Raw genomic sequence first — 112,790 nt, forward strand, 5'->3', positions numbered from 1 at the left:
TGAGGCCAGCCTACCCCCACAAGATCTCCGGTCAGGCCATCTCCGCCGTGGTTTCGAAGTCGAACACCAGTTCGCCATCGCGGATGTCGACGTGGACCACACCGCCATGCTCGGCCAGCTCGCCAAACAGGATCTCCTCGGCCAGCGGCCGCTTGATCTTGTCCTGGATAAGCCGGGCCATCGGCCGTGCACCCATCAACACATCGTAACCACCGGTCGCCAGCCAGCCACGCGCCGCATCCGAGACCTCGAGCAGGACGCGCTTGTCTTCCAGTTGCGCCTGCAGCTCGGTGAGGAACTTGTCCACCACGCTCTTGATGGTTTCGTGACTGAGACGGCCGAACTGGATGATGGTGTCCAGACGGTTGCGGAACTCCGGCGTGAAGCTCTTCTTGATCACTTCCATGGAGTCGGAAGAGTGATCCTGATGCGTGAAGCCGATCGAGGCACGCGCCGCAGTTTCCGCGCCGGCGTTGGTGGTCATGATCAGGATCACGTTGCGGAAGTCCGCCTTGCGCCCGTTGTTGTCGGTCAGGGTACCGTGGTCCATCACCTGCAGTAGCAGGTTGAAGACTTCCGGGTGGGCCTTCTCGATTTCATCGAGCAGCAACACGCAATGCGGCTGCTTGGTGATCGCCTCGGTCAGCAGACCGCCCTGGTCGAAACCGACATAGCCCGGAGGCGCGCCGATCAGACGGGAAACGGTATGCCGCTCCATGTACTCGGACATGTCGAAGCGCACCAGCTCCACACCCAGGGCCTTGGCCAACTGCCGCGCCACTTCGGTCTTGCCCACCCCGGTCGGGCCGGAGAACAGGAAGGAACCGATCGGCTTGTCCGGCGCCTTGAGCCCCGCACGGGACAGCTTGATGGCGGTGGACAGGGAATCAATGGCGGCATCCTGACCGAAAACGGTCAGCTTCAGGTCGCGCTCCAGGTTACGCAGCAGCTCTTTATCGGAACTGGTGACGTGTTTTGGCGGAATGCGCGCGATCTTGGCAACGATGTCCTCGACCTGCGGCACTTCGATGCGCTTGACCCGCGCTTCGACCGGCTGCAGGCGCTGGTAGGCGCCGGCTTCGTCGATCACGTCGATGGCCTTGTCCGGCATGTGCCGGTCATTGATATAGCGTGCGGCCAGTTCAGCAGCGGCGCGCAGGGCTTCATCGCTGTATTCGATGCTGTGGTGCGACTCGAAGCGACCTTTCAGACCGCGCAGGATACCCACGGTGTCTTCCACCGACGGCTCGCTGACGTCGACCTTCTGGAAGCGTCGGGCCAGGGCCCGATCCTTCTCGAAGATGCCGCGGAATTCCTGGAAGGTGGTCGAACCGATGCAACGGATATCACCCGAGGACAGCAGCGGCTTGAGCAGGTTGGACGCATCCATCACCCCGCCCGATGCCGCGCCGGCACCGATGATGGTGTGGATTTCGTCGATGAACAGGATCGCCTGCGGGCGTTTGCGCAACTCGCCCAGCAGCGCCTTGAAGCGCTTCTCGAAGTCACCGCGGTACTTGGTGCCCGCGAGCAGGGCACCGAGATCCAGGGAGTAGACCACGCTGTGGAACAGCAGGTCCGGCACCTGGCCGTCGACGATGCGCTTGGCCAGGCCTTCGGCGATGGCAGTCTTGCCGACACCGGCCTCACCGACCAGCAGCGGGTTGTTCTTGCGCCGACGGGCGAGAATCTGCGCCACGCGCTCGACTTCGACCTCACGCCCCACCAGCGGATCGATCCGCCCCTGGCGCGCCAGTTCGTTGAGGTTGCTGGCATAGGCGTCCAGCGGATTGCTCGACGACGAGGTTTCACCACCCTCCTCGTCCTGCATCTCCTGCTCGCCTTCCTGGTGTTCGCCGTGGCCGGGAACCTTGGAAATACCGTGGGCGATGTAGTTGACCACATCGATGCGAGCCACGCTTTGCTGCTTGAGCAGGAACACCGCCTGGCTTTCCTGCTCGCTGAAAATGGCGACCAGTACGTTGGCGCCGGTCACTTCACGCTTGCCGGAGCTCTGGACATGGAAAACGGCACGCTGCAGCACCCGCTGGAAGCCCAGGGTCGGCTGGGTTTCGCGGTCCTCGTCGTGAACGGGGATCAGTGGCGTGGTGGAGTCGATGAACTCCTGCAGATCGTGTTTGAGCTTGTCGAGATTCGCCCCGCACGCCCGCAGAACGGTGGCGGCAGCCTCGTTGTCCAGCAATGCCAGCAGAAGGTGCTCGACGGTCATGAACTCATGACGCTTCGAGCGCGCCTCCTTGAAGGCCAGATTGAGGGTGACTTCGAGCTCGCGGTTTAACATAGCTTCACCTCATACCCAAGTGGTCGGCGATTAACCGTCCTTCTCGATTTCACAGAGTAGCGGATGCTGGCTTTCCCTGGCGTATTGGTTGACCTGCATGGCCTTGGTTTCGGCGATGTCGCGGGTAAACAATCCGCAGACTGCCCGTCCCTCGGTATGGACGGCCAGCATGACCTTGGTCGCCAGCTCGCGGTTCAGGTTAAAGAACACTTCGAGCACTTCGACGACGAAATCCATCGGCGTGTAGTCATCGTTGAACAAAACCACCTTGTACATCGGTGGCGCCTGCAGCGCCGGCTTGGCTTCCTGTACCGCCAATCCGGAGCCATCGTCCTCATGCGATTGCGGGCGATCCTGATTGAATGTTAGTCGAATCTGGCTATGTGCATGCATGGAAAGAATTTCATCATTTCGACAGGTTAAGGTTGTGGGTTGGCCGCTGGAACGGCGCGGATTACGGCCCGTCGCCTGACCTTGACTATCGGTAAAACGGTGTTACAACCAATAAGAACCCACCGTGGTCAATTAGATCCGCGCAGTCAACCAGGAATTTCGCAGGTTCGTATGCGGATGGAGTGGATGATACTCCAGTGATGGAGTCCTTTGCAGAGGGATATGAGGATGGCAAGCGGTAAAGTCAAGTGGTTCAACAATGCGAAGGGTTACGGCTTCATCAATGAAGACGGAAAGACCGACGACCTGTTCGCACACTATTCGGCGATCCAGATGGACGGCTATAAAACGCTGAAAGCGGGTCAGCCGGTTCTTTTCGAAATCATTCAAGGCCCGAAGGGATTACACGCCACAGAGATCCGCTCGGCGCCTGCCACCGTGGAGGCCAAGGCTGCCGCAGCCATCACAGCAGACGCTTGAGTCTCAACAGGCTTTACGAATGAAGGCCCGCCTCATTTAACTGACGCGGGCCTTTAATCGTTACATGTGCTTGATCAGCGCTTCGCCGAAGCCGGAAGACGAGACCAGCGTCGCCCCATCCATCAGGCGTTCGAAGTCGTAGGTCACGGTCTTCGCGCGGATGGCACCGTTGGTGCCCTTGATGATCAGGTCCGCCGCCTCGGTCCAGCCCAGGTGGCGCAACATCATTTCGGCGGAGAGAATCACCGAGCCCGGGTTGACCTGGTCCTTGCCAGCGTATTTCGGCGCGGTACCGTGGGTCGCCTCGAACATGGCCACGGTGTCGGACAGGTTGGCGCCCGGCGCGATACCGATACCGCCCACCTCTGCCGCCAGGGCGTCGGACAGGTAGTCACCGTTGAGATTGAGGGTGGCGATCACGTCGTATTCGGCCGGGCGCAGGAGGATCTGCTGGAGCATGGCGTCGGCAATGGCGTCCTTGACGATGACTTCGCGGCCGGTCTTCGGGTTCTTGAACTTCATCCACGGGCCGCCGTCGAGCAGCTCGGCGCCGAATTCGTCCCGGGCGATCTCGTAGCCCCAGTCCTTGAATGCGCCTTCGGTGAACTTCATGATGTTGCCTTTATGCACGATGGTCAGCGACTTGCGGTCGTTGTCCACGACATATTGCAGGGCCTTGCGCACCAGGCGCTGGGTGCCTTCCTTCGACACCGGCTTGACGCCGATACCGCAATCCTGGTCGAAGCGGATCTTGGTGACGCCCATTTCCTCCTTGAGGAACTTGATGACCTTGTTGGCCTCGGGCGAACCGGCCTTCCACTCGATACCGGCGTAGATGTCCTCGGAGTTCTCGCGGAAGATCACCATGTCGACATCGCCTGGCTTCTTCACCGGGCTCGGCACGCCGTCGAACCACACCACCGGGCGCAGGCAGACGTAGAGATCGAGCTGCTGACGCAGGGCCACGTTCAGGGAACGGATACCGCCACCGACCGGGGTGGTCAGCGGGCCTTTGATGGAAACCACGTAATCCTTCACTGCATCGAGGGTTTCCTGGGGCAGCCAGGTGTCCTGGTCGTAGACCTGGGTGGCCTTCTCACCGGCATAGACCTCCATCCAGGAGATCTTGCGCTTGCCGCCGTAGGCCTTCTCGACCGCAGCGTCGACCACCTTGATCATCACCGGGGTGACATCGACGCCGATGCCGTCGCCCTCGATGAACGGGATGATCGGATTGTCTGGAACATTGAGAGAATGGTCTGCGTTGACGGTGATTTTGTCGCCGACTGCCGGAACCTCGATTTTCTGGTATCCCATGCTGCACTCCGCTTTTTCTTGGTTTGAAGTCATGCAATCCACTGAGCCTAACCCACTTGGCGGAGAACGGAAACCTCACGGGGAAAACCGTCACGAAGCTGAAAAAAGCTCTACATCTTTGGTCTATAAATGGCCATCCGACATGTTCGTCTTGCTGATTAGGACCAAGGAATTGGTATACTGCGCCGGTGACCCAAGGGTCACTCGGGGGCGAGACGACCGCCACAGGCCCCACGGCCCCGACAAGACTGAACTGTTACAGCAGTGCAGCCGTTTGACACTCGACTGATGCAACCCACCATCACAGCCTGGAATCCTCGACTTTCCGCTTATGGATGTGTCTGAGCGAAGCGCTTACCCTGCGCGCCCTACCGAGATTCCGAGCACGCTCAGCAAAACAGAGAGTTAACCCGAATATGTCCACCCGTTCGAAGATCATCTACACCTTCACCGACGAAGCGCCCGCCCTCGCCACCTTCTCCCTGCTGCCTATCGTCGAAGCCTTCACCGCTACCGCCGAGATCTCGGTAGAAACCCGGGACATCTCTCTCGCCGGCCGCATCCTCTCCGCCTTCCCAGAACAGCTCGGCGCCGACAAGCAAGTGGCCGATCACCTGGCGGAACTGGGCCAACTGGCGACCACGCCCGAAGCCAACATCATCAAGCTGCCGAACATCAGCGCCTCGGTTCCACAACTGAAGGCCGCGATCAAGGAGCTGCAAGGCAAGGGCTTCAACGTGCCGGACTACCCGGACACCGCGAGCAACGATGCCGAGAAGGAAGCCAAGGCGCGTTACGACCGCATCAAGGGCAGCGCCGTGAACCCGGTCCTGCGCGAAGGCAACTCCGACCGCCGCGCCCCGCTGTCGGTCAAGAACTACGCGCGCAAGCACCCGCACAAGATGGGCGCCTGGGCCGCCGACTCGAAGTCCCACGTTGCCCACATGAGCAGCGGTGACTTCTACGGCAGCGAAAAAGCAGCCCTCATCGAAGCCGATGACAGCCTGCGCATCGAACTGCTGGGCAAGGACGGCGCCACTACCGTCCTGAAAGAGAAAACTTCGGTAAAAGCCGGCGAAATCATCGATTGCGCGGTCATGAGCACCAAGGCCCTGCGCGCCTTCGTCGCCACCGAGATCGAAGATGCCAAGGCCCAGGGCGTGCTGCTGTCGGCGCACCTGAAAGCCACCATGATGAAAGTCTCCGACCCGATCATGTTCGGCCAGATCGTTGCCGAGTACTACGCTGACGCGCTGAACAAGCATGCTGCCGTACTGGAGCAGATCGGTTTCAACCTGAACAACGGTATCGGCGACCTGTACGCCCGCATCAAGACCCTGCCAGCCGACCAGCAGGCGCAGATCGAAGCCGACATCAAGGCGGTCTACGCCGTTCGTCCGGCCCTGGCCATGGTCAACTCCGACAAGGGCATCACCAACCTGCACGTACCGAGCGACGTGATCGTCGACGCCTCGATGCCGGCGATGATCCGTGACTCGGGCAAGATGTGGAACACCGAAGGCCAGCTGCAGGATACCAAGGCGCTGATCCCGGACCGTTGCTACGCCACCATCTACCAGGCCGTCATCGAAGACTGCAAGAAAAACGGTGCCTTCGATCCGACCACCATGGGCAGCGTGCCGAACGTTGGCCTGATGGCACAGAAAGCCGAAGAGTACGGCTCCCACGACAAGACCTTCCAGGCCAAGGCCGACGGCACCATCCGCGTCCTCGACAGCAAGGGCAACCTGCTGCTGCAACAGGAAGTGGAAGCGGGCGACATCTTCCGCATGTGCCAGACCAAGGACGCGCCGATCCAGGATTGGGTCAAGCTCGCGGTCAACCGCGCTCGTGCCAGCGCCACCCCGGCGATCTTCTGGCTCGACCCGCAACGCGCCCATGACGGCGTGCTGATCGAGAAGGTCCAGACCTACCTGAAGGACCACGACACCACTGGCCTGGACATCCGCGTCCTGGCACCGGTCGAGGCGATGAAGGTTTCCCTGGAGCGCATCCGCGCCGGCCAGGACACCATCTCGGTCACCGGCAACGTGCTGCGCGACTACCTGACCGACCTGTTCCCGATCATGGAACTGGGCACCAGCGCCAAGATGCTGTCGATCGTCCCGCTGATGAACAACGGCGGCCTGTTCGAAACCGGCGCCGGCGGTTCGGCGCCGAAGCACGTGCAGCAACTGGTCGAAGAAAACTTCCTGCGCTGGGACTCCCTGGGTGAGTTCCTCGCCCTGGCCGCTTCCCTGGAGCACCTGGGCAACGCCTACGCCAACCCGAAAGCCAAGGTACTGGCTGCCACCCTGGACCAGGCCACCGGCCAGTTCCTGGACAGCAACAAGTCCCCTGCGCGCAAGGTCGGCGGCATCGACAACCGCGGCAGCCACTTCTACCTGACCCTGTACTGGGCCCAGGCACTGGCTGCACAAACCGAAGACGCTGCCCTGCAGGCACGCTTCGCCCCGCTGGCCAAGGCACTGGCCGAGAACGAAGCGACCATCGTCGCCGAGCTCAACGCCGTGCAGGGCAAACCAGCTGAAATCGGTGGTTACTACTTCACCGACGTCGAGCTGACCAGCAAGGTGATGCGCCCAAGCCAGACCTTCAACAGCGCGATCGCCGCACTGTAAGAGCGTCAGCTTGAAGCAATAAAGGAAAACCCCGGCCACGCACCGGGGTTTTTTATATCAGCTGCACGCTGAACCCTGTGGGAGCTGGCTTGCCAGCGATTTGGCCGGCATTGACCAAGAGGCTGTCAGGTCCGGCCTCATCGCTGGCAAGCCAGCTCCCACAGGGTTCTTTGCAAGCCACACCTCCCTCTCAAGGAATACAAAATGACCTGGCAACCCCACATCACCGTCGCCACCGTCGTCGAAGACCAGGGCCGTTTCCTCTTCGTCGAAGAGTTCAAGGCCGGCAAGCACGTCTTCAACCAGCCCGCCGGGCACCTCGAAGCCAACGAGACCCTGCTCGAAGCCGCCCTGCGGGAAACCCTGGAAGAGACCGCCTGGGACGTCGAGCTGACCGGCGTGGTCGGCATCTACCTCTACACCGCCCCCAGCAACGGCGTGACCTACCAGCGCATCTGTTTTGCCGCCAAACCCGTCAAGCACCACACCGAGCGCGCCCTGGACAGCGATATCGTCCGCGCCGTCTGGCTGACCCGCGAAGAACTGCTCGCCGACCCGCAACGCTGGCGCAGCGAACTGGTGCCACAATGCCTCGACGATTACCTGGCCGGCCCGCTGCACAGCCTGGATCTGATCCGCAACTGAGCGCGCCTTTCGCCTTGCAGGACGCAGCCTGATAGAATCGTCGTCTTTTTCCAGATACGCATCCCATACCTATGTCCGAAACAGCTCTTCCCGCTCCCGAAAAGACGCGCGTCATCGTCGGCATGTCCGGCGGCGTGGACTCTTCCGTTTCCGCCGTCCTGCTCATGGAGCAGGGCTACCAGGTGGAAGGCCTGTTCATGAAGAACTGGGAAGAGGACGACGGCACCGAATACTGCACCGCCCGCGAAGACCTGGCCGACGCCCAGGCCGTGTGCGACCGCATCGGCATCAAGCTGCACACCGCCAACTTCGCCGCCGAGTACTGGGATAACGTCTTCGAACATTTCCTCGAGGAATACAAGGCCGGCCGCACCCCGAATCCGGACATCCTCTGCAACCGGGAAATCAAGTTCAAGGCGTTCCTCGACTACGCCCTGTCCCTCGGCGCCGACCTGATCGCCACCGGCCACTACGTGCGTCGCCGCGATATCGACGGCCGCACCGAACTGCTCAAGGGCCTGGACCCGAACAAGGACCAGAGCTACTTCCTCCATGCCGTCGGCGGCGAGCAGATCGCCCGTACCCTGTTCCCGGTGGGCGAGCTGGAGAAGCCGGAAGTCCGCGCCATCGCCGAGAAACACGGCCTGGCGACGGCGAAGAAGAAGGATTCCACCGGCATCTGCTTTATCGGCCAGCGCCGCTTCAGCGACTTCCTCAAGCAATACCTGCCGGCCCAGCCGGGCGAGATCCAGACCACCGAAGGCGAAGTCATCGGTCGCCACCATGGCCTGATGTACCACACCATCGGCCAGCGCCAGGGCCTCGGCATCGGGGGTCTCAAGGACGCCGGCGACGAGCCGTGGTACGTGCTGGAAAAGGACCTCGCGCGCAATGTGCTGGTGGTCGGCCAGGGCAATGAACACCCATGGCTGTTCTCCCGCGCCCTGCTCGCCTCGGACATCTTCTGGGTCAACCCGGTCGACCTGTCCGCGCCGCGCCGCCTGACCGCCAAGGTGCGCTACCGCCAGAGCGACCAGGATTGCACCCTGGAGCGCACCGAAACCGGCTACCGCGCGATCTTCGACGAGCCGCAGCGTGCGGTCACCCCCGGCCAGTCCGTGGTGTTCTACGACGGTGAGGTCTGCCTCGGCGGCGGCGTGATCGAGATCGCCGAGCCGTGGAGCCCGCGCGGATGAACCAGACCCAGGAGCAATTGATTGCCCTCGGCGGCGTGTTCCAGGCCGCCGTGCTGGTGGACCGCATCGCCCGCACCGGCTCGGTCAGCGAGGCCGACGTCGGCTGCATGCTCGGCAGCCTGCTGGTCCGCGACCCCAAGGACACCCTGGAAGTCTTCGGCGGCGACGACCTCAACCTGCGCGACGGCTACCGCGCCCTGGCCAGCGCCCTGGAGCGCGACCCCGGCAGCCTGCAGCGCGAGCCGCTGCGCTACGCCCTGTCGATGCTCGGCCTGGAGCGCCAGTTGGCCAAGCGTGGCGACATGCTGGAAACCATCGGCAACCGCCTGCCGCAGATCCAGTCCCAGGCCGACCATTTCGGCCTGGTTCACGAAAACGTCATCGCGTCGAGCGGGGCGCTGTACCAGGATACGTTGAGCACCCTGCGCCAGCGCATCCAGGTCCACGGCGACATGCGCCACCTGCAGCAGACCAACAACGCTTCGAAGATCCGCGCCCTGCTCCTGGCCGGGATCCGTGCCGCGCGCCTCTGGCGCCAGCTCGGCGGGCACCGCTGGCAGCTGGTGTTCAGCCGCCGCAAGCTGTTGCGCGAGCTCTATCCAATGCTTCGCGGCTGACAAATACCTTTTGTCAGCCACCCGACCCGGGCGCATTTTTCATGTATGATATGCGCCCTCTTAAAAGCCTGACTGTCCGAGAACACCCCATGCAGCTCTCCTCGCTCACTGCGGTTTCCCCTGTAGACGGCCGCTACGCCGGCAAAACCCAGGCCTTGCGCCCCATTTTCAGCGAATACGGCCTGATCCGTTTCCGCGCCCTGGTCGAAGTCCGCTGGCTGCAGCGCCTGGCTTCCCACCCGCAGATCGCCGAAGTCCCGGCCTTCTCCGCCGAAGCCAATGCCCTGCTGGACGGTCTGGCCAATGAGTTCGCCCTCGAGCACGCCGAGCGCGTCAAAGAGATCGAGCGCACCACCAACCACGACGTCAAGGCCATCGAGTACCTGCTCAAGGAGCAGGCCGCGAAGCTGCCGGAACTGGCCAAGGTCAGCGAATTCATCCACTTCGCCTGCACCAGCGAGGACATCAACAACCTGTCCCACGCCCTGATGCTGCGCGAAGGCCGCGACACCGTGCTGCTGCCGCTGATGCGCCAGATCGCCCAGTCGATCCGCGAGCTGGCCCACCGCTTCGCCGAAGTGCCGATGCTGTCGCGCACCCACGGCCAGCCGGCTTCGCCGACCACCCTGGGCAAGGAACTGGCCAACGTCGTGTACCGCCTGGAGCGCCAGATCGCCCAGGTTGCCGCCGTGCCACTGCTGGGCAAGATCAACGGCGCCGTGGGCAACTACAACGCCCACCTGTCGGCCTACCCGCAGATCGACTGGGAAGCCAACGCCCGCGCCTTCATCGAAGACGAACTGGGCCTGGTGTTCAACCCGTACACCACGCAGATCGAGCCGCACGACTACATCGCCGAGCTGTTCGACGCCATCGCCCGCTTCAACACCATCCTCATCGACTTCGACCGTGACGTCTGGGGCTACATCTCGCTGGGCTACTTCAAGCAGAAGACCGTTGCCGGCGAAATCGGCTCCTCGACCATGCCGCACAAGGTCAACCCGATCGACTTCGAGAACTCCGAAGGCAACCTGGGCATCGCCAACGCGCTGTTCCAGCACCTGGCCAGCAAACTGCCGGTTTCGCGCTGGCAGCGCGACCTGACCGACTCCACCGTGCTGCGCAACCTCGGTGTCGGCTTCGCCCACAGCGTGATCGCCTACGAAGCCAGCCTGAAAGGCATCGGCAAGCTGGAAATCAACACCGCGCGCATCGCCGACGACCTGGACGCCTGCTGGGAAGTCCTGGCCGAGCCGATCCAGACCGTCATGCGCCGCTACAACATCGAAAACCCCTACGAGAAGCTCAAGGAGCTGACTCGTGGCAAGGGCATCAGCCCGGAAGCACTGCAGACTTTCATCGAAGGCCTGGACATGCCTGCCGACGCTCGTGAAGAGCTGAAGAAGCTGACCCCTGCCAACTACATCGGCAACGCTGCAGAGCAAGCCAAGCGCGTCTGATCCGCGACCCGCGTTTTAACGCCCGGCCGAGCCGGGCGTTTTTATTCCTGAAAGAAAATTGTCTTTTTTCAATAGGTTAATCATGAATCCTGATATCCCACTGCAACTTCTCGGCGGTTTGACTGCGCGCCAGTTCATGCGCGACTACTGGCAGAAAAAACCGTTGCTGGTCCGTCAGGCCTTTACCGATTTCGAAAGCCCTATCGATGCCGACGAACTGGCCGGCCTCGCCCTGGAAGAAGAAGTCGAGTCGCGCCTGGTCCTGGAACACGGTGAAACCCCGTGGGAACTGCGCCGCGGCCCGTTCACCGAAGAAACCTTCGGCAGCCTGCCGGAGCGTGACTGGACCCTGCTGGTGCAATCGGTCGACCAGTTCGTTCCGGAAGTCGGCGAACTGCTGGAGCACTTCCGCTTCCTGCCGAGCTGGCGCATCGACGACGTGATGATCAGCTTCGCCACCCCGGGCGGCAGCGTTGGTCCGCACTTCGACAACTACGACGTGTTCCTGCTCCAGGGCCAGGGCAAGCGCAACTGGAAAGTCGGACAGATGTGCAACAGCGACAGCCCGCTGCTGGAGCACCCTGACCTGCGCATCCTCGCCGACTTCGAGCAGAGCGACGAGTGGACCCTGGAACCGGGCGACATGCTCTACCTGCCGCCGCGCCTGGCCCACTACGGCGTCGCCGAAGACAACTGCCTGACCTACTCGGTCGGCTTCCGCGCCCCGAGCGCCGCCGAAGTGCTGACCCACTTCACCGACTTCCTCGGCCAGTTCCTTACCGACGAAGAGCGCTACAGCGACGCCGATGCCCAGCCGGTCAGCGACGATCCGCACCAGATCCAGCACGATGCCCTCGGCCGCCTGAAAAGCCTGCTCAACGAGCACATGGGCGACGAGCGCCTGCTGCTGACCTGGTTCGGCCAGTTCATGACCGAGCCGCGCTACCCGGAACTGGTCAGCGGCGAAGAGCTGAGCGAAGCAGACCTGATCGACAGCCTGGAGCAAGGCGCGATAATCATTCGCAACCCGAGCGCGCGCCTGGCCTGGTCGGAAGTGGACGACAACCTGCTGCTGTTCGCCAGCGGCCAGAGCCGTCTGCTGCCGGGCAACCTGCGCGAGCTGCTGAAACTGATCTGCTCTGCCGATGCGCTGCACGCCGAGAACCTTGGCGACTGGCTCGGCGATGAAAACGGCCTGGAACTGGTGTGCCAGTTGATCCAGCAAGGAAGCCTGGGGTTCGCCAATGAATAAGATCAAGGTCCGTCTGGCCGACTGGCACAAGGACAATGCGGATATCCGCCGCATTCGCGAGGCGGTGTTCATCGCCGAGCAGAACGTGCCGCCGGAGCTGGAATGGGACTCGGACGACAACGAAGCCATCCATTTCCTGGCCATGGAAGACGACTACGCCATCGGCACCGCCCGCCTGCTGCTGGACGGACAGATCGGCCGGGTTTCCGTGCTCAAGGACTGGCGCGGCCTGAAAGTCGGCGATGCGCTGATGCAGGCGGCGATCATCGAAGCGCAGAACCGCGACCTGAGCCAGCAGATGCTGACGGCGCAGGTGCATGCCACGGCGTTCTATGAGCGTTTGGGGTTCCGGGTGGTCAGTGAGGAGTTCCTGGAAGCAGGCATTCCTCATGTAGACATGGTGCGCGACTCGAAACCGCTATAACAGGCAACACAAACCCCGTGTAGGAGCGTGGCTTGCCCGCGAAGGACCGCGCAGCGGTCCCAAAATGGTGTGGTCAGTGATATTTTGGGACCGCTAGCGCGGTCCTTCGCGGGCAAGCCACGCTCCTACAGCGCCAGCGTCACCACAATCACTGGAAACTTTGCCATCATGTCCACTCCACCCGCGGAGATCATGGACATGCCGCTACGCCCCCTACTCGCTTCCCTGCTTCTGGCCTTCAGCCTCAATGCTGTCGCCGCCACCGAAGTCCTGCCCCTGAACCACCGCACCAGCGCGGAAATCCTGCCGACGGCCCAGGCCTTCATCGGCCGCGACGGCACCGTCAGCGCCTTCGAGAACAAGCTTATCGTCAAGGCCGAACCCGGCAAGATCGACGAACTTCGCACCCTTCTTCGTGACCTGGACACCGCCCCGAAACGCCTGCTGATCAGCGTCGACAACGACGACAGCAACTACCAGGACAACCACGGCAACGGCCGGGTCATCCGCTACGGCACCGCCAACCGCGAAGGCGGCCTGCAACAGATCCAGGCCAGCGAAGGCACCCCGGCGCTGATCCAGATCGGCCAGAGCGTGCCCCTCACCAGCACCCAGACCGACCCCTACGGCCGCCTGCAGAGCCAGACCGAATACCGCAACGTCACCCAGGGCTTCTACGTCACCGCCAGCGTCTCGGGTGAAACCGTTCACCTGGCCATCAGCACCAACAATGACCGGATGAGCCAGGAACGTCCCGATGTAGTGAAAGTACAAAGTACCGACACGAAGGTCACCGGCAAGCTCGGCGAGTGGATCACCCTGGCCGGATTCAATCAGCAGAGCCAGGCCGACCGCTCTGCCTCGGCCATCACCTACTCCACCCAGCGCGGTGAAAACATGACTTTACGGGTAAAAGTCGACGCTTTGGACTGAACCCACGGAAATCAAGGCCTCGACCAACGGCCTTGAAACTGACTGAGGAGTCGTATTAGACCAAAGATGTAGTGAAGTGAAAAAAGCACTACAAAACATTTGACGACCTCAAATCGCAGAGGCATGATGGCCCCGCTCCCGCTAATCAGGGGCCCTGGCAAGGGCCTTCGGGTCGCGCTTCGAACTACCCCCGAGGCCGATTCGTGTCTGTACAGCCCACAAGGCGCGTTGGACGTGATCACGACTGGAACGAGGTTGTCCCGAGGGACGGAAGCGCATCAAACGGTACACGGCACACCCTGATCGAAGCAGCACGGCAACCACGAGCCAACCTGCCCGACGGACGCCCGCACCTGCTCACTTCCCCCTCCGAGCCCACATCGTTCACCGTCGCGATTTCGCCCGACTAGACTGTTTCATCGCCAGCGCGTCCCTGAGCCGCGAGCATTCGGTGCTGCCCCTGTACGACACAGCGCAGCCGACAGAGCGAACTCTTTTCACCAAGACCTATGCGACGAGGTTTATTTCCATGGCACTGACACGCGAACAGCAAATTGCAGCCCTCGAAAAAGACTGGGCCGAGAACCCGCGCTGGAAAGGCGTGACCCGTACCTACACCGCTGCCGATGTCGTCCGTCTGCGTGGTTCGATCCAGCCAGAGCACACCCTGGCTCGCCTGGGTGCGGAAAAACTGTGGAACCTGGTGACCAAGGGCGCACACCCGTCCTTCCGCCCTGAGAAAGATTTCGTCAACTGCATGGGCGCCCTGACCGGCGGCCAGGCTGTACAACAGGTCAAGGCCGGCATCCAGGCCATCTACCTGTCCGGCTGGCAAGTGGCTGCCGACAACAACTCGGCAGAATCCATGTACCCCGACCAGTCGCTGTACCCGGTGGATTCGGTTCCAACCGTGGTCAAGCGCATCAACAACTCGTTCCGTCGCGCCGACCAGATCCAGTGGAAAGCCGGCAAGAACCCGGGCGACGAAGGCTACGTCGACTACTTCGCGCCAATCGTGGCTGACGCCGAGGCCGGTTTCGGCGGCGTGCTGAACGCCTACGAGCTGATGAAGAACATGATCGAAGCAGGCGCCGCCGGCGTTCACTTCGAAGACCAGCTGGCTTCGGTGAAGAAGTGCGGTCACATGGGCGGCAAGGTACTGGTTCCGACCCAGGAAGCCGTGCAGAAGCTGACCGCTGCCCGTCTGGCAGCCGACGTTGCCGGCGTACCGACCATCATCCTGGCCCGTACCGACGCCAACGCCGCTGACCTGCTGACCAGCGACTGCGACCCGTACGACCAGCCGTTCGTAGTGGGCGACCGTACTCCGGAAGGCTTCTACAAAGTCCGCGCCGGCCTGGACCAGGCGATTGCCCGCGGCCTGGCCTACGCGCCATACGCCGACCTGATCTGGTGCGAAACCGCCAAGCCGGACCTGGACGAAGCCCGTCGCTTCGCCGAAGCGATCAAGAAGGAATACCCGGACCAGATCCTGTCCTACAACTGCTCGCCTTCCTTCAACTGGAAGAAGAACCTGGACGACGCGACCATCGCCAAGTTCCAGCGCGAACTGTCGGCCATGGGCTACAAGCACCAGTTCATCACCCTGGCCGGCATCCACAACATGTGGCATGGCATGTTCAACCTGGCGCACGACTACGCCCGCAACGACATGACCGCCTACGTCAAGCTGCAGGAGCAGGAATTCGCTGACGCTTCGAAGGGCTACACCTTCGTGGCCCACCAGCAGGAAGTCGGCACCGGCTACTTCGACGACATGACCACCGTGATCCAGGGTGGCAAATCTTCGGTTACCGCCCTCACCGGCTCCACCGAAGAAGAGCAGTTCCACTGATCTGACCGATCGGTGACTTTCGGGTGACACCTGCGGCCCGGAACCTGTGATGGGGTTCCGGGCCGCAGCTTTTCCATCCTTGGCTATGCTTGCTCGCACAGCAACGGACAAGGATCGGCCATGCCCCGCTCCGCGACACTCTGCGCCCTCGCCCTGATCGGCGGCGCCTTCTATCTATATGCAACCGGCAGCGGCCAGCCGTGGCTCGCCTTCGCAGCCAAGCCCGTTCCGGTATTAATGCTGATGATCTGGCTTGCCGGCGCTCCCGCGGGCACCTACCGTCGCTGGATCCTGATCGGCCTCGGCTTCTCGATACTCGGTGACCTGGCCCTGGCCTGGCCCGCCGACCTGTTCATCATCGGCCTGGCCGCCTTCTTCTGCGCCCACCTGGCCTACCTGCGCGCCTACCTCGATGAAACCCGCACATTCGCTCCAGGCGCCCTGCTGGTCGCAGCCGCCTGCGGCGTCGGATTGTTCACCCTGCTGGCCTGGCACGGCCTGGGCGACCTGCTGATCCCGGTGGCGGCCTACGCCCTGGTCATCAGCGCCATGCTCTGGCGCGCCCTGGCCTGCGCCGGCCTCGCCGCCCTGGGCGCCGCCAGCTTCGTGCTCTCGGACAGCCTGATCGGCATCGACCGCTTCGTCAGCCCGTTCGCCGCCGCGCCTTACCTGATCATCCTGTTCTACTGGCTGGGCCAGTGGGCCATCGCCGGATCAGCGCAGCGGCAACGATCTGCCCAACCCTTGATCCAGGCCGCAACGCCCGCGAACAAAAGCGTCTAGAACGCAGGTTGCAAATAACTTGCAGGAAGAAAAGCGATGAACTTCTTAGTTGACTCGAACAGTAGGAATAACAAGCGACCGCCAAATGATATCAATTATCATTTCGAAACTTGCAATTCTTTACAGCCTGCAAGAAACATAATTAACGAAACCGCGTCGAATCCCCGAAATACAAGGGCTACAGGCACTTACGAGCGATTTTTGTTCTTAATCCTACGAATAAATTTGCCTCGGGAATTTTACTTACACCCGCTTTACCCATAAAATCAGCGCGATAGATCCCGCTGCGACATATCGTCACTGCTCTACACTCTTTTTACGCTCAGAGACCACGTGCTCTGTTAAGGATTTCCAGCATGCCCGATTCGACCGGACTGATCGCCCACAACTGGGGTTTCGCCATTTTCCTGTTGGGTGTCGTCGGCCTCTGCGCCTTCATGCTCGGCCTGTCCAGCCTGCTCGGTAGCAAGGCCTGGGGCCGTAGCAAGAACGAACCGTTCGAATCCGGCATGCTGCCTACCGGCGGCGCCCGCCTGCGCCTGTCGGCCAAATTCTATCTGGTCGCGATGCTGTTCGTGATCTTCGATATCGAAGCCCTCTTTCTCTTTGCATGGTCTGTGTCCGTCCGCGAAAGCGGCTGGACCGGATTCGTCGAAGCTCTCGTTTTCATAGCAATTCTGTTGGCAGGTCTTGTCTACCTTTGGCGGGTCGGGGCGCTCGATTGGGCTCCCGTGGGTCGTCGCAAGCGGCAAGCGAAGCTGAAACAATGAGGCTTTGGCAATGCAATACAATCTCACCAGAATCGATCCGGATGCGCCCAACGAGCAGTATCCAATCGGAGACCGGGAAACCGTCTCCGATTCACTGCTAGAGGACCAGGTCCACAAGAACATCTTCATGGGCAAGCTCGAAGATGTGCTCAGTGGCGCGGTCAACTGGGGTCGCAAGAACTCCCTGTGGCCATACAACTTCGGCCTGTCCTGCTGCTACGTGGAGATGACCACGGCGTTCACCGCGCCGCACGACATCGCCCGTTTCGGCGCCGAAGTGATCCGGGCATCTCCGCGTCAGGCCGACTTCATGGTCGTCGCCGGCACCTGCTTCATCAAGATGGCGCCGATCATCCAGCGCCTGTACGAGCAGATGCTGGAACCGAAGTGGGTCATTTCCATGGGTTCGTGCGCCAACTCCGGCGGCATGTACGACATCTACTCGGTTGTCCAGGGGGTCGACAAGTTCCTCCCCGTGGATGTCTACGTACCTGGCTGCCCGCCTCGCCCTGAAGCATTCCTGCAAGGCCTGATGCTTCTGCAGGAGTCGATTGGCCAGGAGCGACGCCCTCTTTCCTGGGTGGTTGGCGATCAAGGCGTGTACCGCGCCGAGATGCCGGCCCAGAAAGATCTGCGTCGTGAACAGCGCATGCAGGTGACCAACCTGCGCAGCCCCGACGAAGTCTGATCCAGCGACCTGCCGCCCGTTCCCCGGAACCGGCGGCCTGGCTTCATTCTCTACGTTGACCGAAAGCGACCGAGACCATGACAGCGGACACCGCTATTTATATTCCGCCTTACAAGGCTGACGACCAGGATGTGGTCGTCGAACTGCACAACCGTTTTGGCGCAGAGGCGTTCAGCGCCCAGGACACCCGTACCGGCATGCCGGTGCTGTGGGTTGGCCGCGCCCGCCTGATCGAGATCCTCACCTTCCTGCGCAACGTCGCCAAGCCGTACAGCATGCTGTACGACCTGCACGGCGTCGACGAGCGCCTGCGCACCCAGCGCCGCGGCCTGCCGGGTGCCGACTTCACCGTGTTCTACCACCTGCTCTCGGTGGAACGTAACAGCGACGTGATGATCAAGGTCTCGCTGAGCGAAACCGACCTGAGCGTGCCGACCGTCACCGGTATCTGGCCGAACGCCAACTGGTACGAGCGCGAAGTCTGGGACATGTTCGGCATCGACTTCCCGGGCCACCCGCACCTGACCCGGATCATGATGCCGCCGACCTGGGAAGGTCACCCGCTGCGCAAGGACTTCCCGGCCCGTGCCACCGAGTTCGACCCATTCACCCTGAACCTGGCCAAGCAGCAGCTGGAAGAAGAAGCCGCGCGCTTCAATCCGGAAGCCTGGGGCATGAAGCGCCAGGGCGCGAACGAGGACTACATGTTCCTCAACCTCGGCCCTAACCACCCGTCCGCCCACGGTGCCTTCCGTATCGTCCTGCAGCTGGACGGCGAAGAGATCGTCGACTGCGTCCCGGACATCGGCTACCACCACCGTGGCGCCGAGAAAATGGCCGAGCGCCAGTCCTGGCACAGCTTCATCCCGTACACCGACCGTATCGACTACCTCGGCGGCGTGATGAACAACCTGCCGTACGTACTGGCAGTCGAGAAGCTGGCCGGGATCAAGGTGCCGCAGAAGGTCGACACCATCCGCGTGATGCTCGCCGAATTCTTCCGCATCACCAGCCACCTGCTGTTCCTGGGTACCTATATCCAGGACGTCGGCGCCATGACCCCGGTGTTCTTCACCTTCACCGACCGCCAGCGCGCCTACACCGTGATCGAGGCCATCACCGGCTTCCGCCTGCACCCGGCCTGGTACCGCATCGGTGGCGTCGCCCACGACCTGCCGCGCGGCTGGGACAAGCTGGTCAAGGACTTCGTCGAATGGCTGCCCAAGCGCCTTGACGAGTACACCAAGGCGGCCCTGCAGAACAGCATCCTCAAGGGCCGCACCATCGGCGTTGCCCAGTACAACACCAAGGAAGCCCTGGCCTGGGGCGTCACCGGTGCCGGTCTGCGTTCCACCGGCCTCGATTTCGACCTGCGCAAGGCGCGTCCTTACTCCGGCTACGAGAACTTCGAGTTCGAAGTACCGCTGGCCCACAACGGCGATGCCTACGATCGCTGCATGGTCCGTGTCGAGGAGATGCGCCAGAGTATCCGCATCATCGACCAGTGCCTGCGCAACATGCCGGAAGGCCCGTACAAGGCGGATCACCCGCTGACCACGCCGCCGCCGAAAGAGCGCACCCTGCAGCACATCGAAACCCTGATCACCCACTTCCTGCAGGTTTCGTGGGGCCCGGTCATGCCGGCCAACGAATCCTTCCAGATGATCGAGGCGACCAAGGGCATCAACAGTTACTACCTGACGAGCGACGGCGGCACCATGAGCTACCGCACCCGGATTCGCACGCCGAGCTACCCGCACCTGCAGCAGATCCCTTCGGTGATCAAGGGCAGCATGGTCGCGGACCTCATCGCGTACCTGGGCAGTATCGACTTCGTTATGGCTGACGTGGACCGCTAAGCATGAACAGCACGCTTATCCAAACCGACCGTTTCGCCCTGAGCGAAACCGAGCGCTCGGCCATCGAGCACGAGATGCATCACTACGAGGACCCGCGCGCGGCGTCCATCGAAGCCCTGAAGATCGTCCAGAAACAGCGCGGCTGGGTGCCGGACGGCGCCATCCACGCCATCGGCGAGATCCTCGGCATTCCGGCCAGCGACGTCGAAGGCGTGGCCACCTTCTATAGCCAGATCTTCCGCCAGCCGGTTGGCCGCCACATCATCCGCGTGTGCGACAGCATGGTCTGCTACATCGGCGGCCACGAGTCCGTGGTCGGCCAGATCCAGAGCGAGCTGGGCATCGGCCTCGGCCAGACCACCGCGGACGGGCGCTTCACCCTGCTGCCGGTGTGCTGCCTGGGCAACTGCGACAAGGCCCCGGCCCTGATGATCGACGACGACACCTTCGGTGACGTGCAGCCGGCCGGTGTTGCCAAATTGCTGGAGGGTTACGTATGACCATCACTTCCTTCGGCCCGGCCAACCGCATCGCGCGCAGCGCCGAGACCCACCCGCTGACCTGGCGCCTGCGTGACGACGGCGAGCCGGTATGGCTCGACGAGTACCAGGCCAAGAACGGCTACGCCGCCGCGCGTACCGCCCTGGCCCAGCTGTCCCAGGACGAGATCGTCCAGACCGTCAAGGACTCCGGCCTCAAGGGCCGTGGCGGCGCAGGCTTCCCCACCGGCGTGAAGTGGGGCCTGATGCCGAAAGACGAATCCATGAACATCCGCTACCTGCTGTGCAACGCGGACGAAATGGAGCCGAACACCTGGAAGGACCGCATGCTGATGGAGCAACAGCCCCATCTGCTGGTCGAGGGCATGCTGATCAGCGCCCGCGCCCTCAAGGCCTACCGTGGCTACATCTTCCTGCGCGGCGAGTACACCACCGCCGCCCGCAACCTGAACCGCGCCATCGATGAAGCCAAGGCCGCCGGCCTGCTGGGCAAGAACATCCTCGGCAGCGGCTTCGATTTCGAGCTGTTCGTGCACACCGGTGCCGGCCGCTACATCTGCGGTGAAGAAACCGCGCTGATCAACTCGCTGGAAGGCCGCCGCGCCAACCCGCGCTCCAAGCCGCCCTTCCCTGCCGCCGTCGGCGTCTGGGGCAAGCCGACCTGCGTGAACAACGTCGAGACCCTGTGCAACGTCCCGGCGATCGTCGCCAACGGCGTCGACTGGTACAAGTCGCTGGCCCGTGAAGGCAGCGAAGACCACGGCACCAAGCTGATGGGCTTCTCCGGCAAGGTGAAGAACCCGGGCCTGTGGGAACTGCCGTTCGGCGTCACCGCCCGCGAGCTGTTCGAAGACTACGCCGGCGGCATGCGCGACGGCTTCAAGCTCAAGTGCTGGCAGCCAGGCGGCGCCGGTACCGGCTTCCTGCTCCCCGAGCACCTGGACGCACAAATGTACGCCGGCGGCATCGCCAAGGTGGGCACCCGGATGGGTACCGGCCTGGCCATGGCGGTGGACGACAGCATCAGCATGGTCTCGCTGCTGCGCAACATGGAAGAGTTCTTCGCCCGCGAATCCTGCGGCTGGTGCACCCCGTGCCGCGACGGCCTGCCATGGAGCGTGAAGATGCTGCGCGCCCTGGAAAAAGGCCAGGGCAAGCGCGAGGACATCGACACCCTGCTGCAGCTGGTCAACTTCCTCGGCCCTGGCCGTACCTTCTGTGCTCACGCACCAGGTGCCGTCGAGCCGCTGGGCAGTGCCATCAAATACTTCCGCTCCGAGTTCGAGGCCGGTGTCGCCGCCAATCCTGGTGGTGAAACCCTGCGCCCGAACCTGGCGCAGCCGATTGTGGTCGGCGCATAAGAAGATGAAAAAGCGGGTGGTCCGTGCCGCCCGCCAGCCACGCAGGCTCGCCCGAATGATTCGCGCGAGCCGCGGGCACACCGATTTCCATTAGCCACACCCGCTCACGCGGGCCAACGAAGAACTTTGAACCATGGCCACTATCCACGTAGACGGCAAAGCGCTCGAAGTCAACGGTGCAGACAACCTGTTACAGGCCTGTCTGTCGCTCGGCCTCGACATCCCTTATTTCTGCTGGCACCCGGCGCTCGGTAGCGTCGGCGCCTGCCGGCAGTGTGCGGTCAAGCAGTACACCGACGAGAACGACACCCGTGGTCGCATCGTCATGTCCTGCATGACCCCTGCCTCCGACGGCACCTGGATTTCCATCGAGGACGAAGAGTCCAAGGCGTTCCGCGCCAGCGTCGTCGAATGGCTGATGACCAACCACCCGCACGACTGCCCGGTCTGCGAGGAAGGCGGTCACTGCCACCTGCAAGACATGACGGTAATGACCGGCCACAACGAGCGCCGCTACCGTTTCACCAAGCGTACCCACCAGAACCAGGAGCTCGGCCCGTTCATCGCCCACGAGATGAACCGCTGCATCGCCTGCTATCGCTGCGTGCGTTACTACAAGGACTACGCCGGCGGTACCGACCTGGGCGTCTACGGTGCCCACGACAACGTCTATTTCGGCCGCGTCGAGGACGGTGCCCTGGAGAGCGAATTCTCCGGCAACCTGACCGAGGTCTGCCCGACCGGTGTGTTCACCGACAAGACCCACTCCGAACGCTACAACCGTAAATGGGACATGCAGTTCGCCCCGAGCATCTGCCATGGCTGCTCCAGCGGTTGCAACATCAGCCCGGGCGAGCGCTACGGTGAACTGCGTCGCATCGAGAACCGCTTCAACGGCTCGGTGAACCAGTACTTCCTGTGCGACCGTGGCCGTTTCGGCTATGGCTACGTCAACCGCGCCGACCGCCCACGCCAGCCGCTGCTGGCCGACGGCTCCAAGCTCAGCCTGGACGCCGCCCTGGACAAGGCCGCCGACCTGCTGCGCGGCCGTAACATCGTCGGTATCGGTTCGCCCCGCGCCAGCCTGGAAAGCAACTACGGCCTGCGCGAGCTGGTCGGTGCCGAGCACTTCTACTCCGGTATGGAAGCGGCCGAGCTGGAGCGCGTGCGCCTGGTCCTGCAGGTGCTGAACGACAGCCCGCTGCCGGTGCCGACCCTGCGCGACATCGAAGACCACGACGCCGTGTTCGTCCTCGGTGAAGACCTGACCCAGACCGCTGCCCGCGTCGCCCTGGCCGTGCGCCAGGCCACCAAGGGCAAGGCCGAGGCCATGGCCGAAGCGATGAAGGTCCAGCCGTGGCTCGACGCCGCGGTGAAGAACATCGGCCAGCACGCCCTGTACCCGCTGTTCATCGCCAGCCTGGCCGAGACCAAGCTGGATGACGTCGCCGAAGAGTGCGTACACGCAGCGCCAGACGACCTGGCCCGCATCGGTTTCGCCGTGGCCCACGCCATCGACCCGAGCGCCCCTGCCGTCGAAGGCCTGGACAGCGAAGCTGCCGAGCTGGCCAAGCGCATCGCCGATGCCCTGATCGCCGCCAAGCGTCCGCTGATCGTGTCCGGTGGCTCCCTCGGCTCCAAAGCCCTGATCGAAGCGGCTGCCAACATCGCCAAGGCCCTGAAGCTGCGCGAGAAAGCCGGCTCACTCAGCCTGGTGGTCCCGGAAGCCAACAGCATCGGCATGGCCATGTTCGGTGGTGATTCCGTCGACGCCGCCCTGGACGCAGTGATCTGCGGCAAGGCCGACGCCATCGTCGTCCTGGAAAACGACCTGTACAGCCGCGTACCGGCTGCCAAGGTCGATGCCGCCTTCGCCGCCGCCAAGGTGATCATCGTTGCCGATCACTCGAAGACCGCGACCACCGACCGCGCCCACCTGGTCCTGCCGGCGGCTTCCTTCGCCGAAGGCGACGGCACCCTGGTCAGCCAGGAAGGCCGTGCCCAGCGCTTCTTCCAGGTGTTCGATCCGACCTACCTGGACAGCAGCATCCTGGTTCACGAAGGCTGGCGCTGGCTGCACGCCCTGCGTGCGACCCTGCTGAACAAGCCGGTGGACTGGACCCAACTGGACCACGTCACCAGCGCCTGCGCCACCGTTGCCCCGCAACTGGCCGGCATCGTCGATGCCGCACCGTCCGCCGCGTTCCGCATCAAGGGCATGAAACTCGCCCGTGAGCCACTGCGCTACTCCGGTCGTACTGCCATGCGCGCCAATATCAGCGTGCACGAGCCGCGTACCCCGCAGGACCAGGACACCGCGTTCGCCTTCTCCATGGAAGGTTACTCGGGCTCCGCCGAACCGCGCTCGCAAGTGCCGTTCGCCTGGTCGCCGGGCTGGAACTCGCCGCAAGCCTGGAACAAGTTCCAGGACGAGGTCGGTGGTCACCTGCGTGCAGGCGACCCGGGCACCCGCCTGATCGAGTCCCAAGGCGATCGCCTGAACTGGTTCGCCAGCGTCCCGGCGGCCTTCGCCCCGGCCCGTGGCACCTGGCAGGCCGTGCCGTTCTACCACCTGTTCGGCAGCGAGGAAAACTCCTCCCGCGCCGCCCCGGTGCAAGAGCGCATCCCGCAGCCTTACGTCGCGCTGGCCAAGTCGGAAGCCGACCGCCTGGGCGTCAACGAAGGCGCCCTGCTCAGCCTGAACGTTGCCGGCCAGACCCTGCGCCTGCCGCTGCGTATCAATGAAGAACTGGGCGCTGGCCTGGTTGCCCTGCCGAAAGGCCTGGCCGGTATTCCGCCCGCCATCTTCGGTGCATCCGTCGAAGGCCTGCAGGAGGCAGCACAATGACCTGGTTCACCCCCGAAGTGATCGATGTGATCATCGCCGTCGTCAAGGCCGTTGTGGTCCTGCTGGCGGTGGTGGTCTGCGGCGCGCTGCTCAGCTTCGTCGAGCGGCGCCTGCTGGGCTGGTGGCAGGACCGCTATGGTCCGAACCGCGTCGGCCCGTTCGGCATGTTCCAGATCGCTGCCGACATGCTGAAGATGTTCTTCAAGGAAGACTGGAACCCGCCCTTCGTCGACCGGATGATCTTCACCCTGGCACCCGTGGTGGCGATGAGCGCCCTGCTGATCGCCTTCGTGGTCATCCCGATCACCCCGACCTGGGGTGTCGCGGACCTGAACATCGGCCTGCTGTTCTTCTTCGCCATGGCCGGTCTGTCGGTCTACGCCGTGCTCTTCGCCGGCTGGTCGTCGAACAACAAGTACGCCCTGCTCGGCAGCCTGCGGGCCTCGGCCCAGACCGTGTCCTATGAAGTGTTCATGGGCCTGGCGCTGATGGGCGTGGTGGTCCAGGTCGGCTCGTTCAACATGCGCGACATCGTCGAGTACCAGGCGCAGAACCTGTGGTTCATCATTCCGCAGTTCTTCGGCTTCTGTACCTTCTTCATCGCTGGCGTGGCCGTGACTCACCGTCACCCCTTCGACCAGCCGGAAGCGGAACAGGAACTGGCCGACGGCTACCACATCGAGTATGCCGGCATGAAATGGGGCATGTTCTTCGTCGGCGAGTACATCGGCATCATCCTGGTGTCGGCGCTGCTGGTAACCCTGTTCTTCGGTGGCTGGCACGGTCCGTTCGATCTGCTGCCGCAGGTTCCGTTCCTGTGGTTCGCCCTGAAAACCGGTTTCTTCATCATGCTGTTCATCCTGCTGCGCGCCTCGATCCCGCGCCCGCGCTATGACCAGGTGATGGACTTCAGCTGGAAGTTCTGCCTGCCGCTGACCCTGATCAATTTGCTGGTGACCGCTGCGATCGTGTTGCTCAACACGCCAGCTGTTGCGGCCCAGTGAGGATTTGACCCATGTTCAAATATATTGGCGACATCGTTAAGGGCACCGGCACCCAGCTGCGCAGCCTGGTGATGGTGTTCTCCCACGGGTTCCGCAAGCGCGACACCCTGCAATACCCGGAAGAGCCGGTCTACCTGCCGCCACGCTACCGTGGCCGCATCGTCCTGACCCGCGACCCCGATGGCGAAGAGCGCTGCGTAGCGTGCAACCTGTGCGCCGTGGCCTGCCCGGTGGGTTGCATCTCGCTGCAGAAAGCCGAGACGGATGACGGACGCTGGTATCCGGAGTTCTTCCGTATCAACTTCTCGCGCTGCATTTTCTGCGGCCTCTGCGAGGAAGCCTGCCCGACCACCGCGATCCAGCTCACCCCGGATTTCGAAATGGCCGAGTTCAAACGTCAGGACCTGGTGTACGAGAAAGAAGATCTGCTGATCTCCGGCCCCGGCAAGAATCCCGACTACAACTTCTACCGTGTTGCAGGTATGGCCGTTGCCGGCAAGCCGAAAGGCGCCGCGCAGAACGAAGCCGAGCCGATCAACGTGAAGAGCTTGCTCCCTTAAGGAAGAAAGATGGAATTCGCTTTCTATTTCGCATCCGGTGTCGCCGTGGTGTCCACCCTGCGGGTGATCACCAACACCAACCCGGTGCATGCCCTGCTCTACCTGATCATTTCCCTGATCTCCGTGGCGATGACCTTCTTCGCCCTCGGTGCGCCGTTCGCCGGCGCCCTGGAAGTGATCGCCTACGCCGGTGCCATCATGGTGCTGTTCGTCTTCGTGGTGATGATGCTCAACCTGGGGCCGGCCTCGGTCGCCCAGGAGCGCGGCTGGCTGACCCCGGGCATCTGGCTCGGCCCGGTCGTGCTGGCCGGCCTGCTGCTGGCCGAACTGCTCTACGTGCTGTTCAGCACCGAGAGCGGCGGCGCCATCGGTCATACCACGGTCGACGCCAAGGCGGTCGGCATCAGCCTGTTTGGTCCTTACCTGCTGGTAGTGGAACTGGCCTCCATGCTGCTGCTCGCCGCAGCGGTCACGGCCTTCCACCTCGGCCGCAACGAGGCGAAGGAGTAATCACATGTCTGCTATCCCTCTCGAACATGGCCTCGCGGTCGCCGGCCTGCTGTTCAGCCTCGGTCTGGTCGGCCTGATGGTCCGCCGCAACATTCTCTTCGTGCTCATGAGTCTGGAAATCATGATGAACGCCTCGGCACTGGCGTTCATCGTCGCGGGCGCCCGCTGGGGCCAGCCGGATGGACAGGTGATGTTCATCCTGGTGATCAGCCTGGCAGCCGCCGAGGCCAGTATCGGCCTGGCGATCCTGCTGCAGCTGTATCGCCGCTTCCACACTCTCGATATCGATGCAGCCAGTGAGATGCGCGGATGAACCTTCTCTTCCTGACTTTCGTATTCCCCCTGATCGGCTTCCTGCTGCTGTCGTTCTCCCGTGGTCGCTTCTCGGAGAACCTCTCGGCGCTGATCGGTGTCGGCTCGATCGGCCTGTCGGCGATCGTCGCCGCCTGGGTGATCTTCCAGTTCAACGTCGCGCCACCGGAAAACGGCGTGTACTCGCAACTGCTGTGGACGTGGATGTCGGTCGACGGCTTCGCCCCGACCTTCACCCTGCACCTGGACGGCCTGTCGGTGACCATGCTCGGCGTGGTGGTCGGCGTCGGCTTCCTGATCCACCTGTTCGCCTCCTGGTACATGCGTGGTGAAGCGGGCTACTCGCGCTTCTTCTCCTACACCAACCTGTTCATTGCCAGCATGCTGTTCCTGATCCTGGGCGACAACCTGCTGTTCATCTACTTCGGTTGGGAAGGCGTGGGCCTGTGCTCGTACCTGTTGATCGGTTTCTACTACAGCAACCGCAACAACGGTAACGCGGCACTGAAAGCCTTCATCGTCACCCGTATCGGCGACGTGTTCATGGCCATCGGCCTGTTCATCCTGTTCCAGCAGCTCGGCACCCTGAACATCCAGGAACTGCTGGTGCTGGCCCCGCAGAAGTTCCAGGCGGGCGACACCTGGATGGTCCTGGCGACCCTGATGCTGCTCGGTGGTGCGGTCGGTAAATCCGCCCAGCTGCCACTGCAGACCTGGCTGGCCGACGCGATGGCCGGCCCGACCCCGGTTTCGGCACTGATCCACGCCGCGACCATGGTCACCGCCGGTGTCTACCTGATCGCCCGTACCCACGGCCTGTTCACCCTCGCGCCAGAAGTGCTGCACCTGGTCGGCGTGGTCGGCGGTGTCACCCTGGTCCTGGCCGGTTTCGCCGCCCTGGTCCAGACCGACATCAAGCGTATCCTCGCCTACTCGACCATGAGCCAGATCGGCTACATGTTCCTGGCCCTGGGCGTTGGCGCCTGGGACGCGGCGATCTTCCACCTGATGACCCACGCCTTCTTCAAGGCCCTGCTGTTCCTTGCATCGGGTGCGGTGATCGTTGCCTGCCACCACGAGCAGAACATCTTCAAGATGGGCGGCCTGTGGAAGAAACTGCCACTGGCCTACGCCAGCTTCGTGGTCGGTGGTGCGGCCCTGGCGGCCCTGCCGCTGATCACCGTGGGCTTCTACTCCAAGGACGAGATCCTCTGGGAAGCCTTCGCCAGCGGCAACACCGGCCTGCTGTACGCCGGCCTGGTCGGTGCCTTCATGACCTCGCTGTACACCTTCCGCCTGATCTTCATTGCCTTCCACGGCGAAGCCAAGACCGAAGCCCATGCCGGCCACGGTATCTCCCACTGGCTGCCGCTGGGCGTGCTGATCGTCCTGTCGACCTTCGTCGGCGCCTGGATCCACCCGCCGCTGGCCGGCGTGCTGCCGGAAAGCGCGGGCCATGCCGGCGGCGAAGCCAAGCACAGCCTGGAAATCGCCTCGGGCGCCATCGCCATCGCCGGTATCCTGCTGTCGGCCCTGCTGTTCCTCGGCAAGCGTCGCTTCGTGACTGCCGTCGCCAACAGCGGCATCGGTCGCCTGCTCTCGGCCTGGTGGTTCGCCGCCTGGGGCTTCGACTGGATCTACGACAAGCTGTTCGTCAAACCTTACCTGCTGATCAGCCATATCCTGCGCAAGGACCCGGTGGACCGCACCATCGGCCTGATCCCGCGCATGGCCCGTGGCGGCCACGCCGCCATGAGCAAGACCGAAACCGGTCAGCTGCGCTGGTACACCGCTTCCATCGCCGTCGGTGCCGTGCTGGTACTCGGCGCCGTACTGATGGCTGCGGTCTGATATGAACCTTGCGACTTTGCGAAAGGAATTGAGCCCGTCATGATTTTGCCTTGGCTGATCCTGATCCCCTTCATCGGCGGCCTGCTGTGCTGGCTGGGTGAGCGCTTCGGCGCCACCCTGCCGCGCTACATTGCGCTGCTGACCATGTCCCTGCTCCTTGGTATCGGCCTCTGGCTGTGGGCCAACGGGGACTACACCCTCGCCCCTGCCCCGGGTGCCGAGCCGCAGTGGGCCTACGAGTTCAAGGTCCTGTGGATCGAGCGCTTCGGCATCAGCCTGCACCTGGCCCTCGACGGCCTGTCGCTGCTGATGATCCTGCTCACCGGCCTGCTCGGTGTGCTGTCGGTGCTGTGCTCGTGGAAAGAGATCCAGCGCCACGTCGGCTTCTTCCACCTCAACCTGATGTGGATCCTCGGCGGCGTGGTCGGCGTGTTCCTCGCCCTCGACCTGTTCCTGTTCTTCTTCTTCTGGGAAATGATGCTGGTGCCGATGTATTTCCTCATCGCGCTCTGGGGTCACAGCTCCTCCGACGGCAAGAAGACCCGGATCTACGCAGCGACCAAGTTCTTCATCTTCACCCAGGCCAGCGGCCTGATCATGCTGGTGGCGATCCTTGGCCTGGTGCTGGTCAACTTCAACAACACCGGCGTGATCACCTTCGACTACAGCCAGCTGTTGAAAGCCAACCTGCCGGCCGGTACCGAGTACCTGCTGATGCTGGGCTTCTTCATCGCCTTCGCGGTGAAGCTGCCGGTGGTGCCGTTCCACTCCTGGCTGCCTGACGCTCACGCCCAGGCACCGACCGCCGGTTCCGTCGACCTCGCCGGTATCCTGCTGAAGACCGCGGCCTACGGCCTGCTGCGTTTCGCCCTGCCGCTGTTCCCCAACGCTTCGGCGGAGTTCGCGCCGATCGCCATGACCCTGGGTCTGATCGGGATCTTCTACGGTGCCTTCCTGGCCTTCGCGCAGACCGATATCAAGCGCCTGATCGCGTTCTCCAGCGTGTCGCACATGGGCTTCGTGCTGATCGGCATCTACTCCGGCAGCCAGCAGGCCCTGCAAGGTGCGGTGATCCAGATGCTGGCCCACGGCCTCTCGGCTGCGGCGCTGTTCATCCTCAGTGGCCAGCTGTACGAACGCCTGCACACCCGTGACATGCGCCAGATGGGCGGCCTGTGGCACCGCATCGCCTACCTGCCGGCGATCAGCCTGTTCTTCGCCGCAGCATCCCTGGGCCTGCCGGGTACCGGCAACTTCGTCGGCGAATTCCTGATCCTGCTCGGCAGCTTCGTCAGTGCCCCATGGGTCACCGTCATCGCCACCTCTGGCCTGGTGTTCGGTTCGGTCTACTCGCTGATCATGATCCACCGCGCCTACTTCGGCCCGTCGAAGTCCGACGAGGTCCTGGCCGGCATGGACAACCGCGAACTGATCATGGTGCTGGGCCTTGCGGTCCTGCTGATCGTGCTGGGCGTCTACCCGCAGCCGTTCCTCGACACCTCTGCCGCCACCATGAGTGGTGTGCAGCAGTGGCTCGGCACCGCCTTCACTCAACTCGCTTCGGCCCGGTAAGAGCGCTATGGACCTGACGATTCAACACTTTATCGCGCTTGCGCCGCTGCTGATCACCACCATCACCGTTGTCGTGGTGATGCTGGCGATCGCCTGGCGCCGCAACCACTCGCAAACCTTCCTGCTGTCGACCGTGGGCCTGAACCTGGCCCTGCTGTCGATCCTGCCGGTCCTGAAAGTCATACCCCTGGCGGTCACCCCGCTGCTGACCATCGACAAGTTCGCCTGCCTGTACATGGCGCTGATCCTGGTCGCCACCCTGGCCTGCGTGACCCTGGCGCATGCCTACCTGGGTGATGGCGGCTCGGGCTACCCGGGCAACCGCGAAGAGCTGTACCTGCTGATCCTGATGGCCGCCCTCGGCGGTCTGGTGCTGGTCTGCGCGCAACACCTGGCCGGCCTGTTCATCGGTCTGGAGCTGCTCTCGGTACCGGTCTACGGCCTGGTGGCGTATGCGTTCTTCAACAAGCGCTCGCTGGAAGCCGGCATCAAGTACATGGTGCTGTCGGCCGCCGGCTCCGCCTTCCTGCTGTTCGGCATGGCCCTGCTCTACGCCGACGCCGGCAGCCTGGCGTTCGACGCCATCGGCAAGGCCCTGGCCGCCACCAGCATGCCTAGCCTGATGGCCCAGCTGGGCCTGGGCATGATGCTGGTCGGCCTGGCCTTCAAGCTGTCGCTGGTACCGTTCCACCTGTGGACCCCGGACGTGTACGAAGGTGCTCCGGCACCGGTCGCCGCCTTCCTGGCCACCGCCAGCAAGGTCGCGGTATTCGCCGTGGTGGTCCGCCTGTACATGCTCTCCCCTGCCGCCAGCAGCGGCGTGCTGACCACCGTGCTGTCGGTGATCGCCGTCGCCTCGATCCTGGTCGGCAACCTGCTGGCCCTGACCCAGAGCAACCTCAAGCGCCTGCTGGGTTACTCGTCGATCGCCCACTTCGGTTACCTGCTGATCGCCCTGGTGGCGAGCAAGGGTCTGGCCCTGGAAGCCATCGGCGTGTACCTGGTCACCTACGTGATCACCAGCCTTGGCGCCTTCGGCGTGATCACCCTGATGTCCTCGCCGTACAATGGCCGTGACGCGGACGCCCTGTACGAGTACCGCGGCCTGTTCTGGCGCCGTCCGTACCTGACCGCCGTACTGACCGTGATGATGCTGTCGCTGGCCGGTATCCCGCTGACCGCCGGCTTCATCGGCAAGTTCTACATCATCGCTACCGGCGTCGAGTCGCAGCTGTGGTGGCTGACCGGTGCCCTGGTCATCGGTAGCGCCATCGGCGTCTTCTACTACCTGCGCGTGATGGTCACCCTGTACCTGATCGAGCCGAACCTGCGTCGTCACGATGCACCGTTCAACTGGGAGCAACGTACCGGCGGCGTCATGCTGCTGGCCATTGCCATCCTGGCCTTCGTCCTCGGCGTCTACCCGCAGCCGCTGCTGGACCTGGTGCAACACGCCGGCCTGCAACTGGTCAGCTGATCCACCTGGCAAGAACAGACACCCCGCTTCGGCGGGGTGTTTTTTTTCCAGCGCCCTTGTCCCTGGACTTCATCACGCTCAGGACGTGCCACGCTCCTGCCCGGAAAGGTCATCCCGCGCCGGGCGCAACGCGGCACGTCGCAGATCACTGTCGGCACGCGGCAAGTAAACCTCCGGATTGGGCATGCCGCTGGGCGAGAGTTCGTGGGTCATTTCGAACTCGGCACGCACCGACCAGCCACAGGCCTCCGTGGTGCATTGCAGGTAAGCCACGCGCAGGAAGATATGCCGACCTTCGCTGGTACGTATGCGCATCCTGCTCTGGCAGTGCGGGCATACGAGCTTGTAAGTACTCACTGCAGACTCCTTGCCCGCGACGGCATCCGAACACGGAAGCAGCGCACAGTGCGACCATTACGATAATTCATTCCTATTCCAATCTCCTGTAAGCTCAAAACGCCCAAGCAGAAGAAATTTCCTATGCTACGAGCGGAAATTTCTGACATTTAATTTCCCCAAACGAGTAGTGCTCAATGTTGCAAAGAGAGAGAATGCGTTTTGCGTATTTTTTTGCCGAACATTATATCAGCACCCCACAGGATTACTCGTTATGAGTATTAATGGCTTCGCTGCGGTGCTGGCACGGATGAAGCTCGTTACCCAATCGGCCACCGACTCGGGGCTTTCCGCTGCACTGGGGGTCAGCCCGCAGACGGTCAGCAGCTGGAAGGGGCGCGACAGCATTCCCTATGCGATATGCGTAGAACTCGCCAACCGCCATGGCATTTCCCTCGACTGGCTGTTGGTCGGCGAAGGCCCACGTTTTCGCGTGCACAGCCACCAGGCCATGATCCCCAGCGCCGATCCGGACTGGGAAACCCAGGTGATCACCGAATTGCGCCTGCTCAGCCCCCAGGACCAACGCGCCATTGCCCTGGCCATCCAGGAAAAGCAGCGCCTGCGCGAGCTGGAACAGCAGTTCGAAGCCATCAGCAGCCGTTTGTCACAGCTCGACCAGCAGGACTCATGAGCCCCGCAGACGCTGGATGATGTCGCGCAGGTCGGCGCCGTCCAGCCAGATCATCACTTTGATCACGATCGGGATCACCACCACGGCACCGATGAACGCCGCCTCCCCGCCTGAAAGAAACGGGCCGATCGAGCGCATCAGCGGCGTAAACAGATAGCCCACCCCCGCCGACAGCAGCAGTGACCCCATGCGCTGCCAGGCCTTCAAAAAGCCCCGCGTACTCGCGACCAGCCAGGCGCCGAGCACCGCGCCGAAGACCATATCGCCCTCCACCGCCGGCAAGGATGCGGCGAGCCCCAGCCCTACGAACAGGCTGGACAGGCTCGAGCTCGTAGGATCACTCATGAGCAACGCACCTCCCTGGCAATTCGGCTTGATGACGGAGAATGCCGTAGCGCAAGGCCTTGATCACGGCGGCCACCCGGGAATGCACGGACAGCTTGCGCAGTACATTGCTGACATGGAAGTTCACCGTGGACTCCTTGCAGTCGAGAATCTGCGAAATTTCCCAGGATGTTTTCCCGCACGAGCACCAGTACAGCACCTCTTCTTCACGGCGGGTCAGGTTGGGCGGTGCCACGCCGGTAGGGGGCGGGCTAACAGCGGAAGCGGATGACATGCGCAATCTCCTGCACGAGGCCCGGGGCTCGCCCGGGTCGGTTAACGATGGGCGAACGATACGGAGCGGCCTTGCTGTAGGACCAGTCGCACAACTTGTAGCCGGCAAAGCTACAAGTCAGTGGAATCAAGTCGCTCAACCGCGGCAGAAGAAAGTGGTGATTTAACAGCCCTTTCGTTCGTCTGACTTCACATTGCCTGCCAGACCAAATCCGTTGGAGCTGTACGATGCCGTCACCGCTGTCCTTGCATTCTTCTCTGTGCCTGCTGGGCCTGACCCTGGCCGGCAGTGCCGCCGCGCAGACGCCCGAGAGCGTCGAACTGGGCCAGGTGGTGATCCAGGGCGAAGAGCGCAATGAACTGCAGGAGGCCAATGAGCGCCTGCGCCAGGTACCCGGTGCCACCAACCTGGTGGACATGAACCGGGTCGGGCAAGGTCGGGTCGCCAGCAACCAGGACGTCCTCGCCTACCAGCCCGGGGTGTTCGCCCAGTCCGCCGGCAACGACGGCATTCGTCTGTCGATTCGCGGTTCCGGGATCAACCGCGCACCCGGGGCCCACGGCTCGGGGACCTACGTGATGTTCGACGGCCTGCCCCTGACCGGCCCCGGCGGCACGCCCTACGAGCTGTTCGAGCCGCTGTGGCTGAGCCGCGCCGAAGTCCTGCGCGGGGCCAACGGTTTCGATCGCGGCGCTCTGGCCCTCGGTGGCGCCATCGACTATGTGACCCACACCGGTTACGACGCCGCGCCCCTGCAACTGCGCTACGAAGCGGGCAGCCGTGGCTACCAGAAGCGTCATATCAGTTCCGGCCAGGTACTCGGCGACCTCGACTACTATGTCGCCCTCACCGATACCGAGTATGACGGTTACCAGGAGCACAGCAGCGGCAGCGGCAAGGGTGTCGCGGCCAATGTCGGCTACCGCTTCAATCCAAACCTGGAGACACGCTTCTACCTGCGCTACCGGGAAACCGAAAACGACCTGGCCGGGCGCCTGACCAAGGAACAGATCAAGCACCATCCACGGGACGCCAACCCGGCCTACCTGAGCCGCAACGACAGCCGTCCACAGCCCGGCGCCACCTGGCTGGCGAACAAGACCACCTTCTACCTCGACGACGATTCGCAACTGGTGGCGGGCCTGGTCTATCACGACTTTCCGATGGACCTGCGCGAAGGTCCGATGCGTCTGAAGGTGGCCTACACCGATGTCAGCGGTACCCTTGATTATCAGAGACGGCATACGCTGTTCGGTCATGAGAGCAAGACCACGATCGGCTGGCGGACGACCAAGCACCTGCCCAATAGTGGTGCCTCGCAGTATTCGCGGGTAAACGATATCGTCGGCGCCAAGACCCGGGACTTTTCCTACCAGGGTTCGGACACCGTCCTGCACGTCGGCAATGAACTGGAGCTGATTCCCGATCTCTGGCTGACCAGCGGCCTGGCGGCGATCTATACCCGGCGGGAAAGCGATGTGACCTACAGCAACGTTACCGCGGGTCCAGGCGGCAAGGTCAGCATGCATGACTGGGACTACGCCCCGCGTCTCGGCTTGCGCTACGACCTGAATCCGAGCCTGCAGTTGTACGGCAACCTCAGCCGCTCGGTGGAGCCGCCGCACCCGTGGTCGCTGATCTGGAGCGCGCCAACCCAGTACCAGCCCATCGAGCTGAAAAACCAGACCGCCACCACGCTCGAACTGGGTGCCCGGGGTGACGCGGAGCTGGGACGCTGGGATTTGGCCTGGTACTACTCCGCCGTGCGCAACGAACTGCTGATGGTGGAAATCCAGGCGCCGGTGCGCAGCGAAAGCAACGCCAGCCCGACCATCCACCAAGGCATCGAAGCCAGCCTCGACAGCACCCTCTGGCAGCGCGGCGATATCGGTCGCCTGTCGCTGCGCCAGGCCTACACCTTCAACGACTTCCACTACCGCGACGACAAGGTCTTCGGCGACAACCGCCTGCCGGGCATCCCTATGCATTACTACCAGGGCGAACTGCGCTTCGACCTGCCCAGCGGTTTCTACGCCGGGCTCAACACCACCCTGGCGTCCAGGGTCCAGGTCGATTACGCCAACAGCCGTGACGCCGATGCCTACGCCATCCTCGGCGCCACCTTCGGCTACAACGCGCCGAAGCAGGACTGGCAGACCTGGCTCGACCTGCGCAACCTGACCAACAAGCGCTACGCCGCCATCGTCGTCCCGGGCTACAACGACAACGGCGCGGATGTGGCGCGCTCGGTGCCGGGCGAAGGCTTCGGCGTGTACGCAGGCGTCTCGTACAGCTTGCGCTAGGCCTCCAGGCAAACTCTTTGGGGAAGGTCAGGCGAACCACGGGATTGTCCACCATACTGGCTGGGTCGCGCTGACCGGCCAGGCCCGGTGGCGGTGGCGTTAACGGGGCACCGCCCCCTTCCCAGGAGAAACGACGATGGCCACATTCGAGCCGGGGCAGCTGCATATCGAGCGTCATGCGCTGACCCCTAAGGACGTCAGCTACAACCTGAAGATCAGCTACGAGGTCACCCAGGACCCGAAACAGGGCAAGGGCATGCATTTCCGCATGCATGGCAGCATCCAGGACCAGAACATGGATGAATCCTTCTGGCTACCCAAGGAAGAAGCCTACAACTTTGCCCGCAACGTGACGCAGATTGCCGAAAAGTACGGGATACCCAAGGAACTCAGCAGCATCGGTTCGCAGCACAAGCACTACGACCTGATGTTCGAGGACATTCGCCAGAAGCTCAACATGCAGTCCGGCGACGCCGTGGATATCAAGCACTTCGAATGACGGGGCCGGCCCTCAAGGCGGCAACTGCACCTGGGGCCGGGTGCTGGTGAAAATCCCCCAGCTGGACACGAACAACGCGGCGATCAACGGCCCGATGACGAAGCCGTTGAGCCCGAACACCGCCAGCCCGCCGAGGGTCGAGACCAGGATCAGGTAGTCCGGCAGGCGCGTGTCCTTGCCCACCAGCAGCGGGCGCAGCAGGTTGTCCACCAGGCCGATCACGCAGACGCCGAACACCGTCAGCACCACGCCCTGCCAGAGCGCCCCGCTGAACAGGAAGTACACCGCCACCGGTCCCCAGACGATCCCCGCTCCCACGGCCGGCAGCAGCGAGAGAAACGCCATCAGCACGCCCCACAGCAGCGGGCTCGGCACATCCAGCACCCAGAAGATCAGTCCACCGAGGGCGCCCTGGGCGATAGCCACCAGCAGGTTGCCTTTCACCGTGGCCCGCACTACCCGGTTGAACTTCAGTTGCAGGCGGCGCTTCTGCTGCTCGGCCAGCGGTATTGCCTGGCGGATGCGTCGGACCAGCTCGGGGCCGTCACGCAGGAAGAAGAACAGCAGGTAAAGCATCACGCCCAGGCCAACCAGGAGCTCGAAGGTGCTCTGGCCAAAACTGTAGGCCTGGCTGGCGAAAAACTGGCTGCCCTCCACTGCGCCCTTGGTGACCTTGTCGCGCAGGCCTTCCAGGTCGCCGATACCGAGGCGTTCCAGGCCATGCTGGACGATCGGCGGCAGGACATCCTTGAAGCGCTCGATGTAGCCGGCGATATCCAGATCGCCGCTTTCGATGCGCTTGTAGATCATCCCGCCTTCCTGGACCAGCAGGCCACTGACCACGATCACCGGCAGGACCACGATCACCAGACAGGTCAGCAGGGTCACCCCGGCGGCCAGGCCGCGGCGCTGGTTGAAGCGCAGCAGCAGGCGGCGCTGCATGGGCGCGAACAGCACGCCGAGGATGACGGCCCAGAACACCGCGCCGTAGTACGGCAGGAGGATCCAGCCAAAGGCCACCGTGACCAGGACCAGCAACCCGATGAGGGTTCGTTTTTGCAATACGGTTTCGCTCATGTCGGCCCTTGCGTCGTTGAGTTACCGCCATCCCCCGTAGGAGCGTGGCTTGCCCGCGAAGGACCGCGCAGCGGTCCCAAAATCCCACTGAGCACACCATTTTGGGACCGCTGCGCGGTCCTTCGCGGGCAAGCCACGCTCCTACAGCGAGACGGCGTTGAACATTAGTGCTTTGCGCCACACAGAAAGTGCCGTTGCTCCAGATCAATAAATCGCAACCGCCCCTGCCGTAGCATCCCCGCCTTTTGCCCCCAGTGCCCCCGACCATGACCAAACCCGAACTGCTCGCCCCCGCCGGCACCCTGAAAAACATGCGCTACGCCTTCGCCTATGGTGCCGACGCGGTCTACGCCGGCCAGCCGCGCTACAGCCTGCGGGTGCGCAACAACGAGTTCGACCACGCCAACCTCGCCCTCGGCATCAAGGAAGCCCAGGCCCAGGGCAAGCAGTTCTACGTGGTGGTCAACATCGCCCCGCACAACGCCAAGCTGAAGACCTTCCTCAAGGACCTGGAGCCAGTGATCGCCATGGCCCCGGATGCGCTGATCATGTCCGACCCGGGACTGATCATGCTGGTACGCGAGCACTTCCCGCAGATGCCGATCCATCTCTCGGTGCAGGCCAACACGGTGAACTGGGCCAGCGTGAAGTTCTGGAAGAGCCTGGGCCTGACCCGGGTGATCCTGTCCCGCGAGCTGTCCCTGGAAGAGATCGACGAGATCCGCCAGCAGGTGCCGGAAATGGAACTGGAAGTCTTCGTCCATGGCGCGCTGTGCATGGCCTATTCCGGGCGTTGCCTGCTGTCCGGCTACCTCAACCGCCGCGATGCCAACCAGGGCAGTTGCACCAATGCCTGCCGCTGGAAATACACCGCCAGCGAAGCCACCGAAAACGAGACCGGCGATATCGTCCGCCAGTTCGAGCCGGAACCGACCCTGGGCCTCGGCGCACCGACCGAGCAGGTGTTCCTCCTTCAGGAAAGCAACCGCCCGGACGAAGACATGCCGGCCTTCGAGGACGAGCACGGCACCTACATCATGAACGCCAAGGACCTGCGCGCCGTGCAGCACGTCGAGCGCCTGACCCGCATGGGCGTGCATTCGCTGAAGATCGAGGGGCGGACCAAATCGCATTTCTACTGCGCCCGGACCACCCAGGTGTACCGCCAGGCCATCGACGACGCGGTGGCCGGCCGCGAATTCGACCGCTCGCTGATGCTCGACCTGGAATCCCTGGCCCAGCGCGGCTACACCGAGGGCTTCCTGCGCCGGCATGTGCATGACGAGTACCAGAACTACCAGCGCGGCAACTCGGTGTCGGACCGCCAGCAGTTCGTTGGCGAGCTGACCGGCGAACGGGTCGACGGGCTGGCGCAAGTCCAGGTGAAGAACCGCTTTGCCCTGGGCGATCACCTGGAACTGATGACCCCGGGCGGCAACTTCCATTTCGACCTGGCCGAACTGCGCGACCGCCAGGGCAACCCGTTGCAGGTCGCGCCGGGCGACGGCCATGTGGTCTACCTGCCGGTACCCGAGCAGGCAGACCTGGCCTACGGCCTGCTGATGCGCGACGTCACCGGCTGACCGCCGCCTCGACCGGCAACGGCTCGCTGATCACCTGGGAGCGGTACTGCGGGTCGGCCTTGATCTGCGCCTCGGTGAACGGCGTCGGCTGCCAGTGCTTGGCCGAGAAGGCGCGGGTCTGGTCGCTGCCATGGGGTGACGCCGCCTCGCTGGACTGGGAGAACACCAGCAGGCCTTCGGCTTTCGGGCCCTTGTCGTCGAAGGTCACCAGTTGCAGGTAGCTGGTGCCGCTGACCACCCGGCGCTTGCCCGGCGCCCCGTCGACACTCTGGATCGCGTTGTACACGCCCAGGTTGGCCGGCCCGCCATGGATCGGCGTACCGTCGGCGGCCTGCTGGATCTGCCCCCATTGCGTCGCAGGATCGGCTCCGGCCACCCGGGCCGCCGACGCCAGCGCCGCCTCGCGCAGCATCTGCGCCACCGCGGCCCGCTCCCAGGCCAGGCCACGTGGGGTGTGCTGCGGGTCGGCCGGGTTGAAGGCGACCCGCCAGAACCCGCCCTTCTCCTGCAAGACCTGCATGATGATCTGGAAATGCACCAGGCCCAGGCCGCTGTCGAGGTTGGCCCGGCCATCCCATTTGCCCAGGGCGGCGCACACGCCTTTCAGGCTCGGGTCATCACCCACACCGGAGCACCACTTGAGCAGGTCCGGTAACAACACCTCGGCCAGGTAGACCTGGTCGTCCATCACCATGCGCTTCAAATCGTCGGCGCCCAGCTTGCCCGGTCGCTCCAGGCGGCTCAGGGCGAAACGCGCGCGGGGGCCGAGGGGAATGCCGTCGCGGCTGATCAGCGGCGAGAAACCGGTCAGCGGCTGCGCCGGGTTGACCAGCCAGGCCGTGTCGTTGGCGTGCTGGACGAAATCCCCGCGGCTCAGGTGCGGCTGCATCTCTGCCGGGAAAATCCCCGGCTGCGCAGCGCGGGCATCGACCTTCCAGTCGCAGGCGCTGCGCGAGCCATCGAGCACGATCATTTCCAGGCCGGCCTTTGGATCGCTGCAACGTCCCAGCAGGTCGGCATCGACATAGGGCACCACGGACTGGTTCAGGTACAGCGCCTGGCCGCCGGCATCAGTGGCCAGGGTGTTGACCCAGGGAATGCCTTGCAACCGCTGCACCGAGGCCTGCAGCTCAGACAGGCTGCCAGCCTGGTTGAGCGCATGCCATTGCTGCAATACCCGGGTGTTGCCGAGGTTGGCGTCCTGCACGCTGAAGGCGACGCTCGAGGTCCAGTCCAGGCGCCGCGGCCACTGCACCACCGGGCCAAAGCGCGTGCTGAACAGCTCGCGGCCAACCTCCCGCAGTTGCCCATCCTCGCCCTTGACCGTGACCTTCAACTGCTGGCGGTCCATCGGTACCGACTGGCCGTCGATCAGATACCGGGTCGGGTCCTTGGGGTCCAGTTGCAAACGATGCAGGGTGAAATGCTTCGAGGCATCCACGGTGTGGGTCCAGGCCAGGTGGCGATTGAAACCGATATTCACCAGCGGCAGGCCTGGCAGCGCCGCGCCCATCACATCGAGCTGGCCAGGGATGGTCAGGTGCATCTGGTAGAAGCGCATGCCGCCGCTCCAGGGGAAATGCGGGTTGGCCAGGAGCATGCCGCGCCCTGTCGCCGAACGCTCGCTGCCCAGGGCGACGGCGTTGCTGCCGCGCTCCAGGGCGAAACGCTGCTGGTTTTCCAGGGCAATGCGGAAGTCGTTCGGATCCAGTTGCGCGAGCGCATTCGGCGGCGTTGCCCCCGCCAGCGCCTCGGCGAACTGGCCAACGCCACCTTCAACCAGCAGGCGTCGGGTCAGCTTGAGCAGGTCGAAGGCCGTGATCGGCCGCAGCCATCCGGCCTGCTGGCACTCGGCGGGCAGGCCTTGTTGCCGACGTTCGGCCAGGGCGCGGTTGAAGCCTTGGGCATAGCCTTCCAGCAATGCCTGGATCGGTGCCGGCTGCGCCTGCCAGAAGGCGGACACCGCCTGCGGGGTGTTCAACCAGCTGAAGAACAGGTCGCTGGCGAGGTTCTTGCGCTGTTCCAGGGTGCGCTGCTCCGGACCGAACCAGCGTGAACGCTGGCCATTGACCGTGACCACCTCATTGGCCAGCAGGCACAGGTTGTCCTGGCCGTAGGCATAACCGATGCCGTAGCCGAGGCCGCGGTCATCACGGGCGAGGATATGCGGGACACCGAAGGTGGTACGGCGGATTTCTGCAGACACCTGCGCGGGATTGTCCCGGGCCTGGGCGCAAAGACCGAGGCCGGCAAGCAGCACGGCCAGGCAAAGCCTGGAGGGGGAAGCAATGGCGATCACGGGAACTCCTGCCGGATCAGGGATATCGAGGACATCCTGATAGAACGAAGCTCAGATGAAAAATTTACGGTAAAGGGGTGGCTGCTTCGTTACAGGTAGGAAGACGGATTTTTTTTCCGCAAAAGTTGCAGATTTGTCGTTCTCATTCGTCTTATAGGTTGGGAGCGTCATTTGAACGCAGGACAGACAGGCTCTGAAAAGGGAGTTTTTTGTATGTACAACCAGCAACCGCAACCGGCCCAGCCGCTTCGCTACAGACGCAAGATGAATACCACACTGCAGGTCAAGAACGAGACTCCGGAAACCGAGGAGCGCGCCGGCAACGAACAGATCCGCGAACTGCTGCGGGTCTTTGGCCTGCGCACCAGCCTGATCCGCCTCAAGGTGATCGACGCCTTGCACATGGCCGATCGCGAGGGGCGCGCGATCGGCGTGCGCGGCATCCACGGCCAGCTGGAAAAGCTCGATATCCCGCTGTCGTTCCTCAGCGTACGCGAAGTGCTCAAGCGCCTGTGCGTGGAAGGCGTGATCAGCATGGGCAGCGACAAATGCTACAGCCTCAACCCGCAGGCCCGCGCCGTTCTGGAACAGGCCCCGTCACGTTGAGCGACCGGCCGGCGATCCGCCGGCCGCCCTGTTCCCTCAGGTCAGGGCTTGACCTTGCGGCGCATGATGCCGTTGATGACCACGAAGATCACCGCCAGGCCCATGGCGATGTACTGGAACATCTGCTCGGTGATCACGCCCTCCTTCTGCAGCCACGACAGGCCGAACATGGCGGCCAGCAAGACCAGGGTCATCAGGATCGAGTATTTCAGGCGTTGCCCTTGAGTCATTGGAAAATCCTTGCACAGCGATGGTAAAGGCCGGTAACTGGCCGGGCGCCATGATACATCGCAGCTTTGCGCCAGAGGATCTTTTCCCGGTTTTTTCGTCCGGCGGCAGCTGAAACCATACACGGCTCCGGGCCCACGCCCTTGTCCAGCGAGCCTCAATGCCATGTCCCCGCGCATCCTCCTCGGCAGCCTCGTGCTGTCCACCAGCCTCGGCGCCCAGGCGCTGGAAACCGAAAACCGTCCGCAAGCCGAGTTGATCGCCCTGGCCACGACCCTGGCGCAACACGCCGGCAGCAGCCAGTGGCAGTTGCTCTGGCAACGCAGCCGCGAAGCCGGGCACCTGACGCCGGGCAAGGCGGCCCACTTCACCCTCCCGGCGCAACGCATCGACGAACTGACCCGCGCCACCCTGGCCAGCCCGCACTCGGCCACGGCGGAAAAACGTACCCGCGTGCAATACCGCCGCGATTTCCAGCCGCTGGTACTGGGCAACCTTGACGGCAGCCCGCTCAGCGCCCTGTGCCTGACGGTCGACTGGCGCACCCTGCCCGAGCGCACCGGCGGCGACGCGGGGCCGTGGATGGGCCAGGTGAGCCTGCTGCTCAGCCAGCCTTGCCCTTGAGTCAACCTTGAGCAACCACACGCTCCTCACCTGGAGGGGCGTGCGGAAAAACAAGGCCCCCGCGCGCATCAGAGCGTTTCTGCCTACTTTCGGCGACCACAATACTTACAGCGCTTTGACTTCCTGGCTACCGCTCCTGACCTGCTTGCTACCTAGCGACCACTTGTACGGCTGGTCGAGAATCGATCCCACGCCACCTGGCCAGCCCAGTGCCCGCTACCCATCCTGCACAACGCTCAAGCCTCGCCTGGCCCAGACAGAGACCCTTTTGCTCACGCCGGAAATACAAGGACGTCATCATGCAATCATGTGACCTGAAGCGAATCGACATCGAGCAACTCCCCCAATCCCTGCAGATGCTCATCGAGTGCATCGGCATCGAACACGCCTACCGCCTGACCCATATCTACGGCGGGCGCCCCAAGTACATCCCCAAGCATCGCGAACGCACTTCACTGGCCGAGATCCTCCCGGCCGAGGCCCTGGAAGCCCTGATCAAGCGCTATGCCGGCATGGCCCTGGAAATTCCCAAGTGCGACCACTTCAACCGCCAGTTGCGCAACCAGCAGATCCAGGAGGAAAGCTCCAACGGCCTGTCGCGCAGCGTGCTGGCCAACAAGTACGGCCTGAGCCTGCGGCAGATCGGCAACATCCGTCGCCAGGAAGCACACTCACGCTGAACCCCGACTGCCGGGCGCCCTCCAGCGTCCGGCAACCCCCGCGCACTTTCGCGCAATCAAGAGAAGGAATTCTTGAATGTCCATCGACAGCAGCCTCATTGGCTCGGTAATCAACGCACTACCCCTGGACCGGATGATCTCCGGCCCCCTGCAGGCCATGATCCAGGCCCAGGTCACCGCCAGCAAAAGCTATGCGGACTTCCTCCTGGGCGTCTGTATCAAGGACGGCAAGGCGGTCTCCATCCAGTTCGACTATGACGAGGCCATCACCGACGAACAGGGTGTCTACAAGGGCACCATGTCGCGCAAGATGCAGATCCCGCTGCTGGCGGCGGTCGCTCACCCGAATATCGTCATCGAGGAGGGCACCATCGACTTCGAGCTGACCATCAGCCAGAGCGCCGAAGACACCAAGGAAACCAGCGGCTCCGTCGAGTTCGGTGCATCCCTGGGCTGGGGGCCGTTCAAGGTGGACATCCGCGGCCAGGCCAGCCACAAGTCGGCGCAAACCCGCAAGACCGACACCCGCGCCCGCTATGCCATCAGCACCCGCATTCGCCGCCAGGATCCACCGGAGGCACTGATGCGGGTGATCGATTTCCTCACCGAGGCGGCGACCAAGCCGATCACCTTGCCCAATAGTGAAACGACCAACCCGGACGCCCCGCCAACCGATAACGCCGTCCCCGATCCAAAGACCCAGTTGATGCCACCCAGCGCCAACTGAGCCATCGCGCAACACAAACACCGCCCCGCCTCGCGCGGGGCAACCTTTGATCCGCATAAGGAATGCCGCCCGTGGACCACACGCCGCCCAAGGAACCCATCGCCACCAGCGACCTCTGCGACATCACCCGCGGCCTGCAGGAAGCCGCTTCCGCCACCACCGGGCTGATCGCCCAGCAGTACATCAAGCTGTTCGACCAGTTCTTCGATTACGACAGCCAGCAGCTCGGTGCGCCGATGAAGGCGAAGATGGTCGAGGTGGCGATGGATGACCGGCATACCCTGAAGATCCCGCTGATTGCCCTGGTCGCGCCGCGGGGCCTGGCGCTGGAGCGGATGCAGGTGGACCTGTCGGTGAAGATCCAGAACACCCGTCCGGCCCCCGGCCAGTGCAGCGACTCGGCGCACCAGCGCTTTTTCGTCAAGGTCGGCCAGCAGAACCGCCGCCAGGGCGAGAACCGCGACCCGGACGAGGTGCAGATCCGCATGCAGTTCCAGGCCTGCGAGCCACCCGAGGCGCTGAACCGGCTGATCGAGGAATACACCAACCTGATCTCGCCTGCCCGTCACCCCGCCCCGCCTGACGATACCCCGCCTTCCGGCAACGAATTCATCGACGCCGCCACCGTGCGCTGATTCAGAAATCCCGCTTGTAGAACAGATCCAGGGAGCTGGCCACGCCGCTGGCCGCTTCCAGGTACAAGCGTTTGCTCAGCAGATAACGCAGGGCAATGGTGTTGGCCGGCTCGAACACGCCCACGCCATAGCGCAGGCTGAGTTTTTCAGTGAGGTTGCCGCTGGCGACCACGGCGGTACTCTGCCCGCTGCCTTCGGTATCCAGCTGGAAGTCCTCGATGCCCAGGCTCGACGCCAGGCTCCCGGTGATCCCCGCACTCCCCGCCAGCCCCAGGCCCAGCGCCGCCTGCGCCAGCATGTTGTTGTCTTCCCCGGTCGTGCTCAGCGGACGCCCCAGCACCAGGTACGACAGCGCCTGCTCCTGGCTCATCGCCGGCTCCGAGAACACCGTGGTGGTGGGCTGCTCGGCGCTGCCGGTAAGGCGGATGCCGGCGATGATATCGTCGGTCTTGCGGATCGCTTCGATATCCAGGTACGGCTGGTCGATGGGCCCGGCGAACAGCAGGCGGGCGCGGCGGATGGTCAGGCGCTGGCCGTAGGCGCGGTAGCGGCCGTCGGCCAGGCTCAGTTCGCCGCGGGTATCGAGATTGTCGCCGATATGCACATGGCCGAGCAGGTTGGCGGTCAGGCCGAAGCCGCTGAAGGCCAGCTTGTCCTGGCCGACCTGCACGTCGATGTCCATCGCCACCTGCATCGGCGCCTTGCCCTCCTCGGTCTGCTGGCCAACGATCACCGTGTCCTCGGAGACCTTGACCGTCGACGGCGGCAGCTCGCGCACGGTGATCGTGCCCTTGGGTACCAGCACCTTGCCGCTGACCGCCAGGCGCTCGCCTTGCAGGCTGATCTTCAGGTCCGGCGCCACTTCCAGGGCCGCATAGGGTTCGACGCTGACCGGCAGGCGCTGGCCTTGCAGGGCCAGGTTGACCATCAAGGCCTGGCCCCAGCCAATCTCGCCACTCAGGCGACCCTGGCCCAGCTCGCCGCTTTTCCAGTCACCATTGAGCTGCACCTGCTCACCGGCGATCTGCGCCCGTACAGTCAGGTCGCGCAGGCTGATCGGCAGCTCGGCCCCCGCCACTTCGCCACCCGACAACACCAGGTTGCCATTGACCAGCGGCGCCAGCAGCGTGCCGGAAATCCGTCCGCTGCCATTCAACTGGCCGGCCAGGCGCTCGACCATGGGCACGAAGGGCCGCGCCACCGCGAGGTCCAGGCCGCTCAGGTTGAAGTCGCCGCTGAGCGGCTTGTTGCGCGCCAGCGGATCGATGCGCGCATTCAGGCTCAGCTCGCCGAGGCGACCACCACGGAAGTTCACCCGGGTATCGACCCGGCGCGGGCCGAGGGTGCTGTCCAGGCGCAGGGCCTGGTAAGGGAAGTCGACCCACTGGCCCTTCTCGCGAATGCGCAGGGTGCCGCCGCTGGCATCCACCTGCACCGTGCCTTTCGGGCCGCTGGCCGGCAGGTCGAGATTGATATCGGCATTCAGTTGCCCTTGCCAGGCGAAGTCCTTCGGCAGCCATTGCGCCAGGCTTTCCAGCGGGAACTGCTTGAGGTGATAGCGAATCCGCGGCTCCGGGGCCAGGCGCTGCGGATCACCGCACAGGCTGGCCGGCCCGGAACGCCAGCAATGGGCGCCGAAATCGATCTGCCCGTTGGCCAGACGCTGCAAGGTGGCCGGCGCCTGCAAGCGCCAGTCCTGGCCGCCAGCCTTGATCTCGCCGCTGGCCAGGCGCCCGCGCCAGTCGCCTTTCTTCTGGTCGAGTTGCCCGTCCAGGCCGAGGTCGAGCTTGAGCTGCGGGCCGTCGAGGGCCAGTTGCAACTGTTGCTGGCGGATATCGCCCTGGCCCTTGGCGGTCAGGGTGCCCAACGCGGTTTCGCCGGCGCGGATGCCGCTGGCATTGAGGTTGATCAGGGCTTTCTGGGCGCCATCGAGGCGGGCATCGAGATCGAGGGATTGCAGACGGTTTTCTGCCTGGGCCAATTGGCTGCCTTGCAGTTTCAACTGACCTTGCGGCGCCTTGAGCGTGCCGGAGACATCCAGCCGACCCTTGACCTGCCCTTGCAGTTGCGGCCAGAGCTGGCCGAGGCGCGGCAGGTTCAGGTCGATCTGCCCGGCGAGGCGCTGTTGCAGGCTGCCGCTGCCATTGATCTGGTTATCGCCCAGGCGCACCTGCAAGGCGCCGAGGGTCCATTGCTCGCCGGCGCCTTCGGCCTTCAGTTGCAAGACGGCGGGCTGGCCGCGCAGACGGCCCTTGAGATCGAGGTCGGCGTTCAGCGAGAGCTTTTCGTTCTTCAGTTCGCCCTTGCTGCGCAATGGACCGGCGAGGGTGCCGGGCATCTCCTTGAGCCAGTACGCCGGGTCGAGGTTGGACAGGTCCAGCGCCGCGTCCCAGGCCACACCATCGGCGAAGGCCACGCTGACACTGCCGGCCGCCTTGCCCTGCCCGGCTTCCAGCGCCAGTTGCGGCAGGCTGATGCGGCCCAGGTCGCCCTTGAACGGGCTGCTGAGCTTGAAGGCGCCAGCGGGGCCGTCGAGGTCGCCGCTGAAATCCCCTTCATAGTTGCCATCGCGGTATTGCACCTGGGCCTTGAGCCGGTGCAGCACCACCTGCGGCGCCTCGTCCAGTGGATAAAGGCGCAGCCACGGGAAATCCTGCCAGTCGAGGGTGGCCGTGGCGGTCAGGGCATTTTCCCAGTTGGCGGTGGCGGTCAGGGCCAGGCGCTGCTCGGGGGTGGCGGTGAGGTCCAGCCCCGCCACTTCGGCGCCCTTGGCATCGACCCGGCCACGCAAGGCCAGGTTGATCGGGCCGTCTTGCGCGGCAAGATTGCCGGCGCCGACCAACTGATAGCCCGCCTTGAGGTCACCATGGGCAGTCAGTTCGAGCTGCTGGAACAGCAAGGTGTCCGGCAGGCTGGCGGCAGGCTTGAAGTCCTTGGCGCTGAGATGAACCTGCGCCGGCAGGTTTTCCACCAGCGGCTGGAGCTGGCCATCCAGGCGCCCTTGCAGGTAGCCGTTGCTGTCGGCCTGCAGGTCGAGGCTCTTCTGCAGGTCGCCCTTGACCTTCAGCGCCAGTTGCCAGGGCTGGCCATCCACCGGCGGCAACTGCAACTGGCCCTCGGCCTGCAACGGCCAGTCGCCGCTGGGTTGCAGCAGGCCTTGCAGGGTCAGGTGCAGGTCGTCGCGCTTGAGGTCCAGGCTGTCGATCTTCAGGCCTTCGCGGGTCCAGTGGGCAGTGAGGGTCAGGCCACTCAACTGCTCGGCGCCGTCCAGGCGCAACACGCCGACCTGGACTTCACCCAGCTCGATGGCCAGGGGCAGATCGAGGTCGGGGAGTTTCAGCGGGCCGCTGTCCGGATCGGTTTCGGTGGGCGCGAAGGCCAGTTCGATTTGCGCGGCGTGCAGCTTGTCGATACACAGCGTGCGGCGCAGCAGGCAGCCCGGAGTCCATTCAAGCAGCGGCGCGGTCAGTTCGACGCGGTCCTCGCCGGACTGCCAGACCAGCTTTTCCGCCTGCCACAAACCGGCCAGACGCCCCTGGAAACCGTCCACCTGCAAGCCGGGCACCAGGCCCAGGGCCCAGCGGCTGCCCGCTTGCGTACCCAGCACCAGGCCCAAGGCCAGCGCTATCAGAACCAACACTGCGAACAGGCTGATCGCACTCCATTTCGCTACCCGTTTCACAGCTCTGGTCCCATCGAGAAGTGCAGTCGAATCCCGCCGTCGTCATCCAGCGCCTTGGCCAGGTCGAGACGCAGCGGCCCCACCGGGGAGATCCAGCGCACGCCGAAGCCGACGCCGGTCTTGAGGCTGGGAAGTTCGAGATTGTTGAAGGAGTTGCCCTGGTCGACGAAGGTCGCCACCCGCCATTTATCGGCGATCTGGTACTGGTATTCGGCACTGGCCGCGACCATGTAGCGCCCGCCGATGCGGTCGCCATCGCTGTTGGTCGGCGACAGGGTCTGGTAGTCGTAGCCGCGCACGCTCTGGTCGCCACCGGCGAAGAAGCGCAACGACGGCGGAATCGACTTGTAGCCGTTGGTAGCACTGCCGCCGAACTGGGCGCGGCCGAGGAAGCGGTGCTTGTCGGCAATCGTCGTCAGGCCCTTGACCAGCACCGTGCCGTTGAACAGGTTGGTGTCGGACATCAGCCCTTCCTTGGCCACCCGCGCATCGAACTGCAGGCGGTAGCCGTTGTGCGGGTCGATGCGGTTGTCGCTGCGCAGGTAGCTGTAGCTGACGCCCGGCATCAGCAAGGTACTGAGCCCGGAATCGTCACCGAGGCGATACTCCTCGCGCTGCCATTTCAGCGACAGCACCCGCTGCCAGCCACTGGGCAGCTTGCTGTGCCACTCGGGGCCGACGGTGAGCAATTTACTCAGGGTGTCGGTGCCGGCGATCTCTTCATATTGATAGCCGCCGGCGTAGCGCAGCTTGTCGGTCAGTGGCGGATCGAGGGGCACGTCGTACCACAGGCCGATGTTCTGCCGGGGTGCGGAGATTTCGCTTTCGATCCCGTAGCTGTGGCCCTGCGGGTTGACCCAATGGCGGGTCCAGTTGGCCTTGATCCGCGGCCCGACGTCGGTCGAATACCCCAGGCCCAGGCCCATGGTCCGCGGCTTGCGCGCCTGCACGTTGACGTCCACCGGGATGCTCTGGCCTTGCGCCGCCGTGGGCGCGGCATCGACCCGCACGCCCTCGAAGTAGCCGCTGGATTGCAGGGCGTTGTTCAGTTCGGCGATCAGCTCGGAGTCGTAGGGCGTGCCTTCCTTGAACGGCACCATGCGTTGCAGCAGGTCTTCGTCGAAGGGTGAGTCACCGTCGAATTGCACCTTGCCCAGGGTGTAGCGCGGACCGCTGTCGTAGACCAGGTCGATATCGGCGACTCCGGCGGCCGGGTCCACCGACAGGCGATTTTGAGTGAAGCGGCCCTTGAAGAAACCGTAGCGCGAGGCCTGGTTCTGGATCAGGCGCTTGGCGTCCTCATAGCTGCCGTGGTTAAGCACCGCGCCGCTGCGCAGCGCCTTGCTGTCGGGAATGCGGAAGGCCTTGAGCTGGCTGGCCGGTCCCTCGATGCGCACCTTGACGTTGCGCAGGTGAATGGGCTCGCCGGGCTCGATGGTCAGGCGCAGGCGCGGGCCCTTGTCCTCGTCGCGGGGCGGCAGCACTTCGCTGCCGATCTGGGCCTGGTAGTAACCCAAGGCCTGGGCGGCTTTGCGCGCCTGCTCCTCCGCGCCACGGCTGAAGCGCAGCAGCGCCTCTTCGTCGCGCTCGCCGAGGCTACCGATATAGCCCTCGACATTGGCCTTGAGATCGTTATTGGCGGGTTTGACGCGAACGACCAGTTCGCTCTGTACGGCCATGGCAACACTGCTGGCCAGGCACAGGATCAAACCCAGGGAAAAGCGTCCTGAATACGTCATGGGCAGGGATGCTACCAGAGCAGGATGGCGACTTGCATGTCGAAAGCCGTCTGGATCAAGCCTGTGCCCGTTCGATCGCATGGGGTGCGGGGTGGAAGAACACATGTTCGCGGATCGGCCCCACCGCCACTTCGCCGATTTCCAGGTAGCCCTGGCGCCGATAGAACTCCAGGTAATGCTCGTTGCCGGTGTCCAGGACCACGCCGCGGGATGCCTCGTCCTCGGCGCACCAGTCCTGCACGGCTGCCAGCAGTTGTTCCCCGTAATGCTGGCCCTGGAACTGCGGATGGATGCCCAGCAGCGGCAGGATATGCACCGCGTCGCCGGGCAGGCAGGCGAGGAAGGCGGCGCGGTACTCGAGGTAGCGGCGAGTGCAGCGGACGCCGGCGGACAGCATCATGCGCAGGCGCCAGGCCCAGCTTTCGGTTACGCCGAGGCGGCGCACCGGCGGGGAGATCAGGGCCACGCCGATCAGGCGGTCGTCCACCAGCAGGCCGATGGCCGGCAGGTCCTGAAGGAAATGCTGGCGCACCCGCTCGCGGACCAGGGCGCGCACGCGTTGGTCGAAGCCGGGGCGTTCGGCTTCGAACAGGTAGCCGTAGGTAGGTTCGTGGCGGTAGGCATGGTAAAGCAGAGAACGCGCCTCACGGCTGTAGCCGCCGTCGAGCAAACGCACTTCGGCCGGCGCGGGGGTCGATTGGGGCATGGTCGCGGATCTCCTGATGGCAGTTGGGCATGGCTCTTTGAGGGGTGGGCTGCGCCAACGTTCCTTCCTGATGGGAGGAGTATAGACAGCGTGGACGGGGTGCTTGCGTTGTGCTGCGTGGGGGATAGGTTCCGCATCTCATGGCGGTGGTACGCAGGACACCTTCGGGTGTGCCGGGCCCCTTTCGTCCCGGTCGGCCAACCTGCGTACCGCTGCCACCTCAACTCGCTTGGCCGCGAACGGTGGTGGTTTCAAAACGAAAGGAACTCATGCATGACCACCGCAAGTCTGTTCAGGATCCTCGTATCCGTTCTCCGCCGGCGCTTTTCGCCGAACCTCCCTTCGACCTGCTTCTCCCAAACGGAGAAAAGGCAGGTGCACCCATGACCCACAACGAACGCCTGGCTTCGATCCAGGAATATGTCTGGACACTCGAATTGCTCGCCGAGGCCTTGGTCGTCTTTGGCGAGAACCTGGAGAATGGCGGGCAACCGCTGCTCAATATGCGTTGCTATGCCGGTATTCATCAGGCAGTCCGCACGCTCATTCGTCAGGCTGGGGAGTTGTGTGGGGCGTTGCTGGAGCCGGATTCGGGCGGTTGATAACAGATTGTTGATAGCCTCCTCGCCCCTGCCGATATTGTGTCCAACACACTATCCTCCGGAAGGCGGCGAAGGGGCAGTCAGCGATCTGGGAAGTACAAAGCCCAGCGCGGGGCTGGGCTTTGATCTCACTGTCGACGAACTTCCAAAATGGTCGCCCCCGGGTACTTCTCTAGGATCTTGCGCTCGGCATCGCGCTGATCGCTTCCATTCTGCAACACGTTATTCATACCATTACCGTTTTTCGCTTTGAGTTTAAAAACAAACGTGATGACTGCCATGTCGTGATCTCCGGGTGAGTTATGATCCGAATTTAGCATTGCTCCTGCCTGCAAAACCAGCATGGATGAAAAGCCAGTAGTCGGTTTGCACCATGACGTAGTAGCGTTATGCCTTTGCACAACCACCATGGATTTGGGAGAGCAACGAATGACAACACTGGCGCAAGCGCTACGAAGCTACATAGAACAGGCGCCTGACGGAGCCACTCGTCAGGAAATGAGGGACTATATCGAGCGCGAATTTCCGCTGAAGTGGAAGCCGGGTGCAGTCTCCGCTCACTTCTATGCTTGCACAGTCAACAACCCCAAGGCATACATTCACCACAAATTTGCCGATCGCTTCTTCTACAAATCCGAGGACGGTCGCTTCCATCGATACAATCCTGACCACCACGGGGTGAATACATGGGCACCCTCTACTGGTGACGGGCCAGATGACTTTGAGTCTGCGGATGAAGCTGATATAGAAGCATTAGTTGAGACGTCGATTACATTAGAGCGAGACGTCGAAACTCATCTGGTTCGCAGCCTCAATAGTATTGAGAAGGGCCTTAGCTTTGTGGACCGGCAGGTGAACATCGACGTGGGCCGGGTTGATATTATTGCCGAGGACAACGCCGGGCGCCGCGTCATCGTCGAACTCAAAGTGGGTGAAGCCAAGGATTCTGCTATAGGACAAATCGCCCGCTATATAGGGTGGTACACCCGACACGATGGCCAACGCCCTCGCGGCATACTTATCGCCAGTGAGTTCCCCGAAAGTGTCCGTTACGCTGCAGAAGCCATCCCAGACTTATCTCTCGTCGAATACAAGGTACAATTCGCTTTCAATACGATTGCAATAGATGATTAATTAATTTCAATCCTTCTTAGGACTGGGCGGTGGTGGAGGTGCTTTTGGCGGTTGCGGTGGTAGCACGTTTCTCGTCCGCTCAGGGTTTACATTCATCCCGTCGTTAACGTGCTTACGTTCCAAAATGAGATGTCTAGTGTTTTGATCATTCATTGCACAACCTCCTGTGGTTCAAGAAATTCCACCCATTGCACATCATTATTAGCGACCATGAGATAGGTCACACCTTCCTGAGGTGAAGCACCACCTGCGGTGATCCAAGTAGGGAACTCCATTAAAAAATGTCCGTCTGCTGGCTCCGCCGGCCATGCCAAGGGATATCCCATCAACCGGCGACCGTCCTTGAAATTCAAGACCACTCCTCGATCGGGAAAACGCAGAAATGCATAGCGCCACTCACCAACCGATGCACGTGAGGTGAGCCCCACTCTCCTTGCAAACTTGTATAAAACATCATGTTGCGAAAGATAAGCAAGGGCGAGACCAAATGCTACAGCAAACGCTAACGACCAGGCAGTCGCAACGTTGTCACTCCAAACCCCAATCGTGAACCATCCGCCGATCCATATCGCGAATGCAGCTAAACCATCGACCAATAGCTTGATTAGACCAGTACAGATCAGCGCTTGGATGACATGTTCGAACTGAGTTGGCTTCTTCGCATCCGCCAGCCAGTAGAAGACAATCATCATCACAAACCCGGGCAGCAGAGCCTGCAAAATCGGCATCACCTCTCCTGCGATTTCTCCCATAAAACTAACCTGGCTCCAAGATTGGATCCAGAATAGCCATTTCCTGATTGCCTATCTAGCGTGGGTGGAAGGCGCTGGGTGAATAGCGGTTCCTGCGTCGGACCAAATGGTAGCCAGCCTCAGAGGGGGCGGTGCCAAGCCCTAAGACTGGCCCCTGCCGCCCGACTCGGCTAGCATCCAGCCTTTTCCTCAGGATTGTCCTTCCATGAAGATCGTCTCGTTCAACATCAACGGCCTGCGCGCCCGGCCCCATCAGTTGGCGGCGTTGATCGACAAGCACCAGCCGGATGTGATCGGCCTGCAGGAAACCAAGGTCTCCGACGATCAGTTCCCCCTCGCTGACGTCCAGGCCCTCGGTTACCACGTGCATTACCACGGCCAGAAAGGCCATTACGGCGTCGCCCTGCTCTCGCGCCAGGCGCCGCTGAGCCTGGTCAAGGGCTTCTCCACCGATGAAGAGGACGCCCAGCGCCGCTTTATCTGGGGCACCTTCGCCGATGACCAGGGCAACCCGGTAACCATCATGAACGGCTACTTCCCCCAGGGCGAAAGCCGCGACCACCCCACCAAGTTCCCGGCCAAGCAACGCTTCTACGCCGACCTGCAAAACCTGCTGGAAAGCGAGTTCAAGAACGACCAGCCGCTGATCGTCATGGGCGATGTGAACATCTCCCCGGAAGACAGCGATATCGGCATCGGCCCGGACAACGCCAAGCGCTGGCTGAAAACCGGCAAGTGCAGCTTCCTGCCGGAAGAGCGCGAGTGGATGGCGAAGCTGAAAGGCTGGGGCCTGACCGACAGCTTCCGCCACCTGCACCCGGAAGTGGTCGATCAGTTCAGCTGGTTCGACTATCGCAGCCGGGGTTTCGAGGATGAGCCGAAGCGCGGGCTGCGGATCGATTTGATCATGGCGTCCAATGCGCTGCTGCCGCGGGTCAAGGCTGCCGGGGTGGACTATGAACTGCGCGGGATGGAGAAGCCGTCCGACCATGCGCCGATCTGGCTTGAATTGAGCTGACAACACAAACCCTGTGGGAGCTGGCTTGCCAGCGATGAGGCCCGACCTGACACCCTTGTTGTCAGTGCCGGCCAAATCGCTGGCAAGCCAGCTCCCACAGGGGCCTGCGTCGTGGCCGTCATCTTTATTTCATCTTTCCGTCTTAATCTGCCGCCACCTTCGTCCATTCGAGAGTGCCCTTCGGCAATGATCCGCGCCTGCGCCCTGCTCCTCGCCCTGCTCGCCCCCCTGGCGGTTGCCGATACCCTGCGCATCCAGGGTTCCAACACCATCGGCGCAGCCCTGGCTCCGGCATTGGTGCGCGGGCTGCTGGAGAGCAAGGGCATCAGCGATATCCGCAGTGAGCCCGGCACCCAGGCCAATGAGGTGCGCATCAGCGGCGGCACCATCCAGGTGGACATCGCCGCCCACGGCAGCAGCACCGGTTTCGCCGCGCTCAAGGCCGGCAGCGCCGACCTGGCTGCCGCTTCACGCCCGATCAAGGACAGCGAGCAAACCGAACTCCAGGCCCTCGGCAACCTGACCAGCGCCGAGGCCGAGCAGGTCATCGGCCTCGACGGCGTCGCCGTGCTGGTCCACCCGGACAACCCCCTGCCGCAACTGACCATCGAGCAACTGGCGAAGATCTTTTCCGGACAGATCAGCACCTGGGAAGAACTCGGCGTCGGCGGCGGCCCCATCAGCCTGTACGCCCGCGACGACCGCTCCGGCACCTGGGAAACCTTCAAGAGCCTGGTGCTCGACCCGCAACACCGCACCCTGGCCGACACCACCCAGCGTTTCGAGTCCGGCGAAGAACTCACCCAGGCCGTACGCAACGATCGCCATGCCATCGGCTTCAGCAGCCTGTCCACGGTCCACGGCGCACGGGTGCTGGCCATCGCCGACGGTGCTTCGCGGCCCATGCTGCCAAGCCCGGAACAGATCGCCAGCGAGGACTATCCGCTGTCGCGCCGCCTTTACTTCTATCTACCGCCCTCCCAGAGCAATCCCCTCGCCCGCGCCCTGCTCGACTTCACCCAGAGCCCGAAGGGCCAGGCCATCGTCGCCAGCAGCGGTTTCATCGACCAGCGCGTGCGCACCATCAGCGAACCGCCGCAGGCGGACATGCCGCCGAGCTACCGCAACCTGTCCAGCGAAGCCCGTCGCCTGTCGGTCAACTTCCGCTTCCAGGAAGGCAGCGCGACCCTCGATAACAAGGCCCTGCGCGATATCCAGCGCCTGGTCGAGTACCTCAGGCAGAACCGCAAGCTCGACGACAAGGTGGTGCTGGTGGGCTTCGGCGATGCCAAGGACGACGCCCGCCGCGCTGACCTGCTTTCGCGCCTGCGGGCCATGGCGGTACGCCGCGAGCTGGTGCGCGAAGGCGTGACCCTGCGCGACGTGATCGGCCTCGGTGCCGAACTGCCGGTGGCGGCCAATACCGACACCCAGGGCCGGATCCGCAATCGCCGTGTCGAAGCCTGGGTCTACTGAAGGAAACTTCGCCAGCTCTTGTAAGACCTTGTAACGCTCTCGCCCTGACCCGTGCCAATCCCCGGCTAGTCTGAAAGGTGTGACGCCGGGCCCCTCTGACGGTCATTCGACCGCCATGTCGGAGTCACTTCCACGACATTGGGAGGGGCTCATGACAGCTCTGCATGATTTCATCAATGCCGAATTCCTCGGCACCAGCAGCCTGCTCTGGCTGGCATTCGTCGTTATCGTCATCGCCCTGCTGGTCTTCGACCTCGGGGTGTTGCACCGTGACCAGCGCGAAATCGAGATGCGCGAAAGCCTGCTGCTCTACGCCGGGTATTTCAGCGTCGGCCTGATGTTCGGCGGCTGGATCTGGTACGAGCTGGGGGCGCAGAGCGCGCTGGAGTTCTACACCGGGTTGCTGGTGGAACAGTCGCTGTCGATGGACAACGTCTTCGTCATGGCGATGATCTTCGGCTTCTTCGGCATCCCCCGGCGCTACCAGCACCGCGTGCTGTTCTGGGGGATCCTCGGGGTGGTGGTGCTGCGGGCGATCATGATCGGCGTGGGCAGCGCGCTGGTGAAGGAATTCGAGTGGATCCTCTACGTGTTCGGCGCCTTCCTGCTGATCACCGGGGTGAAGATGCTGTTCAGCCGCGAGGACGCGCACCCGGACCTGGCCAACAACCCGCTGATCAGGTTCATCAAGAAGCATGTGCGGGTCACCGACCGCCTGCATGACGCGCACTTCTTCGTGCGCCTGACGCCACCGGGCGGGTCGAAGGCGATCCTGTACGCAACGCCGCTGTTCCTGGCGCTGGTGCTGATCGAACTGGCCGACCTGGTGTTCGCGGTGGACAGCGTGCCGGCGATCTTCTCGATCACCCAGGATCCGTTCATCGTCTATACGTCGAACATCTTTGCGATTCTTGGATTGCGGGCGCTGTACTTCGCGCTGGCGGCGTTGATGCACCGGTTCGTGTACCTGAAGTACGCGCTGGCGCTGGTGCTGATCTTCATTGGCGGGAAGATCTTCCTGCACGGCTTCATCGGCAAGATCCCGGCGCTGGTGTCGCTGGGGGTGACCTTCGGGTTGCTGGCGGGTGGGGTGGTGCTGTCGCTGTTCAAGACCCGGGATGAGAAAACGCCCCAGAAAGAAGGCTGATCGCTGAACCTGTGGGAGCTGGCTTGTCGGACCGCCGAACCGCAGCGATTGCTATGGTGAATTCACTACAGCTATCGCTGGCAAGCCAGCTCCCACAGGGGACAGTGCAGGCCTTCAAAATGGATCAGTGGCTGCTGCGCAGCATCTCCTTCGGCACATACTTGCCGATCTCGTACTTGCCGATCGCCGCCCGGTGCACCTCATCCGGGCCATCGGCCAGGCGCAAGGTGCGCTGCATCGCATACATGTAGGCCAGCGGGAAGTCTCCGGACACCCCGGCGCCACCATGGATCTGGATCGCCCGGTCGATCACCTTCAACGCCACGTTCGGCGCCACCACCTTGATCTGCGCGATCTCGCTGCGGGCCACCTTGTTGCCCACGGTGTCCATCATGAACGCCGCCTTCAAGGTCAGCAGGCGAGCCATGTCGATCTCCATCCGCGAGTCGGCGATCTTGTCGATGTTGCCGCCCAGCCGCGCCAGCGGACGACCGAAGGCCGTGCGCTCCACCGAACGCTTGCACATCAGTTCCAGCGCGCGCTCGGCCATGCCGATCGAACGCATGCAGTGGTGAATCCGCCCCGGGCCAAGGCGCCCCTGGGCGATCTCGAAACCACGGCCCTCGCCCAGCAGCACGTTTTCGTACGGCACCCGCACATTCTCGAACAGCACCTCGGCATGCCCGTGCGGCGCATCGTCATAGCCGAACACCGGCAGCGGCCGGACGATCTTCACACCCGGGGCATCGGTGGGCACGAGGATCATCGAATGCTGCTGGTGCCGCGGATTGTCCGGGTTGCTCAGGCCCATGAAGATCATCACCTTGCAACGCGGGTCGCAGGCGCCGGAAGTCCACCATTTGCGCCCGTTGATCACCCACTCATCTCCCTGGCGCTCGGCGCGGGCGGCCATGTTGGTGGCGTCCGACGACGCTACGTCGGGCTCGGTCATGGCGAAGGCGGAACGGATGTCACCGCGCAACAGCGGTTCCAGCCATTGGCGCTTCTGCTCCTCGCTGCCGTAACGCACCAGCACTTCCATATTGCCGGTGTCCGGCGCCGAGCAGTTGAACGGTTCCGGCCCGAGCAGCGAGCGGCCCATGATCTCGGCCAGCGGCGCGTATTCCAGGTTGGTCAGGCCGGCGCCCAGTTCCGACTCGGGCAGGAACAGGTTCCACAGGCCCTCGGCCTTCGCCTTGTTCTTCAGTTCTTCCATGATCGCCGTCGGCTGCCAGCGATCACCCTCGGCGACCTGTTGCTCGAACACCGCCTCGGCGGGATAGACATAGGTGTCCATGAACGCCGTGACGCGTTCGCGCAGGGCCTGGACCTTGGGTGTGTAGGCGAAATCCATGAGCAGTACCTTCTTCGTGAAAGGGATCTGGAAAGGATGCTAGATCACCGATCAAAATCCACCTAGTCTATTTTCGGCGTGTATAAACATTCATAACCGATATATGATCGGCCGATAACACCAACAAGAGCGGTGCCCATGAACCTGAACAAGGTCGACCTGAATCTGTTCATCGTTTTCGATGCGATCTACACCGAAGCCAACCTGACCCGTGCCGGGCAGATCGTCGGCATCACCCAGCCGGCGGTGTCCAACGCCCTGGCGCGGTTGCGCGAGACCTTCAACGATCCGCTGTTCGTGCGCACCGCCCAGGGTATGGTGCCGACGCCCATGGCGCAGAACATCATCGGCCCGGTGCGCAACGCCCTGTCGCTGCTGCGGGTGTCGGTGCAGGAAAGCCGCATCTTCAACCCGCTGCAGGCCAACAAGACCTTCCGCATCAGCATGACCGACCTCACCGAGGCGGTGATCCTGCCGCCGCTGTTCCAGCGCCTGCGCCGCCTGGCCCCGGCGGTGGTGATCGAGAGTTTCCTGTGCAAACGCCGCGAAACCACCAAGGAACTGGCCGCCGGGCGCCTGGACTTCGCCGTGGATGCGCCGCTCAACACCGACCCGCAGGTACGCCACGTCAAGCTGATGCAGGACCAGTACGTCTGCGCCCTGCGCCAGGGGCATCCGATGGCGAAAGACAAGATCAGCCTCGACGAGTACATGGGCATGACCCATATCCATATCTCCAGCCGCCGTAATGGCCTGGGTTATGTGGACCTGGCGCTGGGCAAGATGGGGCTGCAGCGGCGCATTGCCCTGCGCTCGCAGCATTACCTGATGGCGTCCCAGGTGCTGCAGCAGACCGATATGGTGATGACCGTGCCGGAGCGCTTTGCCCGGCGCCACCAACTGAACTACGTGCGTTTGCCGGTGAACGATGTGCCGCCGCTGGAAACCCATCTGTACTGGCATGAAAGCACCGACCAGGACCCGGCCAACCGCTGGATGCGCGAGCAGATGATCGAGTTGTGCCAGGCGGTGGTGGCGCAGGATGAGCGGGAGGCGAAGCAGTAGCAGGCGGGAGCCGGTCTGCGGCAGGGAGTGCGTGGTTCCCTGCCCCGGACCGGCTTGTTGCTCAAGGTGTTCTCGAGGGCCCTATCGCTGGCAAGCCAGCTTCCACAGGGTCAGCGTAGTAAGCGGGCCCACCGTTTGACTCCAGGCCCAGGGGGGACTGGCTTGCCAGCGATAGGGCCCTCGAGAACAGAAGATCAGAAGGTCATTTCCTTCACATCGTCAGCCACGATCAGCTTGCCCGCGGTCTTCTCGATGATTTCCTCGACACTCACCCCCGGCGCCGTCTCCTTGAGGATGAACGCGCCGTTCTCGATCTCCAGGTAAGCCAGGTCGGTGAGCACCTTGCGGATACAGCCGGCGCCGGTCAGCGGCAGGCTGCAGCGCGGCAGCAGCTTGGATTCGCCGTCCTTGGAAGCGTGGGTCATGGTGACGATGATGTTCTCGGCACCGGCCACCAGGTCCATCGCCCCGCCCATGCCCTTGACCAGCTTGCCGGGGATCATCCAGGAGGCGATGTTGCCCTCCACGTCCACTTCGAAAGCGCCGAGCACGGTGAGGTCGACATGCCCGCCGCGGATCATCGCGAAGGATTCGGCCGAGTTGAAGATCGACGCGCCACGGCGGGCGGTCACGGTCTGCTTGCCGGCGTTGATCATGTCGGCGTCGAGCTGGCTTTCGGTGGGGAATTCGCCCATGCCGAGCAGGCCGTTTTCCGATTGCAGCATCACGTCCATATCCGCCGGAACGTAGTTGGCCACCAGGGTCGGGATGCCGATGCCGAGGTTGACGTAGTAACCGTCCTTGAGTTCGCGGGCGACGCGCTGGGCCATTTGTTCGCGGGTAAGTGCCATGGTCAGGATCTCTTTGTTGTTCTGGGGACGGGTCAGGCTTTGACGGTGCGCTTTTCGATGCGCTTCTCGAAGGTGCCGACGATGACCCGGTCGACATAGATGCCCGGGGTATGGATCTCGGTCGGCAGCAGGACGCCTGGCTCGACGATTTCCTCGACCTCGACCACGGTGATCCTGCCGGCGGTGGCAGCCAGCGGGTTGAAGTTCTGGGCGGTGTTGCGGTACACCACGTTGCCGTAGTGGTCGGCTTTCCAGCCCTTGACGATGGCGAAGTCGCCGGTGATGGCTTCTTCGAGGATGTAGTGGCGGCCGTTGAACTGGCGCACTTCCTTGCCCTCGGCGACCGGGGTGCCGTAGCCGGTGGCGGTGTAGAAGGCCGGGATCCCGGCGCCGCCGGCGCGCATCTTCTCGGCGAGGGTGCCTTGCGGGGTCAGTTCCACTTCCAGTTCGCCGCTGAGCAACTGGCGTTCGAATTCGGCGTTTTCGCCAACATAGGAGGCGATCATCTTGCGGATCTGGCGGTCTTCCAGCAGCACGCCGAGGCCGAAGCCGTCGACGCCGCAGTTGTTGGAGACCACGGTCAGGCCGGTGACGCCGCGGCGCTTGATTTCGGCGATGAGGTTCTCGGGGATGCCGCACAGGCCGAAGCCGCCGGCCAGTACCGTCATGTCGTCGGTCAAGCCTTCGAGGGCCTGTTCATAGGTTGCTACGCGCTTGTCCAGTCCGGCCATGTGATCCGCCTTGTTGTCGTTGTTGGGGCTTGCTTTGGGCTTGAACGGATCTTCCTCCTTGGGCACTGATTTGTTAATTTTGTTTTTCTCATTGATTGATTTGGAATTCAAAACAATCCCATGAACCTCAAGCAACTACGGGCGTTCGTCGCCGTCGCCACCTACCAGAGCTTCGCCCAGGCGGGCGAGCATCTGCACCTTTCGCAGCCAGCGCTGAGCCTGACCATCAAGGGGCTTGAAGAGCAGTTGGGTGGCGCCCTGCTCAGCCGCACCACCCGCAGCGTCAGCCTGACCCCGGAGGGCGAGGTGCTGCTGCCCCTGGCCCGGCGCCTGCTGGCGGACTGGGACAACACCGAGGAGCTGCTGCGCCAGCACTTCACCCTGCAACTGGGGCGGGTATCGGTGGCGGCCATGCCGGCCTTTGCCGGCAACCTGCTGCCTCCGGTGCTCAAGCTGTTTCGCCAGCGCTACCCGCGGGTAAACGTCACGGTGCATGACGTGATCAATGAACAGGTGCTGGAGCTGGTGCGCAACCGCCGGGTCGAGCTGGGGATAGGTTTCGAGCCGGAGGCCAGCGAGCCGTTGCTGTTCCGCCCCTTGTACCTGGACCGTTTCGTTGCGGTGGTGCCGAAGGATTCACCACTGGCCGGGCAGGCGCAGGTGAGCTGGACGGAGCTGCTGCGCCAGGACTTCATCGCCCTGCAACGACCGTCGGCGGTGCGCTTGCTGCTGGAGCGGCATGTGGCGGCGGATCACGGTCGGCTGGCGGTGGCGTTCGAGAGTCACCAGTTGTCTACCATTGGCCGGATGGTGGCCAATGGGTTGGGCGTCAGTGCGGTGCCGGCGTTGTGCATCGGGCAGATGCGCGAACTGGGCGCGCAGTGCGTGGCGCTGGTGGAGCCGGTGGTGGAGCGGCGGATCGGGGTGATGATGCTGGCGGATCACAAGCTGTCGGCGGCGGCGCAGGCGGTTTTGGAGGTATTGGTGGCTGAGGTCACCGATCCTGGTTGTGATTTGTGGTGTGGCTGATGGCCTCATCGCTGGCAAGCCAGCTCCCACAGGTATCGCGTGCACCGCATAACCCTGTGGGAGCTGGCTTGCCAGCGATAGGGCCATCAGCCACAAAGAAAATTCAGGAGGAGTTTCACAGATGAGAACGACAACACTCGGCAACCACCAGGTCCCGGTCATCGGCCAGGGCACCTGGTACATGGGCGAGGACCCGGGCAAGCGGCGCAGCGAAGTCGCTGCCCTGCAACAAGGTATCGACCTCGGACTGACCCTGATCGATACCGCGGAGATGTACGCCGAAGGCGGCGCCGAGGAAGTGGTCGGCGAAGCCCTGGCCGGGCGCCGCGAGCAGGTCTACCTGGTCAGCAAGGTCTACCCGCACAACGCCAGCCGCAAGGGCGCCATCGCCGCCTGCGAACGCAGCCTGCAACGCCTGGCCACCGACCACATCGACCTCTACCTGCTGCACTGGCGCGGCCAGTATCCGCTGGAAGAAACCGTCGACGCCTTCGAGCGCCTGCGCGAGGCCGGCAAGATCGGGCGCTGGGGCGTGTCGAACTTCGATACCGACGATATGCGCGAGCTGGACAACCCGGCCTGCGCCACCAACCAGGTGCTGTACAACCCGCAGCAGCGCGGCATCGAGTTCGACCTGCTGCCCTGGTGCCGCGAACATCAGGTGCCGGTCATGGCCTACTGTCCGCTGGCCCAGGCCGGACGCCTGTTGAATCATCCGGTGTTGGCGAAAATCGCTGAACAGCATGGCGTGACGCCTGCCCAGGTCAGCCTGGCCTGGGTCACCCGCAATGACGGGGTGATCGCCATTCCCAAGGCCGTGGAACCGCGCCACGTCCAGCTCAATGCCGGGGCCGGCAAGCTGGTACTCAAGGCCGAGGACCTGCAGGCCATCGACCAGGCCTTCCCGGCGCCTACCCGCAAGCAGCGCCTGGCGATGGTCTGAGCATCACTGGCTGAACTTGACCCCGAGCGTGATCGCATGCCAGGTCGTCAGCGCCAGACCCGCCAGCAGGAACGCCGCCGGTATTGGCAACAACGCCAGCATCGGCGTCAGGCGCTGGCCGGTCCGCCGGATAAACATCCCCACCGCGGCGATGGCCACGACAAAGCCCATGGTCAACGCCCATCCGAATTCACTCATTGCGACTCATCCATACCCTGTAATCGACTGCGACTTTGAAAGGGGGGTATTTATAGAGCTACAAAAAAACCAATGATATGGATTTCTCCTTACATACTTTTCAAAGTGTTGCATGCCTCAAGGCACTCAATGAAAGTCCCGACTGCGTACATCCAGCCCGCTCAATAGCGGGCTGAGATCTTCCATTCGCCGGGCAATGAGATGGCGCACGCCCTCGGCGAATTCCAGCTTGCCGCGCACCTGCATCAGTTGCGAGCCCACCAGCACCCGGCGCTGGCGCTCGGCCAGATCGCGCCAGACCACCACGTTGAGCATGCCGAATTCGTCTTCAAGGGTGACGAAGGTCACGCCACTGGCGGTCTGCGGCCGCTGCCGCCCCACTACCAGCCCGGCAACGCTGATGCTGTCGCCGTGCTCGACATCGTCCAGCGCCCGCGAACTGCGGCAACCCATGGCGGTGAGGCGGCGGCGCAGCAGGCTCAGTGGATGCGGACCAAGGGTGGTGCCGATGCTGTTGTAGTCGGCGAACAGGTCCTCACCCACGCTTGGCGCAGGTAGCGCCACCGCGACTTCGGGCGTTGGCTCGACGGCAGCGAACAACGGTAGTTGCGCCTGCACCGCCGCCACTTCCCAGCGCGCCTGGTAACGGTGCCCGGCCAGCGCGGCAAGGGCTCCGGCATCGGCGAGCAGGTCGCGGGCGCGGCCGTCGAGTCCGGCGCGCAGGCACAGGTCGCCGACATCGCGGAATGCCTGCATCTCTCGCACCCTGGTCAGGCGCAAGGCATCGTCTTCGCGAAACCCGCGAATCTGCCGCAGCCCGATACGCAGCGCCAACGCGCCACCCTCCCCCGGCTCCAGGCTGCAATCCCAATGGCTGTGATGGACATCCAGCGGACGGATCTCGATGCGGTGCCGGCGGGCGTCCTGGAGAATCTGGTCCGGACTGTAGAAACCCATGGGCCAGCTGTTAATCAGGGCGCAGGCGAAGATCGCCGGCTCATGGCACTTGAGCCAGCAACTGGCGTAGGTCAACAGGGCGAAGCTGGCGGCGTGGGATTCGGGGAAGCCGTAGCTGCCAAAGCCCTTGATCTGCTCGAAGATGCGCTCGGCGAATTCCAGGTCGTAGCCGTTGCGCAACATGCCCTCGGTGAGGCGGATGCGGTGCGGCTCCAGCCCGCCATGACGCTTCCAGGCGGCCATGGAACGACGCAGTTCGTCCGCTTCGCCGGGGGTGAAGTCGGCGGCGACGATGGCCAGGGACATGACCTGCTCCTGGAACAGCGGTACGCCAAGGGTCCGCTCGAAGACCGCCCTGAGCTTCTCCGAGGGGTAGACCACCTCTTCTTCATCGTTGCGCCGGCGCAGGTAGGGATGAACCATATCCCCCTGGATCGGCCCCGGCCGCACGATCGCCACCTGGATCACCAGGTCGTAGAACGTCTGCGGCCTGAGCCTCGGCAACATGGCCATCTGCGCCCGCGATTCGATCTGGAACACGCCGATGGTGTCGGCGCGGCTGATCATGTCGTAGGTGGGGCGGTCGTCCGCCGGAATTGCGGCAATGCTCAGGCGCTTGCCGCGATGCACTTCGTAGAGATCAAAACAGCGACGCAAGGCGCTGAGCATGCCCAAGGCCAGTACATCGACCTTGAGCAGGCCCATCATGTCGAGGTCGTCCTTGTCCCACTGGATTACCGTGCGCTCTTGCATGGCGGCGTTTTCCACCGGCACCAGGGTATCCAGCGGCTGCTCGCTGATGACGAAGCCGCCGGGGTGCTGGGACAGGTGCCGGGGGAAGCCCATCAGCTCGCCGGTCAGGGTCAGGACCCGGTGCAGCAGCGGGCTGTCCGGGTCGAAGCCGGCTTCCACCAGGCGTTCGGGCGACGGCACCCGGTCGCTCCAGCGCCCGCAGCAGTCGGACAAGGCGCCCAACTGGTCCGGGGGCAGGCCGAGCACCCGGCCGATATCCCGTACCGCTCCGGAGGCATGGTAGCTGCTGACCACCGCCGTCAGCGCCGCACGATGGCGGCCGTAGCGCCGGAACACGTATTGCAGTACTTCCTCGCGACGGTCGTGCTCGAAGTCCACGTCGATATCCGGCGGCTCGTTGCGCTCGCGGGACAGGAAGCGTTCGAACAACAGGCTGGTGTGGCTCGGGTCCAGTTCGGTGATGCCGAGGACGAAACACACCACCGAGTTGGCTGCCGAGCCGCGGCCCTGGCAGAGGATGCCCTGCTCACGGGCGAAATTGACGATGTCGTAGACGGTAAGGAAATAGGACTCGTACTGCAGGTCGGTGATCAGTTCGAGTTCGTGCTCCAGCGCCTCGCGATTCTTGTCGCTGATGCCCGCCGGCCAGCGCGTGGGAATTCTCCGCTCGCAGAGGTCACGCAGCCAGGCACCGGCGGTGTAGCCCTGGGGCACGATTTCGTGGGGGTACTGGTAGTTGATGTCGCGCTTGAGGTCGAAATGACAACGCTGGGCGATCCGTGTGGTTTCTTCCAGCAACGCCGCAGGATACAGCGCGGCCAGTTGCTCCACCGGGCGCAGATGGCGCTCGCCATTGGCGAACAGGCGATGCCCGGCCTCGGCGACGGTGGTGTGATGGCGGATCGCAGTCATGCAGTCCTGCAAGGCCCGCCGCCCGCGGCTGTGCATATGCACGTCGCCGCAGGCCAATGGGCGGATGTCCAGGTCGCGGGCCAGGGCCAGCAGGTCTTGCAGGCGCTGGCGGTCGTCATGACCGTGGTGAAGATGGACTGCCAGCCACAGACGCTCGCCGAAAATCCCGCGCAGCCAGCGGCCCGGGGCCGGATCGTCCGTGGTGTCCGGAACCCACAGCGCCAGCAGGCCGTCCATGGGTGGCTCGAAGTCCTCGCGCAGCACCCGGTAACTGCCCTTTTCCGTACGCCGCCGGGCCTGGGTGATCAACCCGCACAGGCGCTGGTAGCCCTTGAGGTTTTCCACCAGCAGCACCAGCTTCGGTCCGTCTTCCACGCGCATCTCGCTGCCGACGATCAGCGGCAGCCCGACCTTGCCCGCTGCATCCCAGGCCCGGACGATCCCGGCCAGGGTGCATTCGTCGGTGATCGCCAGGGCCTGGTAGCCCTGCTGTTTCGCCCGCCCGAACAGCTCCAGGGCGCTGGACGCCCCGCGCTGGAAACTGAAGTTCGACAGGCAGTGCAGCTCGGCATAGCCGCTCATGCGAACCAGCCCTGCAGCCACAACGGGCTGTCGCGGCTTTCACCCAACTGACGATACGCCCAGCCACGCTGGCCGGCGGCGGTTTCCACCAGGTAGTAGTCGCGGCGCACATCGCCGCCGTCCCACCAGCCGGACTCGATGCGCTCCGGCCCGGCCAGCAGGCGCAGGCCGTTCAGCGGCAGGCAGCGCGGTGCTTCCAGCAACCAGCCGGGCCGCGGCGCCGGACAGGATCCGGAAGCCGTCGGCAGATCAGCACTGCGCCAGGCACATTCCGGACGGTGATCGGCCACCACGCCCACCGCACGCACCGCCTCATCGCCCAGCCGTGCGCGCAGGCGTTCGCGCAATTGCTCCCAGCCCTGTTGCTGCTGGGCCCGGGCCGAGAACAGTTCGCTGGCCAGGGGCACGAAGGCCGGCAGTTCCTCGGCAGTCAGGCGCAGGTTGCGCACCGGGGCACGCAGGGTCAGTTGCTCCAGGCGACCGCGAGCCAGTTCCAGCAGGCGCCCGGCTTCGCGCTCGGCCGCCAGCAGGCCGACCTGCAACAGGGTGTCGGCGCCCTCGGCATGCTCCATGAACAGGTTGAAGCGCTGCACCCCGGCATCGCGACCGGCGAGAAAGGCGGCCAGGTCCTCGATCATCCGCCGCAACGGGAACAGCAGTGCCTGGTTGGATTCCACATCGAAATTGAGTTCCAGACGGGATTCGAAACGGTCCGGCGGCAGGTAGCAGTCCAGCGCCATGGCACGCAGGCCGAGCAGGCGGTCCAGATGCAATTGCACCTGGGCGGCGAAACGCCGGGCCAGGGTTTCCCGGGGCAGTGCCAGCACCTGGTCGAGGTGGCGCAGGCCCATGCGAGTAAAGGCGGTGGCGGCTTCCACTGGCAGGCCGAGGCGGTCGATGGGCATGGCGGCCAGGGCGGCGCGGGTGCTGTCGGCATCCTCGGTGGCCAGCCCGTCATGGGCGTTGGCCAGCATTCGCGCCGCCACGGGATTACTGGCCAGGACGATGCGATGACTGAAGCCCAGGGCCTTCAACTCCTCACGCAAACGCGCCTCGAATCGGGGCCAGGGCCCGAACAGACCGAGACTGGACTCCACCTCCAGCAACAGGGCGCGGGGGTAATGCAGGCTGACCTGGGAACTGAAGCGATAGGCCCAGGCGGCGAGCAGTTGCTGTTGTTGCTCGATGGCGTCGGCGTCGTGTTCGGCCGTGGCGAATCCCTGGGCCAGGGCCTGGGCGCTGGTCAGGCTCTGCCCGGCACGCAGACCAAGGGCGCGGGCGGCAGGATTGACCGCCTGCAAAACCCGGCGATTGCTCGGACCGCTAAGCAGCACCAGCGGCTGATCGGCGTTGTCACGACCGCGCAGGACGCTGTCGAGCGCCAGTTGCGGTAACAGGATGCAGGCCCAGAGCATGGCGTCTCACCCCACGCGCCCGCTGGCGGCGATCGGCCGGCTCGGCGCCAGGCCGCCCCGGCATTTGAGCACCCGCCATTGCGCTGGCCGGGTGTCGATGGCGATGCGCAGGGCAGCGGGTGAAGGGTTCAAGGCGGCGCTCTGCCCACGACAGGCGAAGGCCAGGGCCTGCCCGGTTTCCGCCGCCACCTGCAAGCGCCGCAGCGCGCGGTCGTCGGCACGCTGCGGCCAGCACAGCACGGCGGCGCAACTGCCGGAACGCAGGCATTGCTCGGCAGCCCACAGGCTTTCCTTGCTGTCAGCCTCGATCACCGACAGCCAGCGCAGGTCCACGCCCGCCGCCTGCCAGGCCGGCGGATAGGGAATGAACGGCGGCGCCACCAGCACCACCCGCTCACCGCCGGCAGTCAGGCGGGCCAGGCTGGGCCAGAGCAGTTGCAGTTCACCTGCGCCCTCCTCCGCCAGCAACAGTTCACTGAGCGCGGCCGCCGGCCAGCCGCCGCCGGGCAACAATGCATCCAGTGCAGCGTGCCCGGTGGGTTGCAGGCCATGGTCCTCGACCACAGGCCGGCCTTTCCACACCCGTCGGCTGTCGAGCAGCCCGTCGAGGCTGAGCACGGCGCCCATCAGTCACGCCTCACCAGGCCGCAGAACACGCCTTCGATGACGAAGTCGCGGTCCGGGCCGACGACAATCGGCGCGTAGGCCGGATTGCGTGGCAGCAGGCGGTAATGGCCGTTGCCCCGTTCGAAGCGCTTGATGGTCACCTCGCCATCGAGGCGGGCGACGACGATCTGCCCGTCGCGGGGATCGGACTGCTGGCGGATGCCCACCAGGTCGCCGTCGAGGATGCCGTCGTCGATCATCGAGTCGCCACGAACCTTGAGCAGGTAGTCCGGGCTGCGGCTGAACAGGTGGGCGTCGAGCATCAGTTGCTCGTGGATATCCACGTCCGGGCCGATCGGCCGGCCTGCGGCCACCTGGCCGAGCACCGGGATCTCCAGCACTTCGGGGCGGCGCAGGACCCCGGCCAGGCGAATGCTGCGCGCCTGGTTCGGGGTGATTTCGATGAAGCCGGCCTCACAGAGGGCCTGGACATGCTTGCGCGCCACGCTGCGCGAGGCGAAGCCGAAGGCCTGGGCGATATCGGCAAGGCTCGGCGGCCGGCCTTCTCCGGTGATGCGATCACGGATGAAGGTGAGGATGGCGCTGCGTTTGGGAGAGAGTCTGGTCATGGGGTACATTTGTACTCTTTTCGTACTCCGCTGACCAGCCCCGTCGATCGGCGGGTATGATGGCCACTCATTGTTTTACGGATATGCACCATGCTCGACGCCCTGCTCTTCGACCTCGACGGCACCCTGTCCGATACCGACAAACTGCATCTGGTGGCCATGCAGCAACTGCTGCACGAGGACGGCCGCACCCTGACCGAGGCGGAATTCGAGGCGCATATCAGCGGGCGGGCCAATGCCGACCTGTGCCGTTACCTGTTTCCGGACCGGCCGCTGAGCGAGCACCGGGACTTTGCCGACCGCAAGGAAGCGCGGTTTCGCGAACTGTCGCCGACGCTGCAGCCGACGCCGGGGCTGGTGCGCCTGCTGGAGTACGCCGAGGCCCGTGGCATCGGCATGGCGGTGGTGACCAATGCACCGCGGGCCAATGCCGAGCACATGCTCAAGGCATTGGGCCTGGCCGGGCGATTCGAGCACGTGCTGGTGGCCGAGGAGCTGCCGAAGGCCAAGCCGGATCCGCTGCCCTACCTGACCGGGTTGCAGCGTTTGAATGCGCAGGCCGGGCGGGCGCTGGCGTTCGAGGACTCGGTGCCGGGGGTGAAGGCGGCCAGCGGTGCGGGGATCTTTACCGTGGGGTTGTCGACGAGTCAGACGGTGGAGGCGCTGATGGCGGCGGGGGCGCAACTGGTGGTGGCGGATTTCGAGGATGAGCGGTTGTGGGAAGTCATTCGGCGGATGACCGATAAGTAGAGGTTGTCTGGGCCATTTATCGCTGGCAAGCCAGCTCCCACAGGGTTTTGCAGCAACTCGAACCCTGTGGGAGCTGGCTTGCCAGCGATGAGGCCCTGAAGGACACCGCCAATCACCTTGACGTATACGTCAACCTGGCTTTAGGTTAGGCCCCATCGCCTTCACACCCAGAGCCCCGCCATGAGCAGCCAGACCTACAGTATTTCCGACCTGTCCCGCGAGCTGGACATCACCACCCGGGCGATCCGCTTCTACGAGGAACAAGGCCTGCTCAGCCCCGAGCGGCGCGGCCTGGAGCGCATCTACTCGGCCCGCGACAAGGTCAGCCTGAAACTCATCCTGCGCGGCAAGCGCATCGGCTTTTCCCTCGCCGAATGCCGCGAACTGATCGAGCTGTACGACCCCACCGGCGGCAATACCAAGCAGCTCAACAGCATGCTGGCGAAGATCGCCGAGCGCCGCGCCCAGCTGGAACAGCAACTGCTCGACATCCAGCAGATGCAGCTGGAACTGGATACCGCCGAAGAACGCTGCCAGCAAGCCCTGGCCGCAACCCTGAACAAACAGAACAACAACGGCCATTGAGCCCCACCAGGAAGCCCCCGCCATGCCATTGCCCGCCAAAGTGCGTCTGGTCGAAGTCGGTCCCCGCGACGGTCTGCAGAACGAAGCCCAACCCATCAGCGTCGCCGACAAGGTGCGCCTGGTCGATGACCTCACCGATGCCGGCCTGTCCTACGTCGAAGTCGGCAGTTTCGTCTCGCCGAAATGGGTCCCGCAGATGGCCGGTTCGGCCGAGGTGTTCGCCGGAATCCGCCAGCAGCCCGGGGTGACCTACGCCGCCCTGGCGCCGAACATGCGCGGCTTCGAGGACGCCCTCGCCGCCCGGGTCAAGGAAGTCGCGGTGTTCGCCGCCGCCTCCGAGGCGTTCTCCCAGCGCAATATCAACTGCTCCATCTGCGAGAGCCTGCAACGCTTCGTGCCGATCATGGACGCCGCGCGCCAGCACGGTGTGCGGGTGCGCGGCTATGTGTCCTGCGTGCTGGGTTGCCCGTACGAGGGCGAGGTGGATGCGGCCCAGGTCGCCGCCGTGGCCCGCGAGCTGTACGAAATGGGCTGCTATGAAGTGTCCCTGGGCGACACCATCGGCACCGGTACCCCGGGCGCTACCCGCCACCTGTTCAACGTGGTCGGCGCCCAGGTCCCACGCCCGCAACTGGCCGGGCATTTCCACGACACCTACGGCCAGGCCCTGGCCAACGTCTACGCCAGCCTGCTGGAAGGCGTCAGCGTGTTCGACAGCTCGGTCGCCGGCCTCGGCGGCTGCCCGTATGCCAAGGGCGCCAGCGGCAACGTGGCCAGCGAGGACGTGCTGTACATGTTGCAGGGCCTGGGCATCGACACCGGCATCGACCTGGACAAACTGATCGCCGCCGGCCAGCGCATCAGCGCGGTGCTCGGCCGTGCCACCGGCTCGCGGGTAGCACGTGCGCGTAACGCCTGCTGAGGACGTGGTAACACTGTGCACTTGGTCACAAAGTGTTACCGCCTACCCACGTCCCAGGGAAAAACCGGGTAACACGGAAACAAATCAGCGGATTTTCCCGTGCCAGCTTTTTCGCATAAACCGCCAACCCCTTGATTTCATTGGGTTTTGAAAAGTTGGCACGGCACCTGCTATATCTCTGGCACAACAAGAATAAAAAATGCGGCAAACCCAATAAAAACAAGACGTACCGGATCTGACATAACAAGAACAATACGGCAGAGACGAAGCTAACTGATTTTTTTGAAGTGGATGGCTTTTCGGGGGCGTGCCCCGCAACCAGGCAGAGAACAATAAAACTACCTCAAGGTAGCGCCCGTCACGGTTGGATCAATTGATAAAGGTCGATCAGCGCTCAAAAAAATACGTTTGCTCTTGATCCCGGATGGGGATCGCACAAAACAGCACCAAGAGGCAACGGTTGCCAAAAACAACAATAGACCGCCCTCCAATAACAAAAAAAGAGCACGCAACAATCTTTGAGGGGAGCTTCGGCTCCCCTCAGTGCATTCAGGCCTTGCCACTTTCCTCTTTCTTTCCCTCCTCCTCCTTGCGCTTCCTCTTGTGTTCCTCGTCCTCGAACAGGTCCACCACCCACGGCATGATCGCGAACACCACCAGCGCCAGCAGTGTGCTGAACAGCGCCGTGGCCTCGCGGCCCATGCCGGCCGCCACGCCAATCGCCGCGGTCATCCACAGCCCGGCCGCCGTGGTCAGGCCCTTGACGTGACTGGCGTCCATATCGTGGCCCTTGAGAATGGTCCCGGCGCCGAGAAAGCCGATCCCGGCGACGATACCCTGCACCACCCGGCTCAAGGCCGCATCGTCGGCCCCGGCCATGCGCGGCACGAGGACGAACAGCGCCGCACCGATGGCCACCAGCATATGGGTACGCACCCCGGCGGCCTTGCCCTTCATCTCGCGCTCGAAACCGAGCACCGCGCCCAATAGCGCCGCCATCAACAGGCGAACCGACACCTGGGTCAGCTGTTTCGCATCGGTGATGTCGGCGAATTCCGCCACCAGTGTCACCCACACCTCATGCCACCAGGCGTCCATGGCGTTGTCCTTGTCAGAGCAGTTACCCGATGGACAACACCCGCTTCGACAAAGTGCGATTGCGACCGCTGATCGGTTCAAGGCCGCAAGCGCCACGGCACGACGGTCACAGCCTCATAAGCCACCGCATGAGGAACACGCCATGCCCATCCGCATCGATGAAACCACCCAACGCTGCACCCTGATCGGCGACGACCTGGATATCGAAGGCGACGCCACCGAGGTGCAGGTGCTGACCGACGAAGACCTGCGCATGTCGGTCGCCGAGCTGGCCGGCAAGCGCGTGCCGATCACCGAAGCCGAGGCCGACGCCCTCACCGTGGCCGGTGCGGTGGATGGTCACAGGCATCTTAAGAGCAGCGCTCCGGGCTCGATAATCTAGGGCCTGCAGGCGATACACGGGAAATCTGATACGGTTTTTATCGGGATACCTGAATCTGTTCTGCAAACAGATCGCTCGCCATAGTTCATGGGCCTGATCGAGGCCTGATGAGCGACGAACCATGAGCGAACCTATCCCCGTCAAGATCGTTGAAATTGCCGAGCCGTCTCACAAGAAGAAGGCCGCCAGCAGCGACAGACAGATCTTCACCCGCAGCTTCACCGGTCTGTACCGCAACCTGCGCCTGGGTGGCGCAGGTTTTCTCTTCCTGCTGTTCTTCGCCACCGCCTGGCTCAACTGGGGCGGCCGCCAGGCGGTGCTCTGGGATCTGGCGGAAAGCAAGTTCCACATCTTCGGCGCGACCTTCTGGCCGCAAGACTTCATCCTGCTTTCGGCGCTGCTGATCATCTGCGCCTTCGGTCTGTTCGCCATCACCGTGTTCGCCGGCCGGGTCTGGTGCGGCTACACCTGCCCGCAGAGCACCTGGACCTGGCTGTTCATGTGGTGCGAGAAGGTCACCGAGGGCGACCGCAACCAGCGCATGAAACTGGACAAGGCCGCCTGGGGCCCGAACAAGCTGGCCCGCCGTGCCCTCAAGCACAGCCTGTGGCTGGCCATCAGCGTGCTGACCGGGCTGACCTTCGTCGGCTACTTCACGCCGATCCGGCCCCTGGCCGAAGAGCTGTTCACCCTGCAGGCCGGCGGGGTCAGCCTGTTCTGGATCCTGTTCTTCACCGGCGCCACCTATATCAATGCCGGCTGGATGCGCGAGGCGGTGTGCATGCACATGTGCCCCTACGCCCGCTTCCAGAGCGTGATGTTCGACAAGGACACCCTGGCCGTCGCCTATGACCCACGTCGCGGCGAGAACCGTGGCGCCCGCAAGAAGGAGCAGGACTACAAGGCTGCCGGCCTCGGCGACTGCATCGACTGCACGATGTGCGTGCAGGTCTGCCCCACCGGCATCGATATTCGCGATGGCCTGCAGATGGAGTGCATCGGCTGCGCCGCCTGCATCGACGCCTGCGACAGCATCATGGACAAGATGAACTACCCGCGCGGCCTGATCGGCTACAAGTCCGAGCACACCCTGCAAGGCGGCAAGACCCACTGGCTGCGTCCGCGCCTGCTGGGCTACGTCACCGTGCTGGTGGTGATGATCGGCGCCCTGGCCATCGCCCTCCATGAACGGCCGATGCTGTCCATGGACGTGATCAAGGACCGCGGCCTGTTCCGCGAGAACGCCCAGGGCCAGATCGAGAACATCTACATCCTCAAGGTGATCAACAAGACCCAGGCCCCGCAGAGCTACCAATTGCGCCTGCTCGATGCCGACGGCTTCGAGCTGCACGGCAAGACCCGCTTCACCCTCGCCGCCAGCGAGATGGCGGAACTGCCGGTCTCGGTGGCGATGCTCGGTGAACGCGCCGCCAGCAGCTCCCAGGAGCTGGACTTCGAACTGGTCGACAGCGACGAGCCGGACATCCGCGCCGTGGCCCGCAGCCGCTTCGTTGCCCCGCTGAACCGCTGATCCCCTACACTGCGTGCACTTCGAACCAGCAGAGCCATGATGAAACGCTACGAGAAATTCGCCGACGACATTGCCGAACTGATCTACACCGGGGTCCTCGGCCCCGGCCAGCGGGTGCCGTCGGTGCGCTATGCGAGCCAGACCCACGGGGTCAGTCCGTCCACGGTGTTCCAGGCTTACTACCTGCTGGAGCGCCGCGGCCTGATCCGAGCGCGGCCGCGCTCGGGGTATTTCGTCAACGCCCATGCGCCGAAGCCGTTCAGCGAGCCACGGATCGGCGAGCCGGCCGGCGAGTCCACCGAGGTGGATGTCAGCGAACTGGTGTTCTCCATCCTCGAGTCGATCAAGGACCCGCACACCGTGCCCTTCGGCTCGGCCTTCCCCAGCCCGACCCTGTTCCCCCTGCAGCGCCTGGCCCGCTCCCTGGCCAGCGCGACCCGGGACATGGACCCGCGCATGGTGGTCACCGACCTGTCGCCGGGCAACCCGCAACTGCGCCGGCAGATCGCCCTGCGCTACATGGTCGGCGGGCTGATGCTGCCGATGGAGGAGCTGCTGATCACCAACGGCGCCCTGGAGGCGCTGAACCTGTGCCTGCAGGCGGTGACCGAACCGGGCGACCTGGTGGCGATCGAGGCGCCGGCCTTCTATGCCTGCCTGCAGGTGCTGGAGCGTCTCAAGCTCAAGGCCGTGGAGATTCCCGTGCATCCGCGCGAGGGTATCGACCTGGGGGTGCTGGCGCAGACCCTGGAACGTCATCCGGTCAAGGCCGTGTGGTGCATGACCAACTTCCAGAACCCGGTGGGCGCCAGCGTGCCGGAAGCGAAGAAGCAGGCGCTGGTGGAGTTGCTGCGCCAGCACCAGGTGCCGCTGATCGAGGACGATGTCTACGCCGAGCTGTACTACGCCCAGCAGGCGCCAAAGCCGGCCAAGGCCTTCGACACCGAGGGCCTGGTGATGCATTGCAGCTCGTTCTCCAAGAGCCTGGCCCCGGGTTATCGGATCGGCTGGGTAGCCGCCGGGCGTTTCGCCCGCAAGATCGAGCGGCTCAAGCTGATGACCTCGCTGTGTGCCTCGATGCCGGCCCAGGCGGCCATCGCCGACTACCTCCAGCATGGCGGCTACGACCGCCATCTGCGCCGCCTGCGCTATGCCCTGGAGGAACAGAAGAACGCCATGCTCGCCGCCATCGCCCGGCACTTCCCGGCCTCGGTGCGGGTCAGCCATCCATCCGGCGGCTACTTCCTGTGGCTGGAACTGCCGGAAAACATGGACTCCCTGAAGCTGTTCCAGATGGCCCTGGCCCAGGGCATCAGCATCGCCCCAGGGCCGATCTTCTCGCCGACCCAGCGCTTCCGCCATTGCATCCGTTTGAATTACGGCAGCCCCTGGACCGAGCAATCGGAAAAAGCCATGGAAACACTCGGACGGATCGTACGTTCGTTCTAGCCGCCGGACGAGCGTGGGTCTAAAGTGGCGAAATTGGCTTGTTTCCGGATCTTTCCATGCCCGTCAGCGAACTCGATTCATTGCGCCTGCAACTCCAGGTACTCAAGCGGCGCAATGCCGACCTCGAACAGCAACTGGTGCAGCAACGGGCACTGGACGGGGACTTCTACCGCTTCCTGTTCGACACCATGGACGAGGGTTTCTGTGTCATCGAGTTCTTCGATGGCCCGCACGGTCCGCTGAGCGACTATATCCATGTGCTGGCCAACGCCGCCTATGCCCGGCATGCGGGGATTCCCGATGTGGTCGGGCAGAAGCTGCGGGAGATGGTGCCCGATGAAGCCGACGACTGGGTCGCCCGCTATGGCGCGGTACTGCGCACCGGCGAGCCGCTGCACTTCGAACAGGAACTGGTGGCCACCGGCCGGGTGCTGTCGGTGACCACCTTCCGCATCGAACCGGCCGAGCGCAGGCAGGTGGCCGTGCTGTTCAAGGACGTGACCGAGCGGCGCGACGCCGAGGTCGCCTTGCAGCAACTCAATGAACAGTTGGAACAACGGGTACTCGACAGCGTGGCCGAGCGCCAGTTGCTGGCCACGCTGGTGGACAACAGCATCGCCTGCGTCCAGGTGGTCGGCCCTGATATGCGCTGGATGGCAATCAACCAGCAGTCGCTCAACGACTTCGACTACCTGTACGGCGAAGTGCCGGGCATCGGCGAGCCGGTCGAGCGGGTCCTGCGCAGCGTCCCGGCCGATTGCGTCCGCGGCCTGGCCCTGTGGCGCCGGGCCTTGGCCGGCGAGGTGTTTATCGAGAACGCCGAGTTCGGTGCCAGCGGGCGCCGCCGCCACTATGAAATGCGCTTCAACGTCCTCCACGACGAGCATGGCGCGGTACGCGGTGCCTACCTGTTCGCCTACGACATCAGTGCCCGGGTCGCGGAACAGCAGCGTCTGCTGCGCGCCGAAGACGCCTTGCGCCAGGCGCAGAAAATGGAAGCGGTGGGCCAGCTCACCGGCGGTATCGCCCATGATTTCAACAACCTGCTCGGCGGCATCCTCGGCGCCCATGAGCTGATGCGCCAGCGCCTGCGCCAACAGCGCCACGCCGAGGTCGACCTGCTGCTGCAGGCCGCCAGCAACTCGGCCCAGCGCGCGGCGTCGCTGGTCCATCGCCTGCTGGCGTTCTCCCGGCAGCAGACCCTGCAGCCCCAGCCCACCCATATCGGCCTGCTGCTACGGGGCATGGAAGACCTGATCCAGCGCAGTGTCGGCCCGGCCATCGAAGTGCGCAGCCGGTTTACCGAGAACCTCTGGACCACCTTCATCGACCCGCCGCAACTGGAAAGCGCCCTGCTCAACCTGTGCATCAATGCCCGGGATGCCCTGCCCAATGGCGGTCTGATCGAGATCACCATCGACAATCTCGAACTTGACGAAGAACACGGCCGGCCGCTGGATCTTGCGGCCGGGCCATACCTGCGCCTGAGCGTGGCGGACAACGGCCAGGGCATGCCCGCCGATGTCGCGGCGCGGGCCATCGACCCGTTCTTCACCACCAAGCCGCTGGGCCAGGGCACAGGGCTTGGCTTGTCCATGGCCTACGGCTTTGTCCGCCAGTCCGGCGGGCAGCTGCGCATTGTCACGGCGCCGGGCCAGGGCACACGGATCGAGCTGTATCTGCCGCGCCATGACCGGGCGCCGCTGACGCAGATGCTGCCGGGTGCCGAACAGCGCCTGCCGGCCCGGGGCGAGGAGGCGCGGGTGGTCCTGGTGGAAGATCAGGAAACCCTGCGCATGGTGATCGCCGAAATGCTCGAAGAGTCCGGGCACCGGGTCGATGTCTACGAAAGCGCGGTGCTGGCCTTGCCGGTGCTGAAGAACGGCCCGCCGCCGGACCTGCTGATCAGCGACATCGGCCTGCCGGGCGGGCTCAGCGGCCGGCAACTGGCCGAAGCGGTGCGCCAGGTGCATCCGCACTTGCCGGTGCTGTTCATCACCGGCTATGACGAAAGCGCGGCGATGAGTGACGGGCGCCTGGCACCGGGGATCAGCGTGATGACCAAGCCGTTTCGGCTGGAGGGGTTGATGGAGCGGGTCGAGGCGATGCTCCGGGAGCGATGAACTGCCGGGCCCTTCAGGGCCTCATCGCTGCATGGGGATCTACACATCTTTTGAGGTGAGAAGGCTCGTCAGTAGATCGCATCAGGGCTGACAGGTGCTTGTCATGACTTTTCTGGCGCCCTTGAGATCGAGCGCCGCGCGGGCGGCGCTCGATCTGAAGAACGCTGAAGATCTGTCGGCTTGCGCCTGGTGGCCATAATGCGATCTCTCGACAAACGACCGGGGTCACCACTGATCTTCGGAAAAGATGTCTAGATACCCATGCTCATCGCTGGCAAGCCAGCGATGAGGCCCTGAAGTGCGGCAAACAACTACCGCCCACCCCCGAGATCCAGGAAGCTCCCGGTCGAGTAGGACGCCTTGTCCGACAGTAGCCAAAGGATCGCCTCGGCCACTTCTTGCGCCTGCCCGCCCCGCCCCATGGGAATCCCCGGCTCCAGCTTGCGCACCCGGTCCGGGTCGCCGCTCAGGGCGTGGAAATCGGTGAAGATGTACCCCGGCCGCACCCCGTTGACCCGCACACCCTCGCCCGCCACTTCCTTGGCCAGCCCCAGGGTGAAGGTGTCCAGCGCGCCCTTGGACGCCGCGTAGTCGACGTATTCATTGGGCGAGCCCAGGCGCGCCGCCACCGACGACACGTTGACGATGGCCCCGCCCTTGCCGCCGTTGCGCGTCGACATGCGCATCAGCGCGTGCTTGGCACACAGCATCGGCCCGACCACATTGGTCTTCATCACCTTGAGCAGGCGAAACTCCGACATTTCCTCGACCCGGCTCTGCTGCCCGATGGTCCCGGCATTGTTGACCAGCGCCGTGACCGGCCCCAGTTCGTGATCGACCCGCTGAAACAGGCTGATCACCTCGTCCTCGACGCTGGCATCGGCACGCACGGCGATGGCTTCGGCGCCCAGTTCACGGACCTGGGCCAGCACCCGCTGGGCCGCCTGGTCGTCGGCGTGATAGTTGATGCAGATCCGGTAGCCCTGGCGCGCGGCGAGCAGCGCAGTGGCGGCGCCGATGCCGCGACTGCCTCCGGTGATGATGATGACCTTGTCCATTGCGACTCCTGGTGCAATATGAACCTTGTATCCCCTTGCCCCACCCGGTACGAACCGCTGACGGGGCGGGCTATTTTCTCGCTGACAAATCTGTAATTCAAACCTCAGTTTGCTGTCAGCCGCCGCGGATTATGGTCAGGCATCCCCGTTGATGGACTGACAACCCCATGCCCCACTTTCCTACCCGCCGCACCTTCGTCAAAGGCCTGGCCGCCGCCAGCGCCCTTGGCGGCCTCGGCCTCTGGCGAGCGAACGCCTGGGCCCGCGGAGCGCATGATTTCGTCGAGCTGGACGGCCAGCATTTCGAGCTGTTCATCGGCCAGACCGCCGTGAATATCACCGGCAAGCCGAAGACCGCGCTGACCATCAACAACAGCCTGCCAGGTCCGGTGCTGCGCTGGCGCGAGGGCGATACCGTGACCCTGCGGGTGCGCAATCGCCTGGAGGAAAGCACCTCGCTGCACTGGCACGGGATCATCCTCCCGGCCAACATGGACGGCGTGCCCGGCCTGAGTTTCGCCGGCATCGAGCCCGGCGGCGACTACCTCTACCGCTTCACCCTGGAGCAGCATGGCACCTACTGGTATCACAGCCATTCGGGGCTGCAGGAGCAAGCGGGGGTGTATGGCGCCATCGTCATCGAGCCGAAAACGCCCGAACCCCATGTCTACCAGCGCGACTGCGTGCTGCTGCTCAGCGACTGGAGCGACGAGAAACCCGCCGCCCTGCTGGCGCAACTGAAGAAACAGGCCGACTACTACAACCAGCGCCAGCGCACCGTCGGTGACTTTATCGACGACGTGGCCCGCGACGGCTGGTCGGCCACCCTGGCCAACCGCAAGGACTGGGCGCTGATGCACATGACGCCCACCGATATCGCCGATATCAGCGCCGCCACCTACACCTACCTGCTCAACGGACAGCCCCCGGAGGGCAACTTCACCTGCCTGTTCCAGCCCGGCGAAACCCTGCGCCTGCGCCTGATCAACGGCTCGGCCATGACCTATTTCGACTTCCGCATTCCCGGCCTGAAGCTCACCGTGATCGCGGCCGACGGCCAGCCGGTGCAGCCAGTGACGGTAGACGAACTGCGCCTGGCGGTCGCGGAAACCTACGATGTACTGGTCACCGTTGGCGACCAGCCGGCCTACACCCTGTTCGCCCAGAGCATGGACCGCAGCGGCTATGCCCGTGGCAGCCTGGCCCGGGCCCAGGGCCTGAGTGCGCCCGTGCCGGCGCTGGAACCGAAGCCGGTGCTGAGCATGGCCGACATGGGCCATGGCGATATGGCCGGCATGGATCACGGCAGCATGGCCGGCATGGACCACAGCCAGATGAGCGGGATGAATCACGCCATGCCGGGCATGAACATGGGCATGCAGCAGCACCCGGCCTCGGAAACCGGCAACCCGCTGGTGGACATGCAGGCCATGATGCCCAAGGCCAACCTGTCCGATCCCGGCCTGGGCCTGCGCAACAACGGGCGTCGGGTGCTGACCTATGCCGACCTGAACAGCACCTTCGCCGACCCCGACGGTCGCGAACCCTCACGCGAGATCGAGCTGCACCTGACCGGGCACATGGAGCGCTTCGCCTGGTCGTTCGACGGCATCCGCTTCTCCGACGCCGAACCGCTGCGCCTGAAATACGGCGAGCGCCTGCGCATCACCCTGGTCAACGACACCATGATGGCCCACCCCATCCACCTGCACGGCCTGTGGAGCGATCTGGAGGACGAGCAGGGTCGGTTCAAGGTGCGCAAGCACACCCTCGACATGCCACCCGGCAGCCGCCGCAGCTACCGGGTCAGCGCCGATGCCCTGGGCCGCTGGGCCTACCACTGCCACCTGCTCTATCACATGGAGACCGGCATGTTCCGCGAGGTGCGCGTCGATGAATGAACGACTCAACCGGCCGCTGCTTGGCGGCATGACCCTGCTTCTGCTGCTGGGCAGCGAGGAAGTCCGTGCCGCAGCGATGGACCATTCAGGGATGGATCACAGCATGATGAGCCACGGGGCGCCACAATCACCGCGTACCCCGCTGAAACCTGTGACCGACGCCGATCGCCAGGCGGCGTTCCCGCCCCTGCCCGGACACCAGGTGCATGACCGGCAGATCAACTGGGCCGTAACCGTCGAACAGCTGGAGTACCAGCACTTCGAGAACAGCAGCGCGCTGAACTGGAACGCCAATGCCTGGGTCGGTGGCGATATCGACCGGCTGTGGCTGCGCACGGAAGGCGAGCGGGAACAGGGGCGCACGCACAAGGCGGAACTGCAGGCACTGTGGGGCCATGCCTTCAGCCCCTGGTGGGAGGTGGTCGGCGGCGTGCGCCAGGACTTCAAGCCGGGCAGCGGTCAGAGCTGGGCAGCTTTCGGGGTCCAGGGCACGCCGCTGTATGGCATGGAGCTGGAAGCCACGCTCTACGCGGGCGAGCGACAACAGACCGCGCTGCGGGTGGAGGCGTCCTACGCTATCCTGCTGACCCAGCGCTGGCGGCTGGAGCCGACGGTGGAGGTGAATTTCTACGGGCGGGATGATGCCGGTCGTGGACAAGGTTCAGGGCTGGCGGACAGCGAGACCGGGTTGCGTTTGCGCTACGAGATCACCCCGGGGTTTGCGCCTTATGTGGGGGTGAGCTTCAACCGGGTGTATGGCGAGACGGCGGCGATGGCCCGGGATGAGGGTGAGGATATCGGACAGACGCGGTGGGTGGCTGGTATCAGGCTAAGGTTCTAGACCGTATCGCCCCAATCGCTGGCAAGCCAGCTCCCACAGGTACGGTGCATGCAGTCCCTGTGGGAGCTGGCTTGCCAGCGATGAGGCCCTTGCAGACAATAGAAAATTCCAAGGAGAAACCCATGCTGAAGAACAACCTGGCAGCCCTCGGCCTGCTGACCCTGAGCACCCTGGCCCAGGCCGGGCAGACCATTGATGTCTACCGCGATCCCAACTGCGGCTGCTGCAAGGAGTGGATCAGCCACCTGCGCGACAACGGCTACACGGTCAACGACCATGTCGAGCCGAACATGAGCGCGGTCAAGCAGAAACTCGGCGTCGCCCCGCGCCTGGCCTCGTGCCATACCGGCGTGATCAATGGCCAGTTCATTGAAGGCCACGTCCCCGCCGAACAGATCATCGTCCTCGGCAAGCGCCCCGACCTCAAAGGCATCGCCGTGCCCGGCATGCCCATGGGCTCGCCCGGCATGGAAATGGGCGACCACAAGGATGCCTACCAGGTCATCGGCCTGACCAAGGCCGGTACCGATGAGGTGATCGCCGAGTACTGAGTACCTGCCCCGCTCGCCCTATTGTCACCAATAGGGCGACAATCAATCTCGCCCCAGCCGGATTGTCGGAAGCGACTATCCTGAGCAGAATGCCCGGACTTTCACGTTCAAACGCTGCCTCACGCAGTTCATGGAGACCGAGCAATGCCACACGAAGGCAGCCTTCTGCAAACCGCGGTGACCTTCCTCCTCGCCGCCGTCGTTACCGTTCCCCTGGCCAAGCGCCTGCAACTGGGCGCCGTGCTCGGCTACCTGCTGGCCGGCGTGGTGATCGGCCCGCAGGCCCTGGGCCTGGTTCGCGATACCCAGAGCGTCGCGCATATTTCCGAGCTGGGCGTGGTCCTGCTGCTGTTCATCATCGGCCTGGAACTGTCGCCGCGGCGCCTGTGGCTGATGCGCAAGTCGGTGTTCGGCGTCGGCCTGGCCCAGGTCCTGCTGACCGGCGCGGTCATCGGCGCCATTGCTCTGTTCGGCTTTGCCCAGTCGCTGCCGGCGGCCATTGTTCTTGGCCTGGGCCTGGCCCTGTCGTCCACCGCCTTCGGCCTGCAGAGCCTGGCCGAAAGCAAGCAACTCAATGCACCACACGGACGCCTGGCCTTCGCCATCCTGCTGTTCCAGGACATCGCCGCGATTCCGCTGATCGCCCTGGTGCCGCTGCTGGCCGCCGCCGGCCCCGACACCAGTCATGGCGACAGCCTCAGCCACGGCCTGAAGGTGTTCGGCAGCATCGCCATCGTCATCGTTGGCGGCCGTTACCTGCTGCGCCCGCTGTTCCGCACCGTGGCCCGCACTGGCCTGCCGGAAGTCTCCACTGCCACCGCGCTGCTGGTGGTGATCGGCACCGCCTGGCTGATGGAGCAAGCCGGGATCTCCATGGCCCTCGGCGCCTTCCTCGCCGGCCTGCTGCTGGCGGATTCGGAATACCGGCATGAACTGGAATCGCAGATCGAGCCGTTCAAGGGCCTGCTGCTGGGACTGTTCTTCATCAGCGTGGGCATGGGCGCCAACCTGCGCCTGCTGCTGGACATGCCGCTGTTGCTGGTCGGCCTGACCCTGTTGCTGGTGGCGGTGAAGCTGCCGTTGCTGATGCTGGTCGGGCACTTCGCCGGCGGCCTGAACAAGGTCAGTGCCCTGCGCCTGGGCGTGGTCCTGGCGGCGGGTGGCGAATTTGCCTTCGTGGTGTTCAAGCTGGGTCGCGACCAGGGCCTGTTCGATGCGCAGACCTACGACATGCTGCTGATGACCATCACCCTGTCCATGGCCATCACCCCGCTCCTGCTGCTCGGTTGCGCCCGCCTCGGCAAGCGCCCGCAGGCGGTACGGGAAGTGCCGGAGCAGTACAGCAACATCAGCACCGACGCCCCGCGGGTGGTGATCGTCGGCATGGGCCGGATGGGCCAGATCGTGGCGCGGATCCTGCGGGCGCAGAAGGTGCCGTTCATTGCCCTGGAAACCTCGGTGGATACCATCGAGATGACCCGCATGTTCGAACAGGTGCCGGTGTTCTACGGCGACACCCAGCGTCCCGAGGTGCTGCATGCGGCGAAGGTGGGCGAGGCCGAGTACTTCGTCATCACCACCGACGATGCCGAGGCCACCACGCGCACCGCGCAGCGGGTCAAGCAGATGTACCCGCACCTCAAGGTGCTGGCCCGGGCACGCAACCGCCAGCATGTACATGAACTGGTGGAAGTGGGGGCCGAGCCGATCCGCGAGACCTTCCATTCCAGCCTGGAAATGAGCCGGATGACCCTGGTCGGGCTGGGCTTGAGCGAGGACCAGGCGGCGGACCGGATCCGGCGTTTCACCCGCCACGACGAGGAAGTGCTGGCCGCCCAGGGCCGGGTGCGGGATGACAAGGCCAAGGTGATGCAGACGGCCAAGGAGGCGCGTCTGGATCTGGAGCGGTTGTTCGAGGCCGATGCTGATTGATTGACCGTTCGGGCCTCATCGCTGGCAAGCCAGCTCCCACAGGTTCAGCGGTGCACGCGATACCTGTGGGAGCTGGCTTGCCAGCGATGAGGCCCTGAAGATCAACAGGGAAACATGCAGTAGACTCCGAGGCCTTGCCCCCCGGAGCCGCCCTTCTTGGAAGACCTCAACGCCCTCTACTACTTCACCCAGGTCGTCGAACACGGCGGTTTCGCCCCGGCCGGCCGGGCGCTGGACATGCCCAAGTCGAAGCTCAGCCGGCGCATCGCCGAGCTGGAAGAGCGCCTCGGCGTGCGTCTTCTGCAGCGCACCAGCCGCCATTGCTCGCTGACCGAGATCGGCCAGGAATACTACCAGCGCTGCCTGGCCATGCGGGTCGAAGCGGAAAGCGCGGCCGAGGTGATCGAGCGCAACCGCAGCGAGCCCCGCGGCCTGGTACGCCTGAGCTGCCCGACCACCCTGCTCAATTCCTGGGTCGCGCCGATGCTGACCCGCTACATGCTCAAGTACCCGCTGGTGGAGCTGTTCATCGAAAGCACCAACCGCCGCGTCGACCTGCTCCACGAAGGCTTCGACCTGGCCTTGCGGGTGCGCTTCCCGCCGCTGGAAAACACCGACATGGTGATGAAGGTGCTGAGCAACAGTACCCAGTGCCTGGTGGGGTGCCCTTCTTTCCTCGACGCCCTGCCGAAGGACTTCATCCCGCAACAGCTCGGCGAACTGCCCAGCCTGCACTGGGGCAGCGCCCAGCGCGACTACCAGTGGGAACTGTTCCAGGGCGAGGACATGGACCACAGCCTGGTGATCCCGCATACCCCGCGCATGGTCACCGACGACCTGTTCGCCCTGCGCCATTTCCTCGTCGCCGGGGTCGGCATCGCCCACCTGCCGCGAGTGGCGGTGAACGAGGACCTGGCAGCGGGACGCCTGGTGGAACTGCTGCCGGGCTGGCATCCGCGTTGCGGCATCGTCCACGCGATCTTCCCGTCACGCCGCGGGCTGCTGCCGTCGGTACGCTCGCTACTCGATCATCTGGCCGAGGAGTTCGCCACGAGCGATATCGCCTAGAGCACATCGATACAAGACGGTTACCCATCACTGGCCCAGAGTTCCGGCTCCCCCGCACCGGAACCTGCCATGAACCGCCTCCCCCGCCACCTCGCCCTGTTCACCACCGTCGCCGCATTCGGCAGCGCCCAGGCCGACGAGACCGGCTGGTCGCTGCTCAGCCGCAATTATTTCCTGCACAGCGACTTCCGCTCGCCGTCCGGCTCGGGCCAGAACTACCGCCAGGAATGGGCCCAAGGCTTTATCGGCGAGGTGCGCTCCGGGTTCACCGAAGGGACCGTCGGCATCGGCCTGGATGCCCACGGTTTTCTCGGCCTGAAGCTGGACGGCGGTCGCGGCCATGCCGGCACCGGCCTGCTGCCCCGGGACAGCGACGGCCGCGCCGAATCCGACTATTCCAGTGCCGGCGCGGCGCTGAAACTGCGCCTCGGCAACACCCTGCTGCGCTACGGCGAGATGCAGGTGCAAACCCCGGTATTCGATACCGGCGACAAACGCCTGCACCCGGAATATGCGACGGGCTGGCTCCTGGACAACACCGACCTGCCTGATTGGCGCCTGCAAGCCGGACGCTTCAGCGCCTTCAACAACCAGGACAACAGCTCGACCCGCGACGACTTCGCCGGCTATGGCGCCACTACCCGCGGCCATGCCATCAGCCTCGCGGGCGGGACCTGGGCGCCTGACGGGCCTCTGGGCGCTGCGCTGTTCGCATCGCAGTTGCAGGACACCTGGCGCCAGGCCTACCTCAACCTGAATTACAGGCAGGCGGACTGGTCCCTCGACGGCAACCTCTACTACACCCGCGACACCGGCAACGCCAGTGCCGGGGCCATCGACACCCTGGCCTGGAGCCTGGCCGGCAAGTACCGCTTCGGCGCCCAGGCCCTGACCCTGGCGTACCAGAAGGTGCGGGGCGATACACCCTTCGATTTCGTCGGCGGCGACTCCATCTACCTCGCCAACTCGATCAAGTACGCCGACTTCAACGGACCGGGAGAGCACTCGTGGCAACTGCGCTACGACCTCGACATGAGCAGCCTCGGCGTGCCAGGGCTGAGCCTGATGGGCCGCTATGTCAGCGGACGCGGGATCGATGGCAGCCATGCGCCGGCCGGGGGCGCCTATGTCGGGCAGTACGGGCGTGACGGGCGACACTGGGAACGGGATATCGATATGAAGTACGTAGTGCAAAGTGGTACTGCGCGAAATCTGTCGGTGTCGCTCTCCCATGTCAGCCACCGGGGCAATGCGGCGCAGCCGGGGGACGACATCGACCGGGTCTACCTGATCGTCGACTACCCGTTGAGCGGGCGCTTCTGAGGCGAATTAACAACGATTAACTCGTGTGAAACAGGCAGCCTGAGAAGAATGGCGGCTGTTTTTTTTCACGGGGGCTTCGTCATGAGCCTGTCGCTACAGGGGCGCCTGAGCCGGTCGCGGGAGCGCCTGGTCAAACGGCTGATCCTCGATCGATTGGCCAGCGGTATCGAGGTGCAGGCGCTGGCCGATGCCTGTTATCTGAGTCGCAGCCACTTTTCCCGGGCGTTCAAGCGCAGTACCGGGGTGGCGCCGCAACTATGGATTCAGCAGCAACGGATTGTCAGGGCCAGGAAGTTGTTGCGCGGGTCGGATTTGAGCCTGAGCCAGATTGCCCTGGAATGCGGGTTTTGCGACCAGGCGCATTTCTGCCGGAGTTTTGCCCGGGCTGTGGGGGATACACCCTTGGGGTGGCGAGCAGGAAGTTGATGGGTTGCCCATGATGGCCTGATCGCTGGCAAGCCAGCGATCAGGCCCGAAAGAACGCAGCCAATCAACGAGACAGGAACGCCAGCAAGTCGTCGTTCAACTGCTGCGCATGCGTTACCGCAAACCCGTGAGGCGCTCCGCTGTATACGGTCAGTTCCGCGCCGCGAATCATCTGCGCCGCCTTCTTCCCGGTAGTTTCGAACGGCACGACCTGGTCGTCGTCACCATGGATCACCAGGGTCGGCACATCGATCTTCGCCATGTCCGGGCGGAAGTCGGTTTCGGAGAACGCCGTCACGCAGTCCAGGGTGCCCTTGAGCGAAGCCAGCAGGGCGATGTTCAGCGTCTGGGCCTGCACGCCTTGCGAGACCTTCTGCCCATGGTTGATGCCATAGAACGGCGCGGCGAAGTCGGCGATGAACTGCGCACGATCCGCACGCAGGCCGTCACGGATACCGTCGAAGACCGACTTGTCGACCCCGTCCGGATTGTCTGCGGTCTTGATGAACAACGGCGTGACCGCCCCCAGCAGGACCAGCCCGGCGACGCGCTCGCTGCCATGCCGGGCGATGTAGCGGGTCACATCACCGCCCCCCATGGAAAAGCCCACCAGGGTCACGTCATTCAGGTCCAGATGTTCGATCAACTGGGCGATATCGTCGGCGAAGGTGTCGTAGTCATAACCGTTCCACGGCTGGCTGGAACGCCCGAACCCACGGCGGTCGAAGGCGATGGCGCGGTAGCCGCGGCTGGCCAGGAACTCCATCTGCACATCCCACATATCGGCATCCAGCGGCCAGCCATGGCTGAACAGCACGGGCTTGCCGCTGCCCCAGTCCTTGTAATAGATCGCGGTGCCGTCACGGGTAACGAGGGTGCTCATCGAGGTATCTCCTGAAAATGCCTGGGTAGGTTTCTTGAGTGCGTGAAGGTCGATTCGTTCAGCCGCGCAGCCAGCCGGCCGCAAGACGGGTTACCAGCGGCATGATGAAAAATACCACCGGCAGGATGACGAAGAAGTTGCCGATCAGGTTGCCGGTGAGCGGGCCGCCCAGCGCCGGGAAGGCGGCGAACAACGGCGCCAGCAGGGCCGGGACCAGCAGGGTCATGGGGCAGATCACCAGGTAGGTGAGCAGTGCCTGCTTCCAGCGCGGTGGTTGCTTTGCGCCGCCGCTGCTGACCGGGGTGAACCAGAACTCCGGATCATCATGCACCTCGGTGTGGTCGCCGCCGTCGAGCAGGGGCATGACTTCCTCGATCATTGCCTGGCGTTCGGCCGAGTTGACCCAGGCCTGCAGCCGGGTCGATTCGCAGAACCGCACCACGGTGGTGAAGTTGCGGCCGCCCTCTTGCGGACGGATCACGTTGACGCCCAGGTGCCCGGGCTGGCGGCGCGCAGCCTGCACGGCGCGCTTGAGCCAGGTTTCGTAGGTATCCAGCGCGTCGCTGCGGACGCGGTGCTGGATGACCAGCGTGACCACGTTGCTGTTGTCCTGAGTGGCGGTGTTCATCGAGCAAATCTCCCTGGCGATAAGTGGTAGGTCGCGTTGATGGGAGAAGCTTAAATTCAGCACCTTTATCGGAATAGATGGGCAAATCCGCCTTTAGCGTTCCAAAAACAGAACGATAAATAATCGAACACTTATCGACTGGTCGCAGTAATCGCAGAGAAATATCCTACGTACCCTCCAGAAAAAGGATGTGATCCATACCGTGCTCAGCTACTGGGGTCTGTTTCTTGCCGCCTTTGGCGCCGCCACCCTGCTGCCTCTGCAATCCGAGGCGGTGCTGGTGGGCCTGCTGCTGCACGATCCGCAAGCAGTGGGCATGCTGTTGCTGGTCGCAACCCTGGGCAATGTGCTGGGCTCGGTCGTCAACTGGCTGCTGGGCCGGGCCCTGGAGCGCTGGCGCGACAAGCGCTGGTTCCCCTTCTCCGCCGTGCAACTGGACAAGGCGCAGCAGCGTTACCAGCGCTACGGCCAGTGGTCGCTGTTGCTGAGCTGGATGCCGGTGATCGGCGACCCGCTGACCCTGATCGCCGGGATCATGCGCGAGCCGTTCTGGCGCTTCGTGTTGCTGGTGACCGTCGCCAAGGGGGCGCGCTATCTGGTGCTGGCGTTGATTACCCTGGGCTGGTTCGGCCGCTAGGCTCTGTACGAAATGCATCCGAACTCGCCCATGCTGCGTTGAAAACAGGCTCGGAATGCTCATTGACAACCAGTCAACTCCGCTTCCTCGCCTGTTTTCGCCTTGCCTGGCCTTCGCTCGAATACATTTCGTACAGAGCCTAGAAGCGCTGCAACTGCATCTCCCGCAAACGGCTGAGCGTCCGGCGAAACGGGAACTCCAGGTAGCCCTGGGTGTAGAGCGCTTCCAGCGCAACGTCAGCTTCCAGGTAAAGGGCCACGCGCTGGTCGTAGCACTCGTCGACCAGGGCGATGAAGCGCCGGGCGCCGTCGTCCTGGGGCGACAGTTGCGGCAGCTCGCGATCGCCGGCCACCACCCGTTCGGCAGCGTCCTCGGTGCCCCGGGCAATCCTGCCGGGTCGTTGTGCGGCGCCAAGGGCCGGCACGCCACTGAGCAGGATGGCGTCGAACCCTTCGCACAGGGCCATGAACTCCATGGCCGCCAGGGGCTGCTCGCACAGGTGCGGGTAATCGCACCAGAGCACCTTGTCGCTGCGGCGGATCACCTGGACGGTGCGGTAGCCGACGGGCAAGTCCGCGTCGGTGGCCGCGGCGCCAGCGCTCAGTTCGTCGAAGACCTGCGCCAGGGCGCAAGGCTGGCCGGGTTGCCGCACCCAGTAGCGCTGCTGCTCGGCGCCGGGGTGCAGGCGGTGGTCCTGTTCACCATGCACCGCCACCACCTGCATCGACGCCTCGATGGCGGCAATGGCCGGCAGGAAGCGCTCGCGGTTGAAGCCGTCGGCGTACAGCTCCCGGGGTGGCAGATTGGAAGTGGCGACCACCACCACGCCGGCCTCGAACAGCACCTGGAACAGGCGACCGAGGATGATCGCATCGCCGATATCGTTGACGAACAGTTCATCGAAGCAAAGCACGCGGATTTCTTCGGCGAGGGAGCGGGCCAGGGCCTGCAACGGGTCGGCGGTGCCATTGAGCTGGAACAGGCGCTGGTGGGTCCAGCGCATGAAATGGTGGAAATGCTGGCGCCGCGAGGGGATGGTCAGGCAGCTGTGGAACTGGTCCATGAGCCAGGTCTTGCCGCGACCGACCGGGCCCCAGAGGTAGACGCCCGTGGCCGGCTCGCCGTTCTGCAGGGCGTCGAAACAGGCCTGCAGGGCTTCGACGGCGGCCTGCTGGGCGGGGTCGGGAATGAAGCCCTGTTGTTCGATGGCTTGGCGGTACAGGGCCAGGGGGGTGGCGGACATGCAGACCCTCGGGGAAAAGGGCACAGGGTATATCAGTAAGCCACTAATTGTGTGTGGAATTTGAGGGCCTCATCGCTGGCAAGCCAGCTCCCACAGGGTTGGCGGTGCACGCGGTCACTGTGGGAGCTGGCTTGCCAGCGGTGAGGCCCGAAAGGCAGCCGAGAACTACTCGGCCAAGCCCACCTTCAACAACTCCCCATCCTCCTCATCCGTCAGCAGATACAGGAACCCGTCCGGCCCCACCCGCACATCCCGCACCCGGGCATTCAACTGCCCGAGCATCCGTTCTTCATGGACGATCTTGTCGCCATCGAGCTGCAACCTGATCACTTCCTGGGTCGCCAGGGCCCCGATGAACAGGTTGTGATCCCACGGTTTGAAGCGCCCGCCGTCATAGAAGGCCATGCCGCTGATCGCCGGGGATTTTTCCCAGACATGATGCGGCGCCACCGTGCCTTCGACTTCCTTGCCCTTGGCCTCGGGAATCGGCATCAGCGAGTAGTTGATGCCGTGGGTCGCCAGCGGCCAGCCGTAGTTCTTGCCGGGCTTGGGGATGTTGATCTCGTCACCACCGCGCGGACCGTGCTCATGGGTCCACAGCTGGCCGGTCCAGGGGTTGAGCGCCGCGCCCTGCTGGTTGCGGTGGCCATAGGACCAGATCGCCGGCTGCACATTCTTTTGCCCGACGAAGGGGTTGTCCTTGGGGATCTCGCCGTCGGGCAGGATGCGCACCACCTTGCCCTGCAACTTATCGAGGTCCTGGGCGGTGGGCCGTTCGTTGTTCTCGCCGAGGGCGATGAACAGGTAGCCATCGCGGTCGAACACCAGGCGCGAGCCGAAATGGTTGCCGCTGGAGAGTTTCGGCGCCTGGCGGAAGATCACGTTGAAGTCCTCCAGCGCCGACAGGTCGGCGGACAGCCGCCCGCGCCCCACCGCCGTGCCGGCCTTGCCGCCCTCGCCGCCGCCCTCGGCAAAGGACAGGTAGACCAGCCGGTCCTTCTTGAACGTCGGCGACAGCACCACGTCGAGCAGGCCGCCCTGCCCCTTGGCCCAGACTTCCGGTACGCCGTTCAACGGTGCACCGACCCGGCCTTCGGCGCCGATCACCCGCAGGTTGCCCTGGCGCTCGGTGACCAGGATGCCCTGGTTGTCGGGCAGGAAGGCCAGGGCCCAGGGGTGTTTCAAGCCCTCGGCCAGGGTCGCCACCTTGAGCGTGCCCTCCTCGCTGGGAAAGGTTCGTTCAGGCGCGGCCTGGGCGAGCAGTGGCAAGAGAGCGGCAGTACCGACAGCGAGCAGCCAGGATCGTGAGGTCATGCAGGATTCCTTTCTGAAGGGCAATTAAGGCACGCGCTGTGAATCGCGCGGTGGGCGGATGGGTTCCAGGCGCGGCGCCTGCTGTTCGCGGCGCAGGTTGTTGCCGTTGCCGATACCGCGGTTTTCCAGGGTCGGCGTGCGCTGTGGCGGTTGTGTGGACGGGCCGCGCACGGGCGGCGTGGCAGGCACGCTGCCCTGCTGGCTGTTTGGGTTGATATCGCGGATCGGGCTGTTCTGCGGGTTGTTTTCACCCGCCGCCAGCACGGACCCGGCCGCGAAAACGGCAAGGACAGCGGCGAACAGCATCGGCAAGCGTCGGCGTGACATGGGGACCTCCCGCGCCTTGGGCATCTGCGAAGATTGGATAGCCTAAGGTGCGAGAGGTTCGCCAAGAAAGCGCCGGAGGCGGCGCAGGTGATTCATTTTGTTACGAGGGAAGCGTTTACCCCCGCTCCTGCGGCCTCAATAGGCCAGCGACCAGCTCAGGGTGTAGGTGCGACCGCGCCCCTGGTAGTCGTACAGGTACGCCGGGCCGTAGGTTGGCGAGTAGAACAGCGTCGCGCGCTGGCCCCAGACGGTGCTGTATTGCTTGTCCAGCAGGTTCTGGATGCCGGCGCTGAAGGTGCCGAAGCCGGTCTCCTGGCTGCCCAGCAGGTCGAAGGTGGTGTAGCCGGAGATCTTGTGGTCGGCATCGTCCTTGAGGGTGAAGGCGTGGTTGGCCTGCAGGCGCGCGTTGCGCCCGTCGCCCTTCCAGCCGACGAAGGCGGTGGACTTGGACAACGAGGCGTAGCGGGCATCGCGCTTGATCCAGTCGCCGTCGCTGTCTTCCTCCTCGGAACGCACCAGGTGCAGGGTGCTGCCGGCTTCCCAGCCGCTGTCGAAGCGTCGGGTCAGCGCGCCTTCGAAGCCGAAGTCGCGGCTTTTCTTGTCTTCGACGTTGATGGTCAGGGTCGCCGAGTCGGTGCTGATGACCTTGTCCGACCAGATGTAGTACACCGCCGCCTGGGCGTCCCAGTCCACATCGGCGTAGCGCCAGCCCATCTCGACCTGGCGGCTCTTGATCCCGGCCAGCGGGTTGTCATCCACGCTCAGGCCGGCCTTGCCGTAGTACTTGGCCGGGTCCGGCAGGTCGAAGCCTTCGCCGTAGTTGGTCCAGACCTGATGGCCGTTCTTGAAGTCGTAGATGGCGCCAAGGTTGTACAGGTTGACCTGGTAGTCGTTGCTGCCGCCGGGAATGCCCTTGAAGTCGCCGACCTCCACGTCCATCTGCTGGCGCCGGGCGCCGCCGGACAGGGTCAGGTTATCGGTCAGGTGCCAGTCCAGCTGGGCATAGGCAGACACACCGTCGACCCGGTAGCTGGGATACCGCGGCGCCTTGCTCGCGGTTTCCAGTTCGAGGCCGCCGCTGCTGGACGAGGTGCGCGCATCGAAGGTGCTCTGCTCGGCATTGAAGCGCTCGCGGTCGAGATCGACGCCGTAGGTCAGCTTGAGGGTGTCCCATTGCTTGGCGAACAGCGCCTTCAGGCTGGAGACCTCGAAGTTCTGCTGCGAGGCGGCGAAGTACACACCGCGCGATCCCCGCGGCGTGCCGCTGTTGTAGTAGGGAAACGGATAGAAGTTGTCGTCTTCCTTGCGGTACGAGGCCTGCAGGTAGAAGTCCTGGCCGAGCACATCGGCGTGGTGGTAGTTGGCGTTGAGCAGCAGGCGCCGGGTCTGGGGTTCGAGGTCGCTGGACAGGCCACTGCGCAGCTCGGCGTCCTCCAGGTCCGACGGCGCATTGTAGTTCAGGTGCGGAAAGTAGATCCCGGTGCTGCCGTGGTTGCCCGAGTCGTAGTACTGGGCCAGCAGGTCAAGGCTCTGTTCTTCGTTGAACTGCATGCCGAGGCTGCCCAGCACGTCGATGGTGCGGTTGTACTGCAGGTCGGTCTGGGTGTTGTCGATGAAGATCTGCTCGCCGGCACCGTCGTAGAAGGCTTCGTTCTGCTCCGCGGAAACGCCCAGGCGTGCGTTGATCCGCTCGTTGCCACCGCTGACCGACTGGGCGATGCGGGTCGACAGATCGTCGCTGTTGTTGAAACCGCTGCTGGCACCGACCTGGGTCTCGAAGCGCGCCGCGCCCTCCTCGCCCTTCTTGGTAACGATGTTGATGATCCCGCCGGTGGCGCCGCCGCCGTAGATGGCGCTGGCCCCGGAGAGCACTTCGACGCGCTGCACGTTGAACGGCGAGATGCTGTCGAACTGCCGCGATAGGCCGCGGGAGCTGTTCTGGCTGACCCCGTCGATCATCACCAGGACGTTGCGCCCGCGCATGTTCTGGCCGTAATTGGTGCGGCCTTCCGGCGCCAGGTCGAGGCCCGGGACCAGCTTGCCGATGGCTTCCTTGAGGCTCACGCCGCTGCTGATCTGCTCCTTGAGCTGCTCCTGGTCGACCACCCAGACGGTGCCGGGGATCTCGCTGATCGCGGTGCTGGTCCGCGAGGCCACGCTGACCTCGATGGCCTTGAGAGCGATGCTGGCCTGGGGCTCGGCCTTGCGCAGGATCACCGTGCGCACATCGCTGAACTGCCAGCTCATGCCGCTCCCGGCGAGCAGCTGTTGCAGGGCCTGCTCGATGCTGTAGTTGCCGCGCAGGCCGGGGCTGTCGAGGCCGGCGACATCGCTGGTGGTGTACAGCAGGTGCAGGTCGGCCTGGTCGGCGAATTGGGTCAGGGTCTTGTCGAGGCTTTGCGCCGGCAGGTCGAGGCTGACCTGGCGGGCCTGGGAGGCGCTGATCTGCGCAGGAGTAGCGGCTTCGGCGGCATGGGCGGTGAAGGCGCCACAAAGACCGGCGGCTACCGCCGAAGCCAGCAGGGCCTGTTTGAAGGAACGGGTGGAACGTGCTGAGGACGGGGACGGACCTTTCACTGTTTTCTTCCAGACGAATACGTAAATGAGAATGACTTGCTGATCAGTCTCACTACGACGATTCGGCTGTGCAGAACTTGCAGTGATTTTTCGAAAATTTTTTATCGGCAGCTGAAATCAGTACAGGACGGCCAGCCACGGCAGGTAGGTGACCTTCAGGTCATAGCGCTGTTCGAGGGTGCGCAGCAGGTCGTGCGGGTCGTTGAGATCGAACACGCCGCTGACCGGCAAGGCGCCAAGCTGGCTGTTGGAAATCAGGATGCTGCCCTGCTGATAGCGCTCCAGCTCGGCGATCACCTCCCGCAGCGGGCGACCGTTGAAGATCAGTTTGCCGCGTTGCCAGGCGGTCTGCGCCTGCGCGTCGGGGCTGGCCGCGAGCCGCTGTTCGCCGATGCGCGCCTCGCCCCGGGCGACCACCACACGAGGAACATTGCCCAGGCGGCGCACGCTGAACACTGCGTCGCTGCCCTGCACGGCTTCGCCACCGCCCTCGACCACGAACGGACGCGGGTCCTGCGCCGGCTCGAACAACGCCTCGCCTTCGCGCAGCGACACCAGGCGGCGCTCGGCGCTGTACTTCACCGACAACGCACTGGCGCTGTTGAGGGTGACCCGCGAGCCATCTTCCAGGGTGACGGTGCGGCGTTCTCCGGTGCTGGTGTGGTAGTCAGCCAACAGTGCCGGCGCCTGTTGCCAGCCGCCGTAGCCGACCAGCGCCAGCAGCAGCGAGGCGGCGATGGCCGAGCCCCAGCGCCGGCTGCGACGCGGCGCGGCGGGCAATTGCGCGGCGGCTTCGGTATGCCCGATATCGCCCCACAACGCCTCGGCCTCCTCGGCGGCGAGCAGGTGCTCGGCGCTGAGTCCGCGCCAGCGCTGGTAGCGCGCACGATCGGCGGCACTGGCGCTGCCCGAGTGCAGCAGGACCTGCCAGTCGATGGCGGCGTCGGACAGATCGATAAGGGGCTGGGGTTCGCTGGACATGGGCGCTTCAGTCATGGTTGTGCTTGAGCCAGTCCCGGCAGTGGCGCAGGGCCTGGCCGATGTATTTTGCCACCATGCTTTCGGAAACGCCCAGTCGTTGTGCGATCTGCGCCTGGGTCAGGCCCTCGACGCGGTTGAGCAGCAACGCCTGGCGGGCATTGTCGGAGAGTTGCAGCAGGGCTTCGTCGAGAATGGCCAGGCGTTCCCGGGCCAGCAGCGTGGCTTCCGGCGCCGGCCCCGGGCAGACCATCTGCTCGGCCGTGTCGCTGTCGCCGAGGTTGCTTTCCTGGCGCTGCTCGCGGCGCAGGGTATCGATGGCCAGGTTGCCGGCGACCCGGAAGATGAAACTGCGCGCATGCAGGACCGGGATGTCCTGTTCGTCGATCTTCACCAGCTTGAGCCAGGTCTCCTGGGCGACGTCGGCCGCGCGCTGGCGGTCGTTCATGCGCCGGGTCAGGAACAGCAGGAGGTCATCGTAATGCTCCTGGAAACTGGCCAGCAGCCCGGAGGCGGGGGACGTCAGCATGGGTGGGAAAGATCGCCGTGAAAGGGAGGACATGGACTTTAATGAGAAGGATTATCTTTCAAGTCATGTCCGACTTTCAACGCCGCCGTGCATTTGCCACACTCCGGGGCAATCTGTCTCTGGAGAAATTGCCATGTCCCGCCTGTTGCGCCACCTCGCCGGCCTGAGCCTGATCCTGACCTTGTCGGCCTGTGCATTGTTTCAGGGGCGGGACCCGGTGAACATCAGCGTGATCGGCATCGACCCCCTGCCCGGCCAGGACCTGGAGTTGCGCATGGCGGTGAAATTGCGGGTGCAGAACCCCAACGAGACGCCCATCGACTTCAATGGCGTGGCCCTGAACCTGGAGGTCAATGGCCAGCCGCTGGCCGCCGGGGTCAGCGACCAGCATGGCAGCATCGGCCGCTTCAGCGAGCAGGTGCTGGTGGTGCCGGTGAGCATTACCGCGTTTTCGGTGCTGCGCCAGGCCCTGGGCCTGAGCCAGATGAGCAGCCTCGACGGCATGCCCTACGAGGTCAATGGCAAGCTCGCCGGCGGTGCCTTCGGCACGATGCGCTTCAAGGATCGCGGCACCTTCGAGCTGCCGCGCTGAAGGTCAGGACTTGCTGGCGCTGGCCGCGGCCATCAGCTTGTTGACCTCGCCACGCACCATGTTGGCGAACTCCGGGGGTGACATGGCGTCCAGCTCGGCCCGCACCCACTCCGCCCACTTGCCCTTGCGCCGCGGCTTTTCGCCGATCAGGCGAACGGCCTCGCCCTTGGCCTTGACCAGGTTGGTCTGCCACAGGGCGAACAGCCGGGCTTTCTCGTCTTCGATCTCGGCCCGTTCGGCGAAGCTCTTGTTGGCCAGATTGAAACTCATGGGGTAATTCCTGCCGCTTGAAAATGGGCGCTATCTTACACTGTAGCCGCCGATGCCCTGCAAACCGGTGCAACTTTTCCGTAGCAACGGGCGTCCATCAAGGATCGACGATCACTTAATCCGAGGAAGCGTAGATGGCCAGGAAAACCACCCGTAACATCGATAGCGAGCAAATCAAGGACCAGGCGTTCAGCGAGCTGCAGGCGCTGATCGAGGAGTCGGAGAGGCTGCTCGACGACAGCGCCGCACTGGTCGGTGAGGAAGCCGAGACCCTGCGCGCGCAGTTGCAGCTCAAGTTGAAGCAGGCCAGTCATGCCGTGGGCAATGTTCGCGACAAGGCGCGCCCGGTGGTGGATGCGACCGAAAACTACATTGGCGGGCATCCGTGGCAGACGGTGGCGATTTCGGCGGGGTTTGGATTGGTGGTGGGGTTGTTGCTGGGGCGTCGTTCCTGATCCGGGATCCTTATTGAATTTCAGGGCCTCATCGCTGGCAAGCCAGCTCCCACCCTGTGGGAGCTGGCTTGCCAGCGATGAGGCCCTGAAGGTCAGCGAAGATTCAGAGGCTCCACCACCCCACAAGCAATCGCCATCCCCACCAGCTCCGCCAGATGCTCGGCCTGCATGCGCTTCATCACCCGCGAGCGATACAGGTCCACGGTCTTCACACTGACCTCCAGTTGCTCGGCAATTTCCCGGTTGGTATAGCCCTTGACCAACGGCACGAAGACATCGCGCTCGCGCGGCGTCAGGCTGTCGATCCGCGCCTGCACGGCGTCACGCTGGCGGCTGCCGACCTGGATCTGCGACGAACGCCCCAAGGCCTCCTGCACGCTGTCCAGGAGCATCTGGTCGTTGTACGGCTTTTCAATGAAGTCACAGGCGCCCGCCTTGAACGCCCGCACCACGATCGGCACGTCGGCATGCCCGCTGACGAAGATCACCGGCAGGTCGATCCCCCGCGCCCTCAGGGCTTCCTGCACACTCAGCCCACCCATGCCGGGCATGCGCACATCGAGCAGCACGCAGGCCGGCAGGTCGCCGTCGCAGGCGTCGAGAAACGCCTGGCCGCTGGTGAATGGCAATGCCTGCAGCCCCACCGACTCCAGCAGCCAGACCGTGGAGTCGAGCATGCCCTGGTCGTCGTCGACCACATAGACCTTCGGATCCTGCATCACAATCCCCTTGTTCAAACACTTGCCGCCGGCGCCAGCCGACAGCTCAGAATCAGTCCCCCGCCCTCGCCCGGACCGGCCGTCAGGGTGCCGCCGAAACCTTCGACGATGCTGCGGCTCATGCTCAGGCCCAAGCCCAGCCCCTCCGCCTTGCTGGTGGTGAAGGGGGTGAAGATGCCGTCCAGTTGCTCCGGCGCCACGCCCGGGCCCTGGTCGATCACCTGGACCAGCAGGCGCCCGCTCTCCTGCGCGCCACTCAGCACGATCCGCGACGGCTGCCCCGGCTGGCGCTCGCGATTGGCGTCGATGGCATTGCGCAGCAGGTTGAGCAGCACTTGCTCCAGCAGCACGCGGTCGGCGTAGACCGGCGGCAGATTGTCGGTCATTCGCTGTTCGATCGTCACCTGTGCCTGCGTCGCTTCCCAGGCACACAGGCGCACCGCCTCGCGCGCGACCGCAGCCACCGACAGCGCCTGCAGGCGCCGCGGCTCCTTGCGCAGGAAGGCGCGCAGGCGCTTGATCACTTCGGCGGCGTGGGTCGCCTGCTCGCTGATCCGTTGCAGGCCCTGGGCAACCCGGCCGGCGGCTTGCGGGTCGCGTTCCAGGGCATGCAGGTAACGCTGGCTGGCGGCGGCGTAGTTGAGCACGGCGGCCAGCGGCTGGTTGATTTCGTGAGCGATGCCCGAGGCCAGCTCGCCCAGGGTGACCAGGCGCGCGGTGTGGGCCAGTTCGTCCTGGTGGCGGCGCTGCTGGGTTTCGCGCAGCTCGCGCTCGGTCATGTCCCGGGCCACCAGCGAGTAGTAGCGCTCGCCGCCCGCCGCCGTGTGCGCCAGCAGCACCAGCGAAACGGGAAACGCCGCGCTGCCGTTGTAGGGCGCCAACCGCGCTTCGCACTGCCACACGCCCTCGCGCTCGGCGCGCTGCCAGCCTTCCTGGTCGAGGCGCTGGCAGGCGTCGGCGTCGAGCAGTTCGCCCAGGCGTGGCGCGATCTGTACATCGGTCAGGCCAAGGGCACGACGGGCCGAACGGTTGAGGTAGGTCAGGCGTCCGTCCGGGTCGGTGAACAGCACCAGGTCGGTGTTGGCTTCCACCACTTCGGCCAGGCGCCGACGGTTTTCCTGGGCTTCGATACGCACGCTGATATCCCGCGAGACGCTGACGATCTCCACCACCGCGCCGGTATAGGTTTCGCGGATGGCGCGGCTGGCGATCTCGAACCACAGGTCGCGGCCGTCGCGGTGGCGCACGCGGCAAGTCATGGTCTGGTAGCCGTCGCGCTCCAGCGCCGCCGAGGCCTGGGTCAGGTACTGGCGGCAGTCGTGGGGATGCAGCAGGGTCTGCACCTTGATCCCGCGCAATTCCTCCGGCCAGTAGCCGAGCAGGCGGTACGAGGCGGGCGAGGCGTCGAGGAACGCGCCATCGGGGGTATGCCGGGAAATCAGGTCGGTGGTGTTCTCGGTGATCAAGCGGTACAGGCGCCGGGCCTGGGCCGCCTCGCGCTCGGCGCGGCGCTCGCTGGTGGCGTCGCGGCAGCGGGCGATGACCTGGTCGGCGCCGGCGGGGATGAAGGTCCACAACAGGATGCGCTCGCCGGCCAGGCTCTCCACTTCGGCGATCGCCCGCTGCTGGCCAAGGCAGGCGCTGACCAGCGCGGCATGGTTGGCCGGCAGCAACAGCGACAGGCTTTGCGGCGGCCAGCCATTGAGCTCGCCGAGCATGGCCGGGTTGGCGGCACGCAGCACGGCGTTGGCGTCGAGCAGCAACGAGGGTTGCGGGTCCTTGTCGAGCAAGGCCGAGGGAATGAGGGTCACAACGATGGCTCCGCTGTTTTTATAGTAGTTGTACCATATTGCTATAGTCTATCTTCCAAGTAACATGGCGAACAGCGTAAAAATCAACACGCTTCACGAACCCTGATCAGAGCTAACAATCAGCCAACAGGACATCGCTTTCTATGTCGATCTTCTCCCAGGGCCTGCAGCCCGCGCCTGTCAATCACGTTGCCCTCACCCCGCTGAGCTTCATCGAGCGCACCGCCGCCGTGCACGGCGACTACCCCGCCGTGATCCACGGCTCGATCCGCCGCAACTGGCGGGAAACCTACCAGCGCTCCCGTCGCCTGGCCAGCGCCCTCGCCGGCCGCGGTATCGGCCAGGGCGATACGGTGGCGGTGATGCTGCCGAACATCCCGGCGATGCTCGAGGCGCACTTCGGCGTGCCGATGATCGGCGCCGTGCTCAATGCCCTCAACGTGCGCCTCGACGCCGAGGCCATCGCCTTCATGCTCGAACATGGCGAGGCCAAGGTGCTGATCACCGACCGCGAGTTCCACAAGGTCATCGCCGCCGCCCTGCAATTGATGGAACACCCGCCGCTGGTGGTGGATGTGGACGATCCGGAATACGGCGAAGGCTGCGCGGTCAGCGCGCTGGACTACGAGGCCTTCCTCGCCGAAGGCGATCCGGACTACGCCTGGCAGTGGCCCGAGGACGAGTGGCAGGCGATCTCGCTGAACTACACCTCCGGCACCACCGGCAACCCCAAGGGCGTGGTCTATCACCACCGCGGCGCCTACCTGAACGCGCTGGGCAACCAGATGACCTGGGCCATGGGCAACCACCCGGTGTACCTGTGGACCCTGCCGATGTTCCATTGCAACGGCTGGTGCTACCCCTGGACCGTGACCGCCCTGGCCGGGACCCATGTGTTCCTGCGCCGGGTCGATCCGCAGAAGATCCTCACCCTGATTCGCGAGCACCAGGTCACCCACCTGTGCGGCGCGCCGATCGTGCTCAATGCCCTGATCAACATGCCCGACTCGGCCAAGGCGGCCATCGATCATCCGGTCAATGCCATGGTCGCCGGCGCAGCACCGCCGGCCAAGGTGATCGGTGCAGTGGAGGAAATGGGCATCAAGGTCACCCACGTCTACGGCCTGACCGAGGTCTACGGCCCGGTCACCGTGTGCGCCTGGCATGCCGAATGGGATGAAAAGCCGTTGCAGGAACGGGCGCGGATCAAATCCCGCCAGGGCGTGCGCTACGCCACCCTCGAAGGCCTGATGGTCGCCGACCCGCAGACCCTGGAGCCGGTGGCCCGGGACGGCAACACCCTGGGCGAGATCTTCATGCGCGGCAACACGGTGATGAAGGGTTACCTGAAGAACCCCGAGGCCACCGCCGAAGCCTTCCGCGGCGGCTGGTTCCATACCGGCGACCTGGCGGTGTGCCATCCGGACGGCTACGTCGAGATCAAGGACCGGCTCAAGGACATCATCATTTCCGGCGGCGAGAACATCTCCACCATCGAGGTGGAAGACACGCTGTATCGCCACCCCGCCGTGCTGGAGGCCGCCGTGGTCGCCCGGCCCGACGAGAAATGGGGCGAGACGCCCTGCGCCTGGATCACCCTGAAACCCGGCTTCGAGGACACCCGCGAGACCGAGATCATCGCCTTCTGCCGCGAGCACCTGGCGGGCTTCAAGCTGCCCAGGACCGTGGTTTTCCGCGAACTGCCGAAGACCTCCACCGGCAAGATCCAGAAATACCTGCTGCGCGACTGGGCCAAGGCGCTCTGATTCCTCCTCCTTATTAGACACGAGAACCACGATGCCTGAATTCAATGCCCCGCTGCGCGATATGCGTTTCGTTCTCCATGAAGTGTTCCAGGGTCCGGCCCTGTGGGCACGGCTGCCGGCTCTTGCCACCGCGGTCGACGGCGAAACCGCCGATGCCATCCTCGAAGAAGCGGCGAAGATCACCGGCCAGCTGATCGCCCCGCTCAACCGCAGCGGCGACGAACAGGGGGTTGGTTTCGCCGGCGGCAAGGTCACCACCCCGGACGGTTTCAAGGACGCCTGGCGGACCTACCGCGAGGGTGGCTGGGTCGGCCTGGCCGGCAATCCGGAACATGGCGGCATGGGCATGCCGAAGATGCTCGCGGTGCAGTTCGAGGAAATGCTCTACGCCGCCAACTGCTCCTTCAGCCTGTATTCGGCGCTGAGCGCCGGCTGCTGCCTGGCCATCGACGCCCACGCCAGCGACGCCCTGCGCGCGCAATACCTGCCGCGCCTGTACAGCGGCGAATGGGCCGGGACCATGTGCCTGACCGAACCCCACGCCGGCACCGACCTGGGCATCATCCGCAGCAAGGCCGAGCCGCTGATCGACGGCAGCTACGCCATCAGCGGGACCAAGATCTTCATCACCGGCGGCGACCAGGACCTGACCGACAACATCATCCACCTGGTCCTGGCCAAGCTGCCGGACGCCCCCGCCGGGCCCAAGGGCATTTCGCTGTTCCTGGTGCCCAAGCGCATGGTCAACGACGACGGCAGCCTCGGCGTGGACAACGCGGTGAGCTGCGGCTCGGTCGAGCACAAGATGGGCATCAAGGCCTCGGCCACCTGCGTGATGAACTTCGATGGCGCCGTGGGTTACCTGGTCGGCGAGCCCAACCGCGGGCTGGCGGCGATGTTCACCATGATGAACTACGAGCGACTGTCCATCGGCATCCAGGGCATCGGTTGCGCCGAGGCTTCGTACCAGAGTGCGGTGGCCTACGCCCGGGATCGCCTGCAAAGCCGTGCGGCAACCGGCGCGCAGGCGAAGGACAAGGTCGCCGACCCGATCATCGTGCATGCCGATGTACGCCGCATGCTCCTGAGCATGCGCGCCCTGACCGAGGGTGGACGGGCCTTCGCCACCTACGTCGGGCAGCAACTGGATATCGCCAAGTACGCGCAGGACGCCGGCGAACGCGAAGCCGCGCAACGCCTGGTCGCCCTGCTGACCCCGGTGGCCAAGGCGTTCTTCACCGATACCGGGCTGGAAAGCTGCGTGCTCGGCCAGCAGGTGTTTGGCGGTCACGGCTATATCCGTGAGTGGGGACAGGAGCAGCTGGTGCGGGATGTGCGGATCGCGCAGATCTATGAAGGCACCAATGGCATCCAGGCGCTGGACCTGCTGGGGCGCAAGGTGCTGGCCGATGGCGGTCAGTCCCTGGCCTTGCTGGCTGCGGAAATTCGTGCGTTCTGCGAATGCGAGCCGCCCCACGCTGCCGAACTGCTGGACGCCCTGCAGCGCCTGGAAAGCACCAGCCAGTGGCTGCGCGAGCAGGTCGGCGCGGATGCCAATGCGGTGGGCGCGGCGTCGGTGGAGTATTTGCACCTGTTCGGCTACGTGGCCTATGCCTACATGTGGTCACGGATGGCCGCAGTAGCGACCGCCCATTACACCGACGAGCCGGACTTCTACCAGGCCAAGCTGGCGACCGCAGCCTTCTACTTCGCCCGCTTGCTGCCACGGGTACTGTCCTTGCAGGCCAGCATCCAGGCCGGTAGTGGAAGTCTGTACCAGCTCGATGCGGCGCAGTTCTAACCTCGTGGAAAACCCGGCTTGCCGGGTTTTCCCGACCATTGGTCGGTTTGTGCGGAAAAAATCGATTTTGCAGGGGATTTCCTGCAAATAAATCCCACAACTGATAGTGATTCGCCATGATCTCGGTTCCGATGGCCCGCCACGCAAGGGTAGAATGGTCAAAACCGGGAGTTTCAATGAATCAGGCCAGCCCCAGCGACGACGAACTCAATGCCATCACCGATGCCGCTGCGCATTGGTGCATGCGCTTGCACGCTGAGGACTGTACCGAAGAGGAACAGGCCGAGTTCGCCGAATGGCTGACCGCCAGCCCGCTGCACCGCCAGGAATACGAGGCGATGCAGGACATCTGGATCACCGCCGACCACCTGCCGCGTCCGCCCGCGCCTGCACAGATCCTGCAGTTGCCGGTGAAACCGCGGCCGCGCCCACAACGCGTGCGGCACTATGCCTCGGCGGCGGTCATCACCCTGCTGGCCCTGCCCCTGGCCGGCTGGATCGGCTGGGAGCAGGGCTGGCTGCCCAACGACTACCAGTCGGTGGAAAGCACCGACAGCCGCCGCACCGTGACCCTTGGCGATGGCAGCGAAGTCGAGCTGAACCTCGGCACCTCCCTGCGCTACATGAATTTCAAGGACCAGCGTCGGGTCACCCTGAGCAAGGGCGAGGCGTTCTTCAAGGTTCATCACGATACCCAGCACCCGTTCGTGGTTCGCGCCGGCAGCGGCCAGACCCAGGTCACCGGGACCCAGTTCAACGTGTGGAAATACCGCGACCAGGTCAAGGTGACCCTGGTGGAAGGTTCGGTGCTGGTCAGCAGCGAGAATTTCAAGCTGGGTAGCGGCTACCGTCTCGGCCCGGGCATGCAGGCGGCCTACCATGCCGGCGATCTCGAGCCGAGCCTGAACCAGACCTACGCCAACGACTCCAGCCTGGCCTGGCGCACGGGCAAGCTGGTGATCGACAATCTGACCCTCGACCAGGCCCTGCCGTTGATCAACCGCTATCTCGACAGCCCGCTGCGCCTGGCCGACGCCAGCACCGGCAGCGTGCGTATCAGCGGGATCTACAACACCAGCGACGTGAAGAAACTGGTGCGTACCCTGCCCAAGGTGCTGCCGGTGTACCTGACCCAGGACAAGAATGGCGACACGGTGCTGAACCGGATTTCGCCGCCGCCCAGGAAGGGCTGATAGCTCTTCATTGCCTGTAATTGCATGCGCCGCCGAACCTTGTGGGAGCCGGCGTTGCCGGCGATGAGGCCCTCAGCAACACCATCACTTCCCAGCCTACAACACCATCGCCGCCACCCACCCCGCCGCCAGCAGCGGAAGGTTGTAGTGGATGAACGTCGGCACCACGGTGTCCCAGATGTGATGGTGCTGGCCATCCACGTTCAGCCCCGAGGTCGGCCCGAGGGTCGAGTCCGACGCCGGCGACCCGGCATCACCCAGCGCCCCCGCCGTACCGACGATGCACACGGTGGCGATCGGATCGAAGCCCAGTTGCACGCACAACGGCACGAAGATCGCCGCAAGGATCGGCACCGTCGAGAACGACGAGCCGATGCCCATGGTCACCAGCAGGCCCACCAGCAGCATCAGCAGGGCGCCGATACCCTTGCTGTGGTCGATCCACAGCGCCGACGTCTCGACCAGGGTCTTGACCTCGCCCGTCGCCTTCATCACTTCGGCGAAGCCCGAGGCGGCGATCATGATGAAGCCGATCATGGCCATCATCTTCATGCCCTCGGTGAACAGGCTGTCGGTGTCTTTCCAGCGCACGATGCCGGACACCGAGAAGATCAGGAAACCCGCCAGCGCACCAATGATCATCGAGTCCAGCCACAACTGGATGATGAAGGCCGCAGCAATCGCACAACCGGCCACCAGCAGGGTCAGCGGGTTGTAGGTGACCGCCACTTGCTCGACCTGCTCGATCTTTTCCAGGTCGTACACGCGCTTCTTGCGATAGCTGAAGAACACCGCGATCAACAGCCCGGCGAGCATGCCCGCCGCCGGAATGGCCATGGCGTGGGTGACGTTGACGCCGCTGATGTCCACGCCGCTGCGGGCCACGTTGGCCAGCAGGATCTCGTTGAGGAAGATATTGCCGAAGCCCACCGGCAGGAACATGTACGGGGTGATCAGGCCGAAGGTGATGACGCAGGCCACCAGGCGACGGTCGATCTGCAACCGGGTCAGCACATAGAGCAGAGGCGGCACCAGCAGCGGGATGAAGGCGATATGAATCGGCAACAGGTTCTGCGAGGCGATCGCCACCACCAGCATCAGGCCGATCAGCAGCCACTTGACCTTGCCGCCCTTGCCTTCGCTCTGCCCGTGGAACATCGCCAGGGCGCGGTCGGCCAGGGCATGGGCCAGGCCGGACTTGGCGATGGCCACGGCGAAAGCGCCGAGCAAGGCGTAGGACAGGGCCACGGTAGCGCCGCCGCCGAGCCCGCCATTGAAGGCCTTGAGCGTGCCTTCGATGCCCAGCCCCCCGACCAGTCCGCCCACCAGCGCACCAATGATCAGGGCGATCACCACATGCACGCGGGACAGGCTCAGCACCAGCATGATGCCGACCGCGGCAATGACTGCATTCATTCTTTCCAGCCTCTTGAAACCATGAAAAAGCGACAGCGTCGGCGACAGATCTGCCCTGGGGCTCTGGCCGAATGACGGTATGTAATGTGGAAGGCGCACACTCTGAAGCAGCCCTCCCCCATTGTCAAAGCGCAGCGTCCCAGAGCGGTGCAAGGGTCGCCTGGATGACCGAAAAAGACGCAATTCAATTGAACGTTTGAATAAAGAAAACAGCCCGGCGGCCGATATAAGTCGGCATTGTCTATCTCTCTGGTTCAAAGGATTTCGCCAAATGTCGTTCAGACAGCTGTCCATCCAATGGAAGATCACCTCGCTGGCCGGACTTTGCCTTGCCGGCATCGTCACCCTGCTGGTCGGTCTTTCGCTGTATCGCATGGAACACACGACGGAGCTGGTCAAGGCCAGCAGCATGCAGATGCTCACCGAAGCGGCCGAGGGCCGCATCGAGTCCCAGGGCGAAGTCCAGGCACTGACCATCCGCCGCCAGTTCATGGATGCCTACCAGTACGGCGCCGGCTTCTCGCGCCAGGTGCTGTTCCTGCGCGAACAGGCGGAGAAGCGCTTCCTCGATGCCTTCGACCTGCGCGAGGACATGACCCGCCAGGTCCGCGCGGCACTCCAGGCCAACCCGGACCTGCTGGGCTTGTCGCTGGTGTTCGAGCCCAACGCGCTGGATGGCAAGGACGAGCTGTTCGTCAACCAGGACGCCCTGGGCAGTAACGAGACCGGACGCTTCGCCCTGTACTGGTCGCAGCCGACCCCGGGCCAGCTGACCTCCATGGCCTTGCCGGAAAAGGACATGGCCGACACCAGCATCGGACCGAGCGGCGAACCGGCCAACACCTGGTCGGTGTGCCCGCGGACCACGCGCAAGACTTGCATCACCGAGCCGTATTTCTATGAAATCGCCGGCCAGCAGGTACTGATGACCAGCATCGTGTTTCCGCTGATCGTGGCCGACAAGGTGATCGCCACCCTGTCCATCGACATCAACCTGAACAGCCTGCAGGCCCTGAGCAAGGAGGCCAGCGCGAAACTCTACGGTGGCCAGACCCGCATCGGCATCATCAGCCCCGCCGGGCTGCTGGCCGGCTACAGCCCGGATGCCAGCAAGCTGGCCCAGCGCTATGCCGACATCGACAAGGACAACGGCGCCGAACTGCTGCGCCTGCTGGGTGACGGCAGCGCACTGCACAGCCTGCAGAACGCTGGTCGCCTGAAAGTGCTCGCCTCGTTCTCCCCGACGCCGGGTGCCAAACCGTGGGGCGTACTGCTGGACGTGCCGGAAAGCGCCCTGACCGGCCCGGCCGAAGCGCTCAAGCAGGAGCTGGACCAGCGCAATACCAGCGGCGCGATGATCGAGCTGGTCCTGGGCCTGCTGGCCGCCGTGGTCGGCCTGCTGCTGATCTGGCTGCTGGCCCGCGGCGTGACCCGGCCGATCCTCCACGTCGCCCATCGCCTGCGCGAGATCGCCAGCGGCGATGGCGACCTGACCAGCCGCCTGGCCTACGACAAGCAGGACGAACTCGGCGAACTGGCTGGCTGGTTCAACCGCTTCCTCGACAAGCTGCAACCGACTATCGCCGAGGTGAAAAGCTCGGTCCATGCGGCACGGGATACCGCCGACAAGTCCTCGGCCATCGCCCGCCAGACCAGCGCCGGCATGGAGCAGCAATACCGCCAGGTCGACCAGGTGGCCACCGCCTCCCACGAGATGAGCGCGACCGCCCATGATGTCGCCCGCAACGCCGCCCAGGCGGCGCAGGCGGCGCGGGATGTGGACCAGGCCACCCGCCAGGGCCTGGCGGTGATCGACCAGACCACCAGCAGCATCGGCACCCTGGCCGCCAACATGAGCACGGCCATGGGTCAGGTCGAAGGCCTGGCGGACAACAGCGAGAAGATCGGTTCGGTCCTCGAAGTGATTCGCTCCATCGCCGAGCAGACCAACCTGCTGGCGCTCAACGCGGCCATCGAGGCCGCTCGCGCCGGTGAAGCCGGGCGTGGTTTCGCGGTGGTCGCCGACGAAGTGCGCAACCTGGCCCAGCGCACCCAGGAGTCGGTGGAGGAAACCCGGCAGGTGATCGAGCAATTGCAATCCGGCACCCGCGAGGTGGTGGGCGCCATGGACAGCAGCCATCGCCAGGCCCAGGGCAGCGTCGAGCAGGTCGGCCAGGCAGTGACTGCGCTGCGCCAGATCGGCGAGGCGGTGGCAGTGATCACCGACATGAACCTGCAGATCGCCAGCGCCGCCGAGGAACAGAGCGCGGTGGCCGAGGAAATCAGCGGCAATGTGGCGACCATTCGCGATGTCACCGAGTCGCTGTCGCAGCAGGCGGAAGAATCAGCGCAAGTCAGCCAGGCGCTGAACAGCCTGGCCAACCAGCAGCAGAGCCTGATGGATCACTTCAAAGTGTGACGGTGACGGGGCGGGGTTTCAGCGCCCCGCCCTTCTCGGTAATTCGATATGCACCCGCAGGCCGCCCTGCGGGCTTTCCCGCAAGTCCATCCGGCCGTGCCAGGCCTCGACGATATCGCGCACGATGCCCAGCCCCAGGCCATGTCCGGCGACCTGCTCGTCCAGCCGCGCGCCGCGCTCGAGCACGCCTTGGCGCGCGTCCTCGGGAATCCCCGGGCCATCATCGTCAACCCACAGCAGATAGCTGTCCGACGTGCGGCGGATACCCAGGCAGACTTCGCTGTCGGCCCACTTGCAGGCGTTGTCCAGCAGGTTGCCGAGCAGTTCGAGGAGGTCTTCACGGTCCCAGGGCAACGACAGGCCGGGCGGTGCGTCGCGGCGGATCAACAGCCCGTCGCCATGGATCATGCCCAGGGTCGAGAGCAGACCGGGGAGTTCGATATCGCAATCGAAATGTGCACCGGGCAAGGCATCGCCGGCCAGGCGGGCGCGATTGAGTTCGCGGCTGAGGCGCTGCTGGATCTGCTCCAGTTGCTCGCGCAATTGCGCGGCCAGCTCGGGCGAGTCCTTCAGACGTTCGCTGGAGGCCAGGCTGAGGAGTACGGCCAGCGGCGTCTTGAGCGCATGGCCGAGATTGCCCAAGGCATTGCGCGAACGGCGCAGGCTATCTTCGGTGTGGGCCAGCAGGTGGTTGATCTGCGCGACCAGGGGTTCCAGCTCGCTCGGAACTTCGCTGTCCAGTTGCGTGCGCTTGCCCTGCTGCAACTGGGCAATCTGCTCGCGGGAGCGTTCCAGGGGGCGCAGCGAGCGCTTGACGATCAGGCGCTGCAACACCAGCACCAGCACCAGTGCCAGCAGGCCGAGTCCCAGGCCGATCTGCTGCATGCGCCGGAAGCCGTCGCGCATTGGCGTGTAGTCCTGGGCGACGCTGACGGAGATGGCCTCGCCCTGGCGCCGGTAGTCCGCGCGCAGCACCAGCAACTGCTGGCCTTCCGGGCCGAGCTCGAGACCGTCATGCAGGCCGGCGCTTTCGGGCCTGGGCAGTTCGGTGTCCCACAGCGAGCGGGAACGCCAGGCCTTGTTGTCGAAATCGATGCGGAAGTAGTAGCCGGAGAATTGCCGGTTGTAGGCGGCGGAGATGCGTCGCTGGTCCAGCTCGATACCATTGGGCCCCTGGACCAGGGCCATCAACAGGTTTTCGCTTTCCTTGCGCAGGCCACTTTCCAGGTAGCGGTGCAGGCCCACCTCGAACAGCCAAAGGCTGACCTGGGCCAGCGCCAACCCGACCACCACCAGGGTTCCGACCAGGCCGAGACTCAGGCGCGACTGAATCGACTTCACTGCACCGCCCCACCGAACCGATAGCCCTGGCCGCGATGGGTTTCTATCACGCTGCGGCCGAGCTTGCGTCGCAGGTGATTGACGTGGACCTCGAGAACATTGGAGTCGCGCTCGGTCTCGCCGTCATAGAGGTGCTCGGCGAGATGGCTCTTCGACAGGATCTGTTGCGGGTGCAGCATGAAGTAGCGCAGCAGGCGGAATTCCGCAGCGGTCAGCTGGACATTCTCGCTACCGCGGCTGACGCACTGGCGGCCTTCGTCCAGATGCAGGCCGGCGGCCTCCAGGGTCGGCTGGTTGGCCAGGCCACGGGCGCGGCGCAGCAGGGCCTGGATGCGCAGTTGCAGCTCTTCGGGGTGAAAGGGTTTGCTCAGGTAATCGTCGGCGCCCGCCTTGAGCCCCTCGATGCGGTCAGCCCAGGAGCCGCGCGCGGTAAGGATCAGCACCGGGGTGACCAGCCCGCCGCTACGCCACTGCTGCAGGACTTCCAGCCCGGGAATGCCGGGCAGGCCGAGATCCAGCACGATCAGGTCATAAGGCTCGCTCGCGCCCTGGTACACGGCGTCACGGCCGTCGGCCAGCCAGTCCACCGCATAACCCTGGCGTTGCAGGCTGGCCGTGAGTTCATCGGCGAGCGAGACGTTGTCCTCGACCAGTAGCAGACGCATCAATCATCTTCCTCATCTTTGAGCAGGGTGCCGCTGGCGGCGTCGAGCTTGATTTCGCGCACCACGCCTTCCGTGGTGAGCAGCTCGACTTCGTAGACATAGACATCGTCATCCTCTTCAAGCTCCGCTTCCAGCAGGCGCGCCCCGGGGTAACGGCCCAGGGCGGCTTGCAGGAGTTGCTCCAGCGGCAGGATGACCCCGTCGCGGCGCAGGGTCAGGGCCTCGTCCTGGTCGAGGTCGCGAGCCAGGGCCAGCGAACACACGGCCAGGAGTGCGAGCAAGGGCCAGCGGATGCTGTGCGCCAGGCGCGCCATCAGCTGTCCTTGGCGTTCTTGAGGATTTCGCCGGTCTTGGCATCCAGGTCGACATCCCACTCTACGTTCTGCGCGTCACGCAGTTCGACCTTGTAGATGTAACGGCCGTATTCCTCTTCCAGCTCGCTGTCGGTGACGGTCGCACCGGCGTGCTGCTCCAGGGCCTTTTGCTTCAGGGCATCAAGGGACTGGATCTGCTGGCTCTGGACCAGCTTGACCACCTGGTCTGGCTGCACGTCCTTGGCGAGAGCAACGTTGGCACTCAGGGCCAGGGCGGCGGTAGCGAACAGGGCAGTAAGAGCTTTCATGATGTTTCTCCATCGTGATCAATCGGGTACGGTGGAAAGTCTACCCAGCCGAACTTAATTGAAGCTGAAAACAGCTGGCGACATGATAGCGCGGCGCGACACGCTTTATACTCGCCCGTCCACCTGCAGCGAGGGTTTTCCATGACCGCGATTCACAGCCCGTATCCTGCGCTGACCCTGAAGGCCGGCAAGCGTGCCCTGGCGCGGATTCGCCAGCACGGCCTGGACGCGGCGGACGTAGGCGTGTTGCCCGGCGCGGCAGGCGGTCCGAAGGCCCTGGGTATCCAAGGGCTGGACCTGGCGTTGTTCGGCGAGTGGTTGCCACGGGCACCACGGGAGCGAGCGCTGATTGGCGCCTCCATCGGTTCCTGGCGGTTTGCCAGCGCCTGCCTGCCGGACCCGGCTGCCGCGCTGCGCCGGCTGGGCGAGCTGTATACCGCGCAGGACTTCGCCAAGGGCGTGACCCAGGCCGAGGTCAGCCGCAGTTGCCAGCGCATGCTCGACGACCTGCTCGAAGGCCGCGATGCGAGCATTCTCGACAATCCGCTGTATCGCTTGAACATCATGGTGGTGAAAAGCCACGGCCTGCTTGCCGACGATCATCGCGGGCGCCTGGGGCTGGGGCTGTCCTCGGTGATCGCCGACAACCTGATCGGTCGGCCGCGACTGGCCAGGCATTTCGAACGCATCATTCTTCACGATGCCCGTAGCGCCCCGCCCCTTGGCGCACTGACCGACTTCCCGTCGCGCTGCCTGCCGCTGGCCACCGGCAACCTGCGCCATGCCCTGCTGGCTTCGGGATCGATCCCGATGGTCATGGAGGGCGTTCGTGATATTCCGGGAGCAGGCTCTGGCACCTACCGCGATGGGGGCCTGCTCGATTATCACCTCGACCTGCCCTACCGCGGTGAGGACATCGTGCTCTACCCGCACTTCACCGACAAAGTCATTCCCGGCTGGTTCGACAAGGCGCTGCCGTGGCGTCGCGGCGATGCCGGGCGGCTACAGGACGTGGTGTTGCTGGCACCTTCAGCGCAGTACCTGGCTCGCCTGCCCTTCGGCAAATTGCCTGACCGCAGCGACTTCAAGCGTTTCATGGGCGATGCTGCCAGTCGCCAGCGCTACTGGCATGCGGCGATGAGCGAAAGCCAGCGCCTGGGCGACGCATTCCTGGAGCTGGTCGAGCGCGGCACCCTCGGCGACCATCTGCAACCCTTGTAGTGACCTTGCTGGTAAACTGCGCCCCAGCATTGGCTTTCAGAGTTGGATATTGTGGAAATCTTCAAAGAATTTACCTTCGAATCGGCGCACCGCCTGCCGAACGTTCCCGCTGGCCACAAGTGCGGTCGCCTGCACGGGCACTCGTTCAAGGTTGCCCTGCACCTGACCGGCCCGCTCGATCCGCACACTGGCTGGATCCGCGACTTCTCCGAGATCAAGGCGATCTTCAAGCCGCTGTACGAGCAGTTGGATCACAACTATCTCAACGATATCCCTGGCCTGGAGAATCCGACCAGCGAAGTGATCGCCAAATGGATCTGGGACCAGGTCAAGCCACTGCTGCCAGAGCTGAGCAAGGTGCGGATCCATGAGACCTGCACCAGTGGTTGCGAGTACACCGGCGACTGATCTGTTGCTGCGCTTCACGAAAAGGGCTTGCTCTGGTTACCAGGCAAGCCCTTTTTTCATGCCGTGGTCTTCTGAACGCTGAAAAGACAAAACCCCTACCTGCATTCGCAGATAGGGGTTTCGGAATTGAATCTTGACGATGACCTACTCTCACATGGAGAAGCTCCACACTACCATCGGCGATGCATCGTTTCACTGCTGAGTTCGGGATGGGATCAGGTGGTTCCAATGCT

General features: G+C 64.2%; 103 protein-coding genes, 1 rRNA gene and 2 pseudogenes. 65 read left to right on the forward strand and 41 right to left on the reverse strand.

The annotated features are described in order from the left end of the window. Positions 1-31 precede the first annotated feature (31 nt). Entirely contained in the window at positions 32-2,302 is a 2,271-nt protein-coding gene (gene clpA / locus PSEMO_RS11565) for an ATP-dependent Clp protease ATP-binding subunit ClpA (protein WP_075803210.1), read from the reverse strand. 30 nt (positions 2,303-2,332) lie between these two features. After that, entirely contained in the window at positions 2,333-2,695 is a 363-nt protein-coding gene (gene clpS / locus PSEMO_RS11570; protein ID WP_009400967.1) for an ATP-dependent Clp protease adapter ClpS, read from the reverse strand. A gap of 228 nt (positions 2,696-2,923) precedes the next feature. Between clpS and cspD the strand changes: the two genes are divergently transcribed. After that, the gene (gene cspD, locus PSEMO_RS11575; protein WP_075803302.1) at positions 2,924-3,175 is read left to right on the forward strand and encodes a cold shock domain-containing protein CspD; all 252 of its coding nucleotides are present in this window, start codon (positions 2,924-2,926) and stop codon (positions 3,173-3,175) included. Positions 3,176-3,235: 60 nt separating this feature from the next. Here the strand turns inward: cspD and icd are convergent, their stop codons facing one another. Beyond that, a complete protein-coding gene (gene icd, locus PSEMO_RS11580) occupies positions 3,236-4,492 on the reverse strand; it encodes an NADP-dependent isocitrate dehydrogenase (RefSeq protein WP_075803211.1) in 1,257 nt (418 codons plus the stop codon). A gap of 416 nt (positions 4,493-4,908) precedes the next feature. On the opposite strand from icd, the gene PSEMO_RS11585 reads away from it, so the two are divergent. From PSEMO_RS11585 to nuoN, 23 genes are all read left to right on the forward strand, one after another. Continuing rightward, positions 4,909-7,134: an NADP-dependent isocitrate dehydrogenase gene (locus PSEMO_RS11585; RefSeq protein WP_075803212.1), complete on the forward strand. Its 2,226-nt coding sequence runs from the start codon at positions 4,909-4,911 to the stop codon at positions 7,132-7,134. Positions 7,135-7,338: 204 nt separating this feature from the next. Beyond that, positions 7,339-7,779 carry an NUDIX hydrolase gene (locus PSEMO_RS11590; RefSeq protein ID WP_075803213.1) on the forward strand — a complete coding sequence of 147 codons (441 nt, stop codon included), beginning with the start codon at positions 7,339-7,341 and terminating at the stop codon, positions 7,777-7,779. A 71-nt stretch (positions 7,780-7,850) separates the two neighbouring features. Then, positions 7,851-8,975, forward strand: a complete 1,125-nt coding sequence (mnmA, locus tag PSEMO_RS11595; RefSeq protein ID WP_075803214.1) for a tRNA 2-thiouridine(34) synthase MnmA — start codon at positions 7,851-7,853, stop codon at positions 8,973-8,975. Then, entirely contained in the window at positions 8,972-9,592 is a 621-nt protein-coding gene (gene hflD, locus PSEMO_RS11600) for a high frequency lysogenization protein HflD (RefSeq protein ID WP_075803215.1), read from the forward strand. The genes mnmA and hflD overlap by 4 nt, the downstream gene beginning before the upstream one ends. Before the next feature lie 89 nt (positions 9,593-9,681). After that, a complete protein-coding gene (purB, locus tag PSEMO_RS11605) occupies positions 9,682-11,052 on the forward strand; it encodes an adenylosuccinate lyase (RefSeq protein WP_075803216.1) in 1,371 nt (456 codons plus the stop codon). 82 nt (positions 11,053-11,134) lie between these two features. Then, positions 11,135-12,304: a ribosomal protein uL16 3-hydroxylase gene (locus PSEMO_RS11610; RefSeq protein WP_075803217.1), complete on the forward strand. Its 1,170-nt coding sequence runs from the start codon at positions 11,135-11,137 to the stop codon at positions 12,302-12,304. Next, entirely contained in the window at positions 12,297-12,728 is a 432-nt protein-coding gene (locus PSEMO_RS11615; RefSeq protein ID WP_075803218.1) for a GNAT family N-acetyltransferase, read from the forward strand. Before PSEMO_RS11610 ends, PSEMO_RS11615 begins: the two co-directional genes overlap by 8 nt. A gap of 168 nt (positions 12,729-12,896) precedes the next feature. Continuing rightward, complete coding sequence (locus PSEMO_RS11620) at positions 12,897-13,661, forward strand: secretin N-terminal domain-containing protein (RefSeq protein ID WP_075803219.1); 765 nt, start codon at positions 12,897-12,899, stop codon at positions 13,659-13,661. A gap of 529 nt (positions 13,662-14,190) precedes the next feature. Then, positions 14,191-15,516, forward strand: a complete 1,326-nt coding sequence (gene aceA, locus PSEMO_RS11625) for an isocitrate lyase (RefSeq protein ID WP_075803220.1) — start codon at positions 14,191-14,193, stop codon at positions 15,514-15,516. Positions 15,517-15,636: 120 nt separating this feature from the next. Next, positions 15,637-16,299, forward strand: a complete 663-nt coding sequence (locus tag PSEMO_RS11630) for a lysoplasmalogenase (RefSeq protein ID WP_075803221.1) — start codon at positions 15,637-15,639, stop codon at positions 16,297-16,299. Between the two features lie 356 nt (positions 16,300-16,655). Further along, positions 16,656-17,069, forward strand: a complete 414-nt coding sequence (locus PSEMO_RS11635; protein ID WP_009400986.1) for an NADH-quinone oxidoreductase subunit A — start codon at positions 16,656-16,658, stop codon at positions 17,067-17,069. A gap of 10 nt (positions 17,070-17,079) precedes the next feature. After that, positions 17,080-17,757, forward strand: a complete 678-nt coding sequence (locus PSEMO_RS11640; protein WP_075803222.1) for an NADH-quinone oxidoreductase subunit B — start codon at positions 17,080-17,082, stop codon at positions 17,755-17,757. Positions 17,758-17,834: 77 nt separating this feature from the next. Beyond that, positions 17,835-19,616, forward strand: coding sequence for an NADH-quinone oxidoreductase subunit C/D (gene nuoC / locus PSEMO_RS11645; protein ID WP_075803223.1), 1,782 nt, complete (start codon positions 17,835-17,837; stop codon positions 19,614-19,616). Between the two features lie 2 nt (positions 19,617-19,618). Further along, a complete protein-coding gene (gene nuoE / locus PSEMO_RS11650) occupies positions 19,619-20,116 on the forward strand; it encodes an NADH-quinone oxidoreductase subunit NuoE (RefSeq protein WP_075803224.1) in 498 nt (165 codons plus the stop codon). Beyond that, a complete protein-coding gene (gene nuoF / locus PSEMO_RS11655; RefSeq protein ID WP_075803225.1) occupies positions 20,113-21,477 on the forward strand; it encodes an NADH-quinone oxidoreductase subunit NuoF in 1,365 nt (454 codons plus the stop codon). Before nuoE ends, nuoF begins: the two co-directional genes overlap by 4 nt. Before the next feature lie 133 nt (positions 21,478-21,610). Next, positions 21,611-24,325 carry an NADH-quinone oxidoreductase subunit NuoG gene (gene nuoG / locus PSEMO_RS11660; protein WP_075803226.1) on the forward strand — a complete coding sequence of 905 codons (2,715 nt, stop codon included), beginning with the start codon at positions 21,611-21,613 and terminating at the stop codon, positions 24,323-24,325. Next, positions 24,322-25,329: an NADH-quinone oxidoreductase subunit NuoH gene (gene nuoH / locus PSEMO_RS11665; RefSeq protein ID WP_075803227.1), complete on the forward strand. Its 1,008-nt coding sequence runs from the start codon at positions 24,322-24,324 to the stop codon at positions 25,327-25,329. Before nuoG ends, nuoH begins: the two co-directional genes overlap by 4 nt. 11 nt (positions 25,330-25,340) lie before the next feature. Beyond that, the gene (nuoI, locus tag PSEMO_RS11670) at positions 25,341-25,889 is read left to right on the forward strand and encodes an NADH-quinone oxidoreductase subunit NuoI (RefSeq protein WP_042125483.1); all 549 of its coding nucleotides are present in this window, start codon (positions 25,341-25,343) and stop codon (positions 25,887-25,889) included. A 9-nt stretch (positions 25,890-25,898) separates the two neighbouring features. Then, complete coding sequence (gene nuoJ, locus PSEMO_RS11675; RefSeq protein ID WP_075803228.1) at positions 25,899-26,399, forward strand: NADH-quinone oxidoreductase subunit J; 501 nt, start codon at positions 25,899-25,901, stop codon at positions 26,397-26,399. A gap of 4 nt (positions 26,400-26,403) precedes the next feature. Continuing rightward, positions 26,404-26,712: an NADH-quinone oxidoreductase subunit NuoK gene (nuoK, locus tag PSEMO_RS11680; RefSeq protein ID WP_075803229.1), complete on the forward strand. Its 309-nt coding sequence runs from the start codon at positions 26,404-26,406 to the stop codon at positions 26,710-26,712. Next, entirely contained in the window at positions 26,709-28,562 is a 1,854-nt protein-coding gene (gene nuoL / locus PSEMO_RS11685; protein WP_075803230.1) for an NADH-quinone oxidoreductase subunit L, read from the forward strand. Before nuoK ends, nuoL begins: the two co-directional genes overlap by 4 nt. Before the next feature lie 39 nt (positions 28,563-28,601). Further along, entirely contained in the window at positions 28,602-30,134 is a 1,533-nt protein-coding gene (gene nuoM, locus PSEMO_RS11690) for an NADH-quinone oxidoreductase subunit M (protein ID WP_075803231.1), read from the forward strand. Positions 30,135-30,141: 7 nt separating this feature from the next. Continuing rightward, entirely contained in the window at positions 30,142-31,611 is a 1,470-nt protein-coding gene (gene nuoN, locus PSEMO_RS11695; protein WP_075803232.1) for an NADH-quinone oxidoreductase subunit NuoN, read from the forward strand. 78 nt (positions 31,612-31,689) lie between these two features. Here the strand turns inward: nuoN and PSEMO_RS11700 are convergent, their stop codons facing one another. Next, complete coding sequence (locus PSEMO_RS11700; RefSeq protein WP_075803233.1) at positions 31,690-31,968, reverse strand: ogr/Delta-like zinc finger family protein; 279 nt, start codon at positions 31,966-31,968, stop codon at positions 31,690-31,692. A gap of 253 nt (positions 31,969-32,221) precedes the next feature. On the opposite strand from PSEMO_RS11700, the gene PSEMO_RS11705 reads away from it, so the two are divergent. Then, positions 32,222-32,641 carry a helix-turn-helix domain-containing protein gene (locus PSEMO_RS11705; protein WP_075803234.1) on the forward strand — a complete coding sequence of 140 codons (420 nt, stop codon included), beginning with the start codon at positions 32,222-32,224 and terminating at the stop codon, positions 32,639-32,641. On the opposite strand, the gene PSEMO_RS11710 is transcribed toward PSEMO_RS11705, so the two are convergent. Next, a complete protein-coding gene (locus tag PSEMO_RS11710; protein WP_075803235.1) occupies positions 32,636-32,986 on the reverse strand; it encodes a putative holin in 351 nt (116 codons plus the stop codon). The two genes, PSEMO_RS11705 and PSEMO_RS11710, sit on opposite strands and share 6 nt — an antisense overlap. Then, entirely contained in the window at positions 32,979-33,260 is a 282-nt protein-coding gene (locus PSEMO_RS11715; RefSeq protein WP_075803236.1) for a helix-turn-helix domain-containing protein, read from the reverse strand. The genes PSEMO_RS11710 and PSEMO_RS11715 overlap by 8 nt, the downstream gene beginning before the upstream one ends. A gap of 227 nt (positions 33,261-33,487) precedes the next feature. Between PSEMO_RS11715 and PSEMO_RS11720 the strand changes: the two genes are divergently transcribed. Then, complete coding sequence (locus PSEMO_RS11720) at positions 33,488-35,563, forward strand: TonB-dependent receptor family protein (protein WP_144443567.1); 2,076 nt, start codon at positions 33,488-33,490, stop codon at positions 35,561-35,563. A gap of 136 nt (positions 35,564-35,699) precedes the next feature. Further along, the gene (locus tag PSEMO_RS11725; RefSeq protein WP_075803237.1) at positions 35,700-36,062 is read left to right on the forward strand and encodes a DUF5064 family protein; all 363 of its coding nucleotides are present in this window, start codon (positions 35,700-35,702) and stop codon (positions 36,060-36,062) included. Between the two features lie 12 nt (positions 36,063-36,074). Here the strand turns inward: PSEMO_RS11725 and PSEMO_RS11730 are convergent, their stop codons facing one another. Beyond that, entirely contained in the window at positions 36,075-37,139 is a 1,065-nt protein-coding gene (locus PSEMO_RS11730) for an AI-2E family transporter (protein WP_075803238.1), read from the reverse strand. A 266-nt stretch (positions 37,140-37,405) separates the two neighbouring features. On the opposite strand from PSEMO_RS11730, the gene trhP reads away from it, so the two are divergent. Continuing rightward, entirely contained in the window at positions 37,406-38,722 is a 1,317-nt protein-coding gene (gene trhP / locus PSEMO_RS11735) for a prephenate-dependent tRNA uridine(34) hydroxylase TrhP (RefSeq protein WP_075803239.1), read from the forward strand. Here trhP and pvdQ read toward each other — a convergent pair. After that, positions 38,712-41,021 (reverse strand): bifunctional acylase PvdQ, encoded by a 2,310-nt coding sequence (gene pvdQ / locus PSEMO_RS11740; protein ID WP_075803240.1) that lies wholly within the window; start codon positions 41,019-41,021, stop codon positions 38,712-38,714. The genes trhP and pvdQ overlap by 11 nt on opposite strands. A gap of 264 nt (positions 41,022-41,285) precedes the next feature. On the opposite strand from pvdQ, the gene PSEMO_RS11745 reads away from it, so the two are divergent. Then, on the forward strand, positions 41,286-41,627 hold the full coding sequence (locus PSEMO_RS11745; protein WP_075803304.1) for a fe2+ zn2+ uptake regulation protein: 342 nt from the start codon (positions 41,286-41,288) through the stop codon (positions 41,625-41,627). 41 nt (positions 41,628-41,668) lie between these two features. Here PSEMO_RS11745 and PSEMO_RS11750 read toward each other — a convergent pair whose 3' ends face one another. Then, the gene (locus PSEMO_RS11750) at positions 41,669-41,857 is read right to left on the reverse strand and encodes a hypothetical protein (protein ID WP_075803241.1); all 189 of its coding nucleotides are present in this window, start codon (positions 41,855-41,857) and stop codon (positions 41,669-41,671) included. A gap of 163 nt (positions 41,858-42,020) precedes the next feature. Between PSEMO_RS11750 and PSEMO_RS11755 the strand changes: the two genes are divergently transcribed. The 4 genes from PSEMO_RS11755 (at position 42,021) to PSEMO_RS11770 (ending at position 44,521) form a co-directional block, all read left to right on the forward strand. Next, positions 42,021-42,479, forward strand: a complete 459-nt coding sequence (locus tag PSEMO_RS11755; protein WP_075803242.1) for a hypothetical protein — start codon at positions 42,021-42,023, stop codon at positions 42,477-42,479. Positions 42,480-42,778: 299 nt separating this feature from the next. Then, the gene (locus PSEMO_RS11760; RefSeq protein WP_075803243.1) at positions 42,779-43,159 is read left to right on the forward strand and encodes a Mor transcription activator family protein; all 381 of its coding nucleotides are present in this window, start codon (positions 42,779-42,781) and stop codon (positions 43,157-43,159) included. Positions 43,160-43,235: 76 nt separating this feature from the next. After that, the gene (locus tag PSEMO_RS11765) at positions 43,236-43,886 is read left to right on the forward strand and encodes a DUF2589 domain-containing protein (protein WP_075803244.1); all 651 of its coding nucleotides are present in this window, start codon (positions 43,236-43,238) and stop codon (positions 43,884-43,886) included. A 62-nt stretch (positions 43,887-43,948) separates the two neighbouring features. After that, positions 43,949-44,521, forward strand: coding sequence for a DUF2589 domain-containing protein (locus PSEMO_RS11770; RefSeq protein ID WP_075803245.1), 573 nt, complete (start codon positions 43,949-43,951; stop codon positions 44,519-44,521). A gap of 1 nt (position 44,522) precedes the next feature. Here PSEMO_RS11770 and PSEMO_RS11775 read toward each other — a convergent pair whose 3' ends face one another. From PSEMO_RS11775 to PSEMO_RS11785, 3 genes are read right to left on the reverse strand one after another with little or no spacing between them, the layout of a single operon-like run. Next, complete coding sequence (locus tag PSEMO_RS11775; protein WP_075803246.1) at positions 44,523-48,203, reverse strand: translocation/assembly module TamB domain-containing protein; 3,681 nt, start codon at positions 48,201-48,203, stop codon at positions 44,523-44,525. Then, positions 48,200-49,942: an autotransporter assembly complex protein TamA gene (locus PSEMO_RS11780; protein WP_075803247.1), complete on the reverse strand. Its 1,743-nt coding sequence runs from the start codon at positions 49,940-49,942 to the stop codon at positions 48,200-48,202. Before PSEMO_RS11780 ends, PSEMO_RS11775 begins: the two co-directional genes overlap by 4 nt. A 55-nt stretch (positions 49,943-49,997) precedes the next feature. Continuing rightward, complete coding sequence (locus PSEMO_RS11785; RefSeq protein WP_075803248.1) at positions 49,998-50,648, reverse strand: GNAT family N-acetyltransferase; 651 nt, start codon at positions 50,646-50,648, stop codon at positions 49,998-50,000. A 383-nt stretch (positions 50,649-51,031) separates the two neighbouring features. Between PSEMO_RS11785 and PSEMO_RS11790 the strand changes: the two genes are divergently transcribed. After that, the gene (locus PSEMO_RS11790) at positions 51,032-51,250 is read left to right on the forward strand and encodes a hypothetical protein (RefSeq protein ID WP_075803305.1); all 219 of its coding nucleotides are present in this window, start codon (positions 51,032-51,034) and stop codon (positions 51,248-51,250) included. A 128-nt stretch (positions 51,251-51,378) separates the two neighbouring features. Here PSEMO_RS11790 and PSEMO_RS33460 read toward each other — a convergent pair whose 3' ends face one another. After that, positions 51,379-51,531 (reverse strand): hypothetical protein, encoded by a 153-nt coding sequence (locus tag PSEMO_RS33460; protein ID WP_178391990.1) that lies wholly within the window; start codon positions 51,529-51,531, stop codon positions 51,379-51,381. A 148-nt stretch (positions 51,532-51,679) separates the two neighbouring features. Between PSEMO_RS33460 and PSEMO_RS11795 the strand changes: the two genes are divergently transcribed. Next, positions 51,680-52,384, forward strand: a complete 705-nt coding sequence (locus PSEMO_RS11795; protein WP_075803249.1) for an endonuclease NucS domain-containing protein — start codon at positions 51,680-51,682, stop codon at positions 52,382-52,384. A 149-nt stretch (positions 52,385-52,533) separates the two neighbouring features. On the opposite strand, the gene PSEMO_RS11800 is transcribed toward PSEMO_RS11795, so the two are convergent. Next, complete coding sequence (locus tag PSEMO_RS11800) at positions 52,534-53,136, reverse strand: DUF6338 family protein (protein WP_075803250.1); 603 nt, start codon at positions 53,134-53,136, stop codon at positions 52,534-52,536. A gap of 205 nt (positions 53,137-53,341) precedes the next feature. On the opposite strand from PSEMO_RS11800, the gene xthA reads away from it, so the two are divergent. From xthA to PSEMO_RS11815, 3 genes are all read left to right on the forward strand, one after another. Beyond that, positions 53,342-54,154, forward strand: a complete 813-nt coding sequence (gene xthA, locus PSEMO_RS11805; protein ID WP_075803251.1) for an exodeoxyribonuclease III — start codon at positions 53,342-53,344, stop codon at positions 54,152-54,154. A 186-nt stretch (positions 54,155-54,340) separates the two neighbouring features. Further along, on the forward strand, positions 54,341-55,630 hold the full coding sequence (locus PSEMO_RS11810) for a substrate-binding domain-containing protein (protein ID WP_075803252.1): 1,290 nt from the start codon (positions 54,341-54,343) through the stop codon (positions 55,628-55,630). Between the two features lie 151 nt (positions 55,631-55,781). After that, complete coding sequence (locus PSEMO_RS11815) at positions 55,782-56,777, forward strand: TerC family protein (RefSeq protein ID WP_075803253.1); 996 nt, start codon at positions 55,782-55,784, stop codon at positions 56,775-56,777. Between the two features lie 124 nt (positions 56,778-56,901). On the opposite strand, the gene PSEMO_RS11820 is transcribed toward PSEMO_RS11815, so the two are convergent. Next, on the reverse strand, positions 56,902-58,131 hold the full coding sequence (locus tag PSEMO_RS11820; RefSeq protein ID WP_075803254.1) for an acyl-CoA dehydrogenase: 1,230 nt from the start codon (positions 58,129-58,131) through the stop codon (positions 56,902-56,904). Between the two features lie 138 nt (positions 58,132-58,269). Here PSEMO_RS11820 and PSEMO_RS11825 point away from each other — a divergent pair, with 138 nt between their 5' ends. Then, the gene (locus tag PSEMO_RS11825) at positions 58,270-59,196 is read left to right on the forward strand and encodes a LysR family transcriptional regulator (RefSeq protein ID WP_075803255.1); all 927 of its coding nucleotides are present in this window, start codon (positions 58,270-58,272) and stop codon (positions 59,194-59,196) included. Positions 59,197-59,390: 194 nt separating this feature from the next. On the opposite strand, the gene PSEMO_RS11830 is transcribed toward PSEMO_RS11825, so the two are convergent. Together PSEMO_RS11830 and PSEMO_RS11835 are read right to left on the reverse strand one after the other, a co-directional pair. Further along, the gene (locus PSEMO_RS11830; RefSeq protein ID WP_075803256.1) at positions 59,391-60,047 is read right to left on the reverse strand and encodes a CoA transferase subunit B; all 657 of its coding nucleotides are present in this window, start codon (positions 60,045-60,047) and stop codon (positions 59,391-59,393) included. A 32-nt stretch (positions 60,048-60,079) separates the two neighbouring features. After that, entirely contained in the window at positions 60,080-60,778 is a 699-nt protein-coding gene (locus PSEMO_RS11835) for a CoA transferase subunit A (protein WP_075803306.1), read from the reverse strand. Between the two features lie 120 nt (positions 60,779-60,898). Between PSEMO_RS11835 and PSEMO_RS11840 the strand changes: the two genes are divergently transcribed. Beyond that, positions 60,899-61,807 (forward strand): LysR family transcriptional regulator, encoded by a 909-nt coding sequence (locus tag PSEMO_RS11840; RefSeq protein ID WP_075803257.1) that lies wholly within the window; start codon positions 60,899-60,901, stop codon positions 61,805-61,807. Positions 61,808-61,928: 121 nt separating this feature from the next. After that, entirely contained in the window at positions 61,929-62,750 is an 822-nt protein-coding gene (locus PSEMO_RS11845) for an aldo/keto reductase (protein ID WP_075803258.1), read from the forward strand. A gap of 3 nt (positions 62,751-62,753) precedes the next feature. Here PSEMO_RS11845 and PSEMO_RS11850 read toward each other — a convergent pair whose 3' ends face one another. The 5 genes from PSEMO_RS11850 to lexA all read right to left on the reverse strand — a co-directional run bounded on the left by PSEMO_RS11850 (position 62,754) and on the right by lexA (position 68,811). Next, entirely contained in the window at positions 62,754-62,948 is a 195-nt protein-coding gene (locus tag PSEMO_RS11850; RefSeq protein WP_075803259.1) for a hypothetical protein, read from the reverse strand. A 126-nt stretch (positions 62,949-63,074) separates the two neighbouring features. Beyond that, positions 63,075-66,173 (reverse strand): error-prone DNA polymerase, encoded by a 3,099-nt coding sequence (locus tag PSEMO_RS11855; protein WP_218641238.1) that lies wholly within the window; start codon positions 66,171-66,173, stop codon positions 63,075-63,077. Next, entirely contained in the window at positions 66,149-67,567 is a 1,419-nt protein-coding gene (locus PSEMO_RS11860; protein WP_075803261.1) for a Y-family DNA polymerase, read from the reverse strand. The genes PSEMO_RS11855 and PSEMO_RS11860 overlap by 25 nt, the downstream gene beginning before the upstream one ends. Before the next feature lie 6 nt (positions 67,568-67,573). Beyond that, entirely contained in the window at positions 67,574-68,194 is a 621-nt protein-coding gene (gene imuA, locus PSEMO_RS11865; RefSeq protein WP_075803262.1) for a translesion DNA synthesis-associated protein ImuA, read from the reverse strand. Next, on the reverse strand, positions 68,194-68,811 hold the full coding sequence (gene lexA, locus PSEMO_RS11870) for a transcriptional repressor LexA (RefSeq protein WP_075803263.1): 618 nt from the start codon (positions 68,809-68,811) through the stop codon (positions 68,194-68,196). The genes imuA and lexA overlap by 1 nt, the downstream gene beginning before the upstream one ends. 81 nt (positions 68,812-68,892) lie before the next feature. Here lexA and PSEMO_RS11875 point away from each other — a divergent pair, with 81 nt between their 5' ends. The 3 genes from PSEMO_RS11875 (at position 68,893) to PSEMO_RS11885 (ending at position 71,059) form a co-directional block, all read left to right on the forward strand. Further along, complete coding sequence (locus tag PSEMO_RS11875; protein WP_075803264.1) at positions 68,893-69,552, forward strand: HAD family hydrolase; 660 nt, start codon at positions 68,893-68,895, stop codon at positions 69,550-69,552. A gap of 180 nt (positions 69,553-69,732) precedes the next feature. Continuing rightward, on the forward strand, positions 69,733-70,137 hold the full coding sequence (locus PSEMO_RS11880) for a MerR family transcriptional regulator (RefSeq protein WP_075803265.1): 405 nt from the start codon (positions 69,733-69,735) through the stop codon (positions 70,135-70,137). Between the two features lie 22 nt (positions 70,138-70,159). Then, complete coding sequence (locus PSEMO_RS11885) at positions 70,160-71,059, forward strand: hydroxymethylglutaryl-CoA lyase (RefSeq protein ID WP_075803266.1); 900 nt, start codon at positions 70,160-70,162, stop codon at positions 71,057-71,059. Positions 71,060-71,608: 549 nt separating this feature from the next. Here the strand turns inward: PSEMO_RS11885 and PSEMO_RS11890 are convergent. Further along, positions 71,609-72,157: an MgtC/SapB family protein gene (locus tag PSEMO_RS11890; RefSeq protein WP_075803267.1), complete on the reverse strand. Its 549-nt coding sequence runs from the start codon at positions 72,155-72,157 to the stop codon at positions 71,609-71,611. Between the two features lie 142 nt (positions 72,158-72,299). Here PSEMO_RS11890 and PSEMO_RS11895 point away from each other — a divergent pair, with 142 nt between their 5' ends. The 4 genes from PSEMO_RS11895 (at position 72,300) to PSEMO_RS11910 (ending at position 77,642) form a co-directional block, all read left to right on the forward strand. Continuing rightward, a complete protein-coding gene (locus PSEMO_RS11895; protein ID WP_075803268.1) occupies positions 72,300-72,539 on the forward strand; it encodes a DUF3203 family protein in 240 nt (79 codons plus the stop codon). 121 nt (positions 72,540-72,660) lie between these two features. Next, positions 72,661-74,070: a cytochrome c oxidase accessory protein CcoG gene (gene ccoG, locus PSEMO_RS11900; protein ID WP_075803269.1), complete on the forward strand. Its 1,410-nt coding sequence runs from the start codon at positions 72,661-72,663 to the stop codon at positions 74,068-74,070. A gap of 39 nt (positions 74,071-74,109) precedes the next feature. Continuing rightward, complete coding sequence (gene mapR, locus PSEMO_RS11905; protein ID WP_075803270.1) at positions 74,110-75,519, forward strand: GntR family transcriptional regulator MpaR; 1,410 nt, start codon at positions 74,110-74,112, stop codon at positions 75,517-75,519. Positions 75,520-75,575: 56 nt separating this feature from the next. Next, positions 75,576-77,642, forward strand: a complete 2,067-nt coding sequence (locus PSEMO_RS11910) for a PAS domain-containing protein (protein WP_075803271.1) — start codon at positions 75,576-75,578, stop codon at positions 77,640-77,642. Positions 77,643-77,953: 311 nt separating this feature from the next. On the opposite strand, the gene PSEMO_RS11915 is transcribed toward PSEMO_RS11910, so the two are convergent. Next, a complete protein-coding gene (locus tag PSEMO_RS11915; protein WP_075803272.1) occupies positions 77,954-78,700 on the reverse strand; it encodes an SDR family oxidoreductase in 747 nt (248 codons plus the stop codon). Between the two features lie 167 nt (positions 78,701-78,867). Here PSEMO_RS11915 and PSEMO_RS11920 point away from each other — a divergent pair, with 167 nt between their 5' ends. The 7 genes from PSEMO_RS11920 (at position 78,868) to PSEMO_RS11950 (ending at position 86,742) form a co-directional block, all read left to right on the forward strand. Continuing rightward, entirely contained in the window at positions 78,868-80,601 is a 1,734-nt protein-coding gene (locus tag PSEMO_RS11920) for a copper resistance system multicopper oxidase (RefSeq protein ID WP_075803273.1), read from the forward strand. Continuing rightward, positions 80,594-81,442 carry a copper resistance protein B gene (locus PSEMO_RS11925; protein WP_075803274.1) on the forward strand — a complete coding sequence of 283 codons (849 nt, stop codon included), beginning with the start codon at positions 80,594-80,596 and terminating at the stop codon, positions 81,440-81,442. The genes PSEMO_RS11920 and PSEMO_RS11925 overlap by 8 nt, the downstream gene beginning before the upstream one ends. 122 nt (positions 81,443-81,564) lie before the next feature. Further along, positions 81,565-81,993, forward strand: coding sequence for a DUF411 domain-containing protein (locus PSEMO_RS11930; RefSeq protein WP_075803275.1), 429 nt, complete (start codon positions 81,565-81,567; stop codon positions 81,991-81,993). A gap of 144 nt (positions 81,994-82,137) precedes the next feature. Then, positions 82,138-83,925: a monovalent cation:proton antiporter-2 (CPA2) family protein gene (locus PSEMO_RS11935; protein ID WP_075803276.1), complete on the forward strand. Its 1,788-nt coding sequence runs from the start codon at positions 82,138-82,140 to the stop codon at positions 83,923-83,925. A 156-nt stretch (positions 83,926-84,081) separates the two neighbouring features. Continuing rightward, a complete protein-coding gene (locus PSEMO_RS11940) occupies positions 84,082-84,993 on the forward strand; it encodes a LysR substrate-binding domain-containing protein (protein ID WP_075803277.1) in 912 nt (303 codons plus the stop codon). A gap of 69 nt (positions 84,994-85,062) precedes the next feature. Next, the gene (locus PSEMO_RS11945) at positions 85,063-86,316 is read left to right on the forward strand and encodes an OprD family porin (protein WP_075803278.1); all 1,254 of its coding nucleotides are present in this window, start codon (positions 85,063-85,065) and stop codon (positions 86,314-86,316) included. 48 nt (positions 86,317-86,364) lie between these two features. Further along, positions 86,365-86,742, forward strand: a complete 378-nt coding sequence (locus PSEMO_RS11950; RefSeq protein ID WP_075803279.1) for a helix-turn-helix domain-containing protein — start codon at positions 86,365-86,367, stop codon at positions 86,740-86,742. Positions 86,743-86,806: 64 nt separating this feature from the next. Here PSEMO_RS11950 and PSEMO_RS11955 read toward each other — a convergent pair whose 3' ends face one another. Both PSEMO_RS11955 and PSEMO_RS11960 read right to left on the reverse strand, forming a co-directional pair. Beyond that, positions 86,807-87,625 carry an alpha/beta fold hydrolase gene (locus tag PSEMO_RS11955; protein ID WP_075803280.1) on the reverse strand — a complete coding sequence of 273 codons (819 nt, stop codon included), beginning with the start codon at positions 87,623-87,625 and terminating at the stop codon, positions 86,807-86,809. Between the two features lie 58 nt (positions 87,626-87,683). Next, a complete protein-coding gene (locus PSEMO_RS11960; RefSeq protein WP_075803281.1) occupies positions 87,684-88,253 on the reverse strand; it encodes an antibiotic biosynthesis monooxygenase in 570 nt (189 codons plus the stop codon). 202 nt (positions 88,254-88,455) lie between these two features. Between PSEMO_RS11960 and PSEMO_RS11965 the strand changes: the two genes are divergently transcribed. Continuing rightward, positions 88,456-88,890: a YqaA family protein gene (locus PSEMO_RS11965; RefSeq protein WP_075803307.1), complete on the forward strand. Its 435-nt coding sequence runs from the start codon at positions 88,456-88,458 to the stop codon at positions 88,888-88,890. A gap of 139 nt (positions 88,891-89,029) precedes the next feature. Here the strand turns inward: PSEMO_RS11965 and zapE are convergent, their stop codons facing one another. The 6 genes and pseudogenes from zapE to PSEMO_RS11995 form a co-directional block, all read right to left on the reverse strand. Further along, entirely contained in the window at positions 89,030-90,133 is a 1,104-nt protein-coding gene (gene zapE, locus PSEMO_RS11970) for a cell division protein ZapE (protein ID WP_075803282.1), read from the reverse strand. 165 nt (positions 90,134-90,298) lie between these two features. Next, entirely contained in the window at positions 90,299-91,447 is a 1,149-nt protein-coding gene (locus PSEMO_RS11975) for a PQQ-dependent sugar dehydrogenase (protein WP_075803283.1), read from the reverse strand. A gap of 24 nt (positions 91,448-91,471) precedes the next feature. Further along, entirely contained in the window at positions 91,472-91,753 is a 282-nt protein-coding gene (locus PSEMO_RS11980; protein ID WP_075803284.1) for a hypothetical protein, read from the reverse strand. Between the two features lie 156 nt (positions 91,754-91,909). Continuing rightward, complete coding sequence (locus tag PSEMO_RS11985; protein ID WP_075803285.1) at positions 91,910-94,351, reverse strand: TonB-dependent receptor; 2,442 nt, start codon at positions 94,349-94,351, stop codon at positions 91,910-91,912. Between the two features lie 117 nt (positions 94,352-94,468). Continuing rightward, positions 94,469-95,347: a FecR family protein gene (locus PSEMO_RS11990; protein WP_075803286.1), complete on the reverse strand. Its 879-nt coding sequence runs from the start codon at positions 95,345-95,347 to the stop codon at positions 94,469-94,471. A gap of 4 nt (positions 95,348-95,351) precedes the next feature. Then, positions 95,352-95,858, reverse strand: a pseudogene (locus PSEMO_RS11995) (RNA polymerase sigma factor); the annotation flags it as partial. Between the two features lie 133 nt (positions 95,859-95,991). Between PSEMO_RS11995 and PSEMO_RS12000 the strand changes: the two are divergent. After that, on the forward strand, positions 95,992-96,450 hold the full coding sequence (locus PSEMO_RS12000; protein WP_075803288.1) for an LEA type 2 family protein: 459 nt from the start codon (positions 95,992-95,994) through the stop codon (positions 96,448-96,450). Positions 96,451-96,453: 3 nt separating this feature from the next. On the opposite strand, the gene PSEMO_RS12005 is transcribed toward PSEMO_RS12000, so the two are convergent. Continuing rightward, entirely contained in the window at positions 96,454-96,720 is a 267-nt protein-coding gene (locus PSEMO_RS12005; protein WP_075803289.1) for a hypothetical protein, read from the reverse strand. Between the two features lie 134 nt (positions 96,721-96,854). Here PSEMO_RS12005 and PSEMO_RS12010 point away from each other — a divergent pair, with 134 nt between their 5' ends. Next, positions 96,855-97,175, forward strand: a complete 321-nt coding sequence (locus PSEMO_RS12010; protein WP_075803290.1) for a DUF883 family protein — start codon at positions 96,855-96,857, stop codon at positions 97,173-97,175. A 92-nt stretch (positions 97,176-97,267) separates the two neighbouring features. Here PSEMO_RS12010 and PSEMO_RS12015 read toward each other — a convergent pair whose 3' ends face one another. Both PSEMO_RS12015 and PSEMO_RS12020 read right to left on the reverse strand, forming a co-directional pair. Next, on the reverse strand, positions 97,268-97,894 hold the full coding sequence (locus PSEMO_RS12015) for a response regulator transcription factor (RefSeq protein ID WP_075803308.1): 627 nt from the start codon (positions 97,892-97,894) through the stop codon (positions 97,268-97,270). A 14-nt stretch (positions 97,895-97,908) separates the two neighbouring features. After that, entirely contained in the window at positions 97,909-99,705 is a 1,797-nt protein-coding gene (locus tag PSEMO_RS12020; protein ID WP_086937218.1) for a PAS domain S-box protein, read from the reverse strand. A 143-nt stretch (positions 99,706-99,848) separates the two neighbouring features. Between PSEMO_RS12020 and PSEMO_RS12025 the strand changes: the two genes are divergently transcribed. The 3 genes from PSEMO_RS12025 (at position 99,849) to PSEMO_RS12035 (ending at position 104,465) form a co-directional block, all read left to right on the forward strand. Beyond that, a complete protein-coding gene (locus PSEMO_RS12025) occupies positions 99,849-101,471 on the forward strand; it encodes an acyl-CoA synthetase (RefSeq protein WP_075803292.1) in 1,623 nt (540 codons plus the stop codon). 31 nt (positions 101,472-101,502) lie between these two features. Further along, the gene (locus tag PSEMO_RS12030; RefSeq protein ID WP_075803293.1) at positions 101,503-103,272 is read left to right on the forward strand and encodes an acyl-CoA dehydrogenase C-terminal domain-containing protein; all 1,770 of its coding nucleotides are present in this window, start codon (positions 101,503-101,505) and stop codon (positions 103,270-103,272) included. 176 nt (positions 103,273-103,448) lie between these two features. Continuing rightward, complete coding sequence (locus PSEMO_RS12035; RefSeq protein WP_075803294.1) at positions 103,449-104,465, forward strand: FecR family protein; 1,017 nt, start codon at positions 103,449-103,451, stop codon at positions 104,463-104,465. A gap of 96 nt (positions 104,466-104,561) precedes the next feature. Here the strand turns inward: PSEMO_RS12035 and PSEMO_RS12040 are convergent, their stop codons facing one another. Continuing rightward, on the reverse strand, positions 104,562-105,881 hold the full coding sequence (locus PSEMO_RS12040) for a Na+/H+ antiporter family protein (RefSeq protein ID WP_075803295.1): 1,320 nt from the start codon (positions 105,879-105,881) through the stop codon (positions 104,562-104,564). Positions 105,882-106,473: 592 nt separating this feature from the next. On the opposite strand from PSEMO_RS12040, the pseudogene PSEMO_RS34255 reads away from it, so the two are divergent. Then, positions 106,474-107,442 (forward strand): annotated as a pseudogene (locus tag PSEMO_RS34255) (HAMP domain-containing protein); the annotation flags it as partial. A gap of 102 nt (positions 107,443-107,544) precedes the next feature. Then, on the forward strand, positions 107,545-108,300 hold the full coding sequence (locus tag PSEMO_RS34260) for a methyl-accepting chemotaxis protein (protein WP_372239115.1): 756 nt from the start codon (positions 107,545-107,547) through the stop codon (positions 108,298-108,300). 18 nt (positions 108,301-108,318) lie between these two features. On the opposite strand, the gene PSEMO_RS12050 is transcribed toward PSEMO_RS34260, so the two are convergent. From PSEMO_RS12050 to PSEMO_RS12065, 4 genes are read right to left on the reverse strand one after another with little or no spacing between them, the layout of a single operon-like run. Then, positions 108,319-109,641 (reverse strand): sensor histidine kinase, encoded by a 1,323-nt coding sequence (locus PSEMO_RS12050; protein WP_075803297.1) that lies wholly within the window; start codon positions 109,639-109,641, stop codon positions 108,319-108,321. Next, positions 109,638-110,306, reverse strand: coding sequence for a response regulator transcription factor (locus PSEMO_RS12055; protein ID WP_075803298.1), 669 nt, complete (start codon positions 110,304-110,306; stop codon positions 109,638-109,640). The genes PSEMO_RS12050 and PSEMO_RS12055 overlap by 4 nt, the downstream gene beginning before the upstream one ends. Then, positions 110,306-110,620, reverse strand: coding sequence for a PepSY domain-containing protein (locus PSEMO_RS12060; protein ID WP_075803299.1), 315 nt, complete (start codon positions 110,618-110,620; stop codon positions 110,306-110,308). The genes PSEMO_RS12055 and PSEMO_RS12060 overlap by 1 nt, the downstream gene beginning before the upstream one ends. Further along, positions 110,620-110,928: a PepSY domain-containing protein gene (locus tag PSEMO_RS12065; protein ID WP_075803300.1), complete on the reverse strand. Its 309-nt coding sequence runs from the start codon at positions 110,926-110,928 to the stop codon at positions 110,620-110,622. Before PSEMO_RS12065 ends, PSEMO_RS12060 begins: the two co-directional genes overlap by 1 nt. A gap of 141 nt (positions 110,929-111,069) precedes the next feature. Here PSEMO_RS12065 and PSEMO_RS12070 point away from each other — a divergent pair, with 141 nt between their 5' ends. Both PSEMO_RS12070 and queD read left to right on the forward strand, forming a co-directional pair. Continuing rightward, complete coding sequence (locus tag PSEMO_RS12070) at positions 111,070-112,149, forward strand: patatin-like phospholipase family protein (RefSeq protein ID WP_075803301.1); 1,080 nt, start codon at positions 111,070-111,072, stop codon at positions 112,147-112,149. Between the two features lie 51 nt (positions 112,150-112,200). Then, positions 112,201-112,557: a 6-carboxytetrahydropterin synthase QueD gene (gene queD / locus PSEMO_RS12075; RefSeq protein WP_009401082.1), complete on the forward strand. Its 357-nt coding sequence runs from the start codon at positions 112,201-112,203 to the stop codon at positions 112,555-112,557. Positions 112,558-112,688: 131 nt separating this feature from the next. Here queD and rrf read toward each other — a convergent pair. Then, a 5S ribosomal RNA gene (rrf, locus tag PSEMO_RS12080) occupies positions 112,689-112,790 on the reverse strand; the annotation flags it as partial.

It is taken from the genome of Pseudomonas putida (assembly GCF_001941965.1).
Classification (GTDB): domain Bacteria; phylum Pseudomonadota; class Gammaproteobacteria; order Pseudomonadales; family Pseudomonadaceae; genus Aquipseudomonas; species Aquipseudomonas putida_L.

Coding starts and splice junctions, on each gene's coding strand:
- PSEMO_RS11635 (WP_009400986.1), top strand. CDS start 16,656: ATGCCCGATTCGACCGGACTGATCGCCCACAACTGGGGTTTCGCCATT.
- hflD (WP_075803215.1), top strand. CDS start 8,972: ATGAACCAGACCCAGGAGCAATTGATTGCCCTCGGCGGCGTGTTCCAG.
- cspD (WP_075803302.1), top strand. CDS start 2,924: ATGGCAAGCGGTAAAGTCAAGTGGTTCAACAATGCGAAGGGTTACGGC.
- PSEMO_RS12040 (WP_075803295.1), bottom strand. CDS start 105,881: ATGAATGCAGTCATTGCCGCGGTCGGCATCATGCTGGTGCTGAGCCTG.
- PSEMO_RS11990 (WP_075803286.1), bottom strand. CDS start 95,347: ATGACTGAAGCGCCCATGTCCAGCGAACCCCAGCCCCTTATCGATCTG.
- PSEMO_RS11835 (WP_075803306.1), bottom strand. CDS start 60,778: ATGGCCGGACTGGACAAGCGCGTAGCAACCTATGAACAGGCCCTCGAA.
- nuoG (WP_075803226.1), top strand. CDS start 21,611: ATGGCCACTATCCACGTAGACGGCAAAGCGCTCGAAGTCAACGGTGCA.
- PSEMO_RS11800 (WP_075803250.1), bottom strand. CDS start 53,136: ATGGGAGAAATCGCAGGAGAGGTGATGCCGATTTTGCAGGCTCTGCTG.
- PSEMO_RS11720 (WP_144443567.1), top strand. CDS start 33,488: ATGCCGTCACCGCTGTCCTTGCATTCTTCTCTGTGCCTGCTGGGCCTG.
- PSEMO_RS11705 (WP_075803234.1), top strand. CDS start 32,222: ATGAGTATTAATGGCTTCGCTGCGGTGCTGGCACGGATGAAGCTCGTT.
- nuoN (WP_075803232.1), top strand. CDS start 30,142: ATGGACCTGACGATTCAACACTTTATCGCGCTTGCGCCGCTGCTGATC.
- PSEMO_RS11585 (WP_075803212.1), top strand. CDS start 4,909: ATGTCCACCCGTTCGAAGATCATCTACACCTTCACCGACGAAGCGCCC.
- nuoK (WP_075803229.1), top strand. CDS start 26,404: ATGTCTGCTATCCCTCTCGAACATGGCCTCGCGGTCGCCGGCCTGCTG.
- PSEMO_RS11885 (WP_075803266.1), top strand. CDS start 70,160: ATGCCATTGCCCGCCAAAGTGCGTCTGGTCGAAGTCGGTCCCCGCGAC.
- nuoF (WP_075803225.1), top strand. CDS start 20,113: ATGACCATCACTTCCTTCGGCCCGGCCAACCGCATCGCGCGCAGCGCC.
- nuoC (WP_075803223.1), top strand. CDS start 17,835: ATGACAGCGGACACCGCTATTTATATTCCGCCTTACAAGGCTGACGAC.
- PSEMO_RS11615 (WP_075803218.1), top strand. CDS start 12,297: ATGAATAAGATCAAGGTCCGTCTGGCCGACTGGCACAAGGACAATGCG.
- PSEMO_RS11895 (WP_075803268.1), top strand. CDS start 72,300: ATGCCCATCCGCATCGATGAAACCACCCAACGCTGCACCCTGATCGGC.
- PSEMO_RS11760 (WP_075803243.1), top strand. CDS start 42,779: ATGCAATCATGTGACCTGAAGCGAATCGACATCGAGCAACTCCCCCAA.
- PSEMO_RS11790 (WP_075803305.1), top strand. CDS start 51,032: ATGACCCACAACGAACGCCTGGCTTCGATCCAGGAATATGTCTGGACA.
- PSEMO_RS11830 (WP_075803256.1), bottom strand. CDS start 60,047: ATGGCACTTACCCGCGAACAAATGGCCCAGCGCGTCGCCCGCGAACTC.
- PSEMO_RS11925 (WP_075803274.1), top strand. CDS start 80,594: ATGAATGAACGACTCAACCGGCCGCTGCTTGGCGGCATGACCCTGCTT.
- PSEMO_RS11935 (WP_075803276.1), top strand. CDS start 82,138: ATGCCACACGAAGGCAGCCTTCTGCAAACCGCGGTGACCTTCCTCCTC.
- PSEMO_RS11590 (WP_075803213.1), top strand. CDS start 7,339: ATGACCTGGCAACCCCACATCACCGTCGCCACCGTCGTCGAAGACCAG.
- icd (WP_075803211.1), bottom strand. CDS start 4,492: ATGGGATACCAGAAAATCGAGGTTCCGGCAGTCGGCGACAAAATCACC.
- PSEMO_RS12060 (WP_075803299.1), bottom strand. CDS start 110,620: ATGGCGCGCCTGGCGCACAGCATCCGCTGGCCCTTGCTCGCACTCCTG.
- PSEMO_RS11725 (WP_075803237.1), top strand. CDS start 35,700: ATGGCCACATTCGAGCCGGGGCAGCTGCATATCGAGCGTCATGCGCTG.
- PSEMO_RS34260 (WP_372239115.1), top strand. CDS start 107,545: ATGGAGCAGCAATACCGCCAGGTCGACCAGGTGGCCACCGCCTCCCAC.
- ccoG (WP_075803269.1), top strand. CDS start 72,661: ATGAGCGAACCTATCCCCGTCAAGATCGTTGAAATTGCCGAGCCGTCT.
- PSEMO_RS11950 (WP_075803279.1), top strand. CDS start 86,365: ATGGCGGCTGTTTTTTTTCACGGGGGCTTCGTCATGAGCCTGTCGCTA.
- mapR (WP_075803270.1), top strand. CDS start 74,110: ATGAAACGCTACGAGAAATTCGCCGACGACATTGCCGAACTGATCTAC.
- nuoE (WP_075803224.1), top strand. CDS start 19,619: ATGAACAGCACGCTTATCCAAACCGACCGTTTCGCCCTGAGCGAAACC.
- PSEMO_RS12055 (WP_075803298.1), bottom strand. CDS start 110,306: ATGCGTCTGCTACTGGTCGAGGACAACGTCTCGCTCGCCGATGAACTC.
- PSEMO_RS11820 (WP_075803254.1), bottom strand. CDS start 58,131: ATGGATTTCGCCTACACACCCAAGGTCCAGGCCCTGCGCGAACGCGTC.
- PSEMO_RS12030 (WP_075803293.1), top strand. CDS start 101,503: ATGCCTGAATTCAATGCCCCGCTGCGCGATATGCGTTTCGTTCTCCAT.
- nuoL (WP_075803230.1), top strand. CDS start 26,709: ATGAACCTTCTCTTCCTGACTTTCGTATTCCCCCTGATCGGCTTCCTG.
- PSEMO_RS11890 (WP_075803267.1), bottom strand. CDS start 72,157: ATGGACGCCTGGTGGCATGAGGTGTGGGTGACACTGGTGGCGGAATTC.
- PSEMO_RS11910 (WP_075803271.1), top strand. CDS start 75,576: ATGCCCGTCAGCGAACTCGATTCATTGCGCCTGCAACTCCAGGTACTC.
- PSEMO_RS11980 (WP_075803284.1), bottom strand. CDS start 91,753: ATGCTGTTCGCCGCTGTCCTTGCCGTTTTCGCGGCCGGGTCCGTGCTG.
- PSEMO_RS11715 (WP_075803236.1), bottom strand. CDS start 33,260: ATGTCATCCGCTTCCGCTGTTAGCCCGCCCCCTACCGGCGTGGCACCG.
- PSEMO_RS11825 (WP_075803255.1), top strand. CDS start 58,270: ATGAACCTGAACAAGGTCGACCTGAATCTGTTCATCGTTTTCGATGCG.
- PSEMO_RS11610 (WP_075803217.1), top strand. CDS start 11,135: ATGAATCCTGATATCCCACTGCAACTTCTCGGCGGTTTGACTGCGCGC.
- PSEMO_RS11770 (WP_075803245.1), top strand. CDS start 43,949: ATGCCGCCCGTGGACCACACGCCGCCCAAGGAACCCATCGCCACCAGC.
- PSEMO_RS11920 (WP_075803273.1), top strand. CDS start 78,868: ATGCCCCACTTTCCTACCCGCCGCACCTTCGTCAAAGGCCTGGCCGCC.
- PSEMO_RS12000 (WP_075803288.1), top strand. CDS start 95,992: ATGTCCCGCCTGTTGCGCCACCTCGCCGGCCTGAGCCTGATCCTGACC.
- mnmA (WP_075803214.1), top strand. CDS start 7,851: ATGTCCGAAACAGCTCTTCCCGCTCCCGAAAAGACGCGCGTCATCGTC.
- clpA (WP_075803210.1), bottom strand. CDS start 2,302: ATGTTAAACCGCGAGCTCGAAGTCACCCTCAATCTGGCCTTCAAGGAG.
- lexA (WP_075803263.1), bottom strand. CDS start 68,811: ATGTACCCCATGACCAGACTCTCTCCCAAACGCAGCGCCATCCTCACC.
- PSEMO_RS11860 (WP_075803261.1), bottom strand. CDS start 67,567: ATGCTCTGGGCCTGCATCCTGTTACCGCAACTGGCGCTCGACAGCGTC.
- zapE (WP_075803282.1), bottom strand. CDS start 90,133: ATGTCCGCCACCCCCCTGGCCCTGTACCGCCAAGCCATCGAACAACAG.
- PSEMO_RS11745 (WP_075803304.1), top strand. CDS start 41,286: ATGAATACCACACTGCAGGTCAAGAACGAGACTCCGGAAACCGAGGAG.
- PSEMO_RS33460 (WP_178391990.1), bottom strand. CDS start 51,531: ATGGCAGTCATCACGTTTGTTTTTAAACTCAAAGCGAAAAACGGTAAT.
- PSEMO_RS11640 (WP_075803222.1), top strand. CDS start 17,080: ATGCAATACAATCTCACCAGAATCGATCCGGATGCGCCCAACGAGCAG.
- PSEMO_RS11845 (WP_075803258.1), top strand. CDS start 61,929: ATGAGAACGACAACACTCGGCAACCACCAGGTCCCGGTCATCGGCCAG.
- PSEMO_RS11915 (WP_075803272.1), bottom strand. CDS start 78,700: ATGGACAAGGTCATCATCATCACCGGAGGCAGTCGCGGCATCGGCGCC.
- PSEMO_RS11975 (WP_075803283.1), bottom strand. CDS start 91,447: ATGACCTCACGATCCTGGCTGCTCGCTGTCGGTACTGCCGCTCTCTTG.
- PSEMO_RS12025 (WP_075803292.1), top strand. CDS start 99,849: ATGTCGATCTTCTCCCAGGGCCTGCAGCCCGCGCCTGTCAATCACGTT.
- PSEMO_RS11710 (WP_075803235.1), bottom strand. CDS start 32,986: ATGAGTGATCCTACGAGCTCGAGCCTGTCCAGCCTGTTCGTAGGGCTG.
- PSEMO_RS11620 (WP_075803219.1), top strand. CDS start 12,897: ATGTCCACTCCACCCGCGGAGATCATGGACATGCCGCTACGCCCCCTA.
- PSEMO_RS12010 (WP_075803290.1), top strand. CDS start 96,855: ATGGCCAGGAAAACCACCCGTAACATCGATAGCGAGCAAATCAAGGAC.
- PSEMO_RS11765 (WP_075803244.1), top strand. CDS start 43,236: ATGTCCATCGACAGCAGCCTCATTGGCTCGGTAATCAACGCACTACCC.
- PSEMO_RS11755 (WP_075803242.1), top strand. CDS start 42,021: ATGTCCCCGCGCATCCTCCTCGGCAGCCTCGTGCTGTCCACCAGCCTC.
- nuoJ (WP_075803228.1), top strand. CDS start 25,899: ATGGAATTCGCTTTCTATTTCGCATCCGGTGTCGCCGTGGTGTCCACC.
- PSEMO_RS12035 (WP_075803294.1), top strand. CDS start 103,449: ATGAATCAGGCCAGCCCCAGCGACGACGAACTCAATGCCATCACCGAT.
- PSEMO_RS11795 (WP_075803249.1), top strand. CDS start 51,680: ATGACAACACTGGCGCAAGCGCTACGAAGCTACATAGAACAGGCGCCT.
- nuoI (WP_042125483.1), top strand. CDS start 25,341: ATGTTCAAATATATTGGCGACATCGTTAAGGGCACCGGCACCCAGCTG.
- purB (WP_075803216.1), top strand. CDS start 9,682: ATGCAGCTCTCCTCGCTCACTGCGGTTTCCCCTGTAGACGGCCGCTAC.
- nuoH (WP_075803227.1), top strand. CDS start 24,322: ATGACCTGGTTCACCCCCGAAGTGATCGATGTGATCATCGCCGTCGTC.
- PSEMO_RS11780 (WP_075803247.1), bottom strand. CDS start 49,942: ATGACGTATTCAGGACGCTTTTCCCTGGGTTTGATCCTGTGCCTGGCC.
- PSEMO_RS11930 (WP_075803275.1), top strand. CDS start 81,565: ATGCTGAAGAACAACCTGGCAGCCCTCGGCCTGCTGACCCTGAGCACC.
- PSEMO_RS12015 (WP_075803308.1), bottom strand. CDS start 97,894: ATGCAGGATCCGAAGGTCTATGTGGTCGACGACGACCAGGGCATGCTC.
- PSEMO_RS11875 (WP_075803264.1), top strand. CDS start 68,893: ATGCTCGACGCCCTGCTCTTCGACCTCGACGGCACCCTGTCCGATACC.
- PSEMO_RS11880 (WP_075803265.1), top strand. CDS start 69,733: ATGAGCAGCCAGACCTACAGTATTTCCGACCTGTCCCGCGAGCTGGAC.
- imuA (WP_075803262.1), bottom strand. CDS start 68,194: ATGGGCGCCGTGCTCAGCCTCGACGGGCTGCTCGACAGCCGACGGGTG.
- PSEMO_RS11815 (WP_075803253.1), top strand. CDS start 55,782: ATGACAGCTCTGCATGATTTCATCAATGCCGAATTCCTCGGCACCAGC.
- xthA (WP_075803251.1), top strand. CDS start 53,342: ATGAAGATCGTCTCGTTCAACATCAACGGCCTGCGCGCCCGGCCCCAT.
- PSEMO_RS11850 (WP_075803259.1), bottom strand. CDS start 62,948: ATGAGTGAATTCGGATGGGCGTTGACCATGGGCTTTGTCGTGGCCATC.
- PSEMO_RS11810 (WP_075803252.1), top strand. CDS start 54,341: ATGATCCGCGCCTGCGCCCTGCTCCTCGCCCTGCTCGCCCCCCTGGCG.
- PSEMO_RS12070 (WP_075803301.1), top strand. CDS start 111,070: ATGACCGCGATTCACAGCCCGTATCCTGCGCTGACCCTGAAGGCCGGC.
- clpS (WP_009400967.1), bottom strand. CDS start 2,695: ATGCATGCACATAGCCAGATTCGACTAACATTCAATCAGGATCGCCCG.
- PSEMO_RS11960 (WP_075803281.1), bottom strand. CDS start 88,253: ATGAACACCGCCACTCAGGACAACAGCAACGTGGTCACGCTGGTCATC.
- aceA (WP_075803220.1), top strand. CDS start 14,191: ATGGCACTGACACGCGAACAGCAAATTGCAGCCCTCGAAAAAGACTGG.
- PSEMO_RS11785 (WP_075803248.1), bottom strand. CDS start 50,648: ATGCCCCAATCGACCCCCGCGCCGGCCGAAGTGCGTTTGCTCGACGGC.
- trhP (WP_075803239.1), top strand. CDS start 37,406: ATGACCAAACCCGAACTGCTCGCCCCCGCCGGCACCCTGAAAAACATG.
- PSEMO_RS12005 (WP_075803289.1), bottom strand. CDS start 96,720: ATGAGTTTCAATCTGGCCAACAAGAGCTTCGCCGAACGGGCCGAGATC.
- PSEMO_RS11730 (WP_075803238.1), bottom strand. CDS start 37,139: ATGAGCGAAACCGTATTGCAAAAACGAACCCTCATCGGGTTGCTGGTC.
- PSEMO_RS12065 (WP_075803300.1), bottom strand. CDS start 110,928: ATGAAAGCTCTTACTGCCCTGTTCGCTACCGCCGCCCTGGCCCTGAGT.
- PSEMO_RS11840 (WP_075803257.1), top strand. CDS start 60,899: ATGAACCTCAAGCAACTACGGGCGTTCGTCGCCGTCGCCACCTACCAG.
- nuoM (WP_075803231.1), top strand. CDS start 28,602: ATGATTTTGCCTTGGCTGATCCTGATCCCCTTCATCGGCGGCCTGCTG.
- PSEMO_RS11955 (WP_075803280.1), bottom strand. CDS start 87,625: ATGAGCACCCTCGTTACCCGTGACGGCACCGCGATCTATTACAAGGAC.
- PSEMO_RS11630 (WP_075803221.1), top strand. CDS start 15,637: ATGCCCCGCTCCGCGACACTCTGCGCCCTCGCCCTGATCGGCGGCGCC.
- PSEMO_RS11945 (WP_075803278.1), top strand. CDS start 85,063: ATGAACCGCCTCCCCCGCCACCTCGCCCTGTTCACCACCGTCGCCGCA.
- PSEMO_RS11750 (WP_075803241.1), bottom strand. CDS start 41,857: ATGACTCAAGGGCAACGCCTGAAATACTCGATCCTGATGACCCTGGTC.